The sequence below is a fragment of the Fontibacillus phaseoli genome (genome assembly GCF_003337355.1).
Classification (GTDB): Bacteria; Bacillota; Bacilli; order Paenibacillales; family Paenibacillaceae; genus Fontibacillus; species Fontibacillus phaseoli.
This window is the reverse complement of sequence record NZ_QPJW01000001.1, coordinates 1,320,612-1,435,954: the sequence shown is the minus strand read 5'-3', so window position 1 is coordinate 1,435,954 and position 115,343 is coordinate 1,320,612. Positions and strand designations below refer to the sequence as shown.

General features: G+C 46.7%; 118 protein-coding genes, 1 pseudogene and 1 other annotated feature (2 of these 120 cut by a window edge). Of the genes and pseudogenes, 93 read left to right on the top strand and 26 right to left on the bottom strand.

All coding sequences use genetic code 11. From position 1 onward, the window contains the following. Window positions 1–60, top strand: the 3' portion of a protein-coding gene (locus DFP94_RS07080; RefSeq protein ID WP_114495661.1) for an NAD(P)/FAD-dependent oxidoreductase. Its footprint begins 561 nt before the window's first position; 60 of the gene's 621 nt are visible here — the last part of the coding sequence; the start codon falls outside the window, past its left edge; the stop codon is at window positions 58–60. 130 nt (window positions 61–190) lie between these two features. Here DFP94_RS07080 and DFP94_RS07075 read toward each other — a convergent pair whose 3' ends face one another. Next, a complete protein-coding gene (locus DFP94_RS07075; RefSeq protein WP_114495660.1) occupies window positions 191–907 on the bottom strand; it encodes a TioE family transcriptional regulator in 717 nt (238 codons plus the stop codon). Between the two features lie 213 nt (window positions 908–1,120). On the opposite strand from DFP94_RS07075, the gene DFP94_RS07070 reads away from it, so the two are divergent. From DFP94_RS07070 to DFP94_RS07055, 4 genes are all read left to right on the top strand, one after another. Beyond that, the gene (locus DFP94_RS07070) at window positions 1,121–1,522 is read left to right on the top strand and encodes a GNAT family N-acetyltransferase (protein ID WP_114495659.1); all 402 of its coding nucleotides are present in this window, start codon (window positions 1,121–1,123) and stop codon (window positions 1,520–1,522) included. A 141-nt stretch (window positions 1,523–1,663) separates the two neighbouring features. After that, the gene (locus DFP94_RS07065) at window positions 1,664–3,127 is read left to right on the top strand and encodes an aminotransferase-like domain-containing protein (protein WP_114495658.1); all 1,464 of its coding nucleotides are present in this window, start codon (window positions 1,664–1,666) and stop codon (window positions 3,125–3,127) included. A gap of 14 nt (window positions 3,128–3,141) precedes the next feature. Beyond that, on the top strand, window positions 3,142–4,104 hold the full coding sequence (locus DFP94_RS07060; protein ID WP_114495657.1) for a D-alanine--D-alanine ligase: 963 nt from the start codon (window positions 3,142–3,144) through the stop codon (window positions 4,102–4,104). Further along, window positions 4,101–5,285 (top strand): aminotransferase class I/II-fold pyridoxal phosphate-dependent enzyme, encoded by a 1,185-nt coding sequence (locus DFP94_RS07055; protein WP_114495656.1) that lies wholly within the window; start codon window positions 4,101–4,103, stop codon window positions 5,283–5,285. Before DFP94_RS07060 ends, DFP94_RS07055 begins: the two co-directional genes overlap by 4 nt. A gap of 216 nt (window positions 5,286–5,501) precedes the next feature. Here the strand turns inward: DFP94_RS07055 and DFP94_RS07050 are convergent, their stop codons facing one another. The 3 genes from DFP94_RS07050 to DFP94_RS07040 form a co-directional block, all read right to left on the bottom strand. After that, entirely contained in the window at window positions 5,502–6,317 is an 816-nt protein-coding gene (locus tag DFP94_RS07050; protein ID WP_114495655.1) for an arsenite methyltransferase, read from the bottom strand. 61 nt (window positions 6,318–6,378) lie between these two features. Continuing rightward, window positions 6,379–6,564, bottom strand: coding sequence for a hypothetical protein (locus DFP94_RS07045; protein WP_114495654.1), 186 nt, complete (start codon window positions 6,562–6,564; stop codon window positions 6,379–6,381). 54 nt (window positions 6,565–6,618) lie between these two features. Next, a complete protein-coding gene (locus DFP94_RS07040) occupies window positions 6,619–7,068 on the bottom strand; it encodes a MarR family winged helix-turn-helix transcriptional regulator (RefSeq protein WP_114495653.1) in 450 nt (149 codons plus the stop codon). A 265-nt stretch (window positions 7,069–7,333) separates the two neighbouring features. On the opposite strand from DFP94_RS07040, the gene DFP94_RS07035 reads away from it, so the two are divergent. From DFP94_RS07035 to DFP94_RS07005, 7 genes are all read left to right on the top strand, one after another. Beyond that, window positions 7,334–7,969: a copper amine oxidase N-terminal domain-containing protein gene (locus tag DFP94_RS07035; protein WP_114495652.1), complete on the top strand. Its 636-nt coding sequence runs from the start codon at window positions 7,334–7,336 to the stop codon at window positions 7,967–7,969. A 187-nt stretch (window positions 7,970–8,156) separates the two neighbouring features. Further along, window positions 8,157–8,582 carry a DMT family transporter gene (locus tag DFP94_RS07030; RefSeq protein WP_114495651.1) on the top strand — a complete coding sequence of 142 codons (426 nt, stop codon included), beginning with the start codon at window positions 8,157–8,159 and terminating at the stop codon, window positions 8,580–8,582. Window positions 8,583–8,646: 64 nt separating this feature from the next. Beyond that, window positions 8,647–9,360 (top strand): Crp/Fnr family transcriptional regulator, encoded by a 714-nt coding sequence (locus DFP94_RS07025; RefSeq protein ID WP_114495650.1) that lies wholly within the window; start codon window positions 8,647–8,649, stop codon window positions 9,358–9,360. A 4-nt stretch (window positions 9,361–9,364) separates the two neighbouring features. Next, window positions 9,365–9,835: a DMT family transporter gene (locus DFP94_RS07020; protein ID WP_114495649.1), complete on the top strand. Its 471-nt coding sequence runs from the start codon at window positions 9,365–9,367 to the stop codon at window positions 9,833–9,835. 110 nt (window positions 9,836–9,945) lie between these two features. Next, window positions 9,946–10,401 (top strand): GNAT family N-acetyltransferase, encoded by a 456-nt coding sequence (locus DFP94_RS07015; protein WP_114495648.1) that lies wholly within the window; start codon window positions 9,946–9,948, stop codon window positions 10,399–10,401. 93 nt (window positions 10,402–10,494) lie between these two features. Then, window positions 10,495–11,037 carry a GNAT family N-acetyltransferase gene (locus DFP94_RS07010; protein ID WP_114495647.1) on the top strand — a complete coding sequence of 181 codons (543 nt, stop codon included), beginning with the start codon at window positions 10,495–10,497 and terminating at the stop codon, window positions 11,035–11,037. Between the two features lie 110 nt (window positions 11,038–11,147). Further along, window positions 11,148–11,327, top strand: coding sequence for a transcriptional regulator (locus tag DFP94_RS07005; protein ID WP_114495822.1), 180 nt, complete (start codon window positions 11,148–11,150; stop codon window positions 11,325–11,327). A gap of 44 nt (window positions 11,328–11,371) precedes the next feature. Here DFP94_RS07005 and DFP94_RS07000 read toward each other — a convergent pair whose 3' ends face one another. Both DFP94_RS07000 and DFP94_RS06995 read right to left on the bottom strand, forming a co-directional pair. Next, window positions 11,372–12,034, bottom strand: a complete 663-nt coding sequence (locus DFP94_RS07000; RefSeq protein ID WP_114495646.1) for an oxidoreductase — start codon at window positions 12,032–12,034, stop codon at window positions 11,372–11,374. A gap of 70 nt (window positions 12,035–12,104) precedes the next feature. Continuing rightward, on the bottom strand, window positions 12,105–12,725 hold the full coding sequence (locus tag DFP94_RS06995) for a flavin reductase family protein (RefSeq protein ID WP_114495645.1): 621 nt from the start codon (window positions 12,723–12,725) through the stop codon (window positions 12,105–12,107). Between the two features lie 209 nt (window positions 12,726–12,934). Here DFP94_RS06995 and DFP94_RS06990 point away from each other — a divergent pair, with 209 nt between their 5' ends. From DFP94_RS06990 to DFP94_RS06930, 14 genes are all read left to right on the top strand, one after another. Next, window positions 12,935–13,711, top strand: coding sequence for a TetR/AcrR family transcriptional regulator (locus tag DFP94_RS06990; protein ID WP_114495644.1), 777 nt, complete (start codon window positions 12,935–12,937; stop codon window positions 13,709–13,711). Between the two features lie 119 nt (window positions 13,712–13,830). Further along, complete coding sequence (locus tag DFP94_RS06985) at window positions 13,831–14,433, top strand: class I SAM-dependent methyltransferase (RefSeq protein WP_114495643.1); 603 nt, start codon at window positions 13,831–13,833, stop codon at window positions 14,431–14,433. 136 nt (window positions 14,434–14,569) lie between these two features. Beyond that, complete coding sequence (locus DFP94_RS06980; RefSeq protein WP_245954536.1) at window positions 14,570–15,073, top strand: DinB family protein; 504 nt, start codon at window positions 14,570–14,572, stop codon at window positions 15,071–15,073. A 17-nt stretch (window positions 15,074–15,090) separates the two neighbouring features. Next, window positions 15,091–15,381 carry a hypothetical protein gene (locus DFP94_RS06975; protein ID WP_114495641.1) on the top strand — a complete coding sequence of 97 codons (291 nt, stop codon included), beginning with the start codon at window positions 15,091–15,093 and terminating at the stop codon, window positions 15,379–15,381. Continuing rightward, window positions 15,344–16,348 carry an ROK family protein gene (locus tag DFP94_RS06970; RefSeq protein WP_114495640.1) on the top strand — a complete coding sequence of 335 codons (1,005 nt, stop codon included), beginning with the start codon at window positions 15,344–15,346 and terminating at the stop codon, window positions 16,346–16,348. Before DFP94_RS06975 ends, DFP94_RS06970 begins: the two co-directional genes overlap by 38 nt. Window positions 16,349–16,411: 63 nt before the next feature. Continuing rightward, on the top strand, window positions 16,412–17,632 hold the full coding sequence (locus DFP94_RS06965) for an MFS transporter (RefSeq protein ID WP_114495639.1): 1,221 nt from the start codon (window positions 16,412–16,414) through the stop codon (window positions 17,630–17,632). A gap of 488 nt (window positions 17,633–18,120) precedes the next feature. After that, a complete protein-coding gene (locus DFP94_RS06960) occupies window positions 18,121–19,599 on the top strand; it encodes an Lsa family ABC-F type ribosomal protection protein (protein WP_114495638.1) in 1,479 nt (492 codons plus the stop codon). Between the two features lie 393 nt (window positions 19,600–19,992). Next, window positions 19,993–20,273: a binding site (T-box leader), on the top strand. An 80-nt stretch (window positions 20,274–20,353) separates the two neighbouring features. Next, complete coding sequence (ilvB, locus tag DFP94_RS06955; RefSeq protein ID WP_114495821.1) at window positions 20,354–22,114, top strand: biosynthetic-type acetolactate synthase large subunit; 1,761 nt, start codon at window positions 20,354–20,356, stop codon at window positions 22,112–22,114. A 74-nt stretch (window positions 22,115–22,188) separates the two neighbouring features. Beyond that, window positions 22,189–22,827, top strand: coding sequence for a hypothetical protein (locus DFP94_RS06950; protein ID WP_114495637.1), 639 nt, complete (start codon window positions 22,189–22,191; stop codon window positions 22,825–22,827). A gap of 211 nt (window positions 22,828–23,038) precedes the next feature. Next, complete coding sequence (locus DFP94_RS25425) at window positions 23,039–23,206, top strand: hypothetical protein (protein ID WP_181873038.1); 168 nt, start codon at window positions 23,039–23,041, stop codon at window positions 23,204–23,206. A gap of 111 nt (window positions 23,207–23,317) precedes the next feature. Beyond that, window positions 23,318–23,734: an Rrf2 family transcriptional regulator gene (locus DFP94_RS06945; protein ID WP_114495636.1), complete on the top strand. Its 417-nt coding sequence runs from the start codon at window positions 23,318–23,320 to the stop codon at window positions 23,732–23,734. A gap of 104 nt (window positions 23,735–23,838) precedes the next feature. Beyond that, a complete protein-coding gene (locus tag DFP94_RS06940) occupies window positions 23,839–24,702 on the top strand; it encodes an SDR family oxidoreductase (RefSeq protein WP_114495635.1) in 864 nt (287 codons plus the stop codon). Window positions 24,703–24,892: 190 nt separating this feature from the next. Next, entirely contained in the window at window positions 24,893–25,243 is a 351-nt protein-coding gene (locus DFP94_RS06935) for a hypothetical protein (RefSeq protein WP_114495634.1), read from the top strand. Next, window positions 25,230–25,715: a nitroreductase family protein gene (locus DFP94_RS06930; RefSeq protein ID WP_114495633.1), complete on the top strand. Its 486-nt coding sequence runs from the start codon at window positions 25,230–25,232 to the stop codon at window positions 25,713–25,715. Before DFP94_RS06935 ends, DFP94_RS06930 begins: the two co-directional genes overlap by 14 nt. A gap of 69 nt (window positions 25,716–25,784) precedes the next feature. Here DFP94_RS06930 and DFP94_RS06925 read toward each other — a convergent pair whose 3' ends face one another. Continuing rightward, complete coding sequence (locus DFP94_RS06925) at window positions 25,785–27,014, bottom strand: NCS2 family permease (protein WP_245954534.1); 1,230 nt, start codon at window positions 27,012–27,014, stop codon at window positions 25,785–25,787. 47 nt (window positions 27,015–27,061) lie between these two features. Here DFP94_RS06925 and DFP94_RS25420 point away from each other — a divergent pair, with 47 nt between their 5' ends. Next, entirely contained in the window at window positions 27,062–27,265 is a 204-nt protein-coding gene (locus DFP94_RS25420) for a hypothetical protein (RefSeq protein WP_181873061.1), read from the top strand. Window positions 27,266–27,497: 232 nt separating this feature from the next. After that, window positions 27,498–29,054: an ABC-F family ATP-binding cassette domain-containing protein gene (locus tag DFP94_RS06920; protein WP_114495631.1), complete on the top strand. Its 1,557-nt coding sequence runs from the start codon at window positions 27,498–27,500 to the stop codon at window positions 29,052–29,054. A gap of 348 nt (window positions 29,055–29,402) precedes the next feature. Here the strand turns inward: DFP94_RS06920 and DFP94_RS06915 are convergent, their stop codons facing one another. Further along, window positions 29,403–30,488: a GntR family transcriptional regulator gene (locus DFP94_RS06915; protein ID WP_114495630.1), complete on the bottom strand. Its 1,086-nt coding sequence runs from the start codon at window positions 30,486–30,488 to the stop codon at window positions 29,403–29,405. 296 nt (window positions 30,489–30,784) lie between these two features. Here DFP94_RS06915 and DFP94_RS06910 point away from each other — a divergent pair, with 296 nt between their 5' ends. The 7 genes from DFP94_RS06910 (at window position 30,785) to DFP94_RS06880 (ending at window position 41,966) form a co-directional block, all read left to right on the top strand. After that, entirely contained in the window at window positions 30,785–32,389 is a 1,605-nt protein-coding gene (locus DFP94_RS06910) for a xylulokinase (protein ID WP_425459233.1), read from the top strand. 16 nt (window positions 32,390–32,405) lie between these two features. Further along, window positions 32,406–33,101, top strand: a complete 696-nt coding sequence (locus tag DFP94_RS06905) for an L-ribulose-5-phosphate 4-epimerase (RefSeq protein WP_114495628.1) — start codon at window positions 32,406–32,408, stop codon at window positions 33,099–33,101. A gap of 31 nt (window positions 33,102–33,132) precedes the next feature. Further along, entirely contained in the window at window positions 33,133–34,557 is a 1,425-nt protein-coding gene (gene araA / locus DFP94_RS06900; RefSeq protein WP_114495627.1) for an L-arabinose isomerase, read from the top strand. Window positions 34,558–34,792: 235 nt separating this feature from the next. Continuing rightward, entirely contained in the window at window positions 34,793–37,033 is a 2,241-nt protein-coding gene (locus DFP94_RS06895; RefSeq protein ID WP_114495626.1) for an ATP-binding cassette domain-containing protein, read from the top strand. Window positions 37,034–37,240: 207 nt separating this feature from the next. Next, window positions 37,241–38,149, top strand: a complete 909-nt coding sequence (locus tag DFP94_RS06890; protein WP_114495625.1) for an NAD(P)/FAD-dependent oxidoreductase — start codon at window positions 37,241–37,243, stop codon at window positions 38,147–38,149. Between the two features lie 50 nt (window positions 38,150–38,199). Next, entirely contained in the window at window positions 38,200–38,967 is a 768-nt protein-coding gene (locus DFP94_RS06885; protein WP_114495624.1) for a class I SAM-dependent methyltransferase, read from the top strand. 179 nt (window positions 38,968–39,146) lie between these two features. Then, complete coding sequence (locus DFP94_RS06880; protein ID WP_425459232.1) at window positions 39,147–41,966, top strand: glycoside hydrolase family 2 TIM barrel-domain containing protein; 2,820 nt, start codon at window positions 39,147–39,149, stop codon at window positions 41,964–41,966. 71 nt (window positions 41,967–42,037) lie between these two features. On the opposite strand, the gene DFP94_RS06875 is transcribed toward DFP94_RS06880, so the two are convergent. Continuing rightward, window positions 42,038–42,694 (bottom strand): DUF2625 family protein, encoded by a 657-nt coding sequence (locus tag DFP94_RS06875; RefSeq protein WP_114495820.1) that lies wholly within the window; start codon window positions 42,692–42,694, stop codon window positions 42,038–42,040. 114 nt (window positions 42,695–42,808) lie between these two features. Between DFP94_RS06875 and DFP94_RS06870 the strand changes: the two genes are divergently transcribed. The 3 genes from DFP94_RS06870 (at window position 42,809) to DFP94_RS06855 (ending at window position 45,387) form a co-directional block, all read left to right on the top strand. Next, entirely contained in the window at window positions 42,809–43,606 is a 798-nt protein-coding gene (locus DFP94_RS06870; protein WP_114495622.1) for a hypothetical protein, read from the top strand. A gap of 420 nt (window positions 43,607–44,026) precedes the next feature. Further along, window positions 44,027–44,887, top strand: a complete 861-nt coding sequence (locus DFP94_RS06860; protein ID WP_114495621.1) for a hypothetical protein — start codon at window positions 44,027–44,029, stop codon at window positions 44,885–44,887. A gap of 8 nt (window positions 44,888–44,895) precedes the next feature. Continuing rightward, entirely contained in the window at window positions 44,896–45,387 is a 492-nt protein-coding gene (locus tag DFP94_RS06855; protein ID WP_114495620.1) for a hypothetical protein, read from the top strand. Between the two features lie 235 nt (window positions 45,388–45,622). On the opposite strand, the gene DFP94_RS06850 is transcribed toward DFP94_RS06855, so the two are convergent. Further along, entirely contained in the window at window positions 45,623–46,342 is a 720-nt protein-coding gene (locus DFP94_RS06850) for a hypothetical protein (RefSeq protein ID WP_245954532.1), read from the bottom strand. A gap of 160 nt (window positions 46,343–46,502) precedes the next feature. On the opposite strand from DFP94_RS06850, the gene DFP94_RS06845 reads away from it, so the two are divergent. From DFP94_RS06845 to DFP94_RS06835, 3 genes are all read left to right on the top strand, one after another. Then, window positions 46,503–47,210 (top strand): DUF4274 domain-containing protein, encoded by a 708-nt coding sequence (locus DFP94_RS06845; RefSeq protein WP_114495619.1) that lies wholly within the window; start codon window positions 46,503–46,505, stop codon window positions 47,208–47,210. A gap of 28 nt (window positions 47,211–47,238) precedes the next feature. Then, a complete protein-coding gene (locus DFP94_RS06840) occupies window positions 47,239–48,900 on the top strand; it encodes a DUF6138 family protein (protein WP_114495618.1) in 1,662 nt (553 codons plus the stop codon). A 264-nt stretch (window positions 48,901–49,164) separates the two neighbouring features. Continuing rightward, window positions 49,165–50,019, top strand: coding sequence for a copper amine oxidase N-terminal domain-containing protein (locus tag DFP94_RS06835; RefSeq protein WP_114495617.1), 855 nt, complete (start codon window positions 49,165–49,167; stop codon window positions 50,017–50,019). A gap of 216 nt (window positions 50,020–50,235) precedes the next feature. Here DFP94_RS06835 and DFP94_RS06830 read toward each other — a convergent pair whose 3' ends face one another. Continuing rightward, window positions 50,236–51,645: a glycoside hydrolase family 1 protein gene (locus tag DFP94_RS06830; protein WP_114495616.1), complete on the bottom strand. Its 1,410-nt coding sequence runs from the start codon at window positions 51,643–51,645 to the stop codon at window positions 50,236–50,238. A 231-nt stretch (window positions 51,646–51,876) separates the two neighbouring features. Next, the gene (locus DFP94_RS06825; protein ID WP_114495615.1) at window positions 51,877–52,749 is read right to left on the bottom strand and encodes a YitT family protein; all 873 of its coding nucleotides are present in this window, start codon (window positions 52,747–52,749) and stop codon (window positions 51,877–51,879) included. Between the two features lie 187 nt (window positions 52,750–52,936). Here DFP94_RS06825 and DFP94_RS06820 point away from each other — a divergent pair, with 187 nt between their 5' ends. The 10 genes from DFP94_RS06820 to DFP94_RS06775 all read left to right on the top strand — a co-directional run bounded on the left by DFP94_RS06820 (window position 52,937) and on the right by DFP94_RS06775 (window position 61,635). Then, on the top strand, window positions 52,937–53,497 hold the full coding sequence (locus tag DFP94_RS06820) for a TetR/AcrR family transcriptional regulator (RefSeq protein WP_114495614.1): 561 nt from the start codon (window positions 52,937–52,939) through the stop codon (window positions 53,495–53,497). A 41-nt stretch (window positions 53,498–53,538) separates the two neighbouring features. Beyond that, window positions 53,539–53,865, top strand: a complete 327-nt coding sequence (locus tag DFP94_RS06815) for a DMT family transporter (protein ID WP_114495613.1) — start codon at window positions 53,539–53,541, stop codon at window positions 53,863–53,865. Between the two features lie 17 nt (window positions 53,866–53,882). Beyond that, the gene (locus tag DFP94_RS06810) at window positions 53,883–54,227 is read left to right on the top strand and encodes a DMT family transporter (protein WP_114495612.1); all 345 of its coding nucleotides are present in this window, start codon (window positions 53,883–53,885) and stop codon (window positions 54,225–54,227) included. A 137-nt stretch (window positions 54,228–54,364) separates the two neighbouring features. Continuing rightward, window positions 54,365–54,640 (top strand): hypothetical protein, encoded by a 276-nt coding sequence (locus DFP94_RS06805; RefSeq protein ID WP_114495611.1) that lies wholly within the window; start codon window positions 54,365–54,367, stop codon window positions 54,638–54,640. Then, on the top strand, window positions 54,637–54,822 hold the full coding sequence (locus DFP94_RS26465; RefSeq protein WP_114495610.1) for a putative immunity protein: 186 nt from the start codon (window positions 54,637–54,639) through the stop codon (window positions 54,820–54,822). Before DFP94_RS06805 ends, DFP94_RS26465 begins: the two co-directional genes overlap by 4 nt. Before the next feature lie 29 nt (window positions 54,823–54,851). Continuing rightward, complete coding sequence (locus tag DFP94_RS06795) at window positions 54,852–55,760, top strand: RCC1 domain-containing protein (RefSeq protein ID WP_114495609.1); 909 nt, start codon at window positions 54,852–54,854, stop codon at window positions 55,758–55,760. A 187-nt stretch (window positions 55,761–55,947) separates the two neighbouring features. After that, the gene (locus tag DFP94_RS06790) at window positions 55,948–56,796 is read left to right on the top strand and encodes an SPL family radical SAM protein (RefSeq protein ID WP_114495608.1); all 849 of its coding nucleotides are present in this window, start codon (window positions 55,948–55,950) and stop codon (window positions 56,794–56,796) included. Window positions 56,797–56,925: 129 nt separating this feature from the next. Beyond that, a complete protein-coding gene (locus DFP94_RS06785) occupies window positions 56,926–57,819 on the top strand; it encodes a hypothetical protein (RefSeq protein WP_114495607.1) in 894 nt (297 codons plus the stop codon). A 421-nt stretch (window positions 57,820–58,240) separates the two neighbouring features. Further along, complete coding sequence (locus tag DFP94_RS06780; RefSeq protein ID WP_114495606.1) at window positions 58,241–60,649, top strand: ATP-binding cassette domain-containing protein; 2,409 nt, start codon at window positions 58,241–58,243, stop codon at window positions 60,647–60,649. Next, complete coding sequence (locus DFP94_RS06775) at window positions 60,646–61,635, top strand: serine hydrolase domain-containing protein (protein ID WP_114495605.1); 990 nt, start codon at window positions 60,646–60,648, stop codon at window positions 61,633–61,635. The genes DFP94_RS06780 and DFP94_RS06775 overlap by 4 nt, the downstream gene beginning before the upstream one ends. Before the next feature lie 279 nt (window positions 61,636–61,914). Here DFP94_RS06775 and DFP94_RS06770 read toward each other — a convergent pair whose 3' ends face one another. The 3 genes from DFP94_RS06770 to DFP94_RS06760 are packed head-to-tail and all read right to left on the bottom strand — an operon-like array spanning window position 61,915 to window position 65,909. Continuing rightward, window positions 61,915–63,114, bottom strand: coding sequence for a Ger(x)C family spore germination protein (locus DFP94_RS06770; RefSeq protein WP_114495604.1), 1,200 nt, complete (start codon window positions 63,112–63,114; stop codon window positions 61,915–61,917). Further along, complete coding sequence (locus DFP94_RS06765) at window positions 63,111–64,220, bottom strand: spore germination protein (RefSeq protein WP_425459231.1); 1,110 nt, start codon at window positions 64,218–64,220, stop codon at window positions 63,111–63,113. Before DFP94_RS06765 ends, DFP94_RS06770 begins: the two co-directional genes overlap by 4 nt. Window positions 64,221–64,256: 36 nt before the next feature. Further along, the gene (locus DFP94_RS06760; RefSeq protein ID WP_114495603.1) at window positions 64,257–65,909 is read right to left on the bottom strand and encodes a spore germination protein; all 1,653 of its coding nucleotides are present in this window, start codon (window positions 65,907–65,909) and stop codon (window positions 64,257–64,259) included. Window positions 65,910–66,119: 210 nt separating this feature from the next. On the opposite strand from DFP94_RS06760, the gene DFP94_RS06755 reads away from it, so the two are divergent. The 3 genes from DFP94_RS06755 (at window position 66,120) to DFP94_RS06745 (ending at window position 67,893) form a co-directional block, all read left to right on the top strand. Beyond that, a complete protein-coding gene (locus DFP94_RS06755; RefSeq protein WP_114495602.1) occupies window positions 66,120–66,698 on the top strand; it encodes a TetR/AcrR family transcriptional regulator in 579 nt (192 codons plus the stop codon). A 221-nt stretch (window positions 66,699–66,919) separates the two neighbouring features. Beyond that, window positions 66,920–67,264 (top strand): Asp23/Gls24 family envelope stress response protein, encoded by a 345-nt coding sequence (locus DFP94_RS06750; protein ID WP_114495601.1) that lies wholly within the window; start codon window positions 66,920–66,922, stop codon window positions 67,262–67,264. Continuing rightward, complete coding sequence (locus DFP94_RS06745) at window positions 67,261–67,893, top strand: GNAT family N-acetyltransferase (RefSeq protein WP_245954530.1); 633 nt, start codon at window positions 67,261–67,263, stop codon at window positions 67,891–67,893. Before DFP94_RS06750 ends, DFP94_RS06745 begins: the two co-directional genes overlap by 4 nt. 6 nt (window positions 67,894–67,899) lie before the next feature. Here the strand turns inward: DFP94_RS06745 and DFP94_RS06740 are convergent, their stop codons facing one another. Beyond that, entirely contained in the window at window positions 67,900–68,382 is a 483-nt protein-coding gene (locus DFP94_RS06740; protein ID WP_114495600.1) for a hypothetical protein, read from the bottom strand. Further along, window positions 68,375–68,899 carry a hypothetical protein gene (locus DFP94_RS06735; protein ID WP_114495599.1) on the bottom strand — a complete coding sequence of 175 codons (525 nt, stop codon included), beginning with the start codon at window positions 68,897–68,899 and terminating at the stop codon, window positions 68,375–68,377. The genes DFP94_RS06740 and DFP94_RS06735 overlap by 8 nt, the downstream gene beginning before the upstream one ends. A gap of 452 nt (window positions 68,900–69,351) precedes the next feature. Between DFP94_RS06735 and DFP94_RS06730 the strand changes: the two genes are divergently transcribed. The 22 genes from DFP94_RS06730 (at window position 69,352) to DFP94_RS06620 (ending at window position 91,194) form a co-directional block, all read left to right on the top strand. Then, window positions 69,352–72,048 (top strand): sensor histidine kinase, encoded by a 2,697-nt coding sequence (locus DFP94_RS06730; protein ID WP_114495598.1) that lies wholly within the window; start codon window positions 69,352–69,354, stop codon window positions 72,046–72,048. After that, window positions 72,041–72,748, top strand: coding sequence for a response regulator (locus DFP94_RS06725; protein ID WP_114495597.1), 708 nt, complete (start codon window positions 72,041–72,043; stop codon window positions 72,746–72,748). Before DFP94_RS06730 ends, DFP94_RS06725 begins: the two co-directional genes overlap by 8 nt. 225 nt (window positions 72,749–72,973) lie before the next feature. Then, window positions 72,974–73,363: a hypothetical protein gene (locus DFP94_RS06720; RefSeq protein ID WP_114495596.1), complete on the top strand. Its 390-nt coding sequence runs from the start codon at window positions 72,974–72,976 to the stop codon at window positions 73,361–73,363. A gap of 110 nt (window positions 73,364–73,473) precedes the next feature. Next, complete coding sequence (kdpF, locus tag DFP94_RS26460) at window positions 73,474–73,551, top strand: K(+)-transporting ATPase subunit F (RefSeq protein WP_074083653.1); 78 nt, start codon at window positions 73,474–73,476, stop codon at window positions 73,549–73,551. Window positions 73,552–73,623: 72 nt separating this feature from the next. After that, on the top strand, window positions 73,624–75,300 hold the full coding sequence (gene kdpA, locus DFP94_RS06710) for a potassium-transporting ATPase subunit KdpA (RefSeq protein ID WP_114495595.1): 1,677 nt from the start codon (window positions 73,624–73,626) through the stop codon (window positions 75,298–75,300). A 17-nt stretch (window positions 75,301–75,317) separates the two neighbouring features. Beyond that, window positions 75,318–77,351 carry a potassium-transporting ATPase subunit KdpB gene (gene kdpB, locus DFP94_RS06705; RefSeq protein WP_114495594.1) on the top strand — a complete coding sequence of 678 codons (2,034 nt, stop codon included), beginning with the start codon at window positions 75,318–75,320 and terminating at the stop codon, window positions 77,349–77,351. 38 nt (window positions 77,352–77,389) lie between these two features. Then, window positions 77,390–78,010: a potassium-transporting ATPase subunit KdpC gene (gene kdpC, locus DFP94_RS06700; protein WP_425459230.1), complete on the top strand. Its 621-nt coding sequence runs from the start codon at window positions 77,390–77,392 to the stop codon at window positions 78,008–78,010. A gap of 134 nt (window positions 78,011–78,144) precedes the next feature. Beyond that, the gene (locus DFP94_RS06695; RefSeq protein ID WP_114495593.1) at window positions 78,145–80,478 is read left to right on the top strand and encodes a histidine kinase; all 2,334 of its coding nucleotides are present in this window, start codon (window positions 78,145–78,147) and stop codon (window positions 80,476–80,478) included. 325 nt (window positions 80,479–80,803) lie between these two features. After that, window positions 80,804–81,751, top strand: a complete 948-nt coding sequence (locus DFP94_RS06690) for a helix-turn-helix transcriptional regulator (protein WP_114495592.1) — start codon at window positions 80,804–80,806, stop codon at window positions 81,749–81,751. 69 nt (window positions 81,752–81,820) lie between these two features. After that, complete coding sequence (locus DFP94_RS06685; RefSeq protein WP_114495591.1) at window positions 81,821–82,360, top strand: DinB family protein; 540 nt, start codon at window positions 81,821–81,823, stop codon at window positions 82,358–82,360. Window positions 82,361–82,566: 206 nt separating this feature from the next. Then, window positions 82,567–82,902 carry an ATP-binding cassette domain-containing protein gene (locus DFP94_RS26370; RefSeq protein ID WP_342768216.1) on the top strand — a complete coding sequence of 112 codons (336 nt, stop codon included), beginning with the start codon at window positions 82,567–82,569 and terminating at the stop codon, window positions 82,900–82,902. Window positions 82,903–83,369: 467 nt separating this feature from the next. Further along, window positions 83,370–84,752 (top strand): right-handed parallel beta-helix repeat-containing protein, encoded by a 1,383-nt coding sequence (locus DFP94_RS06670; RefSeq protein ID WP_114495590.1) that lies wholly within the window; start codon window positions 83,370–83,372, stop codon window positions 84,750–84,752. Further along, the gene (locus DFP94_RS06665) at window positions 84,749–85,306 is read left to right on the top strand and encodes a nitrous oxide reductase accessory protein NosL (RefSeq protein WP_114495589.1); all 558 of its coding nucleotides are present in this window, start codon (window positions 84,749–84,751) and stop codon (window positions 85,304–85,306) included. Before DFP94_RS06670 ends, DFP94_RS06665 begins: the two co-directional genes overlap by 4 nt. A 32-nt stretch (window positions 85,307–85,338) precedes the next feature. After that, complete coding sequence (locus tag DFP94_RS06660) at window positions 85,339–86,160, top strand: ABC transporter permease (protein ID WP_114495588.1); 822 nt, start codon at window positions 85,339–85,341, stop codon at window positions 86,158–86,160. Continuing rightward, window positions 86,153–86,908: an ABC transporter ATP-binding protein gene (locus DFP94_RS06655; protein ID WP_114495587.1), complete on the top strand. Its 756-nt coding sequence runs from the start codon at window positions 86,153–86,155 to the stop codon at window positions 86,906–86,908. The genes DFP94_RS06660 and DFP94_RS06655 overlap by 8 nt, the downstream gene beginning before the upstream one ends. Continuing rightward, window positions 86,892–87,440: a TlpA family protein disulfide reductase gene (locus tag DFP94_RS06650; protein WP_114495586.1), complete on the top strand. Its 549-nt coding sequence runs from the start codon at window positions 86,892–86,894 to the stop codon at window positions 87,438–87,440. The genes DFP94_RS06655 and DFP94_RS06650 overlap by 17 nt, the downstream gene beginning before the upstream one ends. 76 nt (window positions 87,441–87,516) lie before the next feature. Then, on the top strand, window positions 87,517–88,356 hold the full coding sequence (locus DFP94_RS06645; RefSeq protein WP_114495585.1) for a sensor histidine kinase: 840 nt from the start codon (window positions 87,517–87,519) through the stop codon (window positions 88,354–88,356). Further along, on the top strand, window positions 88,353–89,021 hold the full coding sequence (locus DFP94_RS06640; RefSeq protein ID WP_114495584.1) for a response regulator: 669 nt from the start codon (window positions 88,353–88,355) through the stop codon (window positions 89,019–89,021). The genes DFP94_RS06645 and DFP94_RS06640 overlap by 4 nt, the downstream gene beginning before the upstream one ends. A 186-nt stretch (window positions 89,022–89,207) precedes the next feature. Continuing rightward, complete coding sequence (locus DFP94_RS06635) at window positions 89,208–89,789, top strand: TetR/AcrR family transcriptional regulator (RefSeq protein ID WP_114495583.1); 582 nt, start codon at window positions 89,208–89,210, stop codon at window positions 89,787–89,789. Between the two features lie 83 nt (window positions 89,790–89,872). Beyond that, window positions 89,873–90,181 (top strand): hypothetical protein, encoded by a 309-nt coding sequence (locus DFP94_RS06630; RefSeq protein ID WP_114495582.1) that lies wholly within the window; start codon window positions 89,873–89,875, stop codon window positions 90,179–90,181. 13 nt (window positions 90,182–90,194) lie between these two features. Further along, a complete protein-coding gene (locus tag DFP94_RS06625; RefSeq protein WP_114495581.1) occupies window positions 90,195–90,650 on the top strand; it encodes an FMN-binding protein in 456 nt (151 codons plus the stop codon). Between the two features lie 19 nt (window positions 90,651–90,669). Then, complete coding sequence (locus DFP94_RS06620) at window positions 90,670–91,194, top strand: flavodoxin family protein (RefSeq protein ID WP_114495580.1); 525 nt, start codon at window positions 90,670–90,672, stop codon at window positions 91,192–91,194. Window positions 91,195–91,348: 154 nt separating this feature from the next. Here the strand turns inward: DFP94_RS06620 and DFP94_RS06615 are convergent, their stop codons facing one another. The 4 genes from DFP94_RS06615 to DFP94_RS06600 form a co-directional block, all read right to left on the bottom strand. Beyond that, entirely contained in the window at window positions 91,349–93,109 is a 1,761-nt protein-coding gene (locus DFP94_RS06615) for an ABC transporter ATP-binding protein (protein ID WP_114495579.1), read from the bottom strand. Next, complete coding sequence (locus DFP94_RS06610; RefSeq protein WP_114495578.1) at window positions 93,109–94,860, bottom strand: ABC transporter ATP-binding protein; 1,752 nt, start codon at window positions 94,858–94,860, stop codon at window positions 93,109–93,111. The genes DFP94_RS06615 and DFP94_RS06610 overlap by 1 nt, the downstream gene beginning before the upstream one ends. A 121-nt stretch (window positions 94,861–94,981) precedes the next feature. Continuing rightward, window positions 94,982–96,028, bottom strand: a complete 1,047-nt coding sequence (locus DFP94_RS06605; protein ID WP_114495814.1) for a HAMP domain-containing sensor histidine kinase — start codon at window positions 96,026–96,028, stop codon at window positions 94,982–94,984. Between the two features lie 5 nt (window positions 96,029–96,033). Further along, entirely contained in the window at window positions 96,034–96,708 is a 675-nt protein-coding gene (locus DFP94_RS06600; protein ID WP_114495577.1) for a response regulator transcription factor, read from the bottom strand. A gap of 203 nt (window positions 96,709–96,911) precedes the next feature. Here DFP94_RS06600 and DFP94_RS06595 point away from each other — a divergent pair, with 203 nt between their 5' ends. The 7 genes from DFP94_RS06595 (at window position 96,912) to DFP94_RS25410 (ending at window position 102,322) form a co-directional block, all read left to right on the top strand. Then, window positions 96,912–97,619, top strand: coding sequence for a DNA alkylation repair protein (locus tag DFP94_RS06595; protein ID WP_114495576.1), 708 nt, complete (start codon window positions 96,912–96,914; stop codon window positions 97,617–97,619). Between the two features lie 166 nt (window positions 97,620–97,785). Beyond that, the gene (locus DFP94_RS06590) at window positions 97,786–98,886 is read left to right on the top strand and encodes a metallophosphoesterase (protein ID WP_114495575.1); all 1,101 of its coding nucleotides are present in this window, start codon (window positions 97,786–97,788) and stop codon (window positions 98,884–98,886) included. Window positions 98,887–99,160: 274 nt separating this feature from the next. After that, window positions 99,161–99,319, top strand: a complete 159-nt coding sequence (locus DFP94_RS25415) for a hypothetical protein (RefSeq protein WP_181873036.1) — start codon at window positions 99,161–99,163, stop codon at window positions 99,317–99,319. 107 nt (window positions 99,320–99,426) lie between these two features. Further along, window positions 99,427–99,900, top strand: coding sequence for a DinB family protein (locus tag DFP94_RS06585; RefSeq protein ID WP_114495574.1), 474 nt, complete (start codon window positions 99,427–99,429; stop codon window positions 99,898–99,900). 196 nt (window positions 99,901–100,096) lie between these two features. After that, window positions 100,097–101,470, top strand: coding sequence for a TolB family protein (locus DFP94_RS06580; protein ID WP_114495573.1), 1,374 nt, complete (start codon window positions 100,097–100,099; stop codon window positions 101,468–101,470). Window positions 101,471–101,708: 238 nt separating this feature from the next. Continuing rightward, entirely contained in the window at window positions 101,709–102,161 is a 453-nt protein-coding gene (locus tag DFP94_RS06575) for a GNAT family N-acetyltransferase (protein ID WP_425459229.1), read from the top strand. An 11-nt stretch (window positions 102,162–102,172) separates the two neighbouring features. Further along, window positions 102,173–102,322 carry a hypothetical protein gene (locus DFP94_RS25410; RefSeq protein ID WP_181873035.1) on the top strand — a complete coding sequence of 50 codons (150 nt, stop codon included), beginning with the start codon at window positions 102,173–102,175 and terminating at the stop codon, window positions 102,320–102,322. Between the two features lie 128 nt (window positions 102,323–102,450). On the opposite strand, the gene DFP94_RS06570 is transcribed toward DFP94_RS25410, so the two are convergent. Continuing rightward, window positions 102,451–104,460: a methyl-accepting chemotaxis protein gene (locus DFP94_RS06570; protein ID WP_245954528.1), complete on the bottom strand. Its 2,010-nt coding sequence runs from the start codon at window positions 104,458–104,460 to the stop codon at window positions 102,451–102,453. Between the two features lie 325 nt (window positions 104,461–104,785). Here DFP94_RS06570 and DFP94_RS06565 point away from each other — a divergent pair, with 325 nt between their 5' ends. Then, complete coding sequence (locus tag DFP94_RS06565; RefSeq protein ID WP_342768221.1) at window positions 104,786–105,061, top strand: GNAT family N-acetyltransferase; 276 nt, start codon at window positions 104,786–104,788, stop codon at window positions 105,059–105,061. Between the two features lie 103 nt (window positions 105,062–105,164). Here the strand turns inward: DFP94_RS06565 and DFP94_RS06560 are convergent, their stop codons facing one another. Genes DFP94_RS06560 through DFP94_RS06550 form a run of 3 tightly spaced genes read right to left on the bottom strand, consistent with a single transcriptional unit; the run spans window position 105,165 to window position 107,580 of the window. Further along, window positions 105,165–105,896: an ABC transporter permease gene (locus tag DFP94_RS06560; RefSeq protein WP_114495571.1), complete on the bottom strand. Its 732-nt coding sequence runs from the start codon at window positions 105,894–105,896 to the stop codon at window positions 105,165–105,167. A gap of 11 nt (window positions 105,897–105,907) precedes the next feature. Beyond that, window positions 105,908–106,660 (bottom strand): ABC transporter permease, encoded by a 753-nt coding sequence (locus tag DFP94_RS06555; protein WP_114495570.1) that lies wholly within the window; start codon window positions 106,658–106,660, stop codon window positions 105,908–105,910. Further along, window positions 106,657–107,580: an ABC transporter ATP-binding protein gene (locus tag DFP94_RS06550; RefSeq protein WP_114495811.1), complete on the bottom strand. Its 924-nt coding sequence runs from the start codon at window positions 107,578–107,580 to the stop codon at window positions 106,657–106,659. The genes DFP94_RS06555 and DFP94_RS06550 overlap by 4 nt, the downstream gene beginning before the upstream one ends. Before the next feature lie 153 nt (window positions 107,581–107,733). Between DFP94_RS06550 and DFP94_RS06545 the strand changes: the two genes are divergently transcribed. The 7 genes from DFP94_RS06545 (at window position 107,734) to DFP94_RS06515 (ending at window position 113,511) form a co-directional block, all read left to right on the top strand. Beyond that, entirely contained in the window at window positions 107,734–108,447 is a 714-nt protein-coding gene (locus DFP94_RS06545; protein ID WP_114495569.1) for a response regulator transcription factor, read from the top strand. Next, window positions 108,447–109,820: a sensor histidine kinase gene (locus tag DFP94_RS06540; RefSeq protein WP_114495568.1), complete on the top strand. Its 1,374-nt coding sequence runs from the start codon at window positions 108,447–108,449 to the stop codon at window positions 109,818–109,820. Before DFP94_RS06545 ends, DFP94_RS06540 begins: the two co-directional genes overlap by 1 nt. Before the next feature lie 142 nt (window positions 109,821–109,962). Beyond that, window positions 109,963–110,580 carry an MFS transporter gene (locus tag DFP94_RS06535; protein ID WP_342768220.1) on the top strand — a complete coding sequence of 206 codons (618 nt, stop codon included), beginning with the start codon at window positions 109,963–109,965 and terminating at the stop codon, window positions 110,578–110,580. A gap of 95 nt (window positions 110,581–110,675) precedes the next feature. After that, window positions 110,676–111,077: an Rrf2 family transcriptional regulator gene (locus DFP94_RS06530; protein ID WP_114495566.1), complete on the top strand. Its 402-nt coding sequence runs from the start codon at window positions 110,676–110,678 to the stop codon at window positions 111,075–111,077. Window positions 111,078–111,145: 68 nt separating this feature from the next. Further along, complete coding sequence (locus DFP94_RS06525; RefSeq protein ID WP_114495565.1) at window positions 111,146–112,036, top strand: class I SAM-dependent methyltransferase; 891 nt, start codon at window positions 111,146–111,148, stop codon at window positions 112,034–112,036. A gap of 190 nt (window positions 112,037–112,226) precedes the next feature. After that, window positions 112,227–113,111, top strand: a complete 885-nt coding sequence (locus DFP94_RS06520; protein WP_245954526.1) for a YwqG family protein — start codon at window positions 112,227–112,229, stop codon at window positions 113,109–113,111. A 31-nt stretch (window positions 113,112–113,142) separates the two neighbouring features. Beyond that, on the top strand, window positions 113,143–113,511 hold the full coding sequence (locus DFP94_RS06515) for an iron chaperone (RefSeq protein WP_114495563.1): 369 nt from the start codon (window positions 113,143–113,145) through the stop codon (window positions 113,509–113,511). Window positions 113,512–113,597: 86 nt separating this feature from the next. On the opposite strand, the pseudogene DFP94_RS25925 reads toward DFP94_RS06515, so the two are convergent. Then, window positions 113,598–113,714, bottom strand: a pseudogene (locus DFP94_RS25925) (sugar O-acetyltransferase); the annotation flags it as partial. A gap of 95 nt (window positions 113,715–113,809) precedes the next feature. Here DFP94_RS25925 and DFP94_RS06505 point away from each other — a divergent pair. Further along, a complete protein-coding gene (locus DFP94_RS06505) occupies window positions 113,810–114,838 on the top strand; it encodes an ROK family protein (protein WP_245954524.1) in 1,029 nt (342 codons plus the stop codon). Between the two features lie 84 nt (window positions 114,839–114,922). Then, window positions 114,923–115,343: the 5' portion of an MFS transporter gene (locus tag DFP94_RS06500; RefSeq protein WP_114495810.1), read on the top strand. Its footprint extends 779 nt past the window's final position; the window shows 421 of its 1,200 coding nt (coding positions 1–421); its start codon is at window positions 114,923–114,925; its stop codon lies beyond the right edge, outside the window.

The following is a 115,343-nucleotide window of genomic DNA, read 5'->3' as shown; positions in this document are numbered from 1 at the left end:
AAATTCAACAAATTTGTGGAGCGAATTTCATTGGAGCAACTGCGGCAAGTTGCCGCTTAAAAGATGTCCATAAGAAGGGGAGCAGTTTACTCCGTATTTTTTCCGGCATCCGGGTCAGTCGGCGATCCGGAAAATCTTTTTTTGTATTAAGTTTACATAATAATTATACTGTTAATTACTGATTTGCTGATTATTCGTTGAACGGATAAAGACCCGTCTCTTTACACAGTTCGATCAGATGGTGCACGCCTAACATTTGCTGCCTGTTGCGTTCGTGGATCGTGAAGATTGCCTGTTCCGTAATCACTTTGGCTTTGTCCAGGGATTGGTTATCAACGGCTTGAACGATTTCCTTCATGTTTTTTAAAAAATAGACCGTGTTGCGCAGCGTACGAATAAGCAGGATTTTACGGGCATGGACAGGGGTGAACAGCCGATAGCCATTAACCGGATCGCGCTCGGGTGCGAGAATCCCCTCTTTTTCCCAGTGGCGGATCGCCGAGGTGGTGGAACCCGTAAACGCTGCGATCTCCCCGATCGTCATAAACCGCTTCAATTTACGGTTCGGGAAGGGCGGCAATTCAAGCATATCCAGCAAAGCCAGCGTTTGATCGGCAGCGGCTTTTTCATGATAGAGGGTGGCCTGCTCCTTATTAACGAGCCAGAACGCCGTATCGACGTCTTTTTTCTGAATGGATCGCAATACATCGCAGGTAACGGATACGCCGAATCCCGGAAACATCGCCCTTAGACAGCGGAAATACGCCAGATGTTCTTTCGTGTAAAGGCGATAACCGTTAGCCCCGCGGGCGGGGGCCGGAACGGCTCCCCAGGATTCATAGTGACGCAAAGCGCTTGTGCTGATATGCAATTCCTTTGCAATCTCCGCAGGTTTATAGGTTTCCATTTCCCGGGACCTCCCAACTCATTCTCACTATCGAAGCCCACTATACCAGAAGCGGCCAATAGCGGCAAACCTTCTAATAAAACTTTAAAGCTGCATGATAAAGATTGCCGATATGAACATCCTTATTTCAGCCCTGACCGGGATAAACTTTAGCACTTGCATAAATGTTGTACATTAATGATATACCTGACTAAAGAAGGAGCGTTGAACCTAATGAATATCTTTCATGAAATTCCCTCGACAAAAGAATATATCGATTTACGGCATAGGGCCGACCTTCGAACCGGGACGGTAACCGATGCTGCCACGGCTTTGGCGAATTCATTATTTTGCGTGACATTAAGAGATGAGCTTTCCGGTTTGATCGGGATGGGGCGAATAATCGGTGATGGCGGCTGCTATTATCAGATCGTGGATGTCATCGTGAATTCTGATTCTCAGGATCATGGTTCTGGCGGGATGGTGATGCGCGAACTAGTGGGATATCTAGACCAACATGCGTCCGAAACCGCCGAAGTCTTGGTTATATCGGACCTGACGGGATTGAAGTTGTATCAGGAATACGGGTTTAAATTGGTGTATCCTGATTTCTATGGTATGGTCCGGAAGCCGTAACTCTTCGAGTTCATGATTCGTACCCGGTTGTGAAGCTTATGCGTCACGTCACAGAACCACGACTCCCCGAAAAACGGCGGACCGTGGTTCTTTTCATTTCTTTCTCTGATGTGGCATGATGTGGATGGAGGGCGATGCTCGATGTTTAACGATTTCAAGGTGCTGGATGAAGACCGTCCAGTCTATATTCAGGTAAAAGAATATTTAAAACGCATGATGATCAAAGGTACACTGCAGGGGAATCAGAAACTGCCGTCCACAAGGGAGCTGGGTTTGCTGCTTGGCGTGAGCCGAAACACCATCATTGCCGCCTATGCAGGCCTCGAAGAGGAAGGATTCGTGTATACCCTCCAGGGCAAGGGCAGCTATGTGGCTGCGGTTTCCTTTTCCTCCGCGGCTTCCGTTCCTTCGTGGCAGACGGATTGGTCTTCCCGCATCAACGGATACGCACGGCAAGCCGTTGAGCTGGACCGGATGAAGCGTGGCATACGAGCCGATAAGAAAACGATCTCTTTTACCAGCATCGCGCCTGACGAACAATTATTTGAGCTGGATCTTGTCCGGAGGGCTTTTTTGGACCGGATGGCAATCGAGGGGAATGTTCTGTTGAACTATGGCTATGCAAAAGGTTACAGGCCATTGATCGAGCTTCTCATGCGCTATATGGAGCACAAAGGTGTAGATATGCAAGGAAAAGACATGTTGATCACCAGCGGATTTACCGAAGGGTTGGATATCGTAATGTCCGCCTTGGGCCGAAAAAACGGCGGGACCGTCCTTTGCGAAAATCCGAGTCATCATACGGCGATAAAGAACTTCAAGCTGAACGGCTTCGAAATTACGGGCATTCCTATGGAACACGACGGCATTAATCTGGAGGAGTTGAAGCAGGCATTGTCCGAACGGTCCTATGACTGCGCTTATTTCATCCCGTCTTATCACAATCCGACAGGCATCGTGACTTCTCCCGAGAAAAGAATCGCCCTGATGAAACTGATGGCGGAATATCAAGTGCCGGTCATTGAAGACGGTTTTAATGAGGAACTGCGCTATTCGGGTTCCCATGCACTGCCGCTGATCGCTACGGCGGGACAGGGTAACGGCGTAATTTATATCGGCAGCTTCTCGAAAGTACTCTTCCCCGGCCTCCGAGTGGGGTGGGTGCTCGCTGACAAAGAGCTGATATCTTACTTGGAAAGCATTAAACGGGCTCGTAATATCCATACTTCGACGCTGGACCAGTCGGTACTGTTTCAATACTTGCATAACGGCCATTTGGAGAAGTATTTAAAAAAAGCTCGCTCCGAATATAAGAGAAAGTACGAATGGACCAAGCAATGCTGTGAGAAATATGTGCCGTTTGCCCGGTTGTCCGGCGACGGCGGCTTGCACCTGTTTCTGGAATTCGAAGCGGGCTTCGATACTCATCGATTGCTGGAGTCTTGCTCCAGCCAGGGCGTGATATTCACGCCCGGTGATATGTTCTTTACGGATGGCGGCGGATTGAATACGATGCGGATCGGCTTCTCGAGAGTGTCCGAAGAAGACATCGGCACAGGGCTCCGCATCATAGGCGAGACAGCCTTCAAACAACTTAGGGGATAAAGGGAGTGCTTGAGATGAAAGTAGGCGTCATTATGGGAGGCATCTCCTCGGAACGGGAAATCTCGCTGTTGACCGGAAAAGAAATGTTGGCTCATCTGAACCCGGACAAATACGAAGGAATTGGCATCGACATCAAACGGCCGGATGAGCTTTTCGATAAAATCAAGGAGATCGACTTCGCCTTGCTTGCGCTTCATGGGACATACGGCGAAGACGGTACGATTCAGGCGGCGTTGGAATCCATGGGTATTCCTTATTCCGGCAGCGGTGTATTGTCCAGCGGCTTATGCATGGATAAAAATTTGTCCAAGCGATTGCTTCAAGCCGAAGGAGTTCCGACGCCAGAGTGGATCTATTGGGACGGCATGGAGAATTATTCCTCTGAAGCCGTAAACCGCTTGGGATTTCCGGTTTTTGTCAAGCCGAATTCCGGCGGATCGAGCGTCGGGACGCTGCCGGCCAAGGATGAGGCAGACTTTCAGCCCGCTTTGCAAGAAGCACTGCGCTGGGATAGTTCCGTAGTGATCGAAAAATATATCGAAGGCGATGAAATCACCTGTCCAATTTTAGGAGGAGAACTGTTGCCGATCATCGGAATCCGGTCAAATAACTCAACATGGTTCGATTATAACGCCAAGTATCAATCCGGCGGAGCGGACGAACAGGTTATTACCTTACCGCCGGAGACGGAAGCCTCCGTACGGGCAGCTGCGCTAAGCAGTTATCGGATGCTGAAATGCAGCGTGTATGCGCGGGTCGACATGATTTTGCGGGACGGCATTCCCTATGTATTGGAAGTGAACACCTTGCCCGGCATGACGCCGGCCAGCCTGATGCCCAAGAGCGCGCAGGCGGCAGGGATGACATTCAGCGGGCTGTTGGACCGGATCATCGAGCTTTCGCTGCAGGAACGGGACTGCAATCGGAAGTTGAATCCGCAGCGGATTGTAGCAGGATCGGAGGGAGTGCGACTATGAAAATGGAGCGAATCGCGCCTCGCGTCCGCCAGATACCGCCATCGGGCATCCGGTCGTTTTTCGAGTCGGCAGAGGGCGGGGCGGATACGATTTTCCTAGGCGTTGGAGAACCCGATTTCGTCACGCCGGAGCAGGTGCGGGAGGCCTGTATCCGCGCCTTGAACGAAGGACGGACCAAATATACGCCGAATGCCGGTCTTATGGAACTGCGCGAGGAAATCGCTTCATATTTAAGCGACAGCTTCCGCTTGAATTACGAGCCTGCTCGTGAAGTCCTGGTTACGGTAGGCAGCAGCGAAGCCGTTGATTTGGCACTGCGGACCTTTCTGGCGCCTGGAGATGAAGTCCTGATCCCGGGGCCCGGTTATGTTGCCTACTCGCCGATTGCCTCGCTTCATGGTGGGGAGGTGGTTGAGATTCCGACTTCCGCCGAGCAAAATTTCAAGCTCGAAGCGCAGCAGCTCGCCAAGGTGATTACGCCGCGCTCGAAGGTGCTCGTCGTGAACTATCCGAACAATCCTACGGGCGCCGTCATGACGGAACAGGACTGGTTTCCGATTGCCGAATTGGTCATCGCCAATGACCTGCTAGTCATCTCGGACGAAGTTTATGCCGAGCTTACTTATGATGGGCAGCATTGCAGCATCGCCTCGCTTCCGGGCATGAAGGAGCGGTGCATCGTCATCAACGGATTTTCTAAAGCGTTCGCGATGACAGGCTGGCGGATCGGCTATGCCTGCGGCGAACGGGAACTGATCGCAGGGATGCTGAAGGTGCATCAATACACGATCATGTGCGCCCCCGTCCTCGGGCAGATCGCAGCGCTGGAATCGCTGCGCAGCGGACTTCCGGCCAAGGACCGGATGAAGGACGTTTTTGACGGGCGCAGGCAGATGTTCGTGCAGGGGTTGAATCGGCTGGGGCTTACGTGCCACATGCCTCAAGGCGCGTTCTACGCCTTCCCTTCAATTTCGCATACGGGGCTCAGTTCTGAGCAATTCGCCCGGAAATTGCTACGGGAAGAGGGGGTTGCAACCGTTCCCGGACATGTCTTCGGAGGTGGTGGCGAAGGTCATATCCGCTGCTCCTACGCAGCGTCGACAGAGAAGCTGGCGGAAGCGCTGGACCGTATGGAACGGTTTGTGAATTCCTGCAAAAGTGCATCATTTTTACTGGCATAAGTATTTTTTAATGTAAATTACGGCAAAAGTGCAGGAATCATCAGCTCAATCCACATCTCAACCTGATTTAAGCATAATAAGCTGTATTTTTGCAGGATTTTGTCTGTTATATCGGGGAATCGCCTCATAATCCTGCACATTTGCAGCAATATTACAAAAAGCAGCGCTTCCTTGGAAGGAGGCGCTGCTTTTGAATCGGGTTGAGAGAGGGAACCGTCAGGCTTTGACGGCTTGAATTATTGCCGAAACAATGTAATTCTCTACGTTCGCGCCGGGCAGCCAATCTTTGATGAACGATACCGATTCATCCTTCGGCTCGATCGAAATGTCGGAAAATCCGCTTTGAGCCAGCATTTCTGTGATTTCTGCGGCCGAAGACGCTCCGGAGATGCAACCGGAATAGAGCTCGTTCAGGTCGTTCCTAATTTCAGCCGGAAGCTCGGCTGTAGTAATAACATCCGAGATGGCAAGCCGTCCGCCCGGCTTGAGGACGCGATAAGCTTCACGGAACACCTGAAGTTTGTCAGGAGACAAATTGATTACGCAGTTTGAGATGATAACGTCTACGGTTGCATTCGCTACCGGAAGATGTTCGATCTCTCCTAAACGGAACTCCGTATTGACATAATTGCCTTTGACCGCATTGCCCCGGGCCCGTCTGACCATCTCGGGCGTCATATCCACCCCGATCACTAGGCCCGATTCTCCGACCCGGCGAGACGCAAGGAAACAATCGAATCCGGCCCCGCTACCCAAATCGAGGACAATCTCTCCGGGCTTCAGTGCAGCGATGGCTTGCGGATTCCCGCATCCGAGTCCCAGATTCGCTCCTTCCGGCGCAGTCGATAGTTCTTCATTCGAGTAGCCCAATCGGGAAGATACGATGTCGAAAGACGAGGGAGTTGCACCGCAGCAACCGTCGGCGGAACAGGCAGCTCCCGCAGGATCCAGCCCCTGCAGATCGAGCAGGGCGATCTCCTTGTAATGCTCACGGACATTTTTGCGGATGGAATCATGATTCGTTTCGCTCATTTTTCATCGCTCCTAAAATAATATTCTTGGTTCATATTTCTTGGTCCTCATTCCATCGGGATCAGCAGCAAGGTACGCAGCAGGCTTGAACCGGAGAAGTTTCACGACGGCCTGATATTAAAGCCGACAGGGAAAGTAAACCCGTTCGGTTGATTGCCGGCGTCAGCCTCGCTTGCCGGGTAGCAAGCTGAAGCTCGCTTTCTTTACTTTTCATCAAGTACTCGTCTACAAACCAGATATTGTTCATCAGATGACCTCCCTCGCTAATGTTTGTAATTTGCAAGTATGAATGGGGTGAAAATCACCCGGACACAGGATTGCAGCATTTGTCTGATTTCCCCATTGCCTCGTTAAACAGCCGGACCGAGCGGAGGACGGTTTCTTTCTCAAAGGGTGTCATTTGCGAAAAGACATCCTCCAGATAACCGTTCATTTTTTCATCAATGGAACCGGCGACGAATTTGCCCTCCGTTGTTAGAGAGAGCGTAAAAATCCGCCGGTCATTGGCGTCAGGCGTCTTCCGAACCAGGCTCATCTTTACGAGAGACTGGACTTGACGGCTGAATGTCGTAATATCGGTACCTAGCGTTTCAGCAATTTCCTGCATGGAAGGTTTATGCTGCCGGCCTATTTCATATAAAATATGGCTTTGAACCAGCGAAACATCACGATCTCCGACGGTGCAGCAATTTTTGTTGAGTAAGCCGAAACGGCGCGTCATGATTTGAAACAGCTCGCGAGCATTTTCCATTAAATTCACCTCATAAACTAGTTATAAACTATACACTTGCACTTTGCAAGTAAAAAAATGAATCCTCTAAATTGTGAATGAATCATCGACTAACTGCCCTATAATTCTATATTTTAAATAAATATGACATTTTTATAATTGGACTAGGATAACGAACGAATGTTTGGTATTGTAAATGTAAAATGTGGAAATGGAGGCGACGGGAGTCAGCAAAATTAAGGGAGAATACATATCGAAATAAAAGAAAGCAAATTTGGAGGAAACCGTGTTGAAAAAATTAATAATGGCCTTATTCGTAGTTCTGGTAGCCGTGTCGTCCATGCCGTCAGCAGCGTCGGCATTTCTTGGAAAGCTTGATGTGGTGGTAGACGGCAAACCTTTGCAAGGGAATGCGGTAGTCAAAAATAAAATCACTTTCGTTCCGTTTCGGGAATTATTCAATGAGCTTGGCCTGGCGATCAATTATAATTCAAAAACCAATCAGGTTACGGGAACAAAAAGCAACTTGAAAGTCACGTTCACGATCGGAAGCAAAACGGCCTATGTCAATGGACAAAAGAAGGCGCTTCAAGCAGCACCTTTCTCAAAAGACGGTAGCGTCTATGTACCTTTACGAATTGTCGGCGAATCGACAGGAAGCCAGGTCGTCTTTTTTCAGGATGTACAAATCGTTCTCGTAAACAGTCCTGCATTCGATGGACTGGTTTATGACGGTGAATTCGGATCGCTGAGCATTACTGCGGATGGTAAACTGAAGGTTGAAAATCTCCTGGTATTGGACGAGTTTTTGAGTTTCTCCCAGGAAGAAGAAGTGGTTTATTTCAAGGAGATTTCCAATGAAGACGAAAGTGTACCGTTTACGAGTTTAACTCCCGATAGCGAAGTAGTGCCGGCTGAATAATAAATACTTGCCGACAAAGCATGACACGATAGGTGACGTGCTTTTTTTATGCATTTATAATAGAATCCCCACTCATTTCAAAAGAGGCTTCTTGTACATCAATTAGCCGAGGACATATGTCCTTTCCAAAAACTTGAGGATATCTTTTAATTAGGAGGAACAGTTTTCACGGAGGAGAGAAACAGACATGAGAGGATTGATATTTGCGTTCTTGGCCGGGGCATTTATTACGCTGCAGGGCGTGGCCAATTCCCGGATCAGCCAGGATATCGGCACTTGGCAGGCGGCAGCGATTACGCAGATGACCGGGTTTGTTACGGCTTTGCTAATCCTGATGTTTGTCCGTGAGAGCAAATGGCGGCAGTTCAAGCAAGTAAAGCCGTTATATTTGACAGGCGGCGCATTGGCGGCGATCATTATTTTCGGCAACGTTACGGCGATTCAGCAAACCGGGGTTACGTTTACCATATCGGCACTGCTGATTGCACAACTCGGATTAACTTTTCTCGTCGATATTAACGGCTGGTTTGGCGTAGTGAAGCAAAAAATGAAGCTGCCCCAGTTTATCGGAATTGTAATGATGATCGCGGGCGTAATTATTTTAAGATTATAAACTCATGAAAATAGATGAAGAATAACGGGCATAATGAACTGTTACCGGGGGTGACGAAAAATAAATGAGAGAGATGAAAGACGAGGAGCTTTTAAACTCCTACCTGCAGGCTTTTGAGCTGGACACCGTTTTCCATGGGCTTTTAAAATCCCATTTGACGCTGTACGGCTTTGATGTCGGAGAATTGATATGTTCCCAAGGCGATCCCTCCGAGGTCCTATATGTGCTTGTTAAAGGGAAGATTAAAATCTATACGACTTCAGTGGAGGGAAAAACGCTGATTCTCGCGTTTAAGACGCCCCTGGAAGTAGTTGGAGATATCGAGTATGTTCAGCATACGGAGATTATAAATACCGTCGAAGCGGTTACCTCGGTTCATATGATCGGCCTTTCCTACCGTTGGTTAAGGCAATTTGCGAAGGACGATGTACCCTTTCTGCAATTTTTGCTGGGAATTATCACCAATAAATTTTTCATCAAATCCAATTCATTAAGCTTCAATTTGATGTATCCGGTGGAAGTGCGTCTGGCAAGCTACTTATTGTCCGTTTCCTTTGATGATGAAGATTCCCTATTTCACGGGCAGCTAAGTACGGCTAGCTTGAAAGACGCGGCAAACTTGATAGGGGTCAGCTACAGACATCTGAACCGGATTCTCTTTCAATTTTGCTCGGATGGACTTATAGAACGAACAAAAAGCGGCATAATCGTGAAGGACCGTGAGGGTTTGAGCGCGTTGGCCAGCCATAATATTTACGAGAAAGGGAAGGAGGTATAAAGCAATGTTGCTTGGGCTTTTTTGGGCGCTGCTCGCCGGTTCGCTGGTGGGTTTGCAAAATATTTATAACAGCAAGGTAAATGAACACGCCAATTCCTGGGCAACGACGACCTTAGTGCTAGGGTTGGGATTTCTCACCTCTTTCCTGTTCGGCTTGATTTTTGAAGGGGCTAATATGTTCCGTCTTGAACATATGCAAATGTGGTTTTGGTTCAGCGGCATTATCGGCGTGGGAGTCGTCGTCTGCATGGTCAACGGGATCAAGCTTCTCGGGCCAACCTATGCCGTCTCCATCGTGATGACATCCCAGCTCATTTTTGCTTTGTTATGGGACTCGTTGGGCTGGTTCGGGCTTCAGCAAGTACCGTTTACCTGGAAACAGCTGGTTGGCGTGTTAGTTATCGTGGCCGGAATATTCGTGTTCAAATTCGGAGGTTTGCGTCAGCCTAGCAAGTCCGTCGCACAAGGGAAATAATCATTCTTCCAATATTTATCATTCTAACAATCCATGGTAGCGTTGAGCGAGCAAAAAATAAAACATATACTATGGATTAAAAAAAAGTCAGAGAATGGTGAGTGATAGGATTGGATATTAGAGTGGACGATCTAACCGGACCGGAAGTAGCTCGATTAATCGGAGAGCATCTCCATAGCATGACATTGCATTCGCCGCCGGAAAGCATTCACGCGCTTGATCTTGAAAAATTGAGAAAACCGGAAATCACTTTTTGGAGCGTCTGGGAAGGGAATGAACTGCTTGGCTGCGGAGCGCTTAAAGAGCTGGACAACCAGCACGCGGAGGTCAAATCCATGAAAACGTCTACTGCTCATCTAAGAAAAGGCGTTGCCAAGTTGATGATGGAACATCTTATACATGAAGCCAAGCGCCGCGGATATGTCCGGTTAAGTTTGGAGACGGGCTCCATGGCTGCCTTCGAACCCGCCAAAAAACTTTATGAAAAGTACGGATTCACCTATTGCGCTCCGTTTGCCGATTACATTGAGGATCCCAACAGCGTATTTATGACAAAGGAATTATAATCAGCTATTCCAATGAGGCGCCTATCAAGTATGATGAACTTGGTAGGCGTTTTAGATTGTGGAAATATTGAAGTAGCAAATGGAGGTTGAATCATGTCTGTGAATTTGCAGCTCTATTTTGATGAAGCGGATGAGTTAGTTTCTTTCCTATCCGGGGAGGGGTGGCCATTTCATGGAGTCTCGACATTAACGGAAGCGGCCGTGCGAGAGCAGATCTTATCGGGAAGGTATGACTCTACGGAAGAGAAGAAGACGTTCTGGATTGTTGACGATAAGGGAGCAAGAATCGGATTGCTTCGGGTTTTCGACCTTGAAGATCCTACACCGATGTTTGATATCCGTATCGGTGCGCGGCATCGCGGGCAGGGGTATGGGGGACAAGCGGTGAAGAAACTCGTTGAATACCTATTTTCGAATTACGAAGATAAGATCCGGCTTGAGGGCCATACACGCGCTGATAATTATGCCATGCGGAAAACGTTTCATCATGCAGGTTTCGTGAAAGAAGCGTTTCACCGCCAATCCTGGCCTTCCGAAGACGGAAAAATACATGACTCCATCGGTTACGCAATTCTAAAAAACGATTGGGCGGAAAATAAAAGGACGCAGATCGATTGGAATGATTTTCCTTATTAGACCAGCGTGCTGAAGAGATGCTTACAAAAATGAACATTTTTCAAACAGCCTAGGATCGGGAACGAATGTTTGGTATTGTTGTGGTAAATGTAGGAATGGAGGTGACCCAGGTGAGTGTGAAAGAACAAGTACTCGAAACTATGAAAGCAGCCGGTAAACCAGTCAGCGCAGGTGAAGTGGAACAGCTCTCCGGATTGGACCGGAAAGAGATCGACAAGGCGTTTAAAGAACTGAAGCAGGAAGAAGCTATTACGTCTCCGATTCGTTGCAAGTGGGAGCCGGCAAAATAATAGGTCCTAGTAGGGGTTGGAGAGGGTTCATGCTTCAATCCTTTTTATTTGTCGTTCCTTTTCATTTCGGTCCAATCATAAACAAATTCGCCGCTTTGATTTCCGTTCGCCACCGCAACCATCGCTTGAGCTACCTCTTTCGCTTGAATCGGCTTATACTTTTTCAACGATCCCATCATCAACGGGGAAAAAACCGGACTAAGCAGGGTTGCCGCTTTCTCCCCCAGGCGAAACTCATTTCTTTTTCCCAGCAATAAAGAAGGGCGGAATATATGCAGGGAAGGAAATTTGAGTTGTCTCAAAGCCTCTTCGATTTCACCTTTTGTGCGGCTATAAAAGACTTTGGACCGGCTGTCGGCTCCTATGGCCGATACGATCAAGTACTGCCGTGCGCCTTGTTTTTTGGCTAACTGTGCAGCTTTGAGCGGATATTCGAAATCGACCAATTTGAACGCCGACTGCGCCCCCGCCTTCTTAATGGTTGTTCCAAGGCAGCAAAATATATCATGGACGGCAAAAGCATCCTCAAAGTTATCTAATCGATTGAAGTCTACCGGAATTTGAGTAAGCTTCGGATGCTGAACCGCTACCGGTTTACGAACCAACACGGTGACGCGTTCATAAGTGTCCGACTGCAATAATAACTGCAAAAGTTCGTTTCCGATGAGCCCCGTTGCACCGAGAATTAATGCACTTTTGTTCTTCATACTCAATCCGATCACTCCACTTTATAAAATAGGGTTTTGCAGGGCAAGCCAGATCCAGCACAAGGCTTTGTCAGGAGGAGCCAAGTCCAAAAACAGGAGCTAATTTAGACGCCGATAACTGCTCGCTTAATCCAAAATACTGACAAAAATTCATGATCATCGGATTCCATTTGGATGGATCGATATGATGGGGCTTTCCCTCCATAAGCAGGCTATCCTCAACATGCACTTTTTCGATGCGCACTTCGATGGCCGTCAGGGAACTCGGTGCTTCGAATGAATGTAATTGTACTACGGATGCTTCCAAATGGACAGGACATTGTTCCACGCGCGGTGCTCTTACCTGATGGGAAGGAAGCGGAGATAATCCCGAGACGCCAAATTTATCTTTTTCGTACATATATCCTCGCTCTGCCTTTGAATCCGGTACGGGATTCCGCCCGGTTAGCAAGGTCAGATTGTCGATCGCTGGAATCAAATCCGGGGAGGGCAAGTTAAGGACGCACTGTCGTTCCCGTATCAAATTTTGCACGGTCTGCGATTTATGGCTAAGTCCAAGCATACAGGATTCATTAAGCCACCAGGCCGATGACATCGGCGCCAAATTCGGGGATCCGTCTTCATTTAACGTACTGATCAGCACGACGGTAGTGCCGAAATAAAGAATTTTAGGTTTAATTACGGTATGCATGTTTGGCCACATCTCCTATATGATTTTTTACGTGCCCAGTGTAACACACAAAACCGGGTTATTTGACGTTTCCATAATAGGAGAGCAAGATTGCAAAACTGACTCTAAAGGGAGAATTAAAGCATTTGTTGCATTTATTAAAAAAGCATAATATTATATTCACATACTAACCGGTATTTATAAATAAATGGATAAGCAGGGAGAAGAGAATGAGCGTTAGAAACCAGGTTCTGGAAGCCGCGCAGGAATTGGCGGGCACCAAGCCGTTCGATCAGATCACCTTTGCGGAAGTTGCCCATTTGGCAGGTGTCCACTGGACCGCCGTGCGCCGTCATTTTGGAGATAAGCAGGGGATGAGAAACTGGCTGATGGAGAAGCAATGTGAAAATCAAGAATCGCTAAATGATACGCGTACCCGGATTTTGGAAGCTGCCGCAAAAACTTTTGCCGAACAGGGATACACCACGACATCTTTGGACAAAGTCGCAGCTGAAGCTGGTTTAACCAAGGGAGCCGTTTATTGGCACTTTTCAAGTAAGCAGGATTTATTCCTGGCTATCATGGAAAGAAATTTATCGCAGCAGATGCATCAACTGCCGGTGCAGATCGAGAACCTGTTGGAAGTTGCTAATCCGGAAGCTGCTTTGACGGTCTGGCTTCAGTCCCAGTTTGATTGCCTGGAATCCGGGGATGGGGGTTCCCTTCTGTTTTTTGAATTCGTCACTTCCAGCAGGGAGCAGGAAATCCGGGAGAAGCTGCAAGCGATGTATGGCAAAAGTTTGGAAACTTTAGGGACATTTCTGTTACAAATGCAGCAAAAAGGATATATAGCGGATAATCTTGATCCGCAGTCGCTCGGTATTATGGTGGATGCGTTGCTGAAAGGAGTCGTCATCGAATGGATGATCGATCCGGTCCGTTGTCAGCCTCAGCAGTTGCTCCATACTATGGCTAAAGTGATATGGCAAGGTATTGCGCCCAAATAAGAGTTTATGTACCCCGTACAACCTGTCCGCAGAATATTTTACGGGGTTTATTTTTAGTTTTAACATACTAGTTAGTATTTGAATAGAATATTATTAAGTATCTAAAGAGGAGTGATGTCATGAGAGTGGAAAAGCAAATTCACAAATTCGATAAACAGGCCAACATGTACGACAGAAAAAGGGAGAAACGAGAGCTCGGAGAACACCGCCGCCACTTGCTTAGTTCCGCCTTCGGAAAAGTGTTGGAACTCGGGGTTGGAGCCGGCAGTAACTTGCCTTATTATCGTTCCGACATTGAATTAACGGCTGTAGATTTCAGCCCGGCTATGCTTGAAAAGGTAAAACTGGCTAACGACACGAAATACGGTTTAAAGATGGAATATATTCAAGGCGATGTGGAATCGCTTCTCCTAAATGAGCATGACTTTGATACCGTTGTTTCCACGCTTTCACTATGTTCTTATCGCGATCCGATGAAGGTGCTTCATAACATAAGCCGCTGGTGTAAGCCGGGAGGGCGCATTCTTTTACTGGAACATGGCATCAGCTCGAACGGGGCGATTGCATTCGCGCAGAAAACACTTGATCCGCTCGCGTACAGGTTTGTCGGCTGCCATCAAAACCGGGATATTATGAGATTGATAGCCGATTCACCATTGAATATACAGAAAGCGGAGCACCACATGTCCGGAATGATGCATTTGATTTGGTGCACGCCTTAGTGGAATTTCGCGGCTGAGTCCGGGTATACTAAAGAAGCGCAGTCTAGCAAAAAGTTAAAGGTTGATATGATTGCGCAGTTCTTTATTCTTTATGACGAAGTATCTAACTAACTACATACCTAAAGGAGCGATGTCTGTGTTTTATCGGAGCATTCATGAATTTCTGGAAGACTGGAGTCAGGAAGAAGCACTTACGCTGAAAGTACTTGAGACGTTGACGGACGAGTCGTTGCAGCAATCGGTATCGGCAACTCAGGCAAGGACCCTTGGTGACCTGGGCTGGCACTTAACTAGCGCTCTTGGTGCTATGCTGGCTGCGGCGGGGTTGCAAATCGACGGGCCGGATTATACAGCATCAAAACCGGACAGCGCTTCGGACATCCTTGAGGGTTACCGCCGGATGAGCGATGCGGTTGCGAATGCGGTCAAACAACAGTGGAGCAATGAGAAGTTGTCCGAGAGTCTCCTGTTGTTCGGTTTTATGAAAACAACCTACAGCGGTGTATTGAATACGGTGGTACGCCATCAAATTCATCACCGCGGTCAAATGACGATTCTGATGCGCCAAGCTGCTCTGGTTCCTCCAGGTGTGTATGGACCTAACGAAGAAGAGAGCGCGGCGATGCGCGCAAAAAAATAAGAGACACGGCTTAATACATGAAACGCTCTCTTTTCTGCTTTTTCCCGGCGGAAGCGAGGCGTTTTTTTGTTGGAATTCCGGTATCCGACAACCTGGCTGCCGATATCGACGATGCTGTAATTGCTCTTCATATGGTCGATATAAACGTCCTGGCGGGTTGCAAGAATTTCCGGAGAATCTTCGTCTTGACAGGAAAAATCGGTTGTAGCATTATAAATAAAGATACTTTATTAAGTCGATTTTTTATGTTTCCTTTGGAAGGAGATGCTTATGGAAAAAGCCAGCAACAATTTAATGAAAGAGATTAACATGAATTTGGTAAGGCGGGCGATGAAGCAGACCGGGGTTGCGACCAAACCCCAGTTAGCCTCATTGACGGGATTAAGCGTAGTTACCATTACCTCGCTTGTTAAAGAACTGCTGGATATCGGCGAACTTTCCGAAGATGAAACGGTCCCTTCCAATGGGGGAAGACCTGCATTAACCTATCGTTATAATTATGATTTCAGCCTGGCCTTAGTTATTTATTTAAACGAGAAGCAGGGGAATGATGTAATGGTGGCTACCGTCGTTAATTTGCAGGAAGCCATCCTCTGGCGGGAAGAGTACTGCATTCCGTTGTTTGAGCAGAAGCCGTTTTATGAATTGATAAGCTTAATTATCGGAAATCATCCATCGATCAAAGTCATCGGGATCGGAATCCCGGGACAGTCCGTGGATGGTGAAATTAAAGTGACCAGTCACGAACTGCTCCAAGGCGTGCGGATGATCGAAGATCTCCAGGCTCGGTTCGGATTGCCTGTTGTATTGGAGAACGACGTGAATGCGGCCTTGATCGGATATTGCGCCCAAAACGAGACAGAAGAAAATCAATGCATTCTAGGCGTTTATTTTCCGAAATCCTATGCGCCCGGTATGGGGATTTACACGGGGGGGAAAGTAGTCCGTGGAAAAGACGGGCTTGCCGGAGAAATCAAATATTTGCCGATCGATGTGGACTGGAAGCGCCCTTTGGAGAGTGAAAAATTCATCGAAGTGGTTTGCACCATTATTCATATGGTCAATGTCATCCTAGCTCCGGATAAAATCGTGTTGTACCGAAGCCAGATGGACAAAGATACTTGGAACCGTTCATGGGAGGCCTATAAAAACGAACACTTCATGCCGTCCAATCCGGAAGTTATTGTTTTGGACTCGTTCCATGAGGATTTTGAAGCGGGCATGCGTTGGTTGACCTTGAAAGAACTGGAACCTTCCATTTCGGAATTTAGATAGCGAGAGAGAATTAAATTATTAAATGATTATCATACTTAGCGTAAGAGGGGAAGAAAATCACTTATGGCAACCTGGTTTCTGATCATAATATATTTATCATTCATCAGCTTGGGCATCCCCGATGCATTGCTGGGATCCGCTTGGCCGATCATGCACCACGATATCGGAGCGCCGTTTGGTTCCGCAGGACTTATTTCCATGATCATTGCGGGAGGAACCATCGTATCGAGTTTGGCCAGCGGCAGCTTGATCCATAAACTGGGGACCGGAAAGATTACCCTCATCAGCTGCTTTCTGACTGCAGCGGCCCTGTTTGGCTTTTCTTTTGCACCTTCCTTGTTTTGGCTCGCGGTTTTGGCAATCCCTCTGGGGATCGGGGGAGGTTCGGTGGATGCGGCGCTCAATCATTATGTAGCCTCCAATTACAAAGCTCATCATATGAGCTGGCTTCATTGTTTCTGGGGTGTCGGCGCTACGATGGGGCCTATGATTATGTCTTATTTTATGGCGGACCGCAATTCATGGAGAGAGGGCTATTCAGCCGTTTCAATGATTCAGTTCGGGTTGGTGATTATATTGTTGGTTACGTTGCCGTTATGGAAGCGGGTCGCCAAACTGCATCAAGCTACGGCGGAAGCGGAACAAAATGAAGCTATGGAAGTCGGAATTTCGGGAGATACCGTCCAGTCTTCTGAGAGAAGAGTTCATCCCATTCGCATACAAGGCGTGAAATTTACGCTGATCGCTTTTTTATTTTATTGCGGCCTTGAATCCATGGTAGGACTATGGGGAGCCAGTTATCTGGTCGGAGCCAGAAATATTTCGGCAGAAACGGCGGCCGGCTGGGTTTCCATGTACTATGGCGGCATCACGATAGGCAGACTCATTACCGGATTCGTGACGTTGAAGATCAACAATCGGTCACTGATCCTCATCGGTCAGCTCACGGCTCTTGCCGGAGGTCTGGTGCTGTTGCTTCCATTGCCGGATATCATGAACCTCGTTGGACTCATCTTGATCGGTGTGGGGCTCGCTCCAATCTATCCGGGACTGATTCATGAAACGCCGGCCCGGTTCGGAAAAGAGAATGCCGCTCCATTGATCGGTTACCAGATGGCGGTGGCTTATACGGGAACTACGCTATTGCCTCCGTTGTTTGGACTTATCGCGTCCCAGACGAGCATCGGATGGTTTCCGGCTTTCGCTTTAGCTTTCTTGCTATTGATGACGCTAAGTACGGAACAGATTAATCGGACTTTAAAACGGAAGTCTGTGGGGAAATAGTATCCTAAAGCGAGAATAACAAATATCTTATTAATGAAAAATAGAGAGGATGTTCCGGCAAATGCCGTCTTCTAACGCGGGAATAAAAGCAATTACACTGGATATGGATGTGGAGGGCACGGTGGTGTATGTACCAGTAATATTCAAGCTCAAATTAGTGAAATACTACGAACAACTGTGATCCGGAAATAAGGTTTCACCTTCTGTACTTGTTGAAAATCGCACGGTGGTATGTTAATATACCCTTAATTTGATGACTGGAGTTGAAGGAGATCATGTAAAATTTCTTGCTGCGAAATAAAACAAAAAAGCGAGCGTTTTCGCTAGTTTTATTTTTGATATGCAAGAAAGTTACGATCTCTTTTTAACTCAAACAATATATCCTTATCCGACTCCATTTTGGGTTGGGTTTGTTGTATCTATTATTTGAGCTACAAGAAAAGTAACTTTCTTGTAGCTTTTATTTTTGGATACGGGAGGATTAATTCATGTCATTAATTAAAGTTACGAACCTGACATTTGCCTATGATGGAAGTTACGATAACATATTTGAGAACGTCGATTTTCAAATCGATACCGATTGGAAATTAGGATTTACGGGAAGAAACGGTAGGGGAAAGACCACTTTTCTCAATTTGTTGCTCGGCAAGCATGAATACAGCGGCACGATTTCCGCCGATGTTTCTTTTGACTACTTTCCTTTTCATGTGGAAAACAAAGAAAACAATACGCTGGACGTCATCAGCGACATTTATCCGGATTACGTTCATTGGGAATTGATGCGTGAACTTTCCTGGTTAAAGGTATCGGAAGATGTGTTATATCGGCCATTCGATTCTTTGTCTAACGGAGAACAGACGAAAGTGCTGTTGGCTGCATTGTTTCTCAAGGAGAACAGCTTTCTCTTAATTGACGAGCCCACGAATCACCTGGACATGAACGCAAGAAAACTCGTAAGCGATTATCTGAAATCCAAGCACGGATTCATTTTGGTATCTCACGATCGGGCCTTTCTTGATAACTGCGTGGATCACATCCTATCCATCAACAAGACGGACATCGAGATTCAAAAAGGCAATTTCTCCGATTGGTGGGAAAATAAGCAGAGACTTGACCAATTCGAGTTCACCGAAAACGAGAAGTTGAGAAAAGACATCAAGCGCTTGGAAAATTCGGCAAAACGAACAAGCAATTGGTCGGATGAAGTGGAAAAAAGTAAAAATGGCACGAGAAATTCCGGTTCCAAGCTGGATAAAGGGTATGTGGGACACAAAGCGGCCAAAATGATGAAACGCTCGAAATCCATGGAACAGAGACAGCACTCCGCCATTGAGGAAAAGTCGAGGCTTCTTAAAAACGTGGAAAGCTCCGAAACCCTGAAAATTTCGCAACTTCCTTATCACAAGAATCAGCTTGCCGAGCTCGAACATGTTTCGATTTCTTATGGCGATAAGGTTGTTTTACAGGATATAAGTTTTACGATTGAGCAGGGGGAGCGGGTTGCGCTTACCGGGAAAAACGGCTCTGGGAAATCCAGCATCATCAAACTGATCTGCGGCGAGGACATCCCGTATTCGGGCACGTTCAGAAAAGGCAGCCAGCTTAAAATTTCCTATGTGTCGCAGGACACCTCCCATTTGCAAGGAAACTTAACGGATTTCGCCAGAGATCAGGAAATCGACGAAAGCTTGTTCAAAGCGATTCTAAGGAAACTTGATTTCTCCAGGGTTCAGTTTGAGAAGGATATGTCCTCCTTCAGCGGCGGCCAGAAGAAAAAAGTGCTGATCGCCAAAAGTCTCTGCGAGAAAGTTCATTTGCATATCTGGGATGAACCGTTAAATTTTATCGACGTCATTTCCCGGATGCAAATCGAAGAGTTGCTGCTGGAATACTCGCCTACCCTGCTGTTTGTGGAGCATGACCGTGAATTTTGCAACAACGTGGCTACGAAGGTCGTTGAGCTCTAGTGGAATTTTTCAGGAACCTGTTGATAATTCGAAATATTTCTGTTAAGATGATTCCCAACATAATTTGGCAATGATGAGGACTAAATTGCAAAAGGCGCTTATGCCCAGAGAGCAGGGGGAATGCTGAAACTTCTGCCGTAATCCTTTGCGAGATGTCGCCCTCGGAGCTTTTGACCGAAAAAGTTGGCGCCAAGGCGTCGATCTACAAGTAGGCTCAAACGGAATGGCACCCGTTACCGTGCTGCAGGTAAGGAGAACCATCCTTACCTCATGAGGCCGGAATCGCAAGATTCCCGGTGAATCAGGGTGGTACCGCGAAATGAACCCCTTTCGTCCCTTGGCTTGACAGGCGTATTCTGTCGGCTTTGGATGAAAGGGGTTTTTAATTTTATATGTAAAGCGATGAAGAGAACTAAATTGCAAAAGCACTTATGCCCAGAGAGCAGGAGGAATGCTGAAACTTCTGCCGTAATCTTTTGCGAGATGTCGTCTCGAAGCTGTTGACCGAAAGTTGGCGCCAAGTCAAGTCGTCGATCCACGAGTAGGCTCAAACGGAATGGCACCCGTTACCGTGCTGCAGGTAAGAAGTTGTCTTCTTACCTCATGAGGCTGTAAATCGCAAGATTTTCGGCAAATCAGGGTGGTACCGCGAAATAACCCCTTTCGTCCCTTTGGCAAGGCAAATATTTTTGCCGGCCGGGATGAAGGGGGCTATTTTTTTATTAGGAGGGAACCGCTCATGAAGAAAACCACGATGAACACGATGAATCGGCACGGGCTGCTTAATCCATCCATGAAGTTAATTACGGGATCGGAAATGCTGTTAAGATGCTTAATCAGGCAAGGTGCGGAATGCATATTCGGATATCCGGGCGGCAGTGTGCTTAATTTTTATGACGCCATGGTCGGCAATCCGGATTTCAAACACATTTTGACCCGGCATGAGCAGGGGGCCGTTCACGCCGCGGACGGATATGCCAGATCGACGGGAAAAGTGGGAGTCGTAATCGCCACGTCCGGACCGGGTGCGACGAATTTAGTAACCGGCATCGCCACTGCCTATATGGATTCCGTCCCGTTGGTTATCTTAACAGGCAACGTTTCGACAAGCGTGCTTGGTACGGATGCTTTCCAGGAAGCGGACATCACGAGCATTACGATGCCCATTACCAAACATAATTATCTGGTTCGCGATGCGAATGACTTGCCCGTCATCATTCATGAAGCGTTCCATCTTGCCAATACGGGCAGAAAGGGTCCGGTATTGATCGATATACCCAAGGATGTATCCAACCAGAAGATACAGGATACCCGGTCGCCATCCGGCACCATCCGGTTACGAGGTTATCAAGCCGATCCGAAGCTTGAAACGGAGAAAATCGACTCATTGATTCGGGCGATTGCGGAAGCCGAAAAGCCTGTCATTATTGCCGGGGGAGGCGTAATCTATTCGAATGCATCGAATGAACTGTTGGAGTTCGTTAATAAAACAAACATCCCCGTGGCAACTACTTTGCTCGGTCTTGGCGGATTCCCGAGTGCCCATGGGTTATGGTTAGGCATGCCTGGTCATCATGGCGTTTATGCGGCGAATATGGCGATCCAGAACGCCGATCTGGTCATTTCGATCGGCTCCAGGTTCGACGACCGGGTCACGATGAAACTGGATGGTTTCGCTCCGCAAGCTAAGTTGATCGCGCATATCGATATCGATCCGGCGGAAATCGGGAAGAACGTGAAAACGGATATTGCCTGCATCGGCGATATCAAAGCTGTGCTTGGCTATGCAAACAAGAACGCATTACCTTCCCGATCAGGCAGGTGGATCACCGAAATTCAGGAGAATAAAACCCGGTTTCCTTTGCAGTATAAAGATTCCGAAAGTGAGTTGAAGCCTCAATTCGTTATCGAAATGATCCATGAAACCACGAAAGGTGAAGCGATCATTACGACGGATGTAGGCCAGCACCAGATGTGGGCAGCCCAATATTATAAATTCAATCATCCCCGTTCCCTAATCACCTCCGGAGGTTTCGGAACGATGGGATTTGGATTGCCGTCCGCCATCGGCGCTCAGGTAGGAAATCCTGATCGTCTCGTAATCTCGGTAAACGGCGACGGCGGGATGCAAATGTGTGCCCAGGAAATGGCGATCTGCGCTATTCATAACATCCCCGTCAAAATCGTTGTCATCAATAATCAGGTGTTAGGAATGGTCAAACAACAGCAGGAAATCAGCTACCAGCAACGATACAGCCATATTGATCTTGCGGGAAGCCCGGACTTCGTAAAGTTGGCGGAGGCTTATGGAATACATGGATTCCGGGCACATACGAAAGCGGAGGCGTTCCGGTTTTGGAACGAGGCGCTGGAGATTTCCGGCCCTGTACTAGTCGAATTTGTTGTACCGAAGGATGAGAATGTATACCCCATGGTTCTCGGCGGAACGACATTGGATCAGATGATCATGGGGGGGCCGGATGATGGAGGACCTATATTTTTTAATCAGAAATGAATTGTTAGGTCTAAGGTCCTTGTGGTAATGTTATTAAAGTTATTCTAATTTACTCACGAGGAGCAAGTGGCTGCATGAAAAAACTTAATTTGGTTTTGTCTTTTTTATTGGCGATGATTATCTCGTTTATTGGCGGCGTATATGCAGCGCCTTCCATTCAGTTAGGCGGAAACGTGAAGCAAGCGGATAGCCCGTTAAACGTTGATCCTGAATCTGCCGGAAACAAAGTCGATCGTGCTGAATCAAGCGAAAGTAATCCCGTTACTGAGGCATCGGGTAACAATCCTTCGGAGACATCCAAGGACAGTAACGATCTCTCCGGCAGCGAATCGGCCACGGTCGTTTCAACTGGCGGAGAAATCGGTACTCCCATCACGTTCAATTACAGCATTAACAGTGCTGAAGGCATCAAAGTCACCTGGGAGGGGAAGAACCTGACCGGCAAAACGATCAATTATTATACGGCCGAGCTCAGCACCTATAATAGGGTAGGGGACCCGTCCCATGACGAATTTACCGGGGACAGCAATTTTTCATTGAAATATGTGGGACCGATTGAACCCGATGAAGACATGATCCTATTTGATCTGTTTACCTATCAAGGGGCTCTGCACAAAATCAAAATCGATAAGTTCATTCTTGAATACAGCGACGGAACGACAGAAACCATCGATTATGGATACGAGACCACGGATGACAGCGGACTTGATTAAACGGTAAAAACCTGGAAATTAACGAACTGCCTGTTTATTTGCGGATATACATATAAACCAACAAATGATGAGGAGCAGCACAGGCTGCTTCTTTGTTGTTTATAGGCTCATCTAATTAGCATCCGCAAAAGAAAGAAACAATCATGGTCAATACAACGCGGAATGAAAGTCTTGGGAAAAGGGCAATCTATCTGCACAAGGAGGGAAGAAAATGCCGTATGAGCATGAACCTGAACTAACGGACGGAGACCCGAATACGATCTATGAGGATACTCGCCCCCATACGCCTACCGGCTTCTTACCGGAACAGTCCGACATCATGGATATTCCTTCAGATGAGGCTTATGAAAAAAATAGAAACAAACCAGCCGAATCATAACCTGGCTAGATCAAAAATACAGGATACAGTTGTTATAGGCTGTATCCTGTTTTAATAGATTGACAATGTCTCCAGAAGTAACTACAATGGTTACAACCGGTGGTGATACAAATGAAACAGATCAGTACGCGATTTTCCATAGCTGTGCATGCTCTTTCCCTGATTGCCGTCAGTCCGCAAGATTGTACCGGAGATTTTATCGCGAGCAGCGTAAATACGAATCCCGTTGTAATTCGAAGAATTATGGGGATGTTAAAGAAGGAAGGGTTAGTGGATGTTCGTCCTGGAGTAGGCGGCGCTTCCTTGCTTAAGTCCTCCGATCAGATTACGCTTCTTGACGTCTATCGGGCTGTGAATGTGACGGAGGAAAACCAATTGTTTCGCATTCATGAGAAGCCGAACTTCGCTTGCCCGGTAGGGCGGAATATCGAGGGAGTTCTACAGGATGAACTGAAGGAAGCTCAAACCGCGATGGAACAAAGATTGGGGCAAGTGACATTGCAGCAACTGATCGATAAGTTCAAGTAAAAGCTCAAATTGAGCTTTTCTTATATACCAGTTGTAATACTTCTGGTTATAACAACTTACTTTACAACTTGTATTACAACCAAATCAAATGGGAGGTAGAATTTATGAAAATTTTAGTTACCGGAGCCACAGGGAAGTTGGGCAGCAAAGTCGTAGAGCAGCTTTTGAAAACCGTACCCGCAAGCGAACTGGCTGTCAGTGTGCGCGATCCCCAGAAAGCGGAAGGGCTGCGTGCTCATGGGGTGGACGTCCGGCAAGGGGATTTTGATCGTCCTGAAACATTGGATACCGCATTTAAAGGGATCGACCGGTTGCTGATCATTTCTGCCGACGGCGATAACGAAACAAGAATTCGTCAGCACAAGCATGCCGTAGCAGCCGCTGAGCGTGCCGGAGTTCATTTTATTGCTTACACCAGCTTAGCGAACGCCCAAAATAGCAAGAACATGCTTGCCCCAACCCATAAAGCAACTGAGGAGGCCATCTTAAAAACAGGCATTCCTTATTCGTTCTTGCGGAACAACTGGTACTTGGAAAATGAAATTTCAAGCATTCAGGGCGTCCTGGCAGGGGCTCCATGGGTAACATCGGCAGGTAACGGCAAAGTAGGCTGGGCACTGCAGCAAGAATATGCCGAGGCTGCTGCTGCGGTACTGACCGGAAACGGACACGAAAACAAAATCTACGAGCTGTCCGGCAAGCTTTTATCGCAGGAAGAAATTGCATCCGCGTTGGGGACGGTAATTGCCAAAGAGGTTCCAGTTCAACAGGTCAGCGACGCCGATTATGCGGAAATCATGAAAAATGCCGGAGTGCCTGACTTCGTTATCCCTATACTTGTCGGCATTCAGGAGGGTATTCGGGAAGGAACCCTTGAGGTGGAAAGCCGTGATTTCGAGCAACTACTCGGTCGGCAGTTGACCCCGATCAACGAGGCCTTGAGACAAATCGTAAACGGCATTGCCTAACATTAACATAGAAGAAATGAACCCTTCAAAAGGCATCGGCGACTGCTGATGCTTTTTTTCATGGAGGCACCGTATTCTTTGCCGATTCAACCAAAAAAACAAATCTTGACATTTCTTCAACGAATCGTATACATTTGTATACAAAGAATCTTGTATACGAATGTATACGAACTCTGAGGAGGGATATAAGATGCGTGAGGGAAGACATAAACATAGAGAGAATCACCAATACAGAGAGCATATGGAAAGCCGCGGCGGGCATGAAACGGAAATGAGTGGCAAACAACGGCCCCATAGTGCCCAAACTTTTCGCCGGGGACGGGCGATAGCTTTTCTTGAAAGGCTGAACATTAAACGCTCGACCTTGCTGCGGCAACTGGATCAACCGGAATATGAATCCATTAAGCAAGTCATCAGCGGTGAACTGAAAGCAACCGATGCAATCATTCAGGAGTTCATCCACTCGTTTGAGCTGCGGGAAGCTATTTCCGATAACGATTCTAAAAACGAAGGAGCCGACGGAAACCATGACAATATCTGATGTGATAAAAAAACGTAGAACCATTAAATCTTTTAAACCGGATCCCGTTCGTGAAAGCGAATTGCTTTTCTGGTTGGAGACGGCAAGCTATGCGCCTAACCATCGTTTGAACGAGCCTTGGGAAATTCTTATTGTCGGGGCGGAGACCCGGTCTAAATTGAATCATAAAAAAGACTTTGGAGGCGCGCCGGTCGTTCTTGCCATATTGTCAAAACCTGCAGGTACTCCTTTCGAGCGGGATGAAAATGTCATGGCTGTCTCTTGCTTCGTGCAAAACTTCATGTTAGCCGCTCATGAAGCCGGAGCCGGCGTATATTGGTCATCGATGGGGAATTTGCCGCAGAATCGCGACATTCTCGGCGTGGCGCCGGAGTACGATGTCGTTGGCGTATTGGGCATCGGCTATCCGGCGGAGGTTCCGGCGGCAAAGCCAAGAACTCCGATTGCTTCCAAAATTTCGTACTTAGCATAATGGTTTTTACATTAGAAAAGGCCTGCCCGAACAATTGGCGTTCGGACGGGCCTGATTGATGAGCCGGATTCAGATAGCTTGAAGCACAAAATGCAGAACGAAGAGAAGCGAAATGAGATAGAAGAGAGGCTTCACTTCGCGCCATTTGCCGACGGCTATATGAAATAAAGCGTAGCTGATAAAACCGATCGCGATTCCGTCCACGATGCTGTGCATGAGCGGAATGAAGGCGATGATGAAGAAGGCGGGAAGCCCTTTTTCCATGCTTTCAAAAGAAATGCTGCGAATGGATGGCATCATCAAGCCGCCTATAAAAATAAGAATCGGCGCAACAGCCTGATCCGGAACGAGCGTGATCACGGGCATCGCAACCAGCGAACACAAGAACAGGATTCCCGTAAATGCCGATGTCCAGCCTGTTTTGCCTCCGGCTGAAATCCCGGCCGCCGCCTCGACAGTGGAGACGGTAGGACTTGTCCCAAAAAAGCCGCTAAGAAAGACTGAAAACGAAGTAGCTTGCATGGCGCGTTTGAACCGTTCCTGTTTTCCGCTCATGTTCAATTGGGCGTTAATCAGACCGACGTTCTCGAAGACGATGACCAGCGTGAGCGAGAAGACGGAGACAATCAGCGTGGAAACAGGTAAGCCTTTTACCGATAATTGCCCGAAAACTTCTCCGTAGGATGACCAGGAAAAGCCGTCGAAGCCCGTTGTCGCTGAAGGCTTGACGCCGAATAAAAAGGCAAGTAAGGTTCCGCCGAAAATGGATAGCAGCAAATTGCCGGGAACTTTTCGCATGTACAAAATGCACGTCAAGGCCAAAGTGACGAGCGTTACAATTACACCGGGGTCCGCAAACGATTGAACGGCGATCACCGATGCGGGATCCGGAAGAATAACGCCTCCCTTATGCAAGCCGATCAGGACCAGCATAAGACCGATACCTACGGAAATCGCTTCCTGAAGCGATGAAGGGATGGCCTCGCGCAACTTCTCGACGAGAGAGGTCAAGCTGATAGCTAAAAAACAGATCCCCGACATCATGGAAACCGCCAGCGCTTGCTGCCAGGTTAAGCCCATACCCTGAACCAGCGTATAAGTGAACATGGCATTAATACCCATGCCGGGTGCGATAATTAAGGGAGCTTTGCCCCAGAAAGCCATAATGAAGCAGCCTGCCGCCGATGCCAATATCGTAGCAATAATCCCTGCTTCTTGCGGAATGCCGGCATCCGCCAAAATCGATGAGTTAACGATAATGATATAGACGATCGCAAAAAATGAAACGGTTCCTGCCAAGGCTTCCCTTCGCCAAAAGCTCGGACCAAGGCGGGGAGCTGGATCAGGTGATCTATGTCCATTTGCTTGCGATGATGTCTGTTTCTCTTGGTGGACCAACAAAAAACCTTCCTTCCATTGTAACCCCTCACCCAACCCTTTCAAAAAATATGAAAGAAAACGGCTTAAAGCCGCATGAATCCAATCTTACCACAATCCGAAATCCAGAACCTAATGAATTTCATTACTTCGAAAGTATGCCGTACCAATGATAATTTTAATCTTGATATGACGTTAACATCTCGTATACAAATGTATACGTAGAATAAGGAGTATAAGAATGGAATCCGAGGAATGGCAATAACGCAAAACTTCCTCCAAATTAATGCCTGAATTGCGTATAAGCGTCGAAGTAAAAGATTTACTGTCGGCAAGGACTTGTTGCAAACCGCGGATTCCATATATAATATGACGAGTATATATAAATAGAAAAGGTGTTAATACATGAGCATATTAAACGTAGAAAAACTCAGTCACGGTTTTGGGGACCGTGCGATTTTCACAGACGTATCTTTCCGCCTCCTTAAAGGGGAGCATATCGGATTGATCGGAGCTAACGGGGAAGGGAAATCCACCTTCATGAATATCATTACCGGCAAGCTTCAGCCGGATGAAGGAAAGGTCGAATGGGCCAGACGTACTCGTGTCGGCTACCTGGACCAGCATGCGGTACTTAGCAAAGGAATGACGATTCGCGATGTCCTGCGCGGAGCCTTCCAATACCTGTTCGACATGGAACAAGAAATGAACGACATGTACGCCAAAATGGGCGACGTAACGCCGGAAGAATTGGAGCAACTGCTCGAGGATGTCGGTACGATCCAGGATACGCTGACGAGTCAGGATTTTTATTTGATCGATTCCAAGGTTGATGAGACCGCCCGCGGACTGGGCTTAACGGATATCGGACTGGATAAAGACGTAAACGATTTGAGCGGCGGCCAGCGGACCAAGGTGCTGCTTGCCAAACTGCTGCTTGAAAAGCCGGATATTTTGCTACTTGACGAGCCCACCAACTATCTTGACGAACAGCATATCGAATGGTTAAGACGGTATCTGCAAGAATATGAAAATGCGTTCATCCTGATCTCGCATGATATTCCGTTCCTCAATAGCGTGATCAACCTGATCTATCATATGGAAAATCAGGAACTGAACCGTTATGTGGGCGATTACGATTATTACCAACAAGTCTATGAAGCGAAGAAGCAGCAGCTGGAATCCGCCTTCAAGCGCCAGCAGCAGGAGATCGCGGATCTAAAGGACTTCGTGGCCCGGAATAAAGCGAGCGTAGCTACACGTAATATGGCGATGTCCAGACAGAAGAAGCTCGATAAGATGGATGTCATCGAACTGGCCAAGGAAAAACCGAAGCCGCAATTTAACTTCAAAGATGGCAGAACATCCGGAAAACTTATTTTTGAATCGACGGATCTAGTTATTGGTTACGATTCGCCGTTGTCCCGGCCGCTGAATCTCCGCATGGAACGCGGTCAGAAGATCGCGCTCGTGGGGGCGAACGGGATTGGTAAAACAACGCTGCTCCGGAGTATCTTAGGCCAGATCCAGGCGCTGGAGGGCTCTGTCCGTCTCGGTGAGAATCTGGAGATCGGATATTTCGAGCAGGAAATGAAAGAAGCTAATTACAATACTTGCATTGAGGAAATTTGGAATGAGTTTCCTTCTTATTCGCAGTTTGAGGTGCGGGCTGCCCTTGCCAAGTGCGGCCTTACCACGAAGCATATCGAGAGCAAGGTTGCGGTGCTAAGCGGTGGGGAGAAGGCGAAAGTGCGCCTTTGCAAGCTGATCAACCGCGAATCCAATCTGCTCGTTCTTGACGAACCGACCAACCACCTGGATGTGGACGCCAAGGACGAACTGAAACGTGCGCTCAAAGCATACAAGGGAAGCATCCTGCTTATCTCTCACGAACCGGAATTCTACCGCGATATCGTGACGGAGACCTGGAATTGCGAGTCCTGGACGACAAAAGTGTTTTAAAACATTAAATCCGAGACGAATCTTACGTAAATGAACCGCTTCGAATTAGAACTAGTGGAGTTTAAGTAAAATAATGATTATAACAAAAAGGAGCCTAAATGGCTCCTTTCAGGCTGTCGACATTCTCCTTGACGATAGTCTTTTTTTGAGTTTGATTTTTGTTTTAAGTATGATTTAACTTGCATTAATTGGATGTTCATCGTGATGTGAATTTATATACCTATATTATCGCCGCTAAGGATGAATTTAGATTTACTGCCTGATTTATTTATCCAAGTAGGTGACCATGAGGTGCTATGCCATCACGAATATTGGTCAATTTGTGCGAAAAACACTGAAATGACGAAACTACGATCTCTTTATTACCGTTTCACCTTCAATTAACACTGGCTGATAATAGGTGCTGTTGGGCAGATCTTTCTTTCCTTGTAATTTCTTAATGACCCAATCCGCTGCATCACGTCCCATTTGTTCTTGCGGGTGTGTCAACGTGGTTAGTTTGATGTTCGCATTTTGGGCGATATAGGAATTGTCCTGACCAATAATCGATAATTCCTCCGGAATAGAGATGTCCAACTGTTTGCAAGCATTTACCACTTCTAGGCCCACCTCGTCGTTGTAGCAAACAAGTGCTGTGAGCATATCTCTGTTTTTATTCAAAAACTCTTTCAAGTTAGTGGGAAGCGCCTGTTTCGTTTCCGTGTCAAAAGAAAAAACTTGTTCCGGATAAAATCGCAATTTGGCTTCTCCAAGCGCTTTGATATACCCCTTCATACGATACTTCCCCTGTAAGTCATCCATTTTTGCAATTAGACCAATTTGGGTATGCCCGCTCAAAATCAACTCTTTCGTTGCCAAATAGCTGGACTGCACATCATCTAGACAGAGAAAGGGCACCTCAATTTCTTCATAAAAAGCATTGATCATAATGAATGGAATATCTTGTTCCTTGAACGACAGGTAGTAAGCGATATTGGGATTGTATAGATTGCTTTTCGTAGGTTCAATAATTAAACCGTCCACGCCATAGGACAACATCATTTCCAACGCTTTTTTTTCTTGCTCAACATCATTATTGGTACTAGCCAATAGTAGTGAATAATTATCCTCATTCATTCTACTTTCCATGCCCCGGATGATGGAGGGGAAGATGTAGTCGGAAATGTACGTCGTGATGACTCCGATGGTTTTCTTATGGGTACTCCCGCCGGATCTTGCTCGATATTGGTTGCTGACATACGTGCCGGATCCTTTTTCGCTGCGCAGAAATCCTTCGTTGGATAGCTCCAAAATCGCTTTTCGTACCGTCTGTCTGCTTACTTCGTACAAAGACTGCAAGGCGGACTCCGTTGGAATTTGTTCTCCGACGTTATAATCGCCCGAGAGGATTTTACTTTTTATATCATCAAGGATGACCTGGTATTTTGGTTTCATGTAACTCCTTCTTCCGTACATGTTCGCTTAGTTATTCCTTCATTTGTTGAATTTGTATGTACAAATTATAGCATGATTGTGAAAAAAGTAAAAAGGGGAGCTATACAAAGATAAATGGAGTATAAACACCTGAAGTGTAGAATGATAATGATGAAGCCATCTATATTTGTATGTATATATAATTCGTTTCATTGACAAATGTACGTACAAAAAATATACTAAAACTGTTAATTAAGAAGCTTATAAATTTTTATCCTTACTTTTATTAAAGCGCTGTCAGAGAGGTGACCAACGTGATGTCGAATCAAGAGAGCATGAAACAAGCGGTCGTGAATGGAGAAACTTCGCTTGGCATTGAATTCGGATCCACGCGTATTAAAGCAGTACTCATTGATCATAACTTTCAATCAATCGCTTCCGGAAGTTATGAATGGGAAAATCAGTTGAAGGACGGCTTTTGGACGTACAGTTTAGAGGACATTATCAAAGGCCTGCAAAAAGCTTATTCCGAAATGAAGCAAGACATTGAACGCAATTACGGAATCACCCTCCAAACCATCGGTTCGATCGGTTTTTCCGCCATGATGCATGGATATATGGCTTTTGACGACAAAGATGAATTGCTCGTTCCTTTCCGGACTTGGCGCAATGCAACAACAGGCGCGGCAGCGAAAGCTTTGACGGAGCTGTTTGAGTTTAATATTCCTGAACGCTGGAGCATTGCCCATCTTTATCAAGCCATATTAAATGAAGAAGAACATGTGCCTCGGATCCGGTATGTTACGACATTAGGGGGATATATTCATTGGTTACTGAGCGGCACTAAAGCAATTGGTGTCGGGGATGCATCGGGCATGTTCCCCATTGACGAATCCACGGGAAATTATCATGCATCCATGGTCAAGCAGTTTGACGAACTTGTTGCAAGCAAAGGTTATCCGTGGAAGCTCGATGATCTGTTTCCCAAGGTGTATGTTGCGGGTCAGCAAGCAGGAGTGCTTTCGGAAGCGGGAGCTAAAATTTTGGATCCATCCAACCAACTGCAGTCAGGTATTCCGCTGTGCCCTCCGGAAGGGGATGCCGGAACAGGCATGGTTGCTACGAATAGCGTGAAGAAACGCACCGGGAATGTCTCCGTAGGAACTTCGGTTTTTGCTATGATCGTACTCGAGAAGGAACTGTCAAAAGTCTATCCGGAAATCGATATGGTCACTACGCCGGATGGAAGTCCGGTTGGTATGGTACATGCCAATAACTGTTCGAGCGACATCAATGCCTGGCTCGGATTGTTCCGCGAATTCTCGGATGCCGTGGGACAGAAGGTAGATACCGAGAAGTTGTACAGCGTCATGCTGAACAAAGCATTGGAAGCGGATCCGGATGGCGGCGGGTTGCTTAGCTACGGTTATTTCTCGGGTGAGAATATTACCGGATTGGAACAAGGTCGTCCGCTATTTGTTCGCTCGCCGGAGAGCAAATTCAACCTGGCTAATTTTATGCGGGTTCATTTGTTCACTGCATTCGGGGCGCTTAAAATCGGTATGGATATTTTGACGAAGGAAGAGAATGTCGCTATTGACAGCATCCTTGGTCACGGTGGGTTATTCAAGACTCCGGTCGTCGGCCAAAAAATGATGGCAGCGTCCATGAATGTCCCTGTATCCGTGATGTCAACCGCTGGAGAAGGCGGCGCATGGGGGATGGCGATTTTGGCCTCTTATATGATGAATAAAGCTCATGAAGAAGGCTTGGACAGCTTCCTCGACCACAAGGTGTTCAAGGATGTCGAGGGACAAGAAATTCACCCTGATCCCATCGACGTGAAAGGATTCGAAATCTTTATCGAACGATACAAAAAAGGTCTGGCGATTGAGCAATCGGCCGTCGACAACTTAGTGTGAGAATGGAGGGAGCAAGATGTTAGAACAACTTAAAGAAGAGGTCTTTCAAGCCAATCTGGAATTGCCGAAGCAGGGACTTATTAAATATACGTGGGGAAATGTGAGCGCTATTGACCGTGAAAGCGGTTTGTTCGTAATCAAACCAAGCGGGGTTAGCTACGAGACGATGAAGGCCAGCGATATGGTCGTTGTTGATCTGGATGGCATTGTGGTTGAAGGAGAAATGCGGCCATCCTCCGATACACCGACTCACGCCGTGCTTTACAAGCATTACTCCGAAATCGGAGGCATCGTGCACACGCATTCCACTTGGGCGACCATCTGGGCTCAAGCAGGACTTGATGTTCCCGTCATGGGAACGACGCACGCCGATACATTCTATGGTTCCGTACCCTGTGCGCGGTTCTTGACGCAAGCGGAAGTGGATCGCGGTTACGAGGCGGAAACAGGCCGTGTCATCATTGAAACTTTTGAACAACGAGGCATTGATATTATGGCGGTACCAGGCGTTTTGCTTAAGGGGCATGGACCCTTCACATGGGGAAAAGATGCAAAATCAGCGGTAATGAATAGTGTTGTCCTGGAAGAAGTATCGAAAATGAATTTATTTGCAAGAGAGTTAAACCATTTTGCGGAGGAATTGCCGAAGCCCATTTTAGATAAACATTACTTACGCAAGCATGGCAAAAATGCTTACTATGGGCAAAAGTGATAAACCATAAAATTAAGAAAAGAGGATGAATATGTCAACAGTTGCAGGAAAGCAATTTTGGTTTGTCGTAGGGTCTCAGCATCTTTATGGGGAAGAGGCATTAGCCGAAGTTAAAGCCCATGCCCAAGAAATGACAGATGCTTTAAATAATAGCGGAGTTCTGCCTTATCCTCTGGTATTGCAAGATTTGGCTGTCAGCGCGGAGAAAATCACCAGCATCATGAAAGAAGTCAACTATCGTGACGAAGTTGCCGGCGTCATCACTTGGATGCACACGTTCTCGCCCGCAAAAATGTGGATCCGCGGAACCAAGCTGTTGCAAAAACCTTTGCTTCATCTGGCAACGCAATACAATGAAAGCATTCCTTGGGCAACGATCGACATGGACTTCATGAATCTTAACCAAGCGGCTCATGGGGATCGTGAATATGGTTTTATTAATGCCCGTTTGAACAAACAAAACAAAATTGTCGTCGGCTACTGGGAACGCCCTGAAGTACAAAAGCAAATTGCTGAATGGATGGACGTAGCGGTTGCCTATAACGAAAGCTTCAATATCAAAGTCGCTCGCTTTGGCGACAACATGCGTAACGTTGGCGTAACCGAAGGCGATAAGGTTGAAGCGCAAATCCAATTTGGATGGACCGTTGACTACTTTGGAATTGGGGATCTTGTTCAATACGTGAACGAAGTGAAGGAAGAAGAAATCGATACTTTGTTTGCCGAGTATGCCTCCCTTTATGAATTTGAATACGGCACTTATAGTAAAGAAGCTTGGGAAGCTAGCGTAAAAGTACAAGCAAGCTATGAAATCGCTATCAAACGCTTCCTGGATCAAGGCGGATACAATGCCTTCACCTCGAATTTCGAAGATTTACATGGTATGAAACAGCTTCCGGGGCTTGCCGTTCAACGCTTGATGGCCCAAGGATATGGTTTTGCCGGGGAAGGGGATTGGAAGACGGCAGCTCTAGATCGCTTGCTCAAAGTCATGAGTCATAACCAAAACACCGGCTTTATGGAAGATTACACTTACGAATTAACAGCCGGTCAAGAATCCATCCTTCAATCCCATATGCTTGAAGTGGATCCTACTTTGGCAAGCAACAAACCTAAAATTATCGTTTCTCCATTAGGCATTGGTGGTAAAGAAGATCCAGCCCGTTTAGTATTTGACGGCAAAAAAGGAGACGGTGTGGTTGTTTCCATGGCTGACTTTGGCACGCATTATAAGCTGTTGATTAACGAAGTCTCCGCATTTGAGCCAACGGTTCCGGCTCCGAAGCTTCCAGTGGCCCGTGTACTTTGGAACGTGAAGCCAAACTTCCAAGACGGGGTTAAAGCTTGGATCGAAAATGGCGGCGGTCACCATACCGTTCTTTCATTAAACTTAACAACGGACCAAGTTGTTACTTATGCTAAACTTGTTAACTTGGACTATGTAGTGATTAAGTAATCATCCGTGTGACTTCCTTAGTCGAGGAAATAAACATTAGAAGCCGCGATCTGTGCGGCTTCTTTTTTTATAACGCAAGGGGCCCATCAGCTATGTGCTTTGCACAAATTTTGAGTCTTCTTAGTGTTCCCTCTTGTGTTCAGGTGCCTCTTGCTGGTACACTCATCTCCTGATAACGAACAAAAAATCGACACTCGTTGATGTAAAGACAATTTCATTAAAGGAGATGATAAGCATGCCGCAGGAATTCATCGAAATCAGGAATGCAAGGGAGAACAACCTCAAAAATATTAATTTAACAATTCCAAAAGGAAAAATTACGATTTTTACGGGGGTATCCGGTTCCGGAAAATCATCCATCGTGTTCGATACGATTGCTCAGGAGGCCGGACGCCAGTTAAATGAAACTTATAGCAGTTTTGTGCGGACTTTTCTGCCTCGCTACAGCAGGCCGGAAGCGGACGATATAAGCAATTTGTCCACGGCGATTGTGGTGGATCAAAAGCGGCTGGGCGGAAATGCCCGCTCGACGTTAGGAACGGTAACGGATATCAATTCTCTTTTAAGGCTGTTGTTTTCACGTTTTGCGGTGCCCCATCTCGGATATAGCAATGCTTATTCATTTAATGATCCCAGTGGGATGTGCCCCAAATGCGAAGGGATCGGAAAAATCATTACCTTGAACGTCGATGCGGCGCTGGATAGGGAGAAATCGCTAAATGAGGGGGCTATTTTATTGTCCGGCTTCGCCCCAGGCACTTGGCAATGGAAAACCTACGGCGAGTCCGGGTTCTTCGATAACGACAAAAAAATCAGAGACTACAGCAAAGAGGAACTGGAACAGTTGCTTTATGCGGACCAGCAAAAAGTGGTGGTAACCCACATGGATACCGGTATTAATGCCACCTACGAAGGACTGTCCGTAAAATTCATGCGCTTGAATGTGAAAACGGAAAAAGAAACGACCAAGGTCGGGGCGAAAAAACTGGATAAGTATACAACTACCTGTACATGCCCGGTCTGCGACGGCAAGCGCTATAATGAACAAGTTTTGTCCTCAAAAATTGAAGGATTCTCCATCTATGACCTTACGGACATACAACTGGATGAGTTAATCGAAATCTTGTCGAGGCTGGACAAGCCGATGGCCAAACCAATAGTGGACGGTATTGTAGAACGCCTGAGCAATCTTTGCGAGATCGGGCTCAGTTATATGAACCTGACAAGAGAAACAACGAGCTTATCCGGGGGGGAATCCCAAAGGGTAAAAATGGTGAAGCATTTGTCCAGCAGCCTGACCGGGTTAATGTATATTTTTGATGAACCGAGTACCGGCTTGCATCCACGGGATGTGCACCGATTGAACGAATTGTTGGTCAAACTGCGCGATAAGGGAAATACCGTACTGGTCGTGGAACATGATCCCGATGTCATCCAAGTTGCCGACCATATTATTGACGTCGGACCGCATGCTGGGGCAGCAGGCGGAACCATTATGTATAGCGGAAGTTACGAGGGTTTAATGTCTTCCGATACCCTTACAGGCAAGTATTTGTCGCGTAAAACGGAAATTAAGGCAATGCCTCGTCCGGCGTCGGACTTTCTGGAGAGCAGCATAAGCAGTCTTCATAATTTAAAAAAAGCCAGGCTTCGCGTTCCCCAGGGGATCTTCACGGTAGTGACCGGAGTGGCGGGCTCCGGTAAAAGTACGCTCGTCAATGAAGTTTTTGCCAAAGACTTTCCGGAAGCCATCCGGATCGATCAAAGCTCGGTACATGCCAATATCCGTTCCAATCCGGCCACTTACTCCGACATCATGACCGCGATTCGCAAAGTCTTTGCGGAGACCAATCAGGTGGATACCGGACTGTTCAGTTACAATTCGGAGGGAGGCTGCGAAGCTTGCGGCGGAACGGGAAATGTAGAACTTAATATGTCATTTATGGACAAAGTGGAAGTGGTTTGCAGCGAATGCGGAGGCAGCCGTTACAAGCAGCATGTGCTTCAGTACCTTTATAAAGGGAAGAATATTGTTGAAATTATGGAGATGTCCGTGAAGGATGCTCTGGATTTCTTTGAAATGAAAGACATTCGGGGCAAGCTGAAAAGCATGGAGACCGTGGGACTCGGCTACCTCTCGTTAGGCCAGCCGCTGAACACGTTGTCCGGTGGGGAGTGCCAGAGATTAAAGCTGGCAAGGGAGTTGACGAAAAAAGGGAACATCTATATTCTGGATGAACCGACGACGGGATTGCATATGTCGGACGTCTCCAATATTTTGCGCATCATCGATAAATTAGTGGAAAAAGGCAATACCGTTATCGTCATCGAGCATAATCTGGACGTGATCCGGCATAGCGATTGGATCATCGATTTGGGACCGGATGGCGGTACCGGCGGTGGCGAAATTTTATATGAAGGGCCCCCAGCGGGGATATTGGGTTGTGAGCGATCCGTAACCGCACGGTATATATGAATGCATTTAAAGAGCCAGGACAAGAATGTCCAAGCTCTTTTTTTACCTACCGAATCTAAAAGGTCATCAGAGAAGTGGTTTAGAAGCTTCATGGACAAGGGATTCTTGACAGATCGGCTAATTCATAGTTATCATGGATATATTAAGTCTGTTATTTAAAATTTTAGTAAGGTAAACTACCTAAACGAGGAATGGAGGGGTATTTTTATGAAATATGATTGTGCCATTGTCGGAGGCGGTCCGGCCGGATTAAACGCAGCACTCGTGCTGGGCAGGGCCAGAAAAAGCGTTGCTTTGTTTGACGACAGCCAGCCGCGGAACGCGGTAACGCACGCGTCGCACGGATTTATTACGCGGGATGGAATTAAACCGGCCGAGTTTCGCCGGATTGCCTATGAGGAAGTGCTTGGTTATCCTTCGGTGCAGCATTTGCAGGTTCGGGTAACCGATATTCGAAAAAACGAGCATGGATTCGTTATTCAAACGGCTTCGGGCGAGCCGGTTCATGCCGGCAAGGTAATATTGGCTGCCGGGCTGAAGGAAGTGCTGCCCGAAATTAAGGGGATTTCACAATTTTACGGAAAAAGCCTGTTCAATTGTCCTTTTTGCGATGGCTGGGAGTTGCGGGATCAATCACTTGTGGTCCTAGCAGAAACACCGGAAGCATTTCACAAGGTGAAATTGCTGCATAACTGGAGTGCGGACTTGGTAGTGTGCACGAACGGAAACGATATTTTGACAGAAGAACAGCGGTTGCAGTTCGCATCCAAGGGAATAGTGATTATGGAAACTCCAATTACTGGATTTTCGGGGCAAAACGGATTGCTGGAAAGGGTGCATTTTTCCGATGGTTCTCAACTCGAACGAAGCGGGGGCTTCATTGCTCCTACTTTAGTTCCCAATGCAAAGTTTCATGAAGCGTTAGGCTATCAAACGGAGCAAGAAGGAGGGATCGTAACCGATGCGATGGGAAGAACTACGGTAGCCGGCGTGTACGCGGCGGGAGATTCCGCCTATGTGATGCCTTCCCAATTAATTTATGCCGCAGCATCGGGGAGTAAAGCCGCGGTGGCTGTGGTTGCGGACCTCACGGAAGAGGAGTGGCAATTGATATAGGGCGGTGGAGCAAGGCGGAGATTTGAACCATTTATAAGGGAGATGATGTGATGCACAGTTTTGATGGTCATCCCTTGGATTCGGGAGGATCCAAGAATAAACCCGATCCGGCAGGCAGACCGGGAGTCGAGCTCTTATCCTTACTACAGCCCCAGAAGGGAGAGCGAATCCTGGACGTGGGATGCGGGAACGGGGATCTGACCGCCGCGATTGCGGCGGCAGGAGCAATACCGACGGGGATCGACCTGTCGGAAGAAATGGTGAATCGAGCCCGCTTGAAACACCCCGAACTGAATTTTCTGGTGGAAGATGTATGTCATTACAAATCTGAAGAACATTTTGACGCCGTGTTCTCGAATGCGGCTTTGCATTGGATCAAGGATGCTCCCGCAGTGTCCCGCTCCATCCGGTTAGCCCTCCGGGCAGGCGGCCGATTCGTGGCCGAATTCGCAGGAAACGGCAATCTCGCGATACTGACTGCCGCCATGAAGCAGGCACTTGAGGAGCATGGCTATGCATGGGAGGGACGGAACCCGTGGTATCATCCCACGGTTGGCGAATATGCCAGCCTGCTGGAGCAAACCGGCTTTCGCGTCACGTTGGCTTATCACTTCGACAAGCTCACTCCGCTCAAGGGGAATTTAGGAATCAGGAACTGGCTGGACAGTTTCGCTGAGTACTTTTTCTCGGACGTTACCCCTTTCGACAAAGAATCCATTTATCGCACTATAGAAGCGAACGTAAAGTCGCAGCTTGAACTGGAAGGTCAGTGGATGATAGATACAAGCCGATTGCGTATCCTAGCCATCAAGAATTGATCGCCCTGCAAAAATGAAGCAGACGTTACATGATTAATGGGGTGAAATATGTTCTGATCTCTGAAGAAAACTGAAAATGTAAATGTACGATTCAGCAGGAATCGTCCATGCCCAGGGAGAAGGTAACGATGAGTCATGATGCACCCCCAGCAGGAATGTAGCGTTTACTACAAATAGGAGTGATATTTTTGCAGACAAAGATCAGCCTGGAAGGCGAATGGAAATTGCAATTGGATGAAAGAAAACAGGGACTGAAACTGCCGTTTCAAGATGTTATCACTCTGCCGGGCACGACGTCGTACGCGCGAAAGGGACCGAAAAACGAAAATGCGTTGATCGGCGCCCTGACGGATGAATACTTGTTTGAAGGATCGGCCTGGTATTGTAAAGAGATCACGATTCCGAATGAACTTGCCGGAAAACGGAGCTTGCTGTATCTGGAACGCACCCGGATGACGACAGTATGGCTGGATGGCCAAGAAATCGGCAACCGTGACAGCTTGAATACCGCCCATATTTACGAGGTAGGAAAGCTCAGTGCAGGTAACCACACGATTACCGTGCGGGTTGATAATACAGGTTATCCGACAAAAGGAGGACATTTAACCTCCCCGGATACGCAAACCAACTGGAACGGCATTACCGGCCGGATTGAGCTTCAGTTTTTCGGAGAATCGTCTCTGAGCGGCATCAGGTTGTATCCTGACTTGGCCACTCGGTCGGTCAGAATCACCGGTACCATGGAAGGTATGGCTGAAGGAACGGTTGTCGTGGCAGCCGAAAGCTTTAACAGCGAGACTTCACACTCGGTTCCTGAGCGGGAATTCGCCGTATCGGAAGGGGAGTTTTCCGTCGTTTATGAGCTGGGTGCTGACACGCTGCTTTGGAGCGAATTCAAGCCCAACCTTTATAACGTAAGCGTCATTTTGAAAGACGGAGAAACGGGAGAAGCCGACCGTCATGAGTTGATCTTCGGTCTTCGGGAATTCAAAGCGGCGGGCGACAAGTTTATCATTAATGGAGAGAAGACCTTTCTTCGCGGCAAGCATGACGGCCTGATCTTCCCGCTGACCGGTTATGCGCCTACCGATGTAGAAGAATGGCTTAGAATCCTTGGAATTTCAAAATCTTACGGCATGAATCATTACCGTTTCCACACTTGCTGCCCGCCGGAAGCGGCCTTTACCGCCGCAGACATGCTCGGGATTTACATGGAACCGGAGCTGCCGTTCTGGGGAACGATTACGGAAAAAACCGATGAAGGGCACAATCAAGCGGAGCAGGACTATCTCATCAGCGAAGGTTATGCGATTTTGCAGGCGTTTGGCAATCACCCTTCCTTCGTGATGATGTCGCTTGGCAACGAGCTGTGGGGGAGCAGAACGAAGATCGATTCCATTCTGAAAGAATACAAGGATTTCGACGACAGACATTTGTACACGCAAGGCTCCAATAACCATCAGTTCATGCCGGAAATTTTGGAGCATGACGATTTCTTCTGCGGCGTGCGTTTTTCACGGGACCGGTTGTTCAGAGGCTCCTATGCGATGTGCGATGCTCCGCAGGGTCATGTACAAACCGACTATCCAAGCACGATGAAGGATTATGACGACCAGATCGTTCCTCCGAATTTCGGGAAAGCGGCAGGCTCGGCAGAGAAAGCAGGAGGAGCGATCCAGATCCAGTACGGCACCGAAGCCAAAACCGTCGAGGCCGATGAGTCTTCGGGAGAATGGATTCCGCAAATGCCGGTGGTCTCTCATGAGATCGGGCAATATGCGACTTTTCCGAATTTTGAGGAGATCGGTAAATATCAAGGACCCCTCAAAGCGGAGAATTTCAAAACCTTTCGCGAACGTCTGGAGAGCAAGGGGCTGGGCCATCTTGCCGGGAAATTCTTCGAAAGCTCGGGGCAACTGGCCGTTGCTTGCTACAAGGAAGAGCTGGAAGCCGCTTTCCGCTCCCGCAGACTTGCCGGCTTCCAGCTGCTGGACCTGCAAGATTTCAGCGGTCAAGGAACCGCGTTAGTCGGCGTCCTGGATGCTTTTATGGATTCGAAAGGAATGATTACGCCGGAGGAATGGCGCACGTTCTGCAGCGATGCCGTTCTGATGGCCAGATTCCCGAGGTATAACTATGTCGCCGGAGAACGCTTCAGCGCCGCTGTCGAGTTGAGCTGGTTTCGTCAAGGAGCCCCCGACAATCTCGTGCTGAGTTGGGAGCTTTCCGCGGACGGCGGGATGCTGGCGGAAGGCGCTGCCGAAGCGAAAATTCCTGTATCTACGAATTATATCGATATTTGCCAACTTGACATCGATCTTCCTAAGGTTCAGCGGATGACCAAAATGTCCTTATCTCTCCGCATCGAAGGAACGGACATTCATAAGTCCTACGATCTGTGGATTTATCCGGAGAGCAGCGGAAGCGGGCTTGCCGAAGCCGGAATCCTCTTATTCGAGGAACTTTCCGATCAGGCGCTGGCGCTGCTGGAGCAAGGTGAAAACGTGTTGCTGATGCCGAAGCCGGAATCTCTTCAGAACGCCATCGAAGGCACCTACTGTACGGATTTCTGGTGCTATCCGATGTTCCGGTCCATCTCCGAAAGCATGAACCGCCCGGTGCCCGTCGGTACCATGGGATTGTTGATCGACAACGACCATCCCGTGTTCCGCGATTTCCCGTGCGAAGAACACTCCACCTATCCTTGGTGGAGTATCGTGCAGAACTCGAAATCGCTTATCATGGACGGAACCGACCGTGAATGGGGCCCGATCGTGCAGACGATCGACAATTTTGAGCGCAATCATAAGCTTGGTTTCCTGTTTGAGTGCAACGTGGGCAAAGGAAAGCTGCTGGTCTGCGCCCTGGATGCAAGCAAAGCGGGAGAAACGCCGGAGGGAAGACAATTCTTGTCCGGCTTGGCCGGTTATATGACCTCCGGGGAATTCAACCCGCAGTATAACGCAAGCGTTGCTGAACTTCAGGAATTGATCCGATAAGAGGGACGCCTTTATCCAACATAGAAACAGCCCGGAAAATAAATTCCGGGCTGTTTCTGTTTATTGAGTTTCTAGTGTTCTCCCAGAACGAAGCTCCAGGCTTCGGTGATCGATACAGGCGCCTTACGGCTCTTGTCTCCGCCGCCTTCTTCAGTCCAGAGCGGAGGATAATAAGCAAATACTTGGCCTTCCCGGAGCCGGCTTGTATCTTCCTGCCATCCCTGCCAGCGGAAGGTTTGATAGAACTGTTCCAGATCGCCTTCCGCGAGCCAGGCGAGGAACCCGGAATATTGGAGTTCCGTAGATTCCCACTCCAGTGTATCCGGCGCGAAATAGTGGATCAACCCGCTGCATCCGAATTTGCCCGTATCCAGCGCAAAAAAGCCGCCGGCAGCATCATAGGCGACCACCAACATCCCGTGGAGCGGCTCTACTACTTTGTTGACCGACAATCCGTTCCAGGAATTCAAACTGCCGAAGATTCCCGGATTGCCCGATCCGAGCAAATGAATCCAGCCGTCGTCCCAAAGTATGCCACCAGCCTCGAAAGCAATTGCCCCCAAATAGGACTTTGTGCTTACTTGTAACCGATATAGTGTGTCCTCTGCAGATTCCCGCTCGGCGGGGAGAATGACATATGGATTAGTCCCTTTGCTCAAAATTCCGACAATTTCTTCCCATGCATGATGTTCCTCATCGATCAGTTCTGCCGAGGTTAAAGCCTGCATAATTGTCAATCCTTTCCTATATTTCTGCATATTTCGTACCTTTCGCTTCCTGCCTTTTCCAGTGTATCATGAAAAGAATCGCGGTTTAAATAGATTATGGAAGGAAGGAAACCGATGGATCCCAAAGCCAGGAAAATACTGATGAACGCTTTTTGGACTTCCCGAGGTTGGAGAGCCGGAGGAGCTTTTTATACGGATGAAGATTTTCAATATGCCAAAAGCAAAGGAGTCATGTTTGATCCGGTCACTTGGAGTCATGATGAATGCGTTCGGAGGATCATGGAGCTACATCAGCGGTATATCACGAAAGAGAAGGTGGTACATGCTTTTCTGCACAGTCTCTCCACGCGAAAGGTCTATTTGCGGAGCGCCTTGTCCAGCTTTGCGCTTTCGCGCAATTTACCCATACATACTTATGCGCAGCGGCCGACGGAGCAGCCGGGATATAGTGCTTGCGGCGATTGCAATGACAATAGATTGATGGCGAATGAACAGTATGTCGACGAGGATTTGAACGTACTAAATTTCGAACGCTTAAAATGGGGCGGCATTCGCTTAAACTGGCTGGTTTATTGCTTGATGGACCTGGAATATCTCGCCAAGTCGGAGGAATTTAAGGTCACGGGCGAAGATATGGCTATCTTGAGGCGAATGTTTGAAGCGGTAGAAGCTTACGGAGATAAAGAGGCAGCCAGGCAATTGGAGAAGCGCTGGAAGGATGTTCTTCCTTCCAACCAATATGAACGGGACGTTATACTGGAAATTTGGGGATACGCCGGCTTGCTGCAGTCCCAAGACGATTACCGTAAAGAACGCGGGCGGGGCACCGATTTTAGGTCGATGGCAACCTGGAGGGGCGAGGACGGATATTCTCGTGAAACAGCGGAGTATTATTTTGGCGAGTATTTGTAAGATTCCCATGCTTGAGAAAGCATATCTTTGACCAGAAAGTTTGTGGTTTTGTGCTTTGAAGGAGGAGAAAGCTGAATGAAAAAACTACGATCCTTAATTATTGCAACCTGGTATTTTTTATTCCGGCAATCTTTTTAAGCGGTCTGGTTTGGAACGATTACAGAGGTTATATCAAAAATATCGATGATCATCTCCCGTCCCTGACCGGCATTTATATGATAGACGAGGGAAAAAGGCTGGTCGGGGTGTCCGATAAAAACGACGGAGGTTATACCACGGCTTATTTGTTTGATGCGGTATCCGGGACATTAATCAAAAAGGTAAATCTGCGCACCAATATTCACGGGGAACTGGGGACCTGAAGTCCCTACACCTAAACCTGTCTATCAAGCACGCGTATTCCTGCTGAATGATCAGGAGGTGCTGATCGCCGGATCCACGACGGAAGATGAATTGAACGGTACCGTGCTGGGCTATCTGTACAATGAGAAGACCGGGAAATTCATCGATGCTACTAATCTTCTGGGACAGCTTTCGTACGAGGATCTAGCAAATGAAGAAACCTCGTTTTTCAAGGAACCGGAAAGCAATATGCTTTACTTCACGGAACGGGAACAAGCCGCTTCCGGGTCGCTCAATTTGGATACCCAAGACGTCAAGGTCCTGACTGGAGAACAGGTTGAAGGTTGGCTGATCGGGAAAGGCGAGAATGTCATGTCGCTGCAAAGCTTCTGGAATTACGTCAAAGAGGGAGGTCCGCTCATCCTCAATTGGGTGATTTGGCTTCTTATCCCGATATTGTCCATCCTTGCGCTCATCATGCTTCCTCTGATGGCGAAGAAATCGAAAACCCGAAAGATCTCTCAGGGACGGCAGCTTCCGGGTACGATCCTTCGGATGGAGGAGACGGGCACGTACGTCAACGATATGCCGCTGGTACGGTTTACCGTCCGGTTTGAGGATGAAGGCCAGATGAAAGAAGTGTCGATCAAGAAAGTCATTTCATTTTTGAATGACATTAAAATCGGCGATTCGGTGCTCATCAGCTATAACCGGAAGAAGCATAAAGCCGTGTTTGTTACCGGGGAGGATGTCCGGGAACAACCGAAGCCGGACCTCATCAAAGACGCGGTGTTGAGCCGCATCGAGGCTTTGGGCACAATTAACCGCGGTCGGGCGCTGCAGCTGCATTTTAAGGCCGAGGGCCGCGATTATGCCTTCCGGTTGTGCAGCCTCCCGGGTTTGAATACCGCGTCGGCGAACGCGCGAATCTGGTATTGATCCAAGGTATGGCGAGAATTCATAGCTATGGGAAGGTTAGCGCCGGTTTTGCGGAGTCGGAGCAAATTACGCTTGAAGGCGAAGTGATTACCGCTGAGGGATACCCGGTGACGGTCGGGAGTCGGCAACTTATGATCCTTGAAATCATCATTTCCGAGGGAGCTGAGTCGATCCGCAAGATCAACAGCCTATTTGTGCCGAAAGGGTTGCCCGTCAAAGCAGGAACGGTCATCCCGGTTACCATGAGAAAATACGACTACAGGAAGGAAGTTGCTCTGCGAAAAGGGAAGCAGGGAGCAGCCAAAGTCGTGTCCGTCCATTTTGCCGGAACACTTGGCGAACGGCCGTTGGCGGAGATCACCGCAGAACGTGCTGGAAACGAGTACCGAATCCGTCAGACTATTGAGCCAATCTACGGTATCGAGCCGGGTGATGAATTGTGGATTGCTTATGACGAAGTTGCCGGGGAAGCGATCATTTTAAACTATGCATCGAAGTGAAGTGGGCAATTTATTCAATGTGATGGCTGTACACCGAAAATAAAATTACATCTATTATGCAGGAATTCTGTTTATATTCCTACGAAATGAGAGTTTTCTAACCTAAAACCTGTAATTTTGCAGCAATTTAACATGTAATAACCGTATATCGATAAAAATCCTGTATTATTGCAGGAATTGAGGCGAGCTTCTCAAGCGGGCCGATGCGAGGATGATTTATCGGCGAACGATGCCTTCATCCTCGCAGGTGCCTACACTTATTGAGCCAATAATAGCGGTGAAGATCCATAATAAAATGAAAGAGTACGAAAGTAAGCAGGGTATAAACGCACATGAGCACCACGGCAACCATTTGCTGAGTGGCAAAACCCAAAGAAAGGTTAGCTGCTAGGCAGCCCAATCCCGCAGCGGCTGAAATCATTGAAGCGGTGGAATAACCGTTTCTGCGACTGCTTTGGTTTTTCCTGGACTCCGGCGGCGACTTCAGTTTTTGAATATGCGCCTTGGCATAGCAGAAAAAGCCAATGAAACAGAATACAAAGGACAGAATCCCATACCAAGGGCTTACCAAGCCTAGCATGCCGTAGGCAAACTTTAGATTCGTAATCATGAAGCTGAGCGCAGCCGTTACACCGAAGCTCCCGCGGAACAATACATAATTCAGCTGCAAACGGCGAGGCTGCAAGATAAGCGCCAAGGCCCAAAGATTCATGGCTGCCAGGGGCGGTATCAAGATGTAGGCGTATAGAGTCTGATACGGATTTCCCAAGACCGGAATCAAGACGAAGACATTCAACATGAAGCACACCAGCAAGGCCGAATGGAAGCGGATAGATGCTGCCGGATATAGCACCAGATATTTCGCAAACGTATCCTTCGCATACCCTTTATTTTCGTAGGTGGTCGGGAACTTAAGAGGAAGGGACGAATCACGTTTCTTTCTGCGTCGGGCCATGTTGAAGACTCCTTTTCTACTTATTCTGAATTCATTTTAATTGACTGATCACTGTTCCTCAAGGCTGAATAAGAGAGATTGAGGATTAATCAGGCAGGATAGTTAATATAGTTAACGTTTCTTGATTATAATGCGGATTAGCAAAAGGAGGGAGCCAGTTGTGAATTGGACGGAAATCAGCAGGTCAAAAGACATTGAAGCAGTTCGAACCGCCGTGGCCGAGTTGGATGCGAATGAGCGGGATGATCGTGGACGGACACCGTTGATGCTGTTTATAACGAATCGAATGCCGATTCATGCGATTGAACTTTTAATAAGGGAAGGAGCAGACTTGGAGGCAGAAGATAAACTACGGGATACGGCGCTCAAAAAGGCGGTCAAATTCAAACAAAAGGAAGCCATCGCAAAATTGCTTGAAGCCGGGGTCAGGCTGGATTCCCCGCAAGGCATTTTGGCAACGGCTTGGAATGCGGCCCGCGGGAACAAGGGAATCGCCGACATGCTGCTCAAAACCAAGGGGGCGGTACGTCTTACTTTATTGCGGGAAGAGGACGAGATTGTTGACGATATTTTATATGATGAATTACAGGAAAACATCTGCAAAAAGATCGTCTCCTTGGACTCTCCTGTGCTTCTGCATGCGGTTGTGAACGGCTATAACTGGGACGATGGGCCGGAGCCGATGTTATGCGCATACCGGAACCCGGCCCTTATGGAAATTACTATGCTCGATATGTACGATTTGCTTGATGGAGATTACTGGTTGGAGCAAGACGGGACGCAGCCGGCCGCCACGGCGGAGAGAAAGGGATGGAAGGAGCTTGCCGCAGGGTTGAAGGAAAGATTGGAACAGATTTATCCAGCTTAAAGCTTATATTGAACGGGAGGTTTTGAGAATGGACCAGGTTTCGGAAGTTTTCTTGAAGGATATATGGGATGAAGTTATGGCGATTTACGTTAAGGAGAGCAAAAGAATACGCGAATTGAAGAATCAAAGCAGGCTGCAAGCCGGAATCATGAATTATCTTCGGGTGGCCTGGCGAAAAGGTAAAACGAACTGGTCGCAAGGGCGGCTTCATATCGATGTGTACGAACCTTTCTCCTGGAGCGACGACTCTTATAAAATCGAAGCAGGGCCATATATCGCGGAATTGACCGACGAACAGCTGACGGAGGAGGTATTTCCTGCTTTGTGCGAACGGATGGATCAACTGTTCAGATCGGAGGAACTCGGTCCGCTTTTTTTCGATTACCGGTTTGAAGTCGTGTTTGAATTTGAGCGGGAGCGATCCCGAATATCCCTTCACCGAAACTTGTTAAATGAATCTAAGCTGCACCAACTCCAACAATCGTTGGAGCATTTTATTCAATCCAAGATTCTCGCCGATCTTCCTGTGCTGCCGAATGATAATGACATGTTCTTCTTCGCCCGTCATTTGGTCAATCCGGATTTGATGAAACAGGAGGAGGAAGTTATTGAGCCTTTGATCCGGAGGCTTTTGGATAAATTGAATATGAGCCGGAAACGAAAGAACGAGTGGATCAGGCAGTATACATCAGCCTTCAATACCTGGGCTCAAGAACATTTTCTGCCGCAGTATTTTGTTCCTTCCGGCGATTATGGATTCGAGTGGATTTTGAAGGAGGAGGACCGCCAAGTAGTTGATGAAGGAGAAATGGATTTCTTCCTTTATATCGCCCTACAGATCGGATTTACCGAACCGGATAACCGTAAAAAGTATCTGGAACTTGCAGTCAAGTTGGGTTCACAGCGGGCAGCGGATTACCTGAAGATCGGCAGCGGAAAATTTGCGAATACCTTTCGGAGTGAACGGGTGGAATGCAGCAACAACGACGTCACTCAGCTGATCGAAGTCCGGATTCTATCGGAAGAAGAGGCGGCTTACGGAGAAGCCTTGGATTATATCATCCATCTTTTGCGGCAAGGGTTCTCTAAAAGCTACAGCTTGAAGCTGAAGAGCAGCCAAAAGCATTTTCTCCCTTTGAAAAAACTGGCGAAGTCGAAGCTCCACCAGTTTTTTGCTAATGCGCTCACCTATCCGGCTCTTTTTCCCAAGCTTGCGGAATACGCGGATACCGTCATGGAAGAGTTTGCGTGGTACGGGGATGTAGAGCCAGGAGAAAAATCAGTAATGCCGGGAACTTACGCAGTGATGGGCCTCGGTTTATACAGTGAGTCTTATTATCCGTTAGTCGGCCGCTATATGGAACTGGTGGATACAGAGCATCAAATGGTGCAAGATGATTATGCGGAGGCATTCATAGATGCCCACGGTCTGACAGCGGAGAAAATGCCGGTATTGGTTTCCATTTTGCTCGGTGGCAACGAGGAAGGGAAGTATGTAAAAAATGAAACCATCGACGATCCCGAGCTTGCAGGCGCGCTTGTCGATGTGCTGAAAGGGAAGAAGGATCATGAACGTGAGCTTGTACTGTACCGACTGTTTAAGAGTTCGGACAAGCTTGCCGGAGCGGCCCGAAAATCACAGTCGCCCTTAAAGGAAGAATTGGAACAACTTCTGGCACTCTGGGGTTAATATGTGTAGACGAAGTGAGCCCGCGTTCGGCGCGGGCTTTCGGTGTTAGCAGCGTCAAACAAATTGGCAGCATTTCTTTGATCAGGCCCTTGTTAATCTTGTTGCCGTCGGATTTGAGCACCAGCCATCAAAAACACAAATAGCATTTGTACCTCCGAAATTTCCGGAATTAGTTTAGGAAAATGCTTGTATTATGGTATAATTTGAGAATTACAAATATCTCTCGACTTACTATAATAATACATAAAATAAGGAGTGGTCGTTTTGAAGAAGCTGATCACAGCAGTTGCTGTGCTGAGCATGATGATTTTCGCATCATCCGCTTACGCCGCCGAACCCGTAAAAATACTTATGAAAAATCAAATCGATGGCAAACCGATGGCAATTTCCTCCGATGTAAGTCCCGAAATTAAGAACAGCCGAACCATGGTACCCCTGCGTGTGATTAGTGAAAATTTGGGAGCTACGGTCAAGTGGTCGGATTCGGAAGTCGTGCTCACAAAAAGCAATGTGGAGGTAATATTACAACTGAATAGCCATACAGTAGTGAAAAATGGAAAAACGGTGCCGTTTGATGCCAAACCATATCTAAAGAATAATCGGATCATGGTTCCACTTCGTTTTATTGCAGAGACGTTTGGTTGCAATGTCAGTTACAGCAACTTTGCAGTAACTGTCGAAACCAAGCCATTGGTCATCGATGGTGTAAAAGTGAAAGCATTGCAAGAAGAACAACACATGATTTTGGGCGGCGTAGTAAATCAAATCAATGGGAATACCTATAATGAAGCGATATATAATATTTTTGTAGAAAACAAAGGCAAGAAGATCGAAGCACCTACTAATTACTCCTGGCGTAGTAACCTCCCACCTGGCTACTACTATAAAGTTGGACAATATGACTTTTTAGACCAAGAAGGGAACAGCATAAAACGCTTTGATATTTATACTTTAGTTCAATCATTTGACGAGGACCAGGACCCCGAGGTTTTGATTTATGAAGCGAATGAAAACCAATGGTATATGTTTAACCACAAAGCACTTCTAGGTATATTACAGTTAATTGATACAGCATCGAAGAACGGTTTTCTAATGGAGATCAGTAATACAGTTCCGTAAAAAAGCTCAATAATCCAACAAAACGAGGCTGCCGATGGGATTGATCAGTGGTCTTTGATGCACTAACGGATAAGTTAGTTCAATATATTGGCTTTAACCACCTTTGAGCAACATGCTAAAATAACGTTAGTTGAATGAAAGCAGCGGCAGTCTAAGACTTTATTTATCCAGTCTTGGTCCGCCGCTGCTTCTTTTAATACTGTATTTACCAATCAGCTAACGCTGCAAACTTTGTCCGTTGGTAGTAATGACATCCTTGTACCAGTAGAAAGACTTCTTACGGTAACGCTCTAGGGTGCCGGAATGATCGTCGTTGCGGTCCACGTAAATGAAGCCGTACCGTTTGCTCATTTGGGCAGAGGAGGCGCTCACCAGGTCGATACAACCCCAAGAAGTATAACCCATGACTTCAACGCCGTCTTTGATCGCTTCCCCGACCTGAACCAGATGATCGTTCAAGTATTTGATCCTGTAATCGTCATGGACGGTCAGCTCACCATCGTCACTCCTAATTAACTCATCTTTGGCGCCAAGTCCGTTCTCGACGACAAAGAGCGGTTTTTGGTAGCGGTCGTAAAACATGTTCAGCACATAGCGCAGACCTTGCGGATCAATCTGCCAGCCCCAATCGCTTGTCTCCAGGTAAGGGTTGGGCACGCCGCCGAACAGGTCGGTTGGCTTACGACTACCATCATTCAACGTCTCACAGATACTCACATAATAACTGAAGGAAATAAAATCTACCGTGTGCTTCAGAATTTCGGCATCTTCCGGCTCCGTTTGAATCTTTATATCATGTTCTCGGAAGAATCGTTTCATGTAGCCCGGGTAATAACCTCTAGCATGGACATCGGCAAAGAAATAGTTCTTGTGTTCCGCCTCCATGGCTGCAATAACGTCTTCCGGGTTGGGAGTGAGGGGGTAAGTCGGCATGCTCAGAACCATGCAACCAATTTGAGCCTGCGGATGAATCTCGTGTCCGATTTTTACGGCTAATGCACTTGCAACGAACTCGTGGTGAATGGCTTGGTAGAGATCCTGTTTGCTTAGCTCGCGCTTAGGAGTATAAATGCCGCCGCTCATGAACGGCTCTTCCAGAATGGAGTTGATCTCATTAAAGGTCAGCCAATACTTAACTTTATCCTTGTAGCGCGTGAATATCGTTCTGGTATAACGCTCATAGAAACCGATTAATTTTCTGTTGACCCAGCCGTTATAGCGCTTGGACAAATGCAAAGGGGTTTCGTAATGAGAAATCGTAACGAGCGGCTCAATCCCGTATTTGCGGCATTCGTCAAACAGATCATCATAGAATTGCAAGCCCTTCTCATTAGGTTCAAGTTCATCGCCATTCGGGAAGATCCGCGACCAGGCAATTGAGGTGCGGAATACCTTGAAGCCCATTTCGGCAAACAACTTGATATCTTCTTTATAGCGATGGTAAAAATCAATGCCGATCAACTTCAGATTCTCTTCGGTTGGAACTTCGGTGATGGGGCCTCTGATCCCTTGCGGAGCGACGTCCTGAGTGGACCAGCCTTTGCCATCCTCTTGATAGGCGCCTTCACACTGGTTCGCCGCTACGGCGCCGCCCCATAAGAAACCTTCAGGAAATATGACGCTCATGCATAATCCCGCCTTTGAATGTTTTTGGATGCATGATGGTATCCATGCGATGTCATTCAGAAGTATACCCCGAAATTTTTATCGTAAAAGGCTCGGTTGTTAAATCAAATCAGAATATTATCGAATAATAAAACAATCAGGCAAGCGTAGAGGAATCCTTGGCTAACCTGATTGGCTATAGAAAGTTGTTTTTCTATAATAAACTTGAAATTTGATTTCCAAACCTAAGGCCTAAATCTTTGGCCGTGCAAAACGACCGACTATTTCGGTGCACTGCACCACATTCATAAATGCGCTAGGGTCGGTTTGAACCACCGTTTTCCGAACGGCCGCCAGTTCATAACGGGTCGTTACGGTCATGAGCGTGTAATTTTCTTGCTCGCTGTACCCGCCCTCCGAATGGATACAGGTGATCCCATGGTGCAGCTTCCGCAACTGACAAAGCATCTTGTCTTTTTCTTTAGTAATGATGAAGCAGGTAACCTTGATATGCCCGACATGAATCATGTCGACCACTTTACCTTTGACGAACGTGGACAGCATGGAGTAAAGCGCCAGATCCCAGCTGCGGAAAAAGCCGAGTGCCAAAATTACGATGCCGTTCATAATAAACAGGATGTTTCCCATGGCAATGTCCCGGGTGCGCGTTACGATGGAGCCGAGGATATCGAACCCGCCAGTAGAACCGCCGACTCGCAGCGAGAACCCGATGCCTCCCGCCGAGATGATGCCGCCGAATACCGCAGCGAGAATAGGGTCTTTAGTTACTTGAACGACGGGAATAATGGCCATAAACCAAGTCGTACCGACGACCGAGATGCAGCTATAAACGATATATCTCCGTCCGACCGCCTTCCAGCCCCAGAGGATGAGCGGGACATTAAGCAAAAAATACACAATGGATATATTCCACCCGGTGATATAACCGATAATGGACGCTACCCCCGTTACCCCGCCGGACAAAAGCTGATGTGGAATCAGGAACAGATTAAGCCCAGCCGCCACTAGCAGGGCGGACAAGAGAATTACTCCAACCTCTTGTGCAGGTTTGAGTGAAGCTTTGATCGGTTTACCGATGAGTGCTGCGTATGGATTTCGATTCATCTCCGAGCCTTCTTTTCTCATGTTTTAGTTATAAAAAAATATTATCGGTTTAAATTATCTTTTTTATCGATGATTCAGACTATGACAAATGATATATCTTATAAAAAATCCATTTTCGCCTTGGATCGTTTGAATAAAACTTGAATAAAAACCGTCCAGACGGTATACTAAATTAGGGGTGAATCATTTGAATATTAATTCTAAACGTAATCAGTTGCTGGCCGCTGCTTTATTCATCGTAAAAACTCAGGGTGCCGAAAAACTGACGCTTGAGGCCGTTGCAAAAGAGGCGGGAATCAGTAAAGGGGGATTGCTTCACCACTTTCCTAATAAACAAGCTTTAATAAATGCGATGGTGGAAGAAACAACAAACCGATACTTTTCTGATATTCATGAACGAGCAACTAACGATGATAATGAAGTGGGCAAGTGGAGCCGGGCTTACATACATGCGACTTTCGACGAGAAACAAGAGGAAGATGGAGTTAACGCAGCCCTTATCGCTTCACTCTTTGCCAATCCCGACTTATTGAGCAAACTGAAGAACCACTATTCGTTTTGGCAAGCAAAGATAGAGAACGATGGAATCGATCAAGTAAAAGCAACGATTGTTCGGTTAGCCGTCGATGGCTTGTGGTTTTCCGAAATATTCGGGGTTGGGGAATTGAATGATGATTTGAAGCAACAAGTCATTGCGTATTTATCGGAAATGTCAGGTTCGCCCGAAGCCGAAAATAATAATATTTGAGATTTTACAATGATTTAATATGATAAAAGTGAGGATAAACCATGGTCGCATATTTATTTTTAATAATTGCTATTCTTAGTGAAGGATTTGGGAGTTCGATGCTAAAGCTATCCCAAGGCTTCAAAAAAATCTGGCCTACAATTAGTGTAATTGTTGGTTACGGAATCGCATTTTATTCACTTTCAGTAGCCTTGAAGTCTATTGAGCTTGGTACGGCTTATGCCATCTGGGCCGGGGTCGGCACGGCATTAACGACGATGATCGGGGTTTTATTTTACAAGGAAGCCTTCGGCCTAAAACGGGCAATCGGGATATTGCTGATCATATCTGGCGTTGTTCTAATGAAATTAGCCGGAAGCGCACATTAATCGACGGGGGATTGGCTATGAATAGATATGTGGCATTAGTTATCGCCATCGTAAGCGAAGTATTTGGAACAAACATGTTGAAAATGTCGGACGGGTTTACGAACCTGCTTCCTTCTATGGGGGTTATTGCGGGTTTCGGCTTATCGTTTTACTTCTTGTCTATTTCTCTAAAAACCTTGCCCTTGAGCATTGCTTATGGAATATGGTCAGGGGTAGGAACGGCGATCACCGCGATGATCGGAGTTTTTGTTTGGGGTGACCCTTTTAACATGTTGATTGCAATCGGCCTAATTTTGATTATTGGCGGAGTCGTCTTGCTAAACGCACCGCAAAAGCAAAAGGTAGCCTCAAAGATGATTTGATGGTTGCGAAGCGAAAATAACAGGAACACGAAAGTAATGATAGCCGCAGATCATGCGGCTTTTTTGTTGCTCCCCCGCGTATTTGATGAATAAGACAACTTTCGCCAATCATATTGCTTGTTGAGGGGTGGAGAATCATGAGATTATTGCGTGGAAATAAAGTGCTGATTTGCACCATAAAAGGGAAGACCATCAAGAACCTTGTCCTCATAGATCTTTTGCTCGGAACAGGAATGTTTTTTGTTATAAAAATCATCGGTTCAAGCATCATTATCGCGTCCATCGGAAGTATGGCTTGCAGTGAAGGCGTTAAGTGGAAATTAAAGGGGTCCAAGCTTAGGGTTATCGACAAGAATAAATTCAATAAAAGCCCCCATGCGGAAGCAAAGTCAAAGACTAAGAACTCCCAATGATTGGGCGTACTACATGTGCTATATTATTTCGAGGAAGCATAACCGGCGCTGCAAGAGGAGCGGCTCACGCTGCCGGACAAGCCGTGGCTGTGGCGGATGTAGCTGCTCACGAGTTGGGTGCAGCGGCTTATGGGATTAGAGCCGCCGATGATTGTTGCTGCAGCAATCATGAATTTATATAATAAATTACTTGTTTTTAAGGAGGTAAAACATGGATTACATTTCAACGATAGAAGTCGCGTTAAAGTTAAAGCGGTGGCCTAAAGATACCATTGCGGCGGGCCGTCGTCATACCGTTGGGCTTAAATCGGACGGCACGGTGACGGCTGTGGGTGATAATAAACATGGCCAATGCGATGTAAGCGGCTGGAGCCATATGGTGGCTGTCGCAGCGGGTAATGTTCATATGGCGACGAACACAGGTAATGCCCATACAATCGGACTTAGATCAGACAGTACTGTGGCGGCTTTGGGTTGGAATAAGCATGACCAATGCGATGTAAACGACTGGCGCGATATTATAGCGGTTGCGGCGGGTTGGCGTCGTACCATTGGGCTTAAATCGGATGGCACGGCGGTAGCGGTGGGCCGAAATCATGAAGGGGAATGCAATGTAAGCGGCTGGCAGGATATTGTGGCTGTCACGGCGGGTGACTGGCATACCATCGGTCTTAAATTGGACGGCACGGTGACGGCTTTGGGTAATAATCGGTATGGCCAATGCGATGTAAGCGGTTGGTGCGGCATAGTGGCGGCAGCAGCGGGCTATCTTCATACCATCGGTCTTAAATCCGACGGTATGGTGACGGCTGTGGGTTTGAATAAACAGGACCAATGCGATGTAAGCGGCTGGCGCGGCATTGTGGCGATCGCGGCGGGTAGTAATCATACCATTGGCCTTAAATCGAACGGGACCGTGGTAGCTGTGGGTTGGAATGAGCATGGCCAATGTAATGTAAGTGATTGGCGCGATATTGTGGCGATTGCGGCGGGATGTGCCCATACCGTCGGCCTTAAATCGGACGGCACGGTGGTTGCCGTGGGTGATAATGAACATGGCCAATGCGATGTAAGCGGCTGGTGCGGCATCCAACTGCCCGGCAATTATTTTCAATATTAGCGACATCAGGTTAAAGTACTGAACCTATTTAAATGGCAATTCAAAATACTCACATCACTTTTGACCGAACGGTTCCTTCCAGGGCGCTTCCGCCGAAACTTTACCCTTTTATGACATAATAGGAGATGGGGATACCTAGCTTCGATGAGGTTAGCAACAGGAATTACAAAAGGGGGACGCTAGGCAAATGGCCGTCGAAATCAAAGATATCCTTTCGAAAACAATTTTAAGCGAAGCCAAAGGCTACCTTGATATAGGGTTTACCCATTCATTGAATCCGTACAGCGGCTGTGCATTTTCGTGCAGGTACTGTTACGTAAGAGAAATGCCGATTCAAAAGTTCAAAGAACTTCCTTGGGGACAGTGGGTGGATATCAAAAGAAATGCAGCTGAGAATTACCGGAACGAGATAGTCAAGCTACGCCGGAAAAGGAAGCCGGTTCATATCTTTATGTCCTCGGCAACAGACCCCTATCAACCGGTTGAACGGAAGGCAACCATTACCCGCGGATTATTGGAAGCTATGTTGGACCATCCGCCGGACCTGCTTCAAGTCCAAACACGGAGCCCGCTCATTACAAGGGATCTTGATTTGTTAGTGTCCTTGAAAGAGAGATGTAATGTCCTTGTTTCAATGACGATTGAAACCGATCGGGAGGATATGAAGACAAATTTTTCTCCGTATGCCCCCGGAATCAAAATACGTTTAAAAGCTTTAAGGGAACTTCATGAAGCTGGAATAACGACACAGGCCGCCATTTCGCCAGTATTGCCGTTTACTCCTGAATTTCCCGGGATGCTGGAAGGAATCGTGGATCGTATCTGGATCGATACGCTGAACATTGGGGACGGTTCAATGGAAAAACGCTCAGAGCGTTTGGGTATGCCTCAATGGTTCGAAACACATGGGCTGTCGGAATGGTATCGAAGGGATATCCATAATAAAGTTGAAAAGTACTTTAAGAAATACTTCCCGGATGAGATGATCCATGTTTCGAAACAGCAAGCTTTTCCAAGTAACACACGGAATAACTAACCAGCTTTACTCGTTGTCGACCTCAAATTTCTAATTAACTGCTGTGCTTAAGGAAATATCTTCTTGTCAACTTTTTAAAAAAATCTTGATAAGGTAGAGGATAGCAATTGAAAAGAGGTGATGAGTGTCATGATTAAGAAACGCTGTTTGTTCTGCGATGAGATTGTCCCTACAAATCAGGAAGGCGATTACGATAAATTCATAGGTTGTTCCTGTTCGCCCGGCGGATTCTATTGCCTGTTGAAAGACAGCTATGAACCTATCCAGTCGTTCCCGCACCAAAAGAAACGGAATCTGTTTCATTTGGTATCGGCTTATATTCGGGAGCTGTCAGATGGTGACGAAAAGGTTGTTTTATCAGCCGACGATTTAGAATCTATTGAGAATTCTCCGAAAATCCCCTTGTCTGTGGAAGATAAAGGAAATCGTTTGTTACAATATTTGCAGAGACATGCCAATGGCCCGGGTGAACCGGTTGTCATACATCCACTTTCCAACAACTATAATCTGACGTATTCTCCCAATCTGCAGGAATTGGTCTATATCATTGATAGGCTAAGAGGTGATGGGCTCCTAATCCGGGAAGGCATGTCCTTTCTGCTTACTGAAAAAGGGTGGAGTCAAGCGACCGCAAGTGCGGGAGGGAAAAAATTAAAGCCATGCTCCGTACTCATTGCGGATGAAAATGGTATGCGCACAGAGTGGCAGGAAATGCTGTTGCCTAAAATGGAGCAGTACGGTTATTTGCCGCGCATGCTTACACATACGAAAACGCAGAAACATGAAAGGTATTCCCTTGAGCTTATTGCGAACAGTAAACTGGTTATCGCGGATTTAACGGGTCAATCTCCAGAGGTGTATTTGGCGGGGGGATATGCGCTCGGATTGAATATACCGGTCTTATGGACCGTGAACAGCAGACAGGCCGATCTACTGCCTGAACAAGTCAAAGAGATTCGTCCGATGGTTTGGAACACAGCAGAAGAACTGGCGGTCATACTCCAGCAGAAGTTGAGTTTATAGAAGGGGAAAAGATAACAGGCGTCCTACTATATTGACTTGAAATAAATGTAATATTATAATTTGATTTTTAATGCTAATAAGCGGAAGGGTTTAATTGGTGATTATGATCATAAAGTTGAAGCACATGTGGGCATACATCGAGCCAACCAATTAGCAGCAAAGGACCTGGGGAACGTTCAGCATATAAAATATTTCGCGAAGCCGTTTAATTCAATTGACATCATATTGAATCTGACGGATCCGATTGTTAAATAAGGCAGCATCAGCTAGGACATACTTTTTTCGTCTATGGCTGATGCTGTTTTGATTTTAATTAATTTTCTTTTAACGGTCAAAATAATTCAAACTAATATATACACGAACGAAGCTAACTAAGAATAGCGGGAATATTCACACGAGAACATAAGTACGGAGGGGAAACATGAACGAATTTATCGAAATCAAAGGGGCACGGATACATAACTTGAAGAACATCGATGTACGGATTCCGCGAAATAAACTGACAGTCATTACCGGTGTATCGGGTAGCGGCAAATCAAGCCTCGCCTTCGATACTTTATATGAAGAGGGCAAGCGCAGGTATCTCCAATTTTCCGGGGAACATTACATGGTTGATACAATCCCCAAGTTTGAGGCTATAACCGCTCTCGCTCCTACGGTAGCGGTTGAACAGCGCATTATCCGCCAATCTAATCCGAGAAGCACAGTTGGTACGCGATCCAAGGTCGGAAATCTATTGGCCTTTTTATTTGCTGCCTACGGACAACGAGAACCAACGTACGATGATGGATTGCCGCTTTCCATGGAGTTTTTTCAGAAAAATTCCCCTAAAGGGATGTGCGTGAAATGCTTAGGGACCGGAAGATATCATGAACTCAACGAAGATACAATTCTTAATAAGAATATCCCGATCAAAGACATATTCAACGGTTTCTTGATGAAGCACAGATCTTATAAAGCTAATTTCAACAAGTTTTGTGAACTGCATCATATAGACGTGAAAGACACTGTTGGAACATTGTCGGACGAACTAATGTCATTATTCAAGTACGGATGCCGAAAAAGCGGATTTGTCGGTGCGATTGTATTTTTTCATGATATGCAAAAGCATGTGACAAGCAAGCATGTCCGGCACAATAATAAAGAGGAAAAAGAAATCGATTTATGGGGAATAAAAGTAGCCTCCGTCACTTGCCCTAAATGTAATGGTACTGGCCTGGGCGAAAAAGCGATTCATACAACGATATCGGGTAAAACGATTACTGAATTTGAAAATATGTACATAGGAGAACTATTAATTTTCTTTGATAGACAGAAGGACGTATTACCAGGCAAAAACCTAATTGATGAAATCATCTTGAAGCTTCGGTGTATGGTAGATGTCGGACTTCATCATCTCGCTCTTTCCCGTCAGGTCCCAACCCTTTCAGGCGGAGAAATTCAGCGGCTTTTCTTGGCATCCTATATTATCGCCGAAATGGATTCGATGATATTTGTTTTTGACGAACCAACGATTGGTCTTCATGAGGCCGAAAAAGAAACATTGATCAATATTATGCAAAACCTTGTTCATCGCGGAAACACCGTTGTGGCAGTGGAGCATGACGAAAATTTCATACGTGCTGCCGATTATATCATTGACCTTGGTCCCGACGCGGGCATATATGGAGGTGAGCGTATATTCCAAGGTAGTTTGCATGAGTTCATGTCGTGCAATATCTCAAGAACGGCACCCTACCTTGCAAGAGCAACAAAAGTAAGCGCCAAACAAGACTTTAAACCGATTGATAGCCTGAGAATGTTAACTATAGAGCATGCGAATTTGCACAACTTGCGGGATGTTTCCGTATCGATCCCCCTTGGAATGATGGTAGGCATTGCCGGGGTTTCAGGCAGCGGTAAGTCAAGCTTGATTCACGATACGCTAGTCCCGAAGCTAAAGCAATTATTAAAAACCAAGCTAGTATATGAAGAGGACGACGATGATATCCTATCGCCGGATGGTAACGCATCGGTAACGGGCATTGAACATATCAAAAAGTGTATCGTAGTTGACCAAAAGCCCATCGGCAGGAGTAAAACCTCTTGTCCGGCCACTTACACAGGAATTACGGACCGGGTACGTGCCATTTTTGCCAAAATGCCTGAAGCGATTGAAAACGGCTATGCAGCAGGGGTGTTCACAGTGAATTCCGAAGGCGGATGCAGGGCATGCAAGGGGGAAGGATTTAAGAACTTTCACGTCGGGTTCGGTAACTGGATTGAAGTGGAATGTGAAATGTGCAGGGGAACAGGCTATGTCGAAGAAGCTTTAAGCGTAACGCTGGAGAGGAAAAATATTAAGGATATTATGGCCATGAGCGTGGCGGAAGCAGCGGATTTTTTCGGGCGTAAAGAATCTGAGGCTTATGACAAATCGATATCCACTATTCTTGACACGCTTAAGCGCGTCGGAATGGGATACATCACGCTTGGTCAAAAGACTCCGACGATATCAGGCGGCGAAGCTCAACGAATCAAGCTGGCCAAAGAACTTTGCAAACATAACGGCAGCGGCAATGTTTATATTCTTGATGAACCTACAACCGGTCTTTCCTTTTCGGATACGGACCGCTTGATAGAACTGATGCAACAGCTTGTCGATGCGGGCAATACGATTATTGTAACGGAGCATGACCCGACTGTTTTGGCAAACTGCGATTTCATTATAGAAATGGGCCCCGGCGGCGGTAGTGACGGAGGGCATGTGATCGCGCAAGGTACACCGAAAGAGGTAGGGGCAAACGAAAAATCAATTTTAGGAAAATATCTAAAGCAGGTGCAAATATGAGCCTTGATTGGCAGGTTTCTACTCCGGAAAAAGAAGGCCTGGACAGTAGCATTTTAAATCAAGTAGACGACTATATCCGACAAAAGAGGTATCGTCTAATAAATAGTGTTTTAGTTCTGAAAAACGGAAAAATTGTTTTCGAGAGATATTACAACAAGTATAACGAGAATAGCCGAAACAATATTAAGTCCATTTGGAAAAGCATTCTCTCCATTGCGGCGGGAATCTGCCTCGACAGAGGGATTATCCAAAGCTTGGATGAACCGATTGGGAAGTACTTGCAGGAATTTGCCCGGAATAATCATCCTTACCACAAGCTCATCACGATCCGCCATCTGCTTACTATGTCGTCAGGCATTTATTGGAATGGCGGGATCCATTATCATTGTCCGATGATCGCTCAAATGATGAGAACGAACGATTGGATCACGCATATTTCCGATATTGAGATGAATAACGTTCCGGGTATGTATTTTCAGTATAAGGAATGGGATGTTATGCTGCTGTCGGCTGTAATCGGCAGAGCTTGCGGGGCTACCGCCTATGACTTCACTAAGGAATATTTGTATAAGCCGCTCAATATCTCAAGCGGGAGATGGCCCCAAAGTCCATGTGGCTTTTCCTATACTGTAATGAAAGGGGAGGAGGAGTCCGATTTATCTGCAAGAGATCTTGCCAAACTAGGCATGTTGTTTCTTGATCATGGCAAGTACAATGGAAACCAGATTGTATCTATGAAATATGTAAAGGAAACTATTACCCCTTCTGTTACCAATGCTTCAATCGGCTCATTATCAGACAATGATGCATACGGGTTTCTTTGGTGGCTTTTTCCTGATGGATATGGATGTCGAGGGTTTGGAGGACAGGAGGTAAACGTATTTCCAGATAAGCATTTTGTATCAATTATCCAAGCCACACCAACGTCTTCGAGCAAATCTTATGAAGATATTAATGAAACTATATTGAGACAAGCTATTTTGTAGTATTCACTCATGCGGGTCATTGCCTCATTCTGGAACAGAAGGAATTAGTCAACAAGGCGATTCAAACATTTATGATGAAAAATGCGTAAAATGCTCCAGAAGATTTTCGAACCGATCGAAACGACCGATCATGATCTTTACCCACCTCATTGACGAGCAGAAGCGGAGCGCTATGACAACGATCGAGGTTCCTAAGGTCTTAAATTACGGATTGCCGACTTGCAATAGGCTGCCCTCCAAAGGCAGCCTTTTTTGATTTATGCATCTTTAACGGGTTGTTTAGTCCGTGGATGATCCAAAGTCCGTTATTTTCATGTCGATCTCATAGGTAATCGGGATGTTGCTGAAGGTTTCGTCCCAATCTTCTTTGACCTTGTTCCATACTTTCGGGTACTTGATACGGAGTTGCTTGTTGAATCCGCCGACATCGACGCGGTATACATGCTGCATTTTGTGCAGCACCTGTTGGATTTGTTTACGGGCTTCCTTCTCGAACTGTTTCTCCAGTTCGCGCATGTATTGTCCGGAAGAAGGAATTTCCGGAAAACTCCAGTCCTCGATTAAACGCCCCTCCGACGAAACTTTGATATGGAAAGAAATGTCGTTGCCTTCGACTTTGGGGATGATCTTGCTTTTGGAATTTTTCGGCTCATAAGTAATCGAATATCCTTCTGGCGCATATGTCTTGAGCGCTCCGCCTTTAACGTCGAACGAAAACCAGGACAACCCTTCCAGATCGAGTTGGCTTAGCTCACCGACCCACTTCTTGGTGCTACCTTTAAAAATACCGGCTCCCGAAAACTTATGATCGTTTTGCGCGGTTACGACATTCTGCAGCAAAAAGCTTGATCCTGACTGCATCGCACTGTCCAACTTGATTAGGGTCACCGGAGGAATGATTTTATTGGACCGGTACCGGTTATCAACGAGCCCGGCGAGATAGAGGGCGGGAACCTCTCCCGGTTCGTTCGTGCTAAGTGCCTCGAAAGCATTCCGATGGCTGACTAACACAAGACAACTGGGCCGGATATCGTTATCCCGGAGAATAAAATCGAAAATCTGCTCTAGGCTGTACCGCTTGGCCAGTTCCGAAGAGACGACAATCACTTTAAGATGATGCCCGATCAGCGGGCGATCTCTTCGCAGCGAAAATTGGCGGAAAATTTGGATGATGGAGTCTCCCGTCAATTTTTCGTTCATATAAGCCTCGCTTGGCGTGGACGAACTCCCGCCTTGCTTCTGACCTTTGCCCGTAATCGGAGGGACGATTTGTACAGTGGCCGTCAGCACCTTTTCCCTGGGATAGGAAGCGCCTTGCTTTTCGATGCCCCGTTCGAATTCGGATACTTGGGCCACATCCAGACCAAGGCCAACATAGACGCTGACGTCTTCAATTTCATTGCTGCTCCAGCAGCCGGTATTCAATATGAGCAAGATGGCCGCAGCAATCCGCAGTACGAAGTAGAGGCTTCGCTTCAATTCGGCTTCGCTCCTTTCTTGAGGAGGATACTGATTAACAACAATATCAGCGGTATCCCTCCGAACAAATAGACCGAGACATTCCCGAACATATCGCCGAGCTTAAACGCTTCGTTGATATCTTTGGGAATCATGGCGATCAGGTAGATGACAGGGAGCATAGCAAATATGAAAGGCCGGACATTTTTCTTGAACAGTTGCGACCAGCCGAGAGAGGCGGCATAGTGCGTGACCGTGAAAGTTGAGAATATCTGCATGATCCAGATCACCAGCAGAAGGGATTCGAAACGCTCGAAGAAGAGGCCTTGCACCTCAAAACTTCTCACCAGATCCAGGGTTGGCCAGGTTCTTTTTTCCACGCCGTTAATGGACATGCCGCCGATGACCATAATGACGGTAATCAAATAAATGATGACCGGTACCACAATGCCAGCCATCATGGCTTTATTTGCTTTCTTGGGATTCTTCATAAACGCCGTAGTGACGAGCATAATTTCATAACCCGTAAAGGACAGCAACGAAGGCTTGATTCCTTGCAGGACGGGTTTGATACCGGATCCTAACAACGGCCTCAAATGATTGACATCGAAAATGCGGCTGCTAAGCAGGATCGCAATTAGGAAAAATACAAGCGTAATCGGCAAAATAATTTCATAGAGTCGGGCGATGCAATTGATGCCGCCCAGTATCAAATATAGTCCGACCCACATAAACGTCATGACGATGGCCCAAGCAGGGGTGCCTTCCAACAAATAGAAGCCTGTTACTTCCGCCATGATTCGGATTTCAAAGGCGGATATCGTTATAAAATAAGTGATGATTATCATGCTTATGATAAACGCGATCCATTTTCCCGTAATTTCGGGCATGAATTGGAATACTGTCTTCCCTTGGAATCGGCGGCATAGCTTTACGATGACCCAGCCAGCGACCAAGATGATCACACCGGAAATTAAAATGGACATCCAGACATCTGACGTTTTAGCCGCTTCTACCATTGTTCTCGGAAGGGTAAGGATACCTGCACCCAGCATATAGTTGATGACCATGACCGCAGCCTGTGAAGTGGTAATTTGATCCTTTGGACCATTGTTTATGCCGCTCAAGTTCCCGACCTCTTTCCTGTTTGCATTTTAAATAATTTAGTTCCTTCGGTCCTTATCCTTTGGGTTGAACATGAAAGGACGCTTCTTCATGGATTTTAACGGGAAACGAATGAACAAATCCTTCCAGTCGCTAAGCCCGTAAGGTACAATCGGACTAACGTAAGGCACGCCGAAACTCTTGAGCCGCACTAGGTGGCTGCAGATCAACAGGAAGAACATAACCACGCCGAACAGTCCCAAAGCAGCCGCGCAGAGCATTCCGGTAAACCGGAGAATGCGCAGAGTGATTCCGGCGCTATAGACCGGAATGGTGAAGGAGGATATCGCGGTTACCGCAACGACGATAACGAGGAAGGGGCTGACAATGCCGGCGTTGACTGCGGCATCACCGATGATCAGGCCTCCGACGATGCCCATCGCGGGACCGATGGGCTTTGGAAGCCGGATACCTGCCTCCCGCAAAATCTCGATGGAGATTTCCATAATCATCGCTTCGATAAACGAAGGGAACGGCACGCCCTGCCGGGTCTCTATTATGGATAGCGCCAATTTCGTGGGAATGAGTCCCGGATGGAACGAGATGAACGAAATATATAACGCCGGAGCGAGCAGAGCCAAGAGGGCGGCAAAAAAGCGCAAGAAGCGAATAAATGAGCCGGGAATCCAGCGTTCATAGTAATCCTCCGGAGATTGAAGCAACATGCTGAAGGTCACCGGCAAAACGAGGGCAAAAGGCGTGCCGTCCAACAAAATGGCTGCTCGGCCTTCCAGCAGTCCTGCAATGACCCGATCGGGTCTTTCCGTATTTTGCAACTGCTGGAATGGGCTAAGCACGTTGTCTTCGATCAACTGCTCGATATAACCCGATTCTATCGGGTCATCGATATCGATGTTTTGAATACGCAACGTGACCTCATCCACCAGATTCGGATCCACGATATCGCGCATATAAGCTAGAACCAAGGATTTCTTAACGCGGCTTCCTACCTCAAATTTGGTCAGAACGAGACTCTCATTCTGTCCATGTCTTCGAAGCAAGCCCGTGTTATCGCTTAGCCGCTCGGTGAATCCTGTGCGAGGTCCTCGTAAAAGAGCTTCGGACATTGGTTCTTCGACGTTCCGGCTCTTGCCGTTAGCGGATCCAATCAACAGCGTTTCCGGCAGGCCTTCAACGAGAAGCCCGGTTTTGCCGAACAAAATACCTTCCGTGAAGGCTTGCAGTCCGGTAACTTTTTTGATCTCGCTGACCGGGATAAGTTGTTCCATTAAATACGTACTCAAGGATAGCGGAGAATCAAGAAAACTGGTGCGATGTTCTTCCGCTACGCCTCGGAGTATTAATGGAGCAATCAGATGGGTATCGATTAAATCGTTGTCCGTCAAACCGTCAACATATACGAGGGCGGCACGAATTTCCGTTCCGCGGATCACCATCTCGCGGATCCAAACATCCGCTTGGTCGCCGATCGCCTTTCGGATCGATGCGATATCGGAGTCGTACGTTCCCGATATCGGCACGTCCGTCAAGCCGATTTCTTTCTCGGGCTTGGAGTGGCTGTCCATGCTGGTTTTCAACGATTTCCGGATCACCCTTGACAGCAGAACTAACAAGATCGGGATGATAAGAAGCAAAAATGCCTGAACAAGCAGGCTCCAGTTCGGTAAATAGGACATTAAGACGGACCACATTCTAATTCACCCCGAGTTCAATGGCATAATTGGTTATGGATGAGGATCAAGTGTATTTTTACCAGATGGAGCATATATAATTCCTAGGATTTCAAGTATGACGGATCTAGCGGCAGTTGCTTTTAGGGAGTGTCTATCCGATATGATATACTATCAAATGATAGATAAATCGAAGAAATGAAGACCATCACTCTTTTTGAGGTGTACCTGATGAAAAAGGAACTGACGTCAATCAAACAAACTAGACTGAACGCTATTCTGGATGAAGCGACCAAACTGTTAATTGTTAAGCCGAATGCTTCGATGCATGAGATTGCCGAATCAGCCGGAATCGGTGTCGCTACTCTACACCGGTATGTGGAGAGCCGTGAGCAATTGATGATTTACTTAGGCTTTCGCGCCATTGAGGTCGTAGGTAAAACGATGGAAAATGTTCGGCTGAATGAGGAGAATTGTGAGAGTTATATTCCTGAGTTGATTGAAGCCCTGATTCCTCTTGGGGACAAAATGTATTTTCTTGCTCACGATGCTACTGTTAATTACAATAAGGAGATTGAAGAGGAGTACCAAAAGCTGCAGGAACCTGTACTAAATACGATCAACTTGCTTCAGCAGAAGGGGTATTTTCGGCAGGATCTCGATCGAACCTGGATGGTTAATGTTCTGTATTCGCTTCTTTTCTTAACATGGCAACAGGTCATAGAAGGGAATATAGCCAGAAAGTCCGCTGCCGGTTTGGTGGTGGATACGTTTTACAACGGTTTTAAAGTTCAGAATCAGCTCAATTGAAAGCCGGTGTATAACTTACAAGTCTGTTCGATCTTTCGGACAGACTTTTTTGATGTTTCGGAATTGGCTTTTCATCGTCTTAAGTGCCATGAAGAAATTTGACTGGAGAATGCCTGTGATATAATATTTAATCATATGATATATATATCTATCATTCTTGTGCATGAAGGCGAGTCTTTAGCTCAGTATACTCATTTCAAGTAAAACGGGGGGGGATGTACATGTACATTGAAAATCGGATGGGGAAGATCAAAATTTCGAAGGATGTCATTTATAAAATTGTCGGGAAAGCAGCCATTGCGACCAGCGGGATAGCAAAAATGTCATCCGGAATCGGGGAAGGCCTGGCCAATTGGATTAATGGTAAGAGCCTTGAAAACGGAATCGAATTAAAAGAAGCGGAACGAGGACTTGATATCCGTTTAAGCGTGGTCATCCAGTATCGGACAAAAATATCGGCTGTGCTTCAAGAGCTACAGAATAATGTCCGGGAGGCTGTCGCTGGTTTTACCGGATTAAGCGTCGGTTCGATAAACGTCATAGTGGAAGGAATTTCCGTAAAATGATGCCTGACCCAAAAACGATTTTGATCGTCAAGGGGGATGCCCGATCCTCCATCGGTGCCAGACTTAATCAACTCGCATTAGATGATATGGCGTACACCATAGCGGGCTCCGAGAAAAAGAGCATCATTTTAAGCACGTTGCGTAAGTTGTGGAAGGCGGAAGATAACCGCTTCAGCCATCAATTTGCTTTTGAAGCCAGACTCGGGAATCAGACCTTGGGCATGGTCACCTGTTATCCGGTTACATTGTTAAAACGCCTTGCCTGGCCAACTTTTAAACAATTGCTTATTCACCGCAAGCTTGGCCTTATCGGCTATAATCTTCAGCATCTCAAATCATTGTATTCCATGATTATCCTGAAAGAAGGAGACAATGACGAATTCCATATTGGAACAATCGCTACTTTGCCGGAAAGCAGGGGATTGGGAATCGGTACGCGCCTTCTGGAGTTTGCGGAGAAACAAGCCATATCGCATGGCTTTACCAAATGTTCTCTAACGGTAAGGAAAGAGAACATACTTGCCTTCAAAATGTATGAGCGCATGGGTTACCGAATTACCGGCGAAATCAATAAGCCGGCTTTTTCTTTGTATCGAATGGCTAAGGTGCTTGCATGCAACCGAATCTAGGCAGTATTACGACAACAAGGAGAAATAAGAAACCGATTCGTCAATCAATCGGGATAAACTCCAATCACCGGACTGTTGGTTTAAGGGAAAAGATAACCAGGTTCGAGGAATGGGGCTGGGTACTTCATACACTTGGCCCGCAGAACCGACTGCGATTTTAAACCGGTGACTCCAAGGTTGCTGCAATCCCGATAATGCGGATTGCAGCAATTCAAGTTGGCTTGTTGTCCATTCCCGTTCATGGAAACGCACCGCCATGAATCCTTCCTCAAGTGTAGCAAAGCGAATGCATCTCAAAAAAGCTCCCCACTTAATTAAATCCATCCCGTTATCCTTCTTCGGAACTACACATTCCCCATAGGAGATTTGTTCTCCGCAACTCAGTCTCAAAACCAGATAAAGACATCCCGGTTGCTGAGGCTTTTTAGTAAACGAAGGCTTCGCATCGAACGCGAAGAGTTCAATTCGAGAAATCCTGGCGCTATTCATTGGTGTTGCCTCCTTGGATGATCATCGATTTAATGGAGACTAACCCGTGGATTTGTTTAGCTCTGGCTATATAGTCCATAAGCTCGGCTTCATCTTCGCAAACCGCCGCATGCTCTAGCCAAACGCCATATTTTTTTCGGCGCACAACGGACAGATGAAGCGGAAACCGGTTGCGGGATCGCAGAATATACCAGCCCTCGTCCATGTCCTTCCATGGGTCTTTAAAGGCGGACAGTAACGAAAGCCTTTTGCGCGTCGACCAATCCTGGGCCTGCTGTTTATCTCTGATGCTTTTATAAATATCGTAAATGACCCGCTGATCGGTGCATGTAAGGTAGGCTGAAGATTCGCAAAATTGAGACAGCATGTCGACCTGACTGGTGCCATATCCATAACCGACGATATACCGTCGCTTGTCTTGTTCATACCAAAGCGCTCCAAAGCTGGAATACTCCAGACTTGCCGGTTCCAGCACATGGGGATGGGTTCCAAAATAATAGGGTATCGGTTTCTGCATTCCTGCCACTCCTTATCGGGATGAAAAGCGGTTTACCGTCCCACAGGATTCATACTGTAAAGGCCGTATCGGCATAAAAAATTTCCCGTTTCCCGCTCGACTCCATTTCTGCGTACGTTTAGAAGGAATCATACTCGGAGTTCTTTTGTTTGTAAAAATGGAATCCGCCCATAAAAGTTAGTAATCGTGCACAATTGAGTAGAATTGGAGAAAAATCCTGTGGATGCTTGAAGTTATCATTGTTTTTCTAAAGAAAACTCGGGTTTATTCCGTTCTTAACAGCATCTTAATTGAGGGGTAAACACTCTAATACTCCCCTTATTATTTTCAGCAAAATCTTAATGCGATCTTAATGCCATTGCCGAAGTTATAACACGATGCTGATATGGCTCATGATATACTTACAAATAGAATCGCCGTATAAAATAATGATCAGGAAAGCAGGCTTGAGGATGGCAACGACACCGATTCGATCCGGGTCCACGCCGGAAGTGACTACCGTAAATACGCCCCAAAAAAAACGGGGGAAACTGAAGATTTTTCTCGGTTACGCGCCGGGAGCCGGCACAACTTGTGCGATGCTGAGATCCGGTCTGGTGGCACAAAATGATGGAACAGACGTTGTTGCCGGATATATCAATCCCCGTGGTCGACCGGATACGGCGGCGCTGATCAAAGGTTTGGAGATGTTGCCTCATACAGGAAATGCAAACGATGGTCATGGCTTTCAGGAATTTGAGCTGGACCATGCGCTTCTAAGAAAACCCGACCTCATTTTAATTGACGACCTGGCCCATACCAATGCGGCAGGAAATCGACACAAAAAAAGATACCAGGACGTGGAGGAGCTACTTCGGGCAGGAATTCACGTGTACACTACGATGGATGTCCAGCAGTTAGAAAGCCTGGCGGATATCGTCTCCTCCATTACCGGGATGTCCGTGCATGACCGCATACCGGATAGCGTCTTTGATAGCGCCGATCTGGTGGAATTCGTCGATATCGAGCCTGACACGTTGATCGGCCGTTTGAAGATGGGGAAGATCTATAGTAATCAGGAGACGGAAAGGGCACATGCACGCTTATTTGCCAAAGAGAAGCTGAATGCATTGCGAGAAATTGCTTTGCAACGAACCGCAGCCCAATTAAACCGGATTGGTTCGCAAATCCGGGCGCAAGCAGGCAGAAATGAATATGCCGTTAAAGACCATATTTTAGTTTGCCTGTCACCGGCTGCTTCCAATAAAAAAGTAATCCGAACAGCGGCAAGGATGGCTGAGGTTTTCCGTGGTCAATTCACGGCACTGTTCGTAGAGACACCGGAAACTAAGCCGGTAACGGAAAAAAACAAAACCGGACTAAGAGAGAATCTGAGATTGGCCGAGCAACTGGGAGCCCAAATTGCAACAGTGTATGGAGACGATGTGCCCGGGCAAATAGCGGAATATGCCAAAACGAGCCATGTATCAAAGATCGTATTAGGCCGCTCCCCTCACCAAAAAAGAGGATTCTCCAAATCAACGGTGGTTGATAAATTAATCGACTTAGTCCCGAATATTGAGACGTATATAATTCCGTATTCAGAGACATCGTTCTATAAAAGATCGTCCATATACCTGAAATCTCCGGTGTTATCTTTGGCCGATATGGCCAAAACGGTTTCTATTCTGGCGGCATGCACTCTCGTCGGGGCATGGTTCAATCAGCTGGGATTCAGAGAGGCGAACATTATCACGGTATACATCCTCGGTGTTCTTCTAAATGCAACGGTCACCAAAGGCAGGATATACAGTGCGATTTGTTCGATCATGAGCGTGATCGTGTTCAATTTCTTCTTTACGGAGCCCTACTATTCATTAAAGGCGACCGATCCCGGTTATCCGGTTACCTTTCTGGTGATGCTGGTGGCTTCGTTCGTCATGAGCACATTGACCATGAGAGTAAGAGAGCAGGCCCTTCAATCGGCACAGAAAGCCTATCGTACAGAAGTGCTTCTGGAAACGAGCCGGAAATTGCAGCAGGCAAAAGACTCCTCAGCCATAATGGATGAAACGGCGAATCAAATGGTGAAGCTGTTGGATAGAACGATCATCTTTTATTCCATTCAGCAAGACGATCTGAGCGAGCCGCTTATTTACCCAAAGAAGGGGTCAGCCGTTCTCCAAATCTATACCGGAGAGAATGAGCATGCGGTAGCGGAGTGGGTGTACAGAAACAATAAACGGGCTGGAGCGACCACGGATACTTTTTCCGATGCTCATTGTTTGTATCATGCGGTACGCGGTGGGGATACCGTTTTTGCGATTGCGGCGATTGTGATGGATCAAGAGGAGCCTTTGGAGGTTTTTGAAAAAAGCCTGATGATTGCTATGCTGGGAGAATGCGCGCTTGCCATGGAAAAAGAACGACTGAACGAACAACAGCAGGAAATCTTCATGCAAATCCGGCAGGAACAGCTCCGTGCTAATTTGCTGCGACAAATTTCCCATGATTTGCGCACTCCCCTCACCAGTATTTCCGGCAATGCGGGAATACTGATCGGGAACTCCGAGATGCTGAGCGAAGAACAGAAAAAGGGCCTATTTACCGATATCTATGACGATGCCATGTGGCTGATTCTTTTGGTAGAGAATTTGCTTTCCATCAGCCGAATCGAGAACGGTACAATAAATCTAAACTTACAGGCTGAATTAATGGAGGAGGTCATCGCCGAAGCCTTGCTCCATGTGAATCGCAACAGCGAGAAGCACATGATTCAAACGGTATTGGAAGACGAATGGATTATGGCCCGGATGGATACCCGTCTGATTGTTCAGGTTCTGATCAATCTCGTGGATAATGCGATTAAGTACACGCAGACCGGCTCCCACATTACAATTTCGGCAAAACGCGACAAGCACATGGTGCTCGTGGAAGTTTCCGATGATGGTCCGGGTATTGCTGAAGAAACGAAGGCTAAATTGTTTGATATGTTCTATACGGCGAATAATATACGCGGGGACGGGCATCGCGGCTTAGGTCTGGGACTCTCATTATGCAAATCGATTGTGAATGCCCATGGCGGAACGATGGGGGTTAGAGACCATTTCCCTCGGGGGACCGTATTCCTTTTTACGTTGCAGGCGGAGGAGGTAAGCGTTTATGAATAGTCCTTTTATTCTTGTTGTGGAGGATGATAAGCCCATCCGCAAACTGATCACGACCACGCTGGAGACGCAAGGATATAGATATCACGCGGCGGAAACAGGCGAAGCCGCGATTCTGGAAGCGGTATCCAGGCAACCGGACATCATGATTCTGGATTTGGGCCTCCCGGACATGGACGGAGTGGACATCATAAAAAAAGTACGGGAATGGTCCAATCTTCCCATCATCGTCGTTAGTGCGCGCAGTGAGGACAGGGATAAAATCGAGGCGCTGGATGCTGGGGCAGACGATTATTTGACCAAGCCGTTCAGTGTGGAAGAACTGCTTGCAAGACTGCGGGTCAGTTTGCGGCGAGCCCGTTACGACAGTGACAAGCTCCTGAAGGAAGCTTCCCAATTTATTAACGGTAATCTGAAAATAGATTATGCGGCGGGATGCGTTTGGCTGGATGAAGAAGAAGTCCACCTGACGCCAAGCGAATACAAACTTCTGTGCCTGCTGGCCAAAAATGTAGGCAAGGTGTTGACCCATAACCATATCCTGCATGAGATCTGGGGCAACCATCCTTACGACGTCTCCGCTCTACGGGTTTTTATGGCGACCTTGCGCAAAAAAATAGAAAAACCATCCTCGCAGGCGAAATATATACAAACGCATATCGGGATCGGTTACCGGATGTTGCAAGTCAACGATGAAGGCTAAACAGTATGAACCATTTGAATCTTCAGTAACCATGCAACCATGCTCCTCAGGAGCATGGTTTTTTGTTGTTAATAGGAATCTTTAGATGATCTTAATCCTTTGCAGCAAACTCTAATCCTAAACTAATGGCGGGAGTGATACGCTGAATTTCGGAAGCAGAAAGTATATGCCGATGAGGGAGATTGGTTATGGACAGGGGTGTTATCCCGGAAAGAAGGAAGAGAGATGAAGCATCATGACAAGGTGCTGGTGTTTGCGCCTAATCAGGCGGGTGAACGGTTTGTACAGGATTTGAGTGAGAGCGGCGGGTCTCCTAACGTAATGGCTTGCAATTCTGCTGAACAGCTATTCGCTATGAAGCAGAACCTCTTGATAAAACCTCAGGATATGGAATTCAGCAAAGCGTTCGTTTTCGAAGAAGAGCTCGACCAATGCTGTAAAGTGCTCGAAATCATTACGAAGTGGATGTGCGGAACCATTTATGTCATCACCAGAAAACATTATCCGCAAATGATTTATAGGGCGCTGGGCGCTGATTACGTCATCCGTACAACTAGTGAAGATTTGTCTTTTTTAATGGATAAGAGAGTCGATTTAGACGAGAGGAGAGACTAAACGATGATGGATGTGTACATGGTAGCGGCATTGGCTGTGATTTTCGGTCTGTTCTATGCGTTTGCAGGTTGGTGCGAACGCGTTGTTGACGATAAAGGAGGGAAAGAACAATGACCGTGGTTATTGCAGCAACCTTGTTATTGTTTCTCTATCTGGTCTACGCCTTGATCCATCCGGAGAAATTCTAGGCATCACAAAGAAGGCAATTTTAAAAAGAAACCATTAGGCGACAGCTTGCCTAAATCAAGGAGGAGCCATTCGTGGGTATTGTGCAAATCATCGCAGTTATCACTATATTGCTGCTGCTCGTTAAACCGCTCGGAACTTATTTGTATTATGCGTTTTCCAATGAGCCGAACCGGAGTGACCGGATCTTTGGGGGCATCGAGAAAGGAATATTTAAATTAGGCGGTTTGAAAGAACTGGGAGGCATGTCCTGGAAGAAGTATGCGATCAGTTTTCTATCGACCAATATCGTGCTTGTAGCGTTTGGTTATTTGATTCTCCGCCTGCAGGGCGGACTTCCGTTAAATCCGAACGGAATCGGCGAACTGGAGCAGAGCCTTACCTTCAATACGGTGATCAGCTTTATCACTAACACCAATTTGCAGCATTACAGCGGAGAAACCGGACTATCCTATTTCTCGCAGATGGCCGTCATCACCATGTTGATGTTTACATCCGCGGCGAGCGGATTATCCGTGGCCGTGGCTTTTGTAAGAGGCATTACGGGCGGAAAGACTCTGGGGAACTTTTTCCAAGACTTCGTAAAGTCGCATACGCGGATATTCTTGCCGCTTGCTTTACTCGTCACACTGATCCTTGTAGCGCTGCAAGTTCCGCAAACACTGCAGCCTACACTGGAAGTTTCAACGCTAGAAGGACAGAGTCAACAGATTGCGATCGGGCCGGTCGCTTCCCTGGAATCCATCAAGCATCTCGGAACGAACGGCGGCGGATTCTTCGGGGCCAACTCGGCACATCCGTTTGAAAATCCGTCACCGCTAACCAATGTGATTGAAATGCTGTCGATGTGGATGCTGCCTGCATCTCTTCCATACATGTATGGATTGTTTGCCAAGAACAAACGGCAAGGTTGGGGCATATTCAGCGCCATGATGATCCTGTTCGTCCTGCTGCTATCCTTGAACTTCTATGCGGAAAGCAAAGGAAATCCGGCGATCCATGCTATGGGGATCGATGTGTCTCAAGGCAGTATGGAAGGGAAGGAGGTCCGCTTCGGGATTGCGCAATCTTCCTTGTTTACTACGGTGACTACCGCGGCTACTACCGGCAGCGTCAACAATATGCATGACACCCAGACTCCGCTTGGTCAAATTACTCCGCTTGCGCTGATGATGCTGAACAATGTCTTCGGGGGTAAGGGCGTAGGGCTGATAAATATGTTGATGTATGCCATACTCGCAGTCTTTTTATGCGGACTGATGGTAGGCCGGACGCCGGAGTTCCTCGGCCGTAAAATCGAGGCGAGAGAGATGAAGCTGATCGCGATCGCGATTCTGATTCATCCTCTGATTATTCTGGCACCGACGGCGCTGTCCTTCTTGACGGATCTCGGCCAGGGCTCGATCAGCAATCCGGGTTATCACGGATTGACGCAGGTCCTGTACGAATATGCCTCATCCGCCGCCAACAACGGCTCAGGCTTTGAAGGATTGGCCGACAATAACACGTTCTGGAATATGATGACCGGACTCGTCATGCTGCTGGGACGCTACATTTCGATGATTGCCATGCTGGCCGTTGCCGGTTCCTTGCTTCGCAAACAGCCCGTTCCGGAAACGATCGGCACCTTCCGTACGGACAACGGTCTCTTTACCGGAATCTTGATCGGCACGGTGCTGATTATTGGCGCGCTGACGTTCTTGCCGGTCATCGTGCTGGGGCCGATAGCGGAACATTTGACACTACGGTAGAGAGAGGGAGAACAGAGATGAGTACGGTACAAAAAAAGCGGCTGCTGAGTGGCCCGATCGTACGAAGTGCGGTCAAAGACAGTTTTCTAAAACTAAATCCGATTTCTTTAATCAAGAATCCGGTCATGTTCGTGGTCGAAATGGGGACGATCCTGGTCCTGCTGATGGTTCTGGCTCCGGGATATTTCGATGCGGAGGAATCGGTAGGGTTCAATATCACCGTGTTCTTCATTCTGCTGGTGACGGTATTGTTCGCCAACTTTGCGGAAGCACTCGCGGAAGGTCGCGGTAAAGCGCAGGCCGATACGCTAAAGAGAACGAAGCAGGATATTACCGCTAACAAGCTGGTAGGCGATGCGATCAAGACGGTCACCTCTTCGGAACTGCGCAAAGGCGATATCGTTCTTGTCGCTCAAGGCGAATTGATTCCCGGCGACGGAGAAGTCATTGAAGGGTTGGCTTCGGTAGACGAGTCGGCGATCACGGGGGAATCGGCGCCCGTCATTAAAGAAGCCGGCGGCGACTTCAATTCCGTCACCGGAGGCACGAGAGTCGTCAGCGACGAGATTAAGGTGCGGATTACGAGCGATCCCGGCGAATCTTTCCTGGACCGGATGATTTCTTTGGTCGAAGGAGCCAAGCGGCAGAAAACGCCTAACGAAATTGCGCTTAATACGCTTTTAATAAGCTTAACGATCATCTTTTTGATTGTGGTCGTTACGCTGCGCCCGATCGCCTCTTACCTTGGAGTGAACCTGGATATTCCGGTTCTGATTGCTCTGTTGGTATGTCTGATCCCGACGACTATTGGCGGGTTGTTATCCGCAATCGGAATTGCGGGCATGGATCGGGTCACCCAGTTCAACGTCCTGGCAATGTCCGGTAAAGCTGTAGAAGCTGCTGGAGATATTAACACGATGATTCTCGACAAAACCGGCACCATCACGTTCGGGAATCGAATGGCGAGCGAATTTGTTCCCGTGGGGAAGGAGAGCCTGGAGGAATTGGCTCTTTGGGCGGCGATCAGCTCACTGAAGGATGAAACTCCGGAAGGGCGTTCCGTGATCGAACTGGTCAAGAAGCTGGGATACGGCTTTGAGTCCGGAATAGAAGCCGGCGGCGAATTTATCGAGTTCCGTGCCGAGACCCGGATGAGCGGACTCGATATGAAGGACGGCCGGAAAGTCCGCAAAGGGGCCGTGGATTCCGTTAAGCACTGGGTGCAGCAACAGGGGGGACAGATTCCGGGCGACCTGGACAAAAGTTCGAACGAGATCGCAGGCAAAGGCGGCACCCCGCTTGCGGTGGCCGTAGATAACCGGATATACGGGCTGATTTATTTGAAAGATACGGTAAAGCCCGGGATGAAGGAACGTTTTGACGAATTGCGTAAAATGGGCATCAAAACCATCATGTGTACGGGGGATAACCCTTTGACGGCGGCGACCATTGCAGCTGAAGCCGGTGTAGACGGCTTTATTGCCGAAAGCACGCCGGAGAATAAAATTGAAGTCATTCGCCGCGAGCAAAGCGAAGGCAAGCTGGTTGCCATGACGGGAGACGGCACGAACGATGCTCCCGCCTTGGCCCAGGCCGATGTCGGTCTTGCGATGAACAGCGGCACTTCCGCCGCCAAGGAAGCGGCCAATATGGTCGACTTGGATTCCGATCCGTCCAAGATCATTGAAGTCGTGGCGATCGGCAAGCAGCTCTTGATGACGCGCGGCGCATTGACGACCTTCAGTATCGCCAATGACATCGCCAAATATTTTGCCATAATTCCCGCCATGTTCACCTTGGCTATCCCTGAAATGGAACTGCTGAACGTGATGGGGCTCGGTTCGCCAAGTTCTGCGATTATATCGGCGCTGATCTTTAATGCCATTATTATCCCGCTGTTAATTCCATTGGCGATGAAGGGGGTGTCGTATAAACCGATGAGTTCGGTTAAGCTGTTGCGGCGGAATATATTTGTCTATGGCTTTGGTGGAATTATAGTCCCGTTCCTTGGCATTAAAGTCATTGATCTGATTGTCAGCTTATGGATTTAAAGAGAGATGCATTTCGGAAGCAGAGAGGATGATCGAAGTTGAAAAATACAAATGAAGAAATTACGGAACAGAAGCCGGTATCCAAAGGAGCCTACTTATTTAGTGTGGTTAGACTCAGCGCCATTCTCATCATCCTATGCGGCATCGTATACCCGCTGGCCTCCACGGCCCTGGCCCAGGTGCTAATGCCTTTCCAAGCGAATGGAAGTTTGTTGGAGAACAGGGAAGGGAAGGTGATCGGTTCCGAACTGATTGGACAAAATTTCAGGAACCCGGCGTTGTTCTATGGTCGCGTATCCAGTATTGAATACAAAGCCGAGGCTTCCGGTTCAAATAACTATGGACCGTCCAATCCTGATATGCTTAAGCGCACAAGCGACTTTATCGCCCAGTGGAAGATCGATAATCCCGATGTGCCCGTCCATGAACTGCCGATCGACCTCGTTACCAACTCGGGGTCAGGCTTGGACCCGCATATTTCGCCGGCAGCAGCCCGGGTACAGATCCCCAGAATAAGCGGTTTGACCGGTGTTCCATCCGATACGCTCAAAAATCTCGTCAAAGAACACACCGAAGGACGAGACCTCGGATTGTTCGGTGAAGAACGTGTCAATGTTCTGAAGCTAAATATGGCCTTATTGGAGCTGTCGGCGAAATAGCGCAGCTCACACCCTGTTCGCGCTGTTGACGCGGGCAGGGTTATTTATGCCAACCAGGGATGTTCAATCGACTCCTCGAGCGGTTTCTGGAAGTTAATTCGAATCTATTGAAACTGGAAGAAGGAGGTTAGCCATTGGCACCGTACAAACGAAAAACGCCTGAAGAAATTTTATATTCCATCTATCGATTACATCAAGGCAGATTGAAGATTATTATCGGGTCTGTCAGCGGATCGGGCAAAACTTATCATATGCTGCAAGAAGGCCGTCTTTTAAAAAAACAGGGTATCGATGTGGTATGCAGCGCCGTATCGACTATGCAACGGGAAGAGACCGTTCAGCAACTTGAGGAATTGGAGCGCATCCCTAGCATCCATTGGTGGAGAGAAGGCAAGGAGCAGAAAGACCTGCCACTGGAAGATTTGCTGGAACGAAATCCCGAGGTACTGCTGGTGGACGGACTGGCTCATCGTAATCGCGAAGGCGCGAGTTTTCCAACCCGACTGGACGATATCCGGTATTTAATGGACCACGGGATCAGCGTGATTACGACGATCAACGTTTATGAGCTGGCCGGTGCGGGTGAGCTTATTTTCCAAATGACAGGGATTCGAGCGGAAGAAACGGTGCCCTTGAACACATTGGAACTTGCGGATGAAGTGCGCCTGATTGATGTATCGCCGGAAACCATTCTAAAGCGAATCGAGGAAGGAGTCCTCGGCGACGTGACACACCCTGCCATGTCTACACGCGGAAATCTGGGCGTGCTGCGTGAAGTCTCCTTACGGCTCGTGGCCGAGGGAGTCAATGACTCTCTGGAGAAACATAGGGAAGAACATGGACTGATCGGGCCTTCCGGCGCTACGGAACGAATCCTGGTTTCTGCCCAATACCACTGGAACGGATCGTTATATGTGAGAAGAGGTCAGCAAATTGCCAAGCGGCTGAATGGTGACTTGATGGTTGTGACTTTCGCCTTGCGCGGTAAGTCCATGACAAAAGAACAGCTAACCTTTAAACGCTCCATCGTTAAATTGGTCGAACGCGTGAATGCCAAATTTGAAGAACTGAGTCTGGTTAGCCTGCGTCAGCTTCCTTCCGAATTGGTGAACTATGCGATTCAGAATAAGGTGACCCGGATCGTCATGGGGCATTCCCAAAAAAGCCGTTGGCAGGAAAAATGGCAGGGCTCCATCGCAAACCGCGTCCTTAGGAAAACAAGAAACATTGACGTTTTTCTGATGGCCGATCGCGCCGAGCAGGAGGGGGAGCGGATTTTGCCCATCAGGCCTAATGCGAAAGGAACGGAGGAGCCATTCCACCGGTTGACCACCAAGGAGATGGAAAAGAAAATCCAGTCCATTCACCGGGGTTCTTTCAAAGTTTATATCGGCGCGGCTCCTGGCGTAGGCAAGACTTACAAAATGCTGCAAGAGGGCAATCTGCTGCTGAACAGAAGGATCGATGTCGTTATCGGTCTCCTGGAAACCCATGGACGGGAGGAGACCCGGGAACAAATCGGCAGATTATGTAGTATCCCGCGCGCTAAAATTCAATACCAATCGACTACTTTAGAGGAAATGGATACGGAAGCTATTCTTGCCCGCCATCCGGAGGTGGTGCTGGTTGATGAATTGGCGCATACCAATGTCCCCGGCAGCAGGACCCGAAAACGGTATGAGGATGTCATCGCCTTGCTGGAAAACGGCATTTCCGTCATCACAACCGTGAATGTACAGCATCTCGAAAGCTTGAATGATGCGGTCGCGCAATTAACCGGTGTTCGGGTTCGGGAGACGGTACCTGATGCGATCTTGAAAATGGCGGGGGAAGTAGAGCTTATCGACATTACACCGCAGATGCTGCAGGAACGGATGCGGGCAGGAAAAATATATGCCGCGGAAAAGGTTAACCAGGCGCTGGAATCCTTTTTTAAGATCGGCAATTTAATTGCGCTGCGCGAGTTGGCTCTTCGGGAAATCGCCGATGACGTGGACGAACGGCTGGAAGCCTGGGATCGGGACGTTGCCTTACGCGGACCGTGGAGCCGTCGGGAAGTCATTTTCGTATGCGTAGATCTGGAACCTAGAGCGGAACGTTTGATTCGACGCGGCTTCCGGATTGCCCACCGTCTGAAGGCGGAATGGTTCGTTCATTATGTGCATTGCGGAACCGCGCTGACACCCGAAGAGCGGAAGCGGCTGGAGGCGCTCCGCCAGTTAACCGAAAGGCTCGGCGGAGTTATGGATGTGGCCGAAGAGACCCGCAATACTAACATTCATCGCCACCTGCTGGATAGAATGAACGGCGTGCAGACGACTCAGCTTATCATTGGACAGTCCCGGAAACCTTTGTGGCGAACCTGGTTTAAAGAAAGTTTTGTCCATTATCTTCTCCGAAATGCCAGGCATATGGATATGCTCATCGTGGCTGATTTCGACCCCCATGTTACTGAATCGGCAAGATGATGTTTGTAGCCCGCTTATCTGAGCGGGCTTGCTAATCCTCTGTATAAACATTTGCGGCTTTTCATGCGTCCATAATCACTCCCCGTGGCATTATCTTATTGGGTTTGAGATAATGGTGAAGAGGCTCCAAGGGAACAAGGCTCATTTTTCGATCAGGGATTCAAGCCCCGGCTTCGCAGAATAGGATTTGCAACTCGTGTTTAAACCCCAATATCGCGGAGAAGAATCCAGAAATCGTTCAACTGGGGGGGAGCGGATTTGAGTGTGCGTTCGATATAATACGATAAGGGAATACAGGCTTAAGTAGCAGTTGGGGGAAAAGCGAATGAATAAAACCGAACGGCAGCTCGCCATCACGCTTGAGCTTCAGCGGTACAAGGTGCTCCGAGCGGAAGATCTGGCTGCTCAATTCGAGACAAGCGTGCGGACGATATACCGCGACATTCAAGCTCTTAGCGAAGCTGGGGTTCCGATTGTCGGGGCTCCAGGTCAGGGATATTCCTTGATGGAAGGGTATTTCCTGCCGCCGGTAGGTTTTACGGCGGAAGAAGCCGTAGCCCTGTTAATGGGAACGGATTTTATCGAGCAGAGGCTGGATGCCGATTATGACAGGGTGGCCAAAACGGCCAGACGCAAAATTGAAGCGATTCTGCCGGAGCCGGTGCGCGTCGAGTCAACGCGCATTCGGGATACGATGCGCCTCCTTCATGTCGGCGAACCGTTTACCGGCCTGAAGGAGAAGGACTATCTCGGAAAAACCCGGCGCGCAATTTTGGAACGGCGCAAAATAAGCTTTACTTATTTGAAAAAAATACAGGAACCGGACGGCAATCGGAAGAGCAAGCGGGAGGCCGATCCCTATGGACTTGCGCTCATTCAGGGAAATTGGATTTTGATCGCACGCTGCGGCCTCCGGCAGGATATCCGCCATTTCCGATTATCGCGGATGACGGAGCTTGCCGTGTTGGACGAGCACTTTCTTTTGCCGCCCGGGTTTAATCTGAGCCGTTACCGCAAGCCGGATGAGCGGAACGTACGGGTGCTGGTTCGGGCAAATCCCGATATTGCCGACAAAATCGCTGAGACCGGAAATTATTATTTGGAAAATATGGAAGAGCGGAAGGACGGTCTACTCGTCACCTTTCGCGTCCGGCAGGCGGAGGAACTGCTACCTTATATGCTCGGCTGGGGCAGGCATGTCGAGGTGCTGGAACCGGAATCTTTCCGCCGCATGGTTCGGGAAGAAGCCGAAAAAATTTTAGAACGCTACTGACACGCTGTTGTCAGTAGCGTTTTTTTATAGTGGGATTATACCCAAGATTGAAGAGGAGTTGTTTTCATAATGAAAAGCACGGCTGAAGCACTGCAGGAGTTTAAAGCTACGGTAGAAGGATATTTGAGCGAACTGGAGAACTTCGATATGGAACGTCTGCTCATAAAAACCGCTGAGGAGGAATGGTCGATCGGGCAAATGTATATGCATTTGATTCAATCGGCACAATTTATGCATCTGGACTATGTCGACCGATGCTTAGCCGGAAGCGAAGCAACTTTGGCCTTAAAGGACGAAAAGACGGAGCAGGGCAAGGCTGTATTCGAATTGGGGAGTTTCCCGCCCATTCGGATTCGGGTGCCGGCTTCGCCGCAGTATACCCCGAAGCAACCGGAGAGTAAGGAACAGTTGACGGAAGGGCTCCACCGTATAGTGAAACGGATGGAACGTACCGAGGCCGAACTGTCCCAGGCACCCGAAGAGAACAAGATTCTTCATCCCGGATTCGGCGCGTTAAACGCCAAAGAGTGGTTTTTACTGATAGAAATGCATTATCGGCATCATTTATTGCAGTTGGAGCGTTTAAAGAACGAGTTAAATTTGGTTTAATATATACATTTTAAGAAGCCCGTCCGATATCGGATGGGCTTTTTTACGTCCAAAATCAAAGAAAAAGATTGACAATGATCAACTTTGCCAATAAATGACGGAGCGCGGCTCGTCATTGCCGACGAGCCAACTCCGGGCATACATCCGCAGGCATTATCTGAGATCCTGAAACAGCTTAAGCAATTTGCCGAGGACGGGAGCACGCCATGTCTTTGATCGGGAATAATTTAGGATACTACTATAATAAGGCCCGCTGGATCTTCAGTGATGAGAACATTTCCGTGGCTCCCGGGGAGGTGCTTGGTCTATCGGGCTATAGCGGATGGGGGAAAACGACGTTGTCCCGGATTCTGGCGGGATATGTAACCCCGCGCGAGGGTGATGTTACAGTGGACCGACAGGTGATGGAAAAGTCGGCATTTCGTCCGGTTCAATTGATTTACCAGCACCCGGAAAAGGCAATGAATCCCAAATGGCGTATGCGCGATATTTTGACGGAATCGTATACCCCATCGCAGAACATTTTGGTGCTTTCGAAATAAAGGAAGAATGGATGGGGCGTTGGCCTATCGAGCTTTCCGGCGGCGAGAAGCAGCGATTCTGCATTGCCCGGGCCTTGAATCCGGCTACAAAAATATATTATCGCCGACGAAATGACTACCATGCTGGATGCGATTACTCAAGCAAGCATATGGAATGCATTTCTCAACATCTGCAAGAGCAGAGAAATCGGAGTGATCGTTGTCAGCCATGAGGCCAGTCTACTGAATCGGATATGCGACAATATTTATAAAGTGGGGGAGAAGTAAAAGGTATGGATCTTCTTAATGTCAAAAAAAAGACACAAAAAAACTATCTTTGTGTATGAAATATCACTCAAGTGGGCTATACAAGTGAAAAACGTTTTAGCTTATTATCTTTATGGCTATTATTAAATTTAGCCCTGTGCAACTATTCTCACAATCGAAAGGGAGGATCCCATTCCAATCAGAAAGCTAGGGTGTCTTTTATGAAAGGAAAGAATGCGTTAATTTTCTGCGTTTTTGTATTATTTTTAACGGGACAGTTTTCTTTGGATTTCTCAAGGGTTCATGCCTCGAATGAAAGATATAAGGTGAGTTCAAATGACTCTGTTCCTTCACTTCAGGATATCATCGATAAAGCAAAACCTGGAGATCGAATTGTTTTAGCGGAACCAAAATATTCAGGACCTGTCGTCATTAATAAGAGATTAGAAATTCTAGGTTCAGAGAATGTCTTGCTTATCAACGATAAACCTGAACCGGCGATAACCATTCAAGCCGACGGGGTAACCGTTCATGACATTAATGTTTTACAAAAACACGCCGGAGAAGAATCGACGGCCGTTCATGTTCAAGCTGACCGTGTCACTATAAGAAATTTAAAAATCCGAACCCGCGGATTTGGAATCCTCTTGCGTAATGCCGAGAATTGCATCTTAGAAAACAACAACATTACCTGGGACACTAGCCAGGGGAAATCTGCGATAGGGCAGAAGGGGAACGGAATCGATCTTTTCAAATCAAATCATAACCGGATTGCAAATAACAAAATATCGAATATGCGGGACGGGATATACCTGGATAATAGTAAAAGTCTGGATATTGTTGAGAATATGATTTTCGGGTCACGCTACGGTATTCATTGTATGTATATTGATGGAACCAAAATTGTCGGAAATATTGGCGAATACAATATGACCGGTGCAATGATTATGGGGGTTCGGGATGTTCTGATTTCAGACAATTCCTTTGCCAAGCAAAAAAACAACGCAAACTCGCAAGGCATTTTGCTATACGATGTACAAACGTCCATAGTCCAAAAGAATTCCATTGAAGGAAATCGAGTCGGTATTTATCTGGAGCGATCCAGTCAAAACAAGCTGAGCCACAACTCCATTTATAGAAATTTTGTAGGGATTCAATTTGTGAACGCAGAGAACAACATCATTCAAAATAACGACTTTGTTGCCAATGTCATAGAGTCGGAAGCAAATGATAGCCAGTCGAATCAAATTGAGCATAATTTTTGGGATTCCGCCAAGGTTCTCGATACTAACCATGATGGAAATAGTGAAATCAAATATTCCATCAATCCGTTCTATCGTAATTTAATCTCTGAAACTCCGGCTTATCAACTTTTTTTCCAATCACCGGGAATCAGTTTTTTAAGCGGAATGTATGAACATGATCAGAATAGCTGGACCACGGACAGTTCACCGAGAATGAAATTGAATCAACCTGCAATTATTTCAAGTACTATAGCAGACAAAAGGTTGCTACCAGAAAAAACGTTCTTATTAATCATTGCCTCAATGCTGCTGTTAATTTCGGGGTTAACCATAATCTACTCACGGGGGTCAAAAACATGAAAAAAGGATTTGTGGCTTTAAGTTTTATTTTAGTGTTAATTGTTGTTGCCGGGTGCGGAAAGAAAACATATCAACCGCAAGCTATTAATGAGGATGTCGATGTTTGCGTGATCTGTAACATGCAGGTCAAGGATGACGCCTTTGCCACCCAGATCGTGACGAAGGAAGGCAAAAGTCTCAAATTTGATGATATCGGATGTATGAATGAATGGAAATCTCAAAATGGTACCGATGAAATCGGGATGGCCTATGTCCGTGATTACAACGATAAAGAGTGGATTGAGTACGAAAAGGCAGCGTATGTCTATGATGCCTCAATTCGTACACCGATGGCTTACGGATTGGTCAGTTTTAAGGACAAAAAGTCTGCAGAACAATTTATTCAAGAGCAGAGCGTCGGTCAGTTGCTTAGTTCGGAGGATTTGGCCAATCACAAATGGGAACAAAGCAAAGGCATGATGGACATGGATATGCACATGCATGATGACGGGGATGCACATGGGAATTCGCATGAACATGATGAAAATAGGCATGAAGACAGCACGGGACATTGATTCATGGATTTTAACAAGATGGGGTTATAGCTATGTCCGATATGCTGCAGGTCGCCAAGAAAGAAATTAAGGTTGGATTTCGGAACCCTTGGGCTTATTCATTTTTAGTCTTATTTTCAGTGTTTAGTCTAAGCTTGTTATTAATCAACTCTCAAAATGAAATCAGCGGATATTCAGGTGTTACCGGTTCCATGTTAAGTTTGATTTTATATTTACTTCCATTGATGTCGCTTTTTTTGGGTTCCTTTTCCTTAACCGCCGAAAAAGAAGAAGGAAGCTGGCAACTGCTATCTACCTATCCGCTAGGAACCCTTTCCTTCATGTTAGGGAAATACTTCGGTTTATCCGTTGTATTGTTGACTATTATATCATTTGGCTATGGTTTGATGGGCATAGTCACCGTATTGGTAGGGAAAATGTTCGAAGTCAATACTTATCTGCTCTTTTTATCATTTTCATGCGGACTTGTTCTTCTATTTCTAGCACTCGCGCTATGGATTGGAACCTTGGCCAAAAATCGATGGCAAGCGTTGACGATTTCGGTGATGATCTGGTTTTTTACGGTCATTGCCTGGCCGACGATTTTAATTGCTGTCCTTGGGTTTCTTCCATACTTATGGATCAAACCCTTGCTCGTTATTTTTACGTTTTTGAATCCGGCGGAATTCGTAAGGCTGTTTGTCGTAATTAAACTTGGAGGCGGTTCTGTACTTGGACCGGAATATTACCAATGGGTAGGCTGGATTCATAGTGCTAGCGGCAGTTTTTCTTTTTTTGTTCTATTTCTCGTCTGGCTGCTTTTCTCCTTAACTTGCGTCTGCTGGATTTGGGAAAGGAGGAGATCGCGTGCCTGAAAACTTCGTTGTTGCTTCAAATTTGATTAAAAAAATAAAGGGGCAAACGATCGTACAGGAAATTTCTTTTCAACTGGAAGAGGGAAGCATTGTCGGATTATGCGGCGGTAATGGGGCGGGAAAAAGCACGGTTCTACGAATGATTGCAGGAATCCTTCAACCCACCTCAGGAGAAATCGTCGTCAACCGAATCCAATGGAAAAATGACCGAAAAAAGTTCGCGGAACAAATGGGCTATATGCCTGATGACTTTCAGTTTCCGCAAGGAATGACAGCCCAAGAGATATTGTCCTTCTGGGCTGCATTGCGTAAGGTGCCCGAACAAAGAGTGCATGAAGTTTTGAGTTTTGTGGGACTTGCAGATAAAAAAAACAAACCGGTTAGCAGTTTTTCCAAGGGAATGCGGCAGCGTGTACTCTTCGCCCAATCGATCCTTGCAAAACCTGCGTTGCTCATTATGGATGAGCCGACCAATGGTTTGGATCCCTATTGGATGAAGGAATTCGTGAATCTTATAAGAATGGTAAAATCGGAAGGTCAGACGGTTCTCTTCTCCACCCACCAATTGGATATCGCGGAAGAGTTGGCCGACTACGTCATTTTTTTGCATGAAGGACAGAATTGCGGGGAAGGTGCTGTGGAGGAGTACCGTCAATTGTTTGGCGACTATCCGTTGCATAAAGCATTCCAGCATAGTATGGAGCTGGTCACAAGGAATAAGGAAGAAGACGATGATTATGAAACTTAATTTCCGGTCCGGGCTGACCCTTTTAATCTCGTTACTAGCTATCGCCGCTATTCTATGGGTCGTTCTACCAGGTAAGCATAGTAATGAAGATCAATCTGGATCCCAACGTTTGAGTACTGGGAGAGCCGCTCCCGAATTTCAGGCTGTGAATACGGACGGGGAAAAAGTCTCTCTTTCCGAATATCGCGGAAAAGTCGTTGTTCTTAATTTTTGGGCATCCTGGTGCGAACCATGCGTAAGAGAAATGCCACTGATCAATACAGTGTTCCAAGATAGCAATTCGGAAGCCGTTACCTTGTTTGTGAATGCAGGAGAATCCAAAGGTACCATCAATGAGTTTTTGTCGGAACATCAATTCGACTTTCCCGTTATTATCGATGCAACTGGCAGAATTTCAGGATTATACGCCGTAACCGGGTTGCCGGTCACCTATCTACTTGATAAAAACGGGAACATCGCTCACTCCTTCATAGGGGAAATAAGTAGTGAGCAGCAGTTATCTCAATTCATTGAGACTCTCAAAGAGGATTAAATTCATTTTAATCCTCTTTTTCTTGAAACCATGATATGTTTTATATACATAGGCTAGGATTGGAGGGAAGTGATTCATGACATATAAACAAATAAAGTGGATGATTTTATTCGTACCGACCCTCATTGTCGGGTTGTGGGAGTATGTGCGGCACCAGTTTCTCATGCCATACATCTCCATGGATTTGGGGAACTGGCTCACACCCGTTCTGGTTTACCTGGTTAGCGTCACCCTATTAAATCAACTATTCTCCCTATTGGAAAAAATCCAGCAAGAACTGCAGACCGAACGGGCTCAAAAAGCGGCGCTTGAAGCCCGTGAACAGCTGGCCAAAGAGCTTCACGACGGAATAGCCCAATCGCTCTTTTTGCTATCCGTAAAGGTTGATCAACTTGAATTTACAGCAGACACAAAAAAACATGAAGAAGCGGTATATACGGTTCGAAAGACCGTACACGAAGTGAATAGATATGTTAGACAGGCCATTGCGAACCTCAGATATTCCACGAATACAAAAAGCGAAGTTGTGCTAAAAGAAACTTTGGAAGACAAAGTAAAGATCATTGCCGATGAGGTTCTTATTCCGATCGAGATCGACTGGAACATTCCGGAGGAAGCCATGAATCCGAGGGAGAAAGTTGAGATATTAGCTTGTATTCGTGAAGCGGTCGTGAATATTCAGAAGCATGCCCGCGCCACGAAGGGCTGGATCTTAGCTCAAGGGGATGAATCCGATTGGAAAGTGACTATTCAAGATAATGGAGAGGGATTTCGAGAAGAGTTGATGGATTTAAAAGACAGTTACGGATTGAACATTATGAAGGATCGGGCGGATGATATGAGGTGGCAGCTTCGTATTTCAAATCAAAATGAGCGGACAACCCTGGAACTTCAAAAGACAGGAGGAGGAGCATGAAGACGCGTGTTCTGGTTGTCGATGACCATGCCCATGCAAGAGAAGCGATCTGCGAGATTATTTCAGGCGACGATCAATTTGAGATCGTCGGCGTGGTAACAAGTGGGCAGGAAGCCATTGAGTTTACGGAACATTGGATGCCTGACCTGATTTTGATGGATATCCAAATGCCTGATATGGATGGATTGGAAGCTACGCAGCGCATCAAATTACGCTTTCCTTATGTGAAGATCGTCATGATCACGGTTTCAGATGATATGTTCCATCTTTTGGAAGCTTTAAAACGTGGAGCCCAAGGTTATCTTCTCAAGAACCTTGCGCCGTCCACATGGATCCAATATTTGAATTCTATTGTTCATGAAGAGGCACCTTTAAGCCGTGAGCTGGCCTTTGAAATTTTGAAGGATGTATCCCTAACGAATCGAAGTGAATCCGTCGAGTCCTTGACTTTCAGAGAGAAGGAAATATTGAGTAACGTTACCGACGGCCTAACCAATAAAGAGATCGCCGAAAAGTTAATTATTTCGGAGCATACGGTCAAAAACCATTTGAAGAACATATTACAGAAGCTTCAAGTTCAAAACAGAGTACAGCTGACGCGCTATGCTTTAGAGCAGGGACTCATTACCGGAAAAGATAATGTAAGAAATCCATGGGAAAGGTAACCTTGATAAAAATTAAACTGTTTATGGGCACTGTCAAGTAAGTTTTCTAAAAACAGGGTATCGTTTTGATAGAACGATACCCTGTTTTTTTGTATCTATATTGACAACTTATCTTACAACAGCCATAATATGAATGAATAGATTATTTTTCATTCATATTATGGTTGTCCACTTGGAGGTTTACCCTTGGAAGATAAAAAGGCAAAAATTTACGATTGTGCAAAGGAACTATTCAGCGCAAAGGGATTTAAGGAAACCAACATTTCAGAAATCACAAAAAAGGCCGGAATGGCAGTAGGTACTTTCTATAACTACTATCCCTCCAAAGAAAAACTCTTTATGGATATTTTTCTGGAAGAAAACGCAAAGTTGAAGAAAGCATGTTTTCAGTTACTTGACCTGGAACAGTACCCAGTGGATGTAGTAGGACAAATGCTTAAACTAAACGTAGAAGGGACAAAAGCGAACCCCATTCTGCGGGAATGGTACAACAGAAGCGTATTTGAAAAGCTGGAGCAGGTCTACCGCGAAGAAAACGGCGCTGACAGTGTGGACTTTCTGTATGACAGCTTTTTGGAACTCATAACACTCTGGCAGAAACAGGGAAAAATGCGAAAAGATATAGACAGTAAAATGATTATGAGGGTTTTCGCAGCAATCATCAATGTGGATACACACAAGGAGGAAATCGGGATTGAATATTTTCCAGAGCTTTTGCATCTTATGACCGAGCTTATTATGAAAAGCCTGATGGACTGCTCCGAATAGTCAAACGGAGCAGTAATTTTTCAAACATAAATGAACGAATATTATAAAATTCATTCATAACTTTAATTTGAGGAGGATTTATTATGGGAAACAAACAGAACATGAAACCTGTTAAACCAAAAGGAATTCGTATTGAAGTTACCGAGAACGATGTTATGACCGCTAATGTGCGTGTTCCGTATTTTGTTGTAAAAATGGGGCTGAAATTCGGGCAAATGGCAGACAACTCAAAAAAGAAAGGAGGCGCCAATAATGAATTGGAACGTCTTAAGGATGTTGATATGGATGCCATTCTCGAATCACTTGGAAGCGGTGAACTGACTTTGCCTTACCTGTTGGTGGAGGTTGATGAGCCGGATAAAAACCAGCATGTGAAAATTACGCTGGAATGAGGGAGGAGCGTATATGTCTGCTTTAAAAATGGGAAGAAGGAAAATCAAAATTCGGCTTATCCTTTTGATTGTTCTAAGCGTAGCTGTGTTGGGAACTGTTATTGCACTTCTTGCGGATGCTCCGGAGCGCAGGGAGCTTCAGGCTCTTACAATCGGGGATGTTGATTTTACACGGCTGCGGGACGGAACATATATCGGAGAATACGCCGGAACCAAAGGAACTTCCAGAAATGCAACGGTTGAAGTCACCATATCCGGCGGTAGAATTACAGGGATAACCATACTGAAAGGCGCTCTGGACAGGGATGGAAACGCTGTGGAATTAACAGACGGGATGACGATAAATCATTTGTTTCAAAAGGTGCTGGAAACCGAATCTTTACAAGTGGATACAATCAGCGGGGCAACGCTTACCTCCAAAGCCCATCTGAAAGCGTTGGAAAATGCATTGAAACGAGCTAAACAATAATTATTTTGGGGGAGATATAATGAACATTGCCGTTGTTTCCTATTCATACACTGGCAACAATGATATGTTTGCCGCATGCGTAGCAAAGGGCTTGTCGGCAACACATATTAAAATTGCAACACAAAAGCCTATGACAATGGGAAGTATTATAATGGATATGATTTTTGCCCGGACACCAAAGATGCAGCCTTGCCCGAATAACCTTAAGCAATATGATCTGATTCTCTTTTTCGCCCCGATCTGGATGGGGCATATTGCTTCACCGCTTCGGGAGTATTTACATCGCCTAAAATCAAGTCCTCAAGCCTATGGTTTCTTTTCTATCAGCGGTGGGGCTGACGGTGGAAATCCAAAGCTATTTGCAGAACTTTTAAAACGCACGGGAACAAAACCTGCAATCGTGCTTGACCAGCACATAAGAGATTTCATTCCTCAGAATTCAAAACCAACCCGCAATGATACCTCTGCCTTTAAAATCAGCGAAGCGGAGGCAAGCAAGCTTTCAACAATAGCTATTAAGGAAATAAATAAGCTCACCACGTAAGGTTAAGTTCTAGTGGCAGTATTCGATTGGGGGCTTTTTTGCATTTAACGAAGTTAATCATTGTGCTTGAACATGCCACGACAAAAGGGCCGCGCTCTTGTCATAAATCAAGGACAAGAGCATGGCCCTATACGTATTTTTCGAGATCCTAGGCTTAAGAAGCTTGTTCAAATTGGCTGTTGTAAAGCTCGGCATAGAAGCCGTTCTTGGCAAGCAGTTCGGTGTGGCTGCCGCTTTCCAGAATATCTCCATCCTTCAGCACAAGAATGACGTCGGCATTCTTAATCGTGGAGAGTCGATGAGCAATCACGAAGGAGGTTCTTCCTTCCATAAGTTTATCCATGGCCTGCTGGATCAAAAGCTCTGTACGGGTATCGACCGAGCTTGTCGCTTCATCAAGAATGAGCATCGGCGCATTTTTGAGCATCGCTCTGGCGATCGTAAGCTGTTGCTTTTGGCCGGCGGATAGATTGACTTTGTCGTTCAAGACGGTATCATATCCGGCACTCAAGGTTTGGATGAAATGGTGCAAGCCCACCGACTTGCAGGCATCCTCAATATCTTTATCGGATACCCCTGTTTTGTTGTAGACAAGATTTTCCCTGATTGTACCTTCAAACAACCAAGTGTCTTGCAGAACCATACAGAATAGATCGTGGATATTCTCTCTTGTTAAACTACTGATCGGAGTATCGTCGATGTAAATTTCCCCACTATTTAATTCGTTGAACCGGATCAGCAGGTTTACCAGCGTTGTTTTACCTGCACCGGTAGGACCGACGATCGCGATTTTTTGTCCGGGCTTAACCTCTGTAGAGAAATCTTTAATGACAGGCTTATCCGAACTCTCATAAGCAAATTGCACATGCTCGAATTTCACTTCGCCCACAGCGGTTTCAAGACGTCCTTCCTTATGGCTTTCATCGACCATTTCCTCGGCTTCCAGGAATTCAAAGACGCGTTTGCTGGCAGCGGACGCCGATTGCAGGCTTTGTGCGGCTTGCGCAATTTGTGAGAGCGGTTGTGTGAAGAAACGGACATACAAGATGAAGGCTACAATGACCCCAAAGGATATGGTCCCATTCATGGCAAGTACGGCCCCGACGACACAAACGGCCACAAAGCCCAGATTTCCTATAAACATCATGATCGGCATCATAAGGCCGGAAAGGAATTGGGCTTTAAACGCACTATCCTTGAGGCTCTGATTCAAGCCTTCGAATGTGCTGCGCATTTGCGCTTCGCCATTGTAGGCTTTCACTACCGTATGGCCAGTATATACTTCCTCCACATGGCCGTTGATTTTCCCTAAATATTCTTGCTGACTTTGGAAGTACTTCTGAGATTTCTTCATGATTGCCGCCATCATGCCAAAACCGATGACAGTGGCCACGATCGCTGTAAGGGTCATGAGCACATTCGTTTTGAACATCATGATGATGGACCCTAGAAACATGGATACAGCGGTGACCAGCATACCGACGCTTTGATTCATGGCTTGCCCGATCGTATCCACATCGTTTGTAACCCGGGATAAAATATCACCGGTTGTAGACTTGTTATAATATGAGATCGGAAGTCTGTTAATTTTACGGGAGAGATCGGCTCTTAAGCTTTTGGAAACTTTTTGCGTAACTATGGACATGATCAACCCTTGCGCCAATGACAGGAGAGAGCTGAGACCGTAGATCAGTACAAGGAAGAGTCCGATGGAAGTAACGGCGTTCATATCAATGCCGGTGGCGTTGCCCGAAGTAATCAGGTCTGTCATCTCCGAAAGCTTATCCGGACCGATCAATGTCAGTACCGTACCGATTGCCGCACTGATAACCGCAATAAGGACAACGGGAATATGGCTTCGGCAATAGCGGAGAAGTTTGCTCCAGGTGTTGAGTTGCTCTTTGCGCTTGTTCATTAGGCCAGCTCCTCCTTGGAAAGTTGTGAATAAGCAATCTCTTGATAGACGCTGCAGGACTGCATTAATTCATCATGTGTTCCCGTGCCTGCGATGCGTCCGGCTTCGAGCACAACTATTTTGTCCGCATCTTTGATCGTACCGATCCGTTGCGCAACGATCAGCATGGTAGTACCGCGGGATTCTTTCTTCAGCTCACTGCGCAATTTGCGGTCCGTCTTATAATCAAGCGCCGAGAAGGAATCATCGAAGATCAAAATTTCCGGACGCCGCGCTATGGCACGGGCAATCGACAGCCGTTGCTTTTGCCCGCCGGATAGGTTCAAACCGCCTTGCGCGACATGGGCCTCGTAGCTTCCATCCATCTTTTCAACAAAATCCGAAGCTTGCGAGGTATAAACTGCATCTACAACATCCGAGGACAAATCACTGCCATTATCGCCGAAAGCAACATTGGAGGTCACCGTGCCGCCGAACAAGACCGCTTTCTGAGACACATATCCCATTTTATTGCGCAAGGCACTTTGCTCATATTGGTTGACATTGATACCATCCACCAACACTTCGCCTGCCGTAGCGTCATAAAAACGGGGGATCAGATTGACGATGGTACTTTTCCCGCATCCAGTCGATCCGATAAATGCGACAGTTTCTCCTTGTTTCGCTGTAAAACTGATGTCCTTAACGACGTATTCTTCCGCATCCGGATATTTAAAGCTGACATTTCTGAATTCCACTTCCCCAACCCGATTTGCAGGGGAGGAGGTGAGCGATCCGTTCATCAGACTTGGCTTGGTATTCAATACTTCGTTGATTCTTTTGGCGGATACGTGAGCCCGCGGCATTAAAATAAAGATCATGATCAACATCATGAATGCCATGACCACCTGCATCGCATAGGATGAGAAGACGATCATGTCCGAAAATAGTCCCATCTTGGCGGTACCATTCGCATTTTGAATCAGCACGGCACCTATCCAATAGATTGCAAGACTTAAGCCGCTCATAATGAGCGAAATACTTGGCATCATCATGGACAACACATTGTTGGCGAATAAGTTTGTTCGGGTGAGTTCATGGTTGGCTACGCTGAATTTATCTTCCTGATAGCTTTCCGCATTATACGCGCGAATGACACGAAGTCCTGTAAGGTTTTCTCTGGCCACACGGTTCAGGTTATCCGTCAGTTGCTGCAATTTCTGGAATTTCGGCAGCACGAGTACGATACATATGCCGACGATCAGAATCAACACGCCAACGGCGACACCGGTCGCAAGCGACCATTCCCAACTCTTGCCCGTGATTTTGAGCACCGCCCATACCGCAAGAATAGGGGCTTTAATCAGCACCTGCAAACCGATGACGATCAGCATTTGCACTTGCGTGATATCATTTGTCGAGCGAGTGATCAAGCTTGCCGTAGAAAAGTTGTTGATTTCTTCCATGGAGAAGGACTGTACCTTGTCGAATAATTTGGAGCGTAATCTGGAAGAGAAGTTAGCCGCAATTTTGGCGGCGATTCCTGCCGCGATTATAGAGGTCGCTAAGCTTCCCAAAGCACAGAGCAACATCCAGACTCCGGCGGCTATTATCTCGCTCATTTCACTTCCAGGTGTCTGTACAAGACGGGTGATGTCGCTCATATAACCGGGCAATTCCAAGTCCAGCCATACCTGGGCAACAATGAAGAGGACGCTAATGCCGATTAAGGTCCATTCCTTCGATTTTAAGTACTTGAGTATTGTGAGCATATGTCTGACTCCTTTTTATGATGTTGCTTGTATATTATCGAAAATAGATAAACTGAAAATTAACTTTTCTGAAAAAAAGAAAAAGTCTTGAAAAAACCATTCGGTTCTTTCAAGACTTATGCTACAGTCCAATCGGTATCGAAATCGTAAACTTGGTTCCCTGGGATGCGGTGCTGTTGCAAACAATCGTCCCGTCGTGCAGGTGAATGATTTGGTTCACGATCGCAAGTCCAAGGCCATTACCCGCAGTAGAATGCGAAGTATCCTGCTGGTAAAACTTATCGAAGATCCTGGGCAGGGCATCCGGATGAATGCCGCTTCCACTGTCACGGATTTGAATCATTACCGTATTCACATTTTTCTTCATGTCAATTTCAATTTCGCCACCATCTGACGTGAACTTGATCGCGTTATCCAACAAATTTAACCAGACTTGATTTAGCAATTCCTTATTACCGGAGATCTCAAGGTCCTGTACATTAACATTTAGCGACAGATTCCTTTTCTCCATTTTGGCAGCGAGCAGCAGCACACACTGGCGAATTTGTTCCCCGACATTAAACCGCCCTTTGTTTGTCAGAATTGTTTGCGCCTCAATTTTCGAAAGCTCAAGAACATTCGAGGCGAGAGAGGCCAGTCTGGCCGATTCCTCAATAACAATGTCCAGATATTCATCTCTTTCTTCTTTGGAAAGATCATCATGCTTTAAGACTTCGGCAAATCCTTTGATCGATACAATGGGTGTTTTAAATTCATGGGAAAAATTATTTACAAAATCGGTTCGCAAAATTTCAATTCCCCCGAGCTCTTCGGCCATACGGTTAAAATTTTCGGAAAGAATTTTAAATTCCGGGGGACCTTTCAGCTCAAGACGAATGGAAAAGTCGCCGCCGGCAAGCCGATCCGTGGCTTCTATGAACATCCGAATGGTCTTTACCATTCTTCGGCTGGTGACGGCCGAGATCGTAGTTCCGATAATTATGCAAGCGATTAGAATAATTACGGGAAGAATGGTCCCGTCATGAGCGATATCTTCATTCAGCAGGCCAAAAAAATGCGCTAAATAAAACAGTAGCCCTGTAATGCTAACGGTAATGAGAAAAATAAAAAATACGGCAATAGAGAAATAAATGGGAAGGCTGATTCTATTGTTTAATTTGGTAGTCATTTTGTTCAATTTGTTCTCACCGCCTTATATCCCAATCCGCGAACGGAAACCAGTTCAAATTCGGGATAAGTTTCAAACCGTTTCCGCAAACGATTTATGTGCACATTGACCGTAGTGTCGGTGCTTTCGCTTTCCAAGCCCCATATTTCGTCCATGAGCTGGATGCGGGTGAAAATCCGGTCCGGGTAGGATAATAGCTTGAATAGCAAGTAGAACTCTTTTTGGGGAAGAGTTTGCTTCTCATCTTCCCGCGTTACCGTCAAGGCTTCATAATCAAGGGTAACTTTGCCCACAACGAGCTTACGGGCATTTGCGATTTGGGAGCGGCGCAGCAGCGCTTGTATTCTAAGAAGCATTTCTTCGGTATCGATGGGCTTGGTCATATAATCATCGGTTCCGAGCCGGAACCCTTTTTTCTTATCTTCAGAGTGATGCTTCGCAGTAGCCATAAGTATCGGGATTAAACTATTGGCGGCTCTTACTTCTTTTGCGAATTCATATCCATCCATGTTTGGCATCATAATATCCAAAATGATCAAATCAATATGCTGTACTTCAAGAACATCCAATGCTTTTATACCGTCTTCCGCAGTAAAAACATCATATCCTTCGCGCTTAAGTACCGCTTCAAGAAGTCTCCTTACATGCTTATCATCTTCCACGACGAGTATATGAATCATGGTTTCACTCCAATTCTTTTTAATCATTATTGCCAAAAGAAAACTGTAAATAAAGAGGCTCAGAGCCATATTATCATCTTTTTTTCGTATATAACAAATTTAAGACCATTAACTTTAGGCGCAAAAGGCGAGTACACTTCCTTTTCCGGTATTGGTTATAATAAACTGGATGAAAGTACTTAAAATTAAGGAAGTGATAAATCATGAATTTGGACATGGTCATGCAGGAGCTTGAGTCGCTCGGCAAGGAACGAACCAAGAAAATGTATATATCCAACGGAGCCCATGAACCGCTTTTTGGTGTGGCTACAGGCCAAATGAAACCGATCTTTAAGAAAACAAAAATAAATCAACCTTTGGCCGATCAGCTTTATGCTACCGGTAACTATGACGCTATGTACTTCGCCGGCATCATAGCTGACCCTAAAGCAATGACGGAAGACGATTTTGATCGTTGGATGGATGCGGCCTATTTTTACATGTTGTCCGATTATGTAGTTGCAGTAACCCTTGCGGAAAGTAATATTGCGCAAGAAGTAGCCGATAAGTGGATTGCAAGCGGGGAAGAATTGAGAATGTCCGGGGGCTGGAGCTGTTATTGCTGGCTTTTGGGCAACCGGCCGGACAGCGAATTTTCCGAGAGTAAAATTTCCGGGATGCTTGATCAGGTGAAAAACAGGATTCACGAAGCTCCCGAACGAGCTAAATATGCGATGAATAACTTTATATACACCGTGGCGGTATCCTATCTGCCGCTGCATGATAAGGCTGTCGAAACGGCAAAGGCAGTAGGGCCGGTAGAAGTCAACCGGGATAAGACAAAAAGAAAACTTCTAAACGCTTCCGAAAATATTCAAAAGGCAGTAAACAAAGAGCAGCTTGGTTTCAAACGCAAATATGTAAGGTGTTAAACAACAGCAGCCAGTCATTGCGATTGGCTGCTGTTCATTTTTGAACAGGCAAGATTCGAAGTCCGGGAAAAGTTCTTAAGTCTGAATGCCGGAATAAAGGAGTTTGAAATTATGACATGATCAAAGTTATGATGGGGATAGCGGGTTAAAGACGAAGGAGATGGCTATGTTTATCGTAATCGGGATCTTCGCCATGCTAATATATGGCGTTCTGGTATATTATATCGGTTGGCGCGGGTACCGCTGGCTTCGACCGAAAACTTCGACTTTGCGGTTCAAGACGCTTTACATAATCGTGATAGTACTGGCCGCCTGTTCATTCCTTATCGGCCGGATTCCGGGTCTAAAGATCCTGGGGATTCTCGGCGCTTATTGGATGGCAGTATTTTATTTACTGCTATTGTTGGTGCCACTCGCCCATATTACCGTCATTTTGTTGCGGTTCACTCGGTTACCCCGGCACAGAACCCAGTTCTGGGCGGGGCTTACGACGTTGGCATTGCTGGTCTCATTACTGGGTTACGGTACTTTTAATGCATATACCCCGATCGTTCGACCGTATACCATCAAGATGGACAAGGGTACATCGCCGGTCTCATATCTTAATATCACAATGGCGGCGGATACGCATTTTGGGTTGCTATCGGGCAAAGACCATGCGGAGCGGCTGGTAAAGGAAATGAACAAGCTAAAGCCGGATCTCATTTTGCTACCGGGTGACCTGTTTGACGACGATATTCAGCCCTTCATCGATCAGAAGATCGATGTGGTTTTGTCTAAACTTCAGGCACCGTATGGCGTGTACGCCACGCTAGGCAATCATGACAAACATAACGGCACGATGCAGGAGTTGATTGATACGTTAGAGCGCAGCGGAATTCATGTTTTATATGATGAAACAATTATCATAAATGACCAACTGACATTAATTGGACGCAAAGACAAAAGCGATCTCGACCGGCTCTCACTGGACAAGTTGATGAGCAGTATCGATCCGGACAAGCCTGTGATTGTAATGGATCACCAGCCTACTGAATTGGATGTCTCCGAGCAAGCGGGAGTGGATCTCATCGTTTCGGGTCATACCCACCACGGCCAAGTGTTTCCCGGTAACCTGATTACAAATGCGCTCTTCGAGAATGACTGGGGCTATCTCAAAAAAGGAAACATGCATTCCATAGTTACGTCCGGTTTCGGTTTCTGGGGACCCCCGATCCGGATCGGCACGAGGTCCGAAATCGTCAATATAAAGGTAGAGTTCGAATAAAGAATATTTGGAAGAGTTTTCTTCTTCATGTTGTAGATTTGGCTCCGGAAGTGATGCGCGTGTTGGAGGAATTAGTGGAGGAAGGAAAGATTCGCTTCTTCGGCTGGTCAACGGATCTGACGAATCGGGCCGAATTGTTAGCTTAGAGCAACCATTGTATAGCGATCCAGCATTTTTTGAACATTTTTAACGACAATGCCGTCATATTATACCTTTACGAATGGAACCGATTGGCGTCTATTAACCGCGAACCGCTCGCGATGGGGTCAGTGACTTGGATTGGCTGACGTACTTCAAAGATGGGGTGCCTTCGCCGGAGATGACGAAGCAATTACGAGCTATCCGGGAAGTTTTGACCTCGGGTGGCCGGTCGATCGTTCAGGGAGCCCTTGCCTGGATATGGGCGAGAAGCAACGTAACGATTGCAGCTTAACATTACGGTTACATTGTTTATAGCCGATATAACTGAATACACCCCTCATAATTGAGACAAGTATGATAGAATTGGCATTACCGTACAATCGTTGAGGAGTGATAACAGTGGAACACTTTTTGTTTAACCAATTGGCATTTGTAAGAGGCCAAACCTTGAAATTGGTGGAGGGAGTCACGGAGCAACTCGCAGACCGGATCCCCGAAGGATTCCGCAATACGATCCGATGGAACTTGGGGCACATTTATGTGGTATGTGAACGGTTTGCATTTCAACATTTGAATCTTCCGCAACATTTGCCCAATGGGTTCAAAGAACAGTTCGAAAACGGTACTTCACCCATCCAACCCGTATCCTTTCCCATCCCTACCTTGACGGAACTGGAGATCCTGTTAAAAGAACAGCAAGAGCGGATACGGCAGGCTCTTGAGCATCGCCTACAAGAAAAGATCGTGCCTCCGTATACTACGTCAGCCGGGATGATTCTGGAAACGCCGGAACAATTCCTCAGTTTCAATTTATACCATGAAGGCATGCACCTGAGCATCATTAAACTTTATAAGAAGTTATTATCCCGTTAATTTTAAAGAACCTTGCCTTGAAGGGTGAGGTTCTTCTTTTTCTCCAAATATAGATCTTTCTGGATTTACCGTTTTAATGGTGTAGTAACCAAATATGATCGGGTTCCTCAGTACACTCGAACCCTAAGCCGTCCGGAACAGTCGCCTAATTATCCTCTACTGAATATATCTGAAGTAAAAGATGATTCAGGAGAGGATGTTGGCCGTGCAAGCTGTTTCTCATGATCTCGTTCAAGGATGGATTGCCTACACGTCGGACCGCGTCGGAGCGTTCGACATATGGCTGTACCGACCGCAGGACAGTCTTAATTTTCAACTTACACGGGGGCTTGGTGCGGAATTTTCCGTTCCTTATTGGTCTCCGGACAGCAGGAGAATCGCTTTCATCGGTATTGGCAAGGTGGTTCACCTGCTGGATACGGTCACGCTCGCCGTCGCAAGGATCGACCAAATCGAGCCCTACACGTTGCTGGACTGGTCCACGGACAGCCGGTATCTCACGTATGTAAAAAACTCGCGCATCGTAATTTACGATACTTTTTTACATAGCAGCTCTGCTATCCCGGCGCCGGGGGCCAGCGATGCTCAATGGTTCCCTTCTGGTTTGGAGCTTCTGTTTGCGGCACCGGATTCCACAGGAAGCACCCAGCTCTTCCGCATCCGGGCCGATGGCACAGGCCGGAGACAAATCACGCAAAATACGGGCGGACCGCTCCATGACGTTCGGATTTCCCCGGACGGAACCTCTGCTCTTTATACGTCCCCTGGTGCAAGCATCTCTATCATTTCAACGGTGGATTTGGCCACCGGCACCGTCTATACGCTGGAAGGCGGACCGCTCGCCAAGAACTATTTTCCGGCATGGTCGCCTGACTCCAGAAGCATCGCCTACAGCGCAACTGCCTATAGAGAGCCGAATTATTATTCTATCATCCAAATTGACAGCCGTACCGGCCAGAATCGAAGGACTTTGGCGTTTTCAGACTGTTTCGCCACTCCCGTCAGTTGGTCTCCGGACGGGGTAAAAGTGTCATATTTATCGGGATGCACAGGGGCAGAAAGCGCAAGTCAGCTCTGGATTGCCGATCTCAGGGAGCAGATGCCGGTGAACGTCCTAAGCGGCGGCCGGATTACCGCCATACAGTGGTCTCCTCGCGTCAGAAGGCTTCCGGAAAACATCTTCACCAGCTTCGTGTACCGGGTATCCTTTCCCTATCCCGCAACCTGGCGCCGGGTCAGCGAAGAAAGGTACGAAGGAGCAGAAGGGTTTTTTCAGGTATCCGCGATTGCAGCGGGTGACCAAATAGCCGATGTATGCCACTCCGAAGCTTTTCATCCATTGATGCCTTACGGTTCTTCACCTAGGATTGTCATGACGAAGATGCTAAACCGAGAAGCGTGTTTCATTTATCCGTCGGCTGACCAACCGGTGGAGATGAACAAACAAGCCGCCCTTATTGTCAAATATCCCCGCCCTGTGCAAATCGGGGAAATGTTTTACAATTACTTTGTCCTGTGGGCAGATGTTTACCACATTCGCCAAGTTGGCGGGCGGCTGTCGTTCATATAGCCAATTGATGGACATCTTGATTGGCTAAGTTTCGTCAAGTTATTAGCACGAATGCAGATTTTCATCACGGTATGCTTGAGCATAACGCACACCTGCTATACACTTGAATTCAGCATGTGAAGTTATGGGGAAGACTGAGACGGTTACTTTAACCGACACCGGTTATTCCCTTCATATGCAAAACAGCGACATAATCACCGATAGCGATTTTATCTATCGTTAAGGAGTTGTATTGATATTGGCTTACATAACTGCTTTTGAAGAGAAGGACTACGACAAGCTTGTGCGAATTTGGTACGAGGCGGTTCGACGCACTCATTACTTCTTGAAGGAAGAAGATTTCGAATTCTTTCATCAGTTTGTGAAAGGGGGCGCCTTACGAACCTCGGAGCTTTGGGTAGAAATGAATGCAGGCGATGAAGTTATCGGTTTTATGGGATTGGAGGGAAGCAAGATCGCCACGCTTTTTGTCGATCCGGATCATTTTGGCAAGGGAGTTGGTCGGCGATTCATTCGGCATGCCGAAATATTGAAGGGAAGTCACCTACAGGTTGATGTCAACGAACAAAATGAAGGAGCCTTGCAATTCTATTTACGATGCGGGTTCGTTCCCATTGGGCGATCGGAACGGGATGATTCGGGAAAACTATATCCTTTGGTTCATCTAGAAATGAATCCGTCCTGCGGATAGGATGAGAAGAAGTGGAGGAAGGCGAATTGAAAGATTACGAGATCGTCAATTCGACAACCGACTGGTTTGATCTGGAACGTATCGTGGAACCTCAGCCTGTCATCGGAGATATGAGCGAGTCCCTTATCGTAACCGGCATGCGAAGTGATTCGAATGCCTGACTTCCCGTCTACATTTTTTAATCGATCAAGCTAATAAATCCAAAAAACAGCCTTATGCCTGTAGATTCGACTCAAGGATCTACGGGACAAGGCTGTTTCTGATTCTCGAAGATATTTAATAATTATAATTAAATTTCAAAAGCTTTAATCAGTTCCTTCAACTCGCTAATCATATGATCCAGTGACTGGGCCGACCCTTTAATATGCTGCATAATATTGGATTGCTCCGCCGATGAATTTGCCACAGATTTTGCATTTTCATTCGAATCCTTAGCGATGGTAAGCATGCCTTCCAGGGAAGCGGAGATCTCCTCCGTACCGGCTGAAATCTCCTCGGTTGTTGCGGATACTTCCTGGATCTGTGAAGATACCTCTCCAATGGAATGCCGAATATGGTCGAATCCAACGCCGATTTGCTGCATTCGGTCGATACCGACGTTAATTTCTTTCACGCTGTTCTGCATAGAGCTTGTCGCATTGCCTGTCGATTGTTGTATGAATTGCACTAACTCGGCAATAAGGATAATCGATTGGCTTGTCTGCTCAGCAAGTTTCTTGACTTCGCTGGCGACGACAGCAAATCCTCTTCCATGTTCACCGGCTCTGGCAGCTTCAATGGAGGCATTTAGCGATAATAATGATATTTGTCTGGAGATGCCGGATATCAAATCAACAATTTGGCCGATTTTTTGGGAATGATCATTTAATTGTTCAATATCCATGGCCGTTTGATGAGCCGTCGCATTGATAACATTCATTTGATTAATCGCTGATTGGATCTCCGCATATCCACTATTTATTTCTGAAGTAACCTGCTCGGATTGTTCGGCAACTTGACCGGAAGCTTCTGCGATTCTTTGGATACCGACGGCCATTTCTTCGGTTGCTTGAGCAGATTGCTCCGCTCCTTGCAGTTGTGAATCGCTGCCCTGAGCTACTTCTTGTATAGCGATACTTATCTGATTGGAAGCTACGGCGGACTGGTTAGCTGAGATCAGCATCGCATTCGATGCATTTGTCAGGTGGCTGACGGTGGCCTGGACTTTTTGTACGATATCTGACATCGACTGAATCATCAGATTAATATTCTCGCTCATTTGTCCGATTTCATCCTTGGATTTTACTTGAACGCGTTCATTCAAGTGTCCTTGCGCAACCTTTTTCATGACCTGAGATACGGCAACAATCGGTTTAATAATAACTTTGGACAAGAAAAAAGAGAACAGGAGCACCATTAACGCAACGGCGACAGTTATAATAAGCGTCAATACTTGGGCGCGATGAACCGCACCGAATATTTCGTTTGTAGGGACAGTGATCAGCATCTTCCAATGGGTGGATGGAACCGTTCCGTAATATGTAATGATTTCTTTACCATCTGTGTCTGTGTAGGTGACAGAACCGGTATCATTTTTTAAAATCGTTTGAATCGCTTGTTTCATTTCATCCGTTGTGGCGTAATCTTCCATTTTCTTTCCGAACCGTTCTTCATCAGGATAACTGTAATACATCCCAGTGTCCGAAATGACGTATCCAAACCCGGAATCGGCTATGCGTATATTCTGGTTCATTTCCGTAAGCACACTAGGAGTGATCGAAAAAGCGATTGCACCGGCTGCTTTATGATTTTGATCCGGAATAGGGACCACCGTTGAAATGATATATTTATTAAGTTGTTCAAGATACGTCATTTCCGCAAAAGCAGGTTTGTTGGTCGACTGCATTTTAAGGTAATAATCGCTTGCCGACATGTCGGCCGTCATATTCATCATATTAGTCAATGTTCCACTTTTATCAATGATGCTATAACCTTCGGATTGTACATCGCTCTGCTCAAGGACGTTTAATAATGGGAAAATTTGATTTTTATCAAACGACTGAAATTGCGGGTTTTGGTTGATTAATTCTTCTACAGCCGAGGTCTTCGAAAGGATCCAATCATCAATTCTGGCGATGTTGATTTCCAATGTGTTGATTGCTAATTGCTCGCTGTCGTTTTTTATTACTCCATTAAAGTAGTTAAGTAAAAAAGCTGTCGTGAAGAGTAACGGAATGAGTGAAATCCCCATAAAAACAAGCAGCAATTTCTTTTGAAAGGACATTCCGTTTTTCACCAAACCGTGTCTTTCCTTATTCATGTGTTAACCTCCATGTTGTGAAATGGTAATATATAAAAACCACGATGGAACAGTGGATTGTTGTCGTAATTTGTAGAAATATAGCAAAAAAAATCAAAACGTATCTTGATAGAATAACAATATTCCAATATTTTCAATATGACATTTTTCATCTACATTAAAGGGGATAGTTTCAACCGTGGCAGGACCTTACCCTTAATATTACGATAATAGCTAGCCGCTTTGTGAAAATGTTGGTTCAGTATTTGAGTACATAAAATGAATCATGTTGCTATGAGGGATCTAGAATGAAGATAAGAACAATTCGAGCTGAAGATAGGAAGGGATTTGTGAACTACAAAAGATGTATTTGCTTCAGGATGCCAGAGGAACAGGGATTACTGCGGATTTGTTGCAGACTGCAATCACGTTTGTAGAGCAGCAATATAGGGCTTGCTATCTGGAAACATTGCAAACTATGCAATCGGCTAACCGATTTTATTCGAAACACGATTTTCGAAAGTTGGAAGCGCCGCTTGCCGGTTCCGAACATTTTGCATCCGACGCTGGGTATAACCGCTATCTAGTCGATGCCGAACAGCTGGAATCGGTGCGAAGCTGATTTTCCAATAAAATGAAAATCAAAATATTCAATGGAGCAAAGGCTGCCGAATACAATCTTTCGGCAGCCTTTGCTTTTTCGAGTATTCTTTAGTTCACGTGGTTCAGGATGATGCGATGTCTTTCTTTTTCAAACGGCTGATGGACCACGTTCCGAATAACAGGATAAAGAAGCTATTCATAAGTAGAAAAAGAATATTTTCCATGGAGTTCAGCCCTTTTTGGCTCAGGACGCCCATGCCTATGGTCAGCAATGAATAGGGGAATAATAGCCCCAAGTTCAAAACATACAAGCCAATTCCCAGAAAAACAGCGCAAAGGCTTATTCCGATTGGCGTTGCGAAACTTTTTAGGCGTATGGAAACCCCCAACTGCAGTGCCGCAATAGAAAGGGAAGCGAACCATCCTCGCAGGCTCCACAGCACCGTTTCTATGGGGAAGGCACCCGGAATGGAGAGCAATTGACCCGCCGACCAGTACATGAACATGAAAAATGCCTGGGCTGCAAAGATCATCATGCCGACAGTAAACAACTTGGCAACGAACAGGTTTGTAATGGATATCGGCGAGGCCAGGATCATATTCCAGTTATGATTAGCATGTTCCAGCCGGCAAACAAAGGCACAGCAAATGGCAATCAGAATGGGCAAGAAGAACTCGCCATAGAACAAACTGACCTGCGTCCAAAGGCTGTACCAGCCGTTCTGCAAGGCGGTCTGATTGAAATAGTAATTAAAACATCCGATCAGCAGGCTGATCACCGGCAGAATTCCCAGCACCAGGCCGATGCGGGAATGACGAAGTTTGAGCCATTCGGCAGATATACTCCTTAACATGAGGCTCCTCCTTAAATCTCTTGTTTGGAATTATGCAACTTCCCTGCTGAATAAAAGATGACGGCCAATAGCAGGGAGGCAATCTGCAAGCCCATGGGCGGCATGCCGGATACATAATAACTTGAAGCAGAGTTGTAAACATAAGTGATTGGGCTTAAATCCATATAGTAGGACCAAATCAACAGATGACGAATGCCTGACGGGAACAATCCGGATGTCGTTCCGATAAATCCGCCAAGCATGCCAAGGCATAAGGCAAAGGCCTGATTTCGCACCGTCAGGGACAACCACTGATGGAGTGCAATGATTACTAGCGTCGTTAACATCGTTCCGAGAGCAAATTGAAGAAGCAGCGAGAGTGGCACGTCCCCGGAAATGCTCTTGGACCAGCCGAATCCCACGATGAAGACAGCCTGCGCAATGACGCCGTACAGAATCAGGCTGTTCGCACATATGTACTTCGCGGCATAGACTCGATTGCGTCCCGTATGGGTTGTCATTAACATTTTCCAAGTATTCCCCTTATGCTCCATGTCGCAAATACGGGAAACCACTATGGCCGATATGATCGGGAGAAACAATCCATTCATGGAAGAAATGCTGAAGATCAAGGCTTCCCAACTCGCATTGCTGGCGTTGCGGGAGATGGAGATGCTCATGGACATCGAGGCCCAGACCATCTCGGCGGCAAGAAACAAGGTGAGCATGATCCAGATGCGTTTGCGGCGGATTTTGAAATACTCCAGCGATAGAGCTTTCATTATAAGCTCCGCTCCTTTCCGGTTAGTTCAAGGAAAATGTTTTCCAGGCTCTTTTTTTGCTCTTCAATCCGGGTTACTGGAAGACCCTGTTCCACCAGCAACCGATTTATATAAGAAACTTCCTCGTCCGGGAGATGGGTAAACAGGAGTTGTCTTCCTTGGACTTTCGGCAAATAACCTTGACTTTGCAGGATTTTCTCCGCTCTTGCAGGGTCCGGGGTCTTAAAGCGAATAGTGACCTTGTTGGCGGCTTGGAGGCTCTGCATCGTCCCTTGAAAAAGCAGCTTACCGTCATTGATAATTCCTACGGATGTGGCGATTTGCTCGATCTCGGACAACAGATGGCTCGAAAGCACGACGGTGATTCCGTATTGTTCCGGAAGGGATTTGATCAACTCTCGGATTTCGCCGATACCTGCTGGGTCAAGTCCGTTCGTAGGTTCATCGAGAATCAGCAAACTGGGAAAGGCAAGCAAAGCCATGGCGATGCCAAGCCGCTGCTTCATGCCCAAAGAATATTGGTCAGCCTTCTTATGCTTATGGTTTTCGAGTCTGACAATTTTCAGTACCTTATCAATATTCTTGCCAGGTAGGCTGCGAAGCCGCTGCATAACCTTCAAATTCTCATATCCGGTCAGATGGCCGTAATAGGAAGGGGATTCGATCAGGGAACCGGTATTGTTCAAAATGTTCGGACGATGCCTGTCCAGGTCTTTGCCAAACACCTTGACTTTGCCTTCGGTTGGCTTGATGAGGCCGAGCAGCATCTTGAGTGTGGTTGTTTTTCCGGCCCCATTCGGACCCAGGAAGCCGAATATTTGTCCGGTTTGCACCGCCAGATTGACATTGTGCACACGGTGTATGCCTCCATAGGTTTTGGACAAGTTTTGGGTCTCCACGATCGGGGGTGACATATTTTTCATTGATATCAACTCCATTTCTAAAATGTATCCGCTGCTCAAATATAGAACAGGATCCTTGCGTCCTCCTGAAGCTAACCTTACATTTACCTTAAATGAATTTAGGGAATAACGGATGAGTACCTTCATCATGTATACTGATAGGGGTGATGGACATTGGATGCGATCAAGAATAAAAAAATACTGATTATTGATGACGAACCCGAGATAAGAGAAATGATTGAACGTTTCTTGCGTAAGGAGGGTTTTTTCCGGATCTATACTGCAAGCAATTTTGCGGATGCATTGGCCGTATGCAGATTGGAGAAGCCGGATGCGGCCATTTTGGATGTGATGCTGCCAGACGGGGACGGGTTTTCGTTGCTTTCCTCGCTCCGATCATTCTCCGACATGCCGGTACTGTTTCTGTCCGCACGAGGTGAAGATGAGGACCGTCTGCTCGGACTGGGCCTGGGAGCTGACGATTATATGGTTAAGCCTTTTCTGCCAAGAGAGCTAATTTTGCGACTGATGGCCATATTAAAACGGGTGTACGCCTCCCACACGATAGAACGGTTACCCGTATTCACTTTGGGGCAAAAAACGGTTGACCTGGAAAGCGCCGTCGTACTCGGAGCAAATCAAGGACTTCCGTTGACAGCCAAGGAGCATTCCATACTGATCAAGTTGTACGAAAATCAGGGCCGGATCGTAACCAGTGACGCCTTATGCCAAGCCGTATGGGGAGATGAGAGTTTTGGTTATGAGAACACCTTGATGGTGCATGTTCGGCGGATTCGGGAAAAAATCGAGAAAGATCCATCGAATCCGGTGTTTTTGTTAACGGTTCGCGGACTCGGCTATAAACTCATGACGCAGGAGTCACGGTAATGGACAGCGTTATCCGGATATTACGGCGTTTTGTCGGTTCTACGATTCTGGTCTCCTTGCTGCTGCTGTTGTTCAACCTGGTTTTACTAGGTTTGCTGATTTTCAAGGAACATCATCAGATGCCATCCCCTGAAGCGGTAGTACAGAAAATATCTAATGGATTAGATCAGGAACAGGGAAGTTATTCAATTACCCCCGAGGCAATGCAGTTGCTGGATACGAACCAAGCATGGGCCATGCTGCTGAGTTCGGACGGAAGGGTGTTGTGGAGCGAGCGTCTCCCTGAAGAAATTCCGAGATCCTATGATGTGACCGACGTAGCCAAGTTCTCCCGCTACTATCTCATGGGATATCCGGTATTCGTATGGGAGCATAAGGATGGTCTGCTGGTACTAGGCTATCCCGAAAACTCCTTTGGAAAATACCGATTTGACTTCTTGACTGAGTGGCTCAGGTCCCTTCCTGTACGAATTTTGCTGTTACTGGTGTGCAATGTTGCTCTAGCGCTGCTGGTATCGGTACTCATCGGAACGAGAGTCGTCCGCGGGATCAAGCCGTTGATTCACGGCATCCATACGCTTTCCAAAGGAGAGCCGGTCCAGGTGGAGACCAAGGGTATTTTTAATGATTTGTCCCAAAGCATCAATTCCACCTCCCGGATGCTTCAGGAGAAAAATGACGCACTCCATGCGAGGGATTTCGCCAGATCGAACTGGATTGCGGGCATATCCCACGATATCCGGACACCCTTGTCCATGATTCTGGGATATGCAAGCGAACTGGAGGAACAGCCAGAACTGTCGTCCGAGCAGAAACAACAGGCTGCGATCATCCGCCGCCAGGGGGAACGCTTGCGATCCCTTGTGAACGATCTGAATCTGGTATCCATGCTGGAATACGAGATGCAGCCATTACATTTGAAGTCAATCCGTCTCTCCGTCTTAGCGAGGCAAGTCGTATCTGACTTTTTAAACAACGGTCTTGATGAGCGATATATTATTTCTCTCCATGTCGGGGATGAAAGTCTGATGGTGACAGGAGATGAACGTCTATTATATCGGGCGATAACCAACCTGGTGCAGAACAGCATCAGGCATAACCCGGGCGGCTGCGAAATTGGACTGAGTACGGGGGAGGCCGATGGTTCGAATCAGATTGTGGTTTGCGACAACGGGAAAGGGATTCCGAAGGATGAGCTTGCCGATTTGATTCTACTTCCCTACACTTCTGGACGAATAGGCCCGACCCGCCAGGGCCATGGATTGGGGCTACCCATGGTAGCCAGAATTGCGAAAGCGCATCAGGGAGAGTTGATTCTCGAGAGCGATATGGGGGAGGGATTGAAAGCCGTTTTGAAATTTCCTTCTTCTTGAAAATTTTAGATAATTACTGTTGAGGTGCTATTGGCTGGCATTACGGAATCATTCATAAGTTGCTTGAGAAGTAGGAGAAGATTATGTTGATCAAAGGCTGCCGATTTGATAATCAGCAGCTTTTAGATTTACTTATGCTTCGATCATTGGCGTAATTCTGTTTATCGTAATGGCCGGGGTAGAACTACTGCTTCCCATTTACGCGCAAAATGTCAGGGAGATGATGCTGAGGGAATCGGGACTACTGCTTCTTCCGGGCGCCTTGCTTATGGGCGTGTCAGGCGTAATATCAGGAAAAATCTACGATAATTTTGGCGGTCGCTACTTGATTCGAATCGGCTTTCTCTGGATTGCTGTCGTATTGTCCTTTTTAACAATGGTGCTAACGGCCCGCGCTTCATATTTTTTATTGATGGGCATATACGCAATGCTTATGACCGGGGTTGGTTTTATGATGACCCCGATCACTGCCTTGGCTATGGCGAGCTTGCCAAGTTCGATGATGAACTACGCTTCGTCGATGACTACGACTATACATACATTGGGCATGTCGATGGGCGGAGCTCTGCTGATCACCCTTATGACCATTACCGCAGATTATAGCTCAGTATCTTTTTCCGTAAACATGCTTAAAGGATTTCAAGCCTCGTTTTGGGCGTTAACCGTGATTGCGGCAGGTGGTTTCTTCCTTTCCTTCTTTGTTCCGTATAATCAAGGCTCAGCGCAACCGCTAGTTAGTGAGAGTCGCCAGGCCTCGTAAATTGGTGAAGGGTCCGGCAGAGGAAGATTTGACATAACCCAACACAAAAGTTATTATGGGCACATAAAGTCCATTATTGAGGTGAACACTACGCTATGAAATTTTCAAAAGCGACGAACTATGCCCTTCACACCATGCTCTTTCTGGCCGCAGCCCCTCCGAATAAGCTTATCGGCGTCCAACAATTGGCGGAACGGCAAGCGGTTTCCCCTACGTATTTATCCAAAATCCTTACCAAGCTGGTCAAGGCGGGAATGATTGAATCCACATCAGGTGCCAATGGAGGATATCGGGTGAAGCGGAATTGGGAAGAAATCTCGTTTCTTGACATTATTCATGCCATTGAAGGCACCGCCTCCTTATTCGAATGCGAAATGAACCATGGATCCGAATGTATGATTCAGAAGGTGATGGTATCGGCGGAGGGGAAAATGGAGGACTTTTTAAGAAACCAAAAAATTTCTGAGCTTGCCAAAAAAATGACAGTTGTTCTGTGAAGAACAGCTGATTTTTTGAGATGATCATAGATATAATAAATCTTTAAAATCCTGAAAGGGGAATGATCATGAAAAACGAATTATTTAATGAAGCTGTTTGGGAAAAAGCATGGAAGGAAGATATGCAAACGGCTGTGAACAAGATGAAAAATGCAGGAATGGATCCTGCCCGCGTATTAGATCACAAGGCAAAGACGTTTAATGAGCAGGCCTTTAATGAAGAAGGGCGGAAGAGAGCAAAGCGGATTATGAATTGGCTGGTAGGGCAAGGCGTCACATTTCAAGATGCCTCCGTTTTGGACGTTGGAGCGGCCTCGGGCGGTTTTTCCGTGCCGTTTGCGGAAAAAGGAGCAAGTGTTACGTCTGTGGAGCCCAGTCTTCCCTTAGTCCAGTTGCTGAAAGAAAATGCTGCAGGATTAACAAACGGGAAGGTTGAGGTTGTTGCGGAGCCATTCGAAGATATCGATATTCAGTCGAAGGGATGGGAGAAGGCTTTTGATTTCGTCTTTGTTTCCATGTGCCCGGTAATTGTCGATTGGGATAGTGTGGAGAAGGTGCTGCGTTGCGCCCGGAAGTTTTGCTACATCAGTTTGTCTGTCGGCTCCAGAGAGCATAGTCTGATGAACGAGATCTGGCCTCTGGTTACCGATCAGCCGATGAAAAACGAACATCTGGAAATGGCCTATTTACTCCATTTATTGTATCTGAAAGGCTATTCCTATGAGTCGCTCGTAACCCGGGAAATGAATACCAGGGAGGTGTCCCGAGAAACGGCGCTCCAGGAGGTAATGGAGTTGTTGAGTATATTTGAATTGCCTGCAGATGATCGGAACCGGCAAATCGTGGCCGATTATCTGGAAGAGACATATCCGGCGGGAAAGTTAAACATCACGCAAGGTGGCCGATTCGGAAAGGTATTGATTCGTTTGCAAGACGAATCTATGTATACCGGAGAGTAGATTCCTGTTAAGGTTCTAATAGAATATGAAATGTTATATTACGTAAAACCCGGCAATGGTCTTGCCGGGTTTGTTCTTATATCCGATGATCTTCTTATGTTACAATTAAAATTGAAATACCTTTTTTGCAATCATTATGTTACCGTGGCACTCTGAGTACATAGCCGTGAGAAGGAGAAAGGTGGAGGTCATGTTAAGCGAAGACAATAAGAGAAAACTGGAAGAGATGATCCGGGAACAACACTTCGAGCATGCGCTGGATTATTTAAAAGAAACGGTGCGCCAAGGCATTCGCTTATCCAAAAACGGGATGGAAGATTACAGGGATACGGGCCATTCCCGCATCGGGGGCGATCCGGATCTGCCGCCAAATGTAGAATGGCCGTCGGCTTCCGACGGAACCGCTATGACTTTTCTCGCCCAGCTACGTCTCAGTGAATTAACGCCTCATGATGAATCGGCTCTGCTTCCCGCAGGAGGCATGCTTTATTTTTTCGTGGGCGTGGATGAACCTGCCTATCATATTGAACACAAAGTGCTGTATTTCCATGAAGAGCAGTTAATGGAAGCCTGCCGTCGTCCTTCGCCTAAAACGACTACCCTCAAGGAAGAATTTATCGGTTACCGGGTGTCGGCAAGAACCTCATTAGAACCGCCCAATTACGGCTATGCGGATTACGATCAGGTGGAGGACGAGGAACATGATTACGAGCATTACGAGGAATTATGCTTCGAGTTGACCGGAGAGACTTCCGATGATCTGGCGGTCTTGTTCGGTTATCCGGCAACCCAGCATGGCGATTGCGAGTATGAAGCGGCGCTGATGCTGTTGACCGGTTCGCAATTCAACTATTCCGTCGATGAAGCCATGAAAGAGATCACCTTGCATTTAAACGGGGATAGTGCCAAGGCGGAGCAAGAAGTTCGCGATACGTTGTTGCTGCTTGCTCTGGATTCTGATCGGGAAGTCGGATTTTGCTGGTGGGATGCCGGAGAACTGCAATTTTTCATTCGCAAAGAAGATCTTCAGACGGGGAACTTTTCGCATACATATTGCTCCCTGTATTCGAGTTAATCGGACGATAACGTTTTTAGGAGGGAACTTTATGGAAGCTTTTGCAGAGTATTTAGCAAAGATTGACAACCCGCAACATCGGGCCCGAACGGAAGAAGTTTTGGCCTGGGTAACAAAGAAATATCCAAACTTAGTGCCCCAAATCGCGTGGAATCAGCCAATGTTTACCGATCACGGTACCTATATTATCGGCTTTAGCGTATCCAAACAACATTTGGCCGTTGCCCCTGAAAGGGCAGGAATTAATCAATTCTTGGATGAAATTGTTCAGGCCGGCTATGATCACACCAAGGAATTGATACGTATCAAGTGGGGGAGTCCGGTTGATTTTTCATTACTTGAGAAAATGATTGAATTTAATATTTCGGATAAAGCAGACTGCTCAACCTTCTGGCGGTAAAAAAGATAATTAGAGTTCATAAGAAAATCCCCTTTCGAGGGGATTTTTGTCTAGCGGCACCAAGATATTGTTGAAGCTTATCCCAAGCCCTGATTCCGCACATCAACGTCCAGGGGATGTCCAGCGGTGTAAAAACCACGATTGGGAGAAATAAATAAGTTGTTCCCAATCGTTACTTTGGCTCCATCCATGATCGTGCAGTTATTTTATAAAATTAAGCTTGACAATTATACATAATCATATAAAATTCGTCTTATTATAAGTGTTTTAAAAACTGATGAAGAAGGGACATGCCGCCGTGATACCAACAACCCATAACACACTGCAAGTCAAAAAAATCAATGTCGAGTTAGTAAAAAACACATTGAAAACTGTTGGCATAGGGACGAAGGCATCCATTGCAAATATGACGCGATTAAGTGTCGCTACTTGCGGCACTATACTGAATGAGTTGGTGCAAAGCGGGGAAGTTCTTGAAAAAGAGCTGGAAGAATCCAGCGGCGGACGCCCAGCCAGACAGTACATGTTCAACGCCGATTATGCGTATGTCCTTTGTTTATTGGTAAAGACGGAAGGGGGCCTTCATTCTATAACCTATGCACTCGTAAATTTGCTTGGCGAGAAAATGGAAGTAGGAACAAGAAACTTAAATTACATTGATGCTGAAACTATTGATCTTTTGATTGAAGAATTTACAGCGCAACATAACAATGTAAAAGCGATCGGTATTGGCATCCCGGGAGTTGCTCATCATGGAATCATTGGAATTTGCGATGTGGCCGCTCTAGCGGGAGAACCCTTGGGTCCAAGGCTTGAAGAAAAATACAACATAGACGTCATTATAGAAAATGACATGAATCTTACGGTATACGGGTTCTATAATATGCAAAATTTTGAGGAGGATAAGACATTTGCCGTCGTGACATTTCCCAAAAACCATTTTCCCGGTGCTGGTTTTATTGTAAATGGACGCATGGTAACGGGCACTACCAATTTTGCAGGCGAAATATCCTATTTTCCCTTTGGAATCACGCGCGAAGAGCAACTGGAACGACTGCACAATAAACATGAGTTTGTTGCATTAGCTTCAAAACTGTTAAGTTCAATTATTACGATCATAAATCCGGTTTCCATTGCCATTACAGGTGATCTAACGCATCCTTCCATGACGGAAGAATTAATGGATGGTTGTCTGCAGTATATACCAAAAGAACATATGCCTGCTCTCTTAATAAAGAACAATACGCAAGATGAGTATTTGACCGGGATTATGGCCCTTACGTTGGAAAGTTTAACTTATCGTTTGCAATTGGTGGAGAGAAAATGATCCGGATTGCATTAACCTGCTGATTGATTTAGGAGGATTTCAGAATTGAAGCAACGATCAAAAAATTTTAATAAGATTTATGCCATGCAGTTGGCCACCACCTTTTTGGGTTTTATCATTTTTGGGATCTCCGAGAATATTAAAGGCCCTGCAATTCCAAGGATTCAATTCGATTTTAATTTGAATGAAGAACAATTGGGCAGTTTGTTGTCCCTGAACGCCTTAGGGTATTTGATTGCCTGCTCGTTTACTGCTGTACTAGTGCGGAAATGGGGGATCAAAGCCGCAAGTATTCTATCTTTCGCTTCCATGTTAATTTCGGGTGTTTTTATATTTATATCGCATACATATCCGCTTTTTGCCGCTTCTTATTTTTTGATGTATATCGGAAACGGGATGTTGGAGATTGCGCTGGCGATTTTGGGAGCGAGGATCTTTGTCAAGAATACGGGAACCATGATGAATTTATCTCATGCCTTCTACGGGTTAAGTTCAACAGTCGCTC

Bases quoted from the DNA above. Each gene is read 5' to 3' on its own strand.
- DFP94_RS06740 (WP_114495600.1), bottom strand. From the start codon at position 68,382: ATGAATAGCGCCAGGATTTCTCGAATTGAACTCTTCGCGTTCGATGCG.
- ilvB (WP_114495821.1), top strand. From the start codon at position 20,354: ATGAACACGATGAATCGGCACGGGCTGCTTAATCCATCCATGAAGTTA.
- DFP94_RS06975 (WP_114495641.1), top strand. From the start codon at position 15,091: ATGAAACGCTCTCTTTTCTGCTTTTTCCCGGCGGAAGCGAGGCGTTTT.
- DFP94_RS06990 (WP_114495644.1), top strand. From the start codon at position 12,935: ATGAGCGTTAGAAACCAGGTTCTGGAAGCCGCGCAGGAATTGGCGGGC.
- DFP94_RS06790 (WP_114495608.1), top strand. From the start codon at position 55,948: ATGGCCGTCGAAATCAAAGATATCCTTTCGAAAACAATTTTAAGCGAA.
- DFP94_RS06930 (WP_114495633.1), top strand. From the start codon at position 25,230: ATGACAATATCTGATGTGATAAAAAAACGTAGAACCATTAAATCTTTT.
- DFP94_RS06735 (WP_114495599.1), bottom strand. From the start codon at position 68,899: ATGCAGAAACCGATACCCTATTATTTTGGAACCCATCCCCATGTGCTG.
- DFP94_RS06515 (WP_114495563.1), top strand. From the start codon at position 113,143: ATGGAAGCTTTTGCAGAGTATTTAGCAAAGATTGACAACCCGCAACAT.
- DFP94_RS06885 (WP_114495624.1), top strand. From the start codon at position 38,200: ATGCACAGTTTTGATGGTCATCCCTTGGATTCGGGAGGATCCAAGAAT.
- DFP94_RS06920 (WP_114495631.1), top strand. From the start codon at position 27,498: ATGAGCATATTAAACGTAGAAAAACTCAGTCACGGTTTTGGGGACCGT.
- kdpF (WP_074083653.1), top strand. From the start codon at position 73,474: ATGACCGTGGTTATTGCAGCAACCTTGTTATTGTTTCTCTATCTGGTC.
- DFP94_RS06645 (WP_114495585.1), top strand. From the start codon at position 87,517: ATGACATATAAACAAATAAAGTGGATGATTTTATTCGTACCGACCCTC.
- DFP94_RS06945 (WP_114495636.1), top strand. From the start codon at position 23,318: ATGAAACAGATCAGTACGCGATTTTCCATAGCTGTGCATGCTCTTTCC.
- DFP94_RS26370 (WP_342768216.1), top strand. From the start codon at position 82,567: ATGTCTTTGATCGGGAATAATTTAGGATACTACTATAATAAGGCCCGC.
- DFP94_RS07020 (WP_114495649.1), top strand. From the start codon at position 9,365: ATGTTGCTTGGGCTTTTTTGGGCGCTGCTCGCCGGTTCGCTGGTGGGT.
- DFP94_RS06840 (WP_114495618.1), top strand. From the start codon at position 47,239: ATGGACCAGGTTTCGGAAGTTTTCTTGAAGGATATATGGGATGAAGTT.
- DFP94_RS07025 (WP_114495650.1), top strand. From the start codon at position 8,647: ATGAGAGAGATGAAAGACGAGGAGCTTTTAAACTCCTACCTGCAGGCT.
- DFP94_RS06625 (WP_114495581.1), top strand. From the start codon at position 90,195: ATGTCTGCTTTAAAAATGGGAAGAAGGAAAATCAAAATTCGGCTTATC.
- DFP94_RS06530 (WP_114495566.1), top strand. From the start codon at position 110,676: ATGAAATTTTCAAAAGCGACGAACTATGCCCTTCACACCATGCTCTTT.
- DFP94_RS06910 (WP_425459233.1), top strand. From the start codon at position 30,785: ATGTCGAATCAAGAGAGCATGAAACAAGCGGTCGTGAATGGAGAAACT.
- DFP94_RS06615 (WP_114495579.1), bottom strand. From the start codon at position 93,109: ATGAACAAGCGCAAAGAGCAACTCAACACCTGGAGCAAACTTCTCCGC.
- DFP94_RS06745 (WP_245954530.1), top strand. From the start codon at position 67,261: ATGATGCCTGACCCAAAAACGATTTTGATCGTCAAGGGGGATGCCCGA.
- DFP94_RS06685 (WP_114495591.1), top strand. From the start codon at position 81,821: ATGAAAAGCACGGCTGAAGCACTGCAGGAGTTTAAAGCTACGGTAGAA.
- DFP94_RS06850 (WP_245954532.1), bottom strand. From the start codon at position 46,342: ATGGCCCGACGCAGAAAGAAACGTGATTCGTCCCTTCCTCTTAAGTTC.
- DFP94_RS06620 (WP_114495580.1), top strand. From the start codon at position 90,670: ATGAACATTGCCGTTGTTTCCTATTCATACACTGGCAACAATGATATG.
- DFP94_RS06855 (WP_114495620.1), top strand. From the start codon at position 44,896: ATGGCGAGAATTCATAGCTATGGGAAGGTTAGCGCCGGTTTTGCGGAG.
- DFP94_RS26465 (WP_114495610.1), top strand. From the start codon at position 54,637: ATGATTGGGCGTACTACATGTGCTATATTATTTCGAGGAAGCATAACC.
- DFP94_RS06600 (WP_114495577.1), bottom strand. From the start codon at position 96,708: ATGATTCATATACTCGTCGTGGAAGATGATAAGCATGTAAGGAGACTT.
- DFP94_RS06730 (WP_114495598.1), top strand. From the start codon at position 69,352: ATGGCAACGACACCGATTCGATCCGGGTCCACGCCGGAAGTGACTACC.
- DFP94_RS06795 (WP_114495609.1), top strand. From the start codon at position 54,852: ATGGATTACATTTCAACGATAGAAGTCGCGTTAAAGTTAAAGCGGTGG.
- DFP94_RS06965 (WP_114495639.1), top strand. From the start codon at position 16,412: ATGGCAACCTGGTTTCTGATCATAATATATTTATCATTCATCAGCTTG.
- DFP94_RS07065 (WP_114495658.1), top strand. From the start codon at position 1,664: ATGTTTAACGATTTCAAGGTGCTGGATGAAGACCGTCCAGTCTATATT.
- DFP94_RS06895 (WP_114495626.1), top strand. From the start codon at position 34,793: ATGCCGCAGGAATTCATCGAAATCAGGAATGCAAGGGAGAACAACCTC.
- DFP94_RS06915 (WP_114495630.1), bottom strand. From the start codon at position 30,488: ATGAAACCAAAATACCAGGTCATCCTTGATGATATAAAAAGTAAAATC.
- DFP94_RS06960 (WP_114495638.1), top strand. From the start codon at position 18,121: ATGTCATTAATTAAAGTTACGAACCTGACATTTGCCTATGATGGAAGT.
- DFP94_RS06670 (WP_114495590.1), top strand. From the start codon at position 83,370: ATGAAAGGAAAGAATGCGTTAATTTTCTGCGTTTTTGTATTATTTTTA.
- DFP94_RS06825 (WP_114495615.1), bottom strand. From the start codon at position 52,749: ATGAATCGAAATCCATACGCAGCACTCATCGGTAAACCGATCAAAGCT.
- DFP94_RS07045 (WP_114495654.1), bottom strand. From the start codon at position 6,564: ATGAACAATATCTGGTTTGTAGACGAGTACTTGATGAAAAGTAAAGAA.
- DFP94_RS07030 (WP_114495651.1), top strand. From the start codon at position 8,157: ATGAGAGGATTGATATTTGCGTTCTTGGCCGGGGCATTTATTACGCTG.
- DFP94_RS07070 (WP_114495659.1), top strand. From the start codon at position 1,121: ATGAATATCTTTCATGAAATTCCCTCGACAAAAGAATATATCGATTTA.
- DFP94_RS06775 (WP_114495605.1), top strand. From the start codon at position 60,646: ATGAGCCTTGATTGGCAGGTTTCTACTCCGGAAAAAGAAGGCCTGGAC.
- DFP94_RS06995 (WP_114495645.1), bottom strand. From the start codon at position 12,725: ATGCATACCGTAATTAAACCTAAAATTCTTTATTTCGGCACTACCGTC.
- DFP94_RS06875 (WP_114495820.1), bottom strand. From the start codon at position 42,694: ATGCAGGCTTTAACCTCGGCAGAACTGATCGATGAGGAACATCATGCA.
- DFP94_RS06690 (WP_114495592.1), top strand. From the start codon at position 80,804: ATGAATAAAACCGAACGGCAGCTCGCCATCACGCTTGAGCTTCAGCGG.
- DFP94_RS07000 (WP_114495646.1), bottom strand. From the start codon at position 12,034: ATGAAGAACAAAAGTGCATTAATTCTCGGTGCAACGGGGCTCATCGGA.
- DFP94_RS06935 (WP_114495634.1), top strand. From the start codon at position 24,893: ATGCGTGAGGGAAGACATAAACATAGAGAGAATCACCAATACAGAGAG.
- araA (WP_114495627.1), top strand. From the start codon at position 33,133: ATGTCAACAGTTGCAGGAAAGCAATTTTGGTTTGTCGTAGGGTCTCAG.
- DFP94_RS06780 (WP_114495606.1), top strand. From the start codon at position 58,241: ATGAACGAATTTATCGAAATCAAAGGGGCACGGATACATAACTTGAAG.
- DFP94_RS06725 (WP_114495597.1), top strand. From the start codon at position 72,041: ATGAATAGTCCTTTTATTCTTGTTGTGGAGGATGATAAGCCCATCCGC.
- DFP94_RS06590 (WP_114495575.1), top strand. From the start codon at position 97,786: ATGTTTATCGTAATCGGGATCTTCGCCATGCTAATATATGGCGTTCTG.
- DFP94_RS07050 (WP_114495655.1), bottom strand. From the start codon at position 6,317: ATGAGCGAAACGAATCATGATTCCATCCGCAAAAATGTCCGTGAGCAT.
- DFP94_RS06665 (WP_114495589.1), top strand. From the start codon at position 84,749: ATGAAAAAAGGATTTGTGGCTTTAAGTTTTATTTTAGTGTTAATTGTT.
- DFP94_RS07075 (WP_114495660.1), bottom strand. From the start codon at position 907: ATGGAAACCTATAAACCTGCGGAGATTGCAAAGGAATTGCATATCAGC.
- DFP94_RS06605 (WP_114495814.1), bottom strand. From the start codon at position 96,028: ATGACTACCAAATTAAACAATAGAATCAGCCTTCCCATTTATTTCTCT.
- DFP94_RS07010 (WP_114495647.1), top strand. From the start codon at position 10,495: ATGTCTGTGAATTTGCAGCTCTATTTTGATGAAGCGGATGAGTTAGTT.
- DFP94_RS06870 (WP_114495622.1), top strand. From the start codon at position 42,809: ATGGATCCCAAAGCCAGGAAAATACTGATGAACGCTTTTTGGACTTCC.
- kdpB (WP_114495594.1), top strand. From the start codon at position 75,318: ATGAGTACGGTACAAAAAAAGCGGCTGCTGAGTGGCCCGATCGTACGA.
- DFP94_RS06560 (WP_114495571.1), bottom strand. From the start codon at position 105,896: ATGTTAAGGAGTATATCTGCCGAATGGCTCAAACTTCGTCATTCCCGC.
- DFP94_RS06540 (WP_114495568.1), top strand. From the start codon at position 108,447: ATGGACAGCGTTATCCGGATATTACGGCGTTTTGTCGGTTCTACGATT.
- DFP94_RS06815 (WP_114495613.1), top strand. From the start codon at position 53,539: ATGGTCGCATATTTATTTTTAATAATTGCTATTCTTAGTGAAGGATTT.
- DFP94_RS06940 (WP_114495635.1), top strand. From the start codon at position 23,839: ATGAAAATTTTAGTTACCGGAGCCACAGGGAAGTTGGGCAGCAAAGTC.
- DFP94_RS06890 (WP_114495625.1), top strand. From the start codon at position 37,241: ATGAAATATGATTGTGCCATTGTCGGAGGCGGTCCGGCCGGATTAAAC.
- DFP94_RS06810 (WP_114495612.1), top strand. From the start codon at position 53,883: ATGAATAGATATGTGGCATTAGTTATCGCCATCGTAAGCGAAGTATTT.
- DFP94_RS06755 (WP_114495602.1), top strand. From the start codon at position 66,120: ATGAAAAAGGAACTGACGTCAATCAAACAAACTAGACTGAACGCTATT.
- DFP94_RS06550 (WP_114495811.1), bottom strand. From the start codon at position 107,580: ATGAAAAATATGTCACCCCCGATCGTGGAGACCCAAAACTTGTCCAAA.
- DFP94_RS06950 (WP_114495637.1), top strand. From the start codon at position 22,189: ATGAAAAAACTTAATTTGGTTTTGTCTTTTTTATTGGCGATGATTATC.
- DFP94_RS06720 (WP_114495596.1), top strand. From the start codon at position 72,974: ATGAAGCATCATGACAAGGTGCTGGTGTTTGCGCCTAATCAGGCGGGT.
- DFP94_RS06905 (WP_114495628.1), top strand. From the start codon at position 32,406: ATGTTAGAACAACTTAAAGAAGAGGTCTTTCAAGCCAATCTGGAATTG.
- DFP94_RS06830 (WP_114495616.1), bottom strand. From the start codon at position 51,645: ATGAGCGTCATATTTCCTGAAGGTTTCTTATGGGGCGGCGCCGTAGCG.
- DFP94_RS06525 (WP_114495565.1), top strand. From the start codon at position 111,146: ATGAAAAACGAATTATTTAATGAAGCTGTTTGGGAAAAAGCATGGAAG.
- DFP94_RS06660 (WP_114495588.1), top strand. From the start codon at position 85,339: ATGTCCGATATGCTGCAGGTCGCCAAGAAAGAAATTAAGGTTGGATTT.
- DFP94_RS06785 (WP_114495607.1), top strand. From the start codon at position 56,926: ATGATTAAGAAACGCTGTTTGTTCTGCGATGAGATTGTCCCTACAAAT.
- DFP94_RS06595 (WP_114495576.1), top strand. From the start codon at position 96,912: ATGAATTTGGACATGGTCATGCAGGAGCTTGAGTCGCTCGGCAAGGAA.
- DFP94_RS06610 (WP_114495578.1), bottom strand. From the start codon at position 94,860: ATGCTCACAATACTCAAGTACTTAAAATCGAAGGAATGGACCTTAATC.
- DFP94_RS06805 (WP_114495611.1), top strand. From the start codon at position 54,365: ATGAGATTATTGCGTGGAAATAAAGTGCTGATTTGCACCATAAAAGGG.
- DFP94_RS06760 (WP_114495603.1), bottom strand. From the start codon at position 65,909: ATGTGGTCCGTCTTAATGTCCTATTTACCGAACTGGAGCCTGCTTGTT.
- DFP94_RS06570 (WP_245954528.1), bottom strand. From the start codon at position 104,460: ATGAATAAGGAAAGACACGGTTTGGTGAAAAACGGAATGTCCTTTCAA.
- DFP94_RS07055 (WP_114495656.1), top strand. From the start codon at position 4,101: ATGAAAATGGAGCGAATCGCGCCTCGCGTCCGCCAGATACCGCCATCG.
- DFP94_RS06520 (WP_245954526.1), top strand. From the start codon at position 112,227: ATGTTAAGCGAAGACAATAAGAGAAAACTGGAAGAGATGATCCGGGAA.
- DFP94_RS07040 (WP_114495653.1), bottom strand. From the start codon at position 7,068: ATGGAAAATGCTCGCGAGCTGTTTCAAATCATGACGCGCCGTTTCGGC.
- DFP94_RS06640 (WP_114495584.1), top strand. From the start codon at position 88,353: ATGAAGACGCGTGTTCTGGTTGTCGATGACCATGCCCATGCAAGAGAA.
- DFP94_RS06985 (WP_114495643.1), top strand. From the start codon at position 13,831: ATGAGAGTGGAAAAGCAAATTCACAAATTCGATAAACAGGCCAACATG.
- DFP94_RS06750 (WP_114495601.1), top strand. From the start codon at position 66,920: ATGTACATTGAAAATCGGATGGGGAAGATCAAAATTTCGAAGGATGTC.
- DFP94_RS06970 (WP_114495640.1), top strand. From the start codon at position 15,344: ATGGAAAAAGCCAGCAACAATTTAATGAAAGAGATTAACATGAATTTG.
- DFP94_RS07060 (WP_114495657.1), top strand. From the start codon at position 3,142: ATGAAAGTAGGCGTCATTATGGGAGGCATCTCCTCGGAACGGGAAATC.
- DFP94_RS06630 (WP_114495582.1), top strand. From the start codon at position 89,873: ATGGGAAACAAACAGAACATGAAACCTGTTAAACCAAAAGGAATTCGT.
- DFP94_RS25425 (WP_181873038.1), top strand. From the start codon at position 23,039: ATGCCGTATGAGCATGAACCTGAACTAACGGACGGAGACCCGAATACG.
- DFP94_RS06650 (WP_114495586.1), top strand. From the start codon at position 86,892: ATGATTATGAAACTTAATTTCCGGTCCGGGCTGACCCTTTTAATCTCG.
- DFP94_RS06580 (WP_114495573.1), top strand. From the start codon at position 100,097: ATGTTGGCCGTGCAAGCTGTTTCTCATGATCTCGTTCAAGGATGGATT.